At 56.8% G+C, this 115,343-nt stretch carries 105 protein-coding genes, 8 tRNA genes and 1 pseudogene (2 of these 114 only partly in view); 44 read left to right on the plus strand and 70 right to left on the minus strand.

The features are described 5' to 3' along the window. Window positions 1-564, minus strand: the 5' portion of a protein-coding gene (locus GH722_17250; GenBank protein ID MRG73520.1) for a hypothetical protein. It extends 24 nt beyond the left edge of the window; the window shows 564 of its 588 coding nt (coding positions 1-564); the start codon lies at window positions 562-564; its stop codon lies off the left edge, out of view. Between the two features lie 99 nt (window positions 565-663). Between GH722_17250 and GH722_17255 the strand changes: the two genes are divergently transcribed. Both GH722_17255 and GH722_17260 read left to right on the plus strand, forming a co-directional pair. Then, on the plus strand, window positions 664-1,308 hold the full coding sequence (locus GH722_17255; protein MRG73521.1) for an AAA family ATPase: 645 nt from the start codon (window positions 664-666) through the stop codon (window positions 1,306-1,308). A gap of 9 nt (window positions 1,309-1,317) precedes the next feature. Further along, on the plus strand, window positions 1,318-1,791 hold the full coding sequence (locus GH722_17260) for a hypothetical protein (protein ID MRG73522.1): 474 nt from the start codon (window positions 1,318-1,320) through the stop codon (window positions 1,789-1,791). Window positions 1,792-1,843: 52 nt separating this feature from the next. On the opposite strand, the gene GH722_17265 is transcribed toward GH722_17260, so the two are convergent. The 6 genes from GH722_17265 to GH722_17290 form a co-directional block, all read right to left on the minus strand. Beyond that, window positions 1,844-3,493: an ATP-binding cassette domain-containing protein gene (locus GH722_17265; protein MRG73523.1), complete on the minus strand. Its 1,650-nt coding sequence runs from the start codon at window positions 3,491-3,493 to the stop codon at window positions 1,844-1,846. A gap of 5 nt (window positions 3,494-3,498) precedes the next feature. Continuing rightward, window positions 3,499-4,560: an ABC transporter permease subunit gene (locus tag GH722_17270; protein MRG73524.1), complete on the minus strand. Its 1,062-nt coding sequence runs from the start codon at window positions 4,558-4,560 to the stop codon at window positions 3,499-3,501. Between the two features lie 10 nt (window positions 4,561-4,570). Continuing rightward, on the minus strand, window positions 4,571-5,527 hold the full coding sequence (locus GH722_17275; protein ID MRG73525.1) for an ABC transporter permease subunit: 957 nt from the start codon (window positions 5,525-5,527) through the stop codon (window positions 4,571-4,573). Between the two features lie 171 nt (window positions 5,528-5,698). Beyond that, window positions 5,699-7,306 carry a twin-arginine translocation signal domain-containing protein gene (locus GH722_17280; protein ID MRG73526.1) on the minus strand — a complete coding sequence of 536 codons (1,608 nt, stop codon included), beginning with the start codon at window positions 7,304-7,306 and terminating at the stop codon, window positions 5,699-5,701. A gap of 422 nt (window positions 7,307-7,728) precedes the next feature. Next, on the minus strand, window positions 7,729-8,964 hold the full coding sequence (locus GH722_17285) for an alpha/beta fold hydrolase (GenBank protein MRG73527.1): 1,236 nt from the start codon (window positions 8,962-8,964) through the stop codon (window positions 7,729-7,731). Between the two features lie 89 nt (window positions 8,965-9,053). Then, window positions 9,054-9,776, minus strand: a complete 723-nt coding sequence (locus GH722_17290; protein ID MRG73528.1) for a TSUP family transporter — start codon at window positions 9,774-9,776, stop codon at window positions 9,054-9,056. A gap of 56 nt (window positions 9,777-9,832) precedes the next feature. On the opposite strand from GH722_17290, the gene GH722_17295 reads away from it, so the two are divergent. The 5 genes from GH722_17295 to GH722_17315 all read left to right on the plus strand — a co-directional run bounded on the left by GH722_17295 (window position 9,833) and on the right by GH722_17315 (window position 13,270). Further along, a complete protein-coding gene (locus GH722_17295; GenBank protein MRG73529.1) occupies window positions 9,833-10,444 on the plus strand; it encodes an NUDIX domain-containing protein in 612 nt (203 codons plus the stop codon). Window positions 10,445-10,510: 66 nt separating this feature from the next. Next, entirely contained in the window at window positions 10,511-11,512 is a 1,002-nt protein-coding gene (locus GH722_17300; GenBank protein ID MRG73530.1) for a cysteine synthase A, read from the plus strand. Between the two features lie 12 nt (window positions 11,513-11,524). Beyond that, the gene (sseA, locus tag GH722_17305) at window positions 11,525-12,379 is read left to right on the plus strand and encodes a 3-mercaptopyruvate sulfurtransferase (protein MRG73531.1); all 855 of its coding nucleotides are present in this window, start codon (window positions 11,525-11,527) and stop codon (window positions 12,377-12,379) included. Further along, the gene (locus GH722_17310) at window positions 12,343-12,954 is read left to right on the plus strand and encodes a GNAT family N-acetyltransferase (protein ID MRG73532.1); all 612 of its coding nucleotides are present in this window, start codon (window positions 12,343-12,345) and stop codon (window positions 12,952-12,954) included. Before sseA ends, GH722_17310 begins: the two co-directional genes overlap by 37 nt. 43 nt (window positions 12,955-12,997) lie before the next feature. Then, a complete protein-coding gene (locus tag GH722_17315) occupies window positions 12,998-13,270 on the plus strand; it encodes a DUF4169 family protein (protein MRG73533.1) in 273 nt (90 codons plus the stop codon). Here GH722_17315 and GH722_17320 read toward each other — a convergent pair. After that, the gene (locus GH722_17320; protein MRG73534.1) at window positions 13,267-14,322 is read right to left on the minus strand and encodes a hypothetical protein; all 1,056 of its coding nucleotides are present in this window, start codon (window positions 14,320-14,322) and stop codon (window positions 13,267-13,269) included. The two genes, GH722_17315 and GH722_17320, sit on opposite strands and share 4 nt — an antisense overlap. Before the next feature lie 209 nt (window positions 14,323-14,531). Here GH722_17320 and GH722_17325 point away from each other — a divergent pair. The 3 genes from GH722_17325 to arsB all read left to right on the plus strand — a co-directional run bounded on the left by GH722_17325 (window position 14,532) and on the right by arsB (window position 16,246). Beyond that, window positions 14,532-14,607 (plus strand) — tRNA-Lys (locus GH722_17325). A gap of 243 nt (window positions 14,608-14,850) precedes the next feature. Then, entirely contained in the window at window positions 14,851-15,183 is a 333-nt protein-coding gene (locus GH722_17330; GenBank protein ID MRG73535.1) for a metalloregulator ArsR/SmtB family transcription factor, read from the plus strand. A 7-nt stretch (window positions 15,184-15,190) separates the two neighbouring features. Beyond that, window positions 15,191-16,246 carry an ACR3 family arsenite efflux transporter gene (gene arsB, locus GH722_17335; protein MRG73536.1) on the plus strand — a complete coding sequence of 352 codons (1,056 nt, stop codon included), beginning with the start codon at window positions 15,191-15,193 and terminating at the stop codon, window positions 16,244-16,246. Between the two features lie 41 nt (window positions 16,247-16,287). Here the strand turns inward: arsB and GH722_17340 are convergent, their stop codons facing one another. The 5 genes from GH722_17340 to GH722_17360 are packed head-to-tail and all read right to left on the minus strand — an operon-like array spanning window position 16,288 to window position 24,266. Beyond that, window positions 16,288-17,109 carry an alpha/beta fold hydrolase gene (locus GH722_17340; protein MRG73537.1) on the minus strand — a complete coding sequence of 274 codons (822 nt, stop codon included), beginning with the start codon at window positions 17,107-17,109 and terminating at the stop codon, window positions 16,288-16,290. A gap of 21 nt (window positions 17,110-17,130) precedes the next feature. Next, on the minus strand, window positions 17,131-18,126 hold the full coding sequence (locus GH722_17345; protein ID MRG73538.1) for an ABC transporter substrate-binding protein: 996 nt from the start codon (window positions 18,124-18,126) through the stop codon (window positions 17,131-17,133). After that, window positions 18,078-20,417 carry a molybdopterin-dependent oxidoreductase gene (locus GH722_17350; GenBank protein MRG73539.1) on the minus strand — a complete coding sequence of 780 codons (2,340 nt, stop codon included), beginning with the start codon at window positions 20,415-20,417 and terminating at the stop codon, window positions 18,078-18,080. The genes GH722_17345 and GH722_17350 overlap by 49 nt, the downstream gene beginning before the upstream one ends. Before the next feature lie 17 nt (window positions 20,418-20,434). Beyond that, window positions 20,435-22,204 (minus strand): thiamine pyrophosphate-binding protein, encoded by a 1,770-nt coding sequence (locus GH722_17355; GenBank protein ID MRG73540.1) that lies wholly within the window; start codon window positions 22,202-22,204, stop codon window positions 20,435-20,437. Window positions 22,205-22,241: 37 nt separating this feature from the next. Then, the gene (locus GH722_17360; protein MRG73541.1) at window positions 22,242-24,266 is read right to left on the minus strand and encodes a hypothetical protein; all 2,025 of its coding nucleotides are present in this window, start codon (window positions 24,264-24,266) and stop codon (window positions 22,242-22,244) included. A gap of 228 nt (window positions 24,267-24,494) precedes the next feature. Between GH722_17360 and GH722_17365 the strand changes: the two genes are divergently transcribed. The 3 genes from GH722_17365 to GH722_17375 all read left to right on the plus strand — a co-directional run bounded on the left by GH722_17365 (window position 24,495) and on the right by GH722_17375 (window position 28,112). Continuing rightward, entirely contained in the window at window positions 24,495-25,553 is a 1,059-nt protein-coding gene (locus GH722_17365; protein MRG73542.1) for a hypothetical protein, read from the plus strand. A 101-nt stretch (window positions 25,554-25,654) separates the two neighbouring features. Next, window positions 25,655-27,292, plus strand: a complete 1,638-nt coding sequence (locus GH722_17370) for a UbiD family decarboxylase (GenBank protein ID MRG73543.1) — start codon at window positions 25,655-25,657, stop codon at window positions 27,290-27,292. A gap of 139 nt (window positions 27,293-27,431) precedes the next feature. Beyond that, a complete protein-coding gene (locus tag GH722_17375; GenBank protein ID MRG73544.1) occupies window positions 27,432-28,112 on the plus strand; it encodes an FCD domain-containing protein in 681 nt (226 codons plus the stop codon). A 54-nt stretch (window positions 28,113-28,166) separates the two neighbouring features. Here GH722_17375 and GH722_17380 read toward each other — a convergent pair whose 3' ends face one another. From GH722_17380 to ssb, 5 genes and pseudogenes are all read right to left on the minus strand, one after another. Next, the gene (locus tag GH722_17380; protein MRG73545.1) at window positions 28,167-28,730 is read right to left on the minus strand and encodes a peptidylprolyl isomerase; all 564 of its coding nucleotides are present in this window, start codon (window positions 28,728-28,730) and stop codon (window positions 28,167-28,169) included. A 483-nt stretch (window positions 28,731-29,213) separates the two neighbouring features. Continuing rightward, window positions 29,214-29,768: pseudogene (locus tag GH722_17385) on the minus strand (peptidylprolyl isomerase). Window positions 29,769-29,938: 170 nt separating this feature from the next. Further along, the gene (gene coaD / locus GH722_17390) at window positions 29,939-30,433 is read right to left on the minus strand and encodes a pantetheine-phosphate adenylyltransferase (GenBank protein MRG73546.1); all 495 of its coding nucleotides are present in this window, start codon (window positions 30,431-30,433) and stop codon (window positions 29,939-29,941) included. Next, window positions 30,426-33,230: a DNA gyrase subunit A gene (gene gyrA, locus GH722_17395; protein MRG73547.1), complete on the minus strand. Its 2,805-nt coding sequence runs from the start codon at window positions 33,228-33,230 to the stop codon at window positions 30,426-30,428. Before gyrA ends, coaD begins: the two co-directional genes overlap by 8 nt. A 340-nt stretch (window positions 33,231-33,570) precedes the next feature. Further along, window positions 33,571-34,092: a single-stranded DNA-binding protein gene (gene ssb, locus GH722_17400; GenBank protein MRG73548.1), complete on the minus strand. Its 522-nt coding sequence runs from the start codon at window positions 34,090-34,092 to the stop codon at window positions 33,571-33,573. On the opposite strand from ssb, the gene GH722_17405 reads away from it, so the two are divergent. Both GH722_17405 and uvrA read left to right on the plus strand, forming a co-directional pair. Continuing rightward, on the plus strand, window positions 34,061-35,095 hold the full coding sequence (locus tag GH722_17405; GenBank protein MRG73549.1) for an EamA family transporter: 1,035 nt from the start codon (window positions 34,061-34,063) through the stop codon (window positions 35,093-35,095). The genes ssb and GH722_17405 overlap by 32 nt on opposite strands. A 71-nt stretch (window positions 35,096-35,166) precedes the next feature. Further along, complete coding sequence (gene uvrA / locus GH722_17410; protein ID MRG73550.1) at window positions 35,167-38,019, plus strand: excinuclease ABC subunit UvrA; 2,853 nt, start codon at window positions 35,167-35,169, stop codon at window positions 38,017-38,019. 9 nt (window positions 38,020-38,028) lie between these two features. On the opposite strand, the gene GH722_17415 is transcribed toward uvrA, so the two are convergent. Beyond that, window positions 38,029-38,784 (minus strand): DUF502 domain-containing protein, encoded by a 756-nt coding sequence (locus GH722_17415; protein ID MRG73551.1) that lies wholly within the window; start codon window positions 38,782-38,784, stop codon window positions 38,029-38,031. Window positions 38,785-38,947: 163 nt separating this feature from the next. On the opposite strand from GH722_17415, the gene GH722_17420 reads away from it, so the two are divergent. Further along, window positions 38,948-40,345 (plus strand): amidase, encoded by a 1,398-nt coding sequence (locus GH722_17420; GenBank protein MRG73552.1) that lies wholly within the window; start codon window positions 38,948-38,950, stop codon window positions 40,343-40,345. Here GH722_17420 and GH722_17425 read toward each other — a convergent pair. After that, entirely contained in the window at window positions 40,329-40,712 is a 384-nt protein-coding gene (locus tag GH722_17425) for a cyclic nucleotide-binding domain-containing protein (protein MRG73553.1), read from the minus strand. The genes GH722_17420 and GH722_17425 overlap by 17 nt on opposite strands. Before the next feature lie 114 nt (window positions 40,713-40,826). On the opposite strand from GH722_17425, the gene GH722_17430 reads away from it, so the two are divergent. Then, a complete protein-coding gene (locus GH722_17430) occupies window positions 40,827-41,285 on the plus strand; it encodes an NUDIX domain-containing protein (protein MRG73554.1) in 459 nt (152 codons plus the stop codon). On the opposite strand, the gene GH722_17435 is transcribed toward GH722_17430, so the two are convergent. The 5 genes from GH722_17435 to GH722_17455 all read right to left on the minus strand — a co-directional run bounded on the left by GH722_17435 (window position 41,268) and on the right by GH722_17455 (window position 48,378). Continuing rightward, on the minus strand, window positions 41,268-42,668 hold the full coding sequence (locus GH722_17435; protein MRG73555.1) for an HlyD family type I secretion periplasmic adaptor subunit: 1,401 nt from the start codon (window positions 42,666-42,668) through the stop codon (window positions 41,268-41,270). The two genes, GH722_17430 and GH722_17435, sit on opposite strands and share 18 nt — an antisense overlap. Beyond that, window positions 42,665-44,842: an ATP-binding cassette domain-containing protein gene (locus GH722_17440; protein ID MRG73556.1), complete on the minus strand. Its 2,178-nt coding sequence runs from the start codon at window positions 44,840-44,842 to the stop codon at window positions 42,665-42,667. Before GH722_17440 ends, GH722_17435 begins: the two co-directional genes overlap by 4 nt. Window positions 44,843-44,849: 7 nt before the next feature. Next, window positions 44,850-46,604: an ATP-binding cassette domain-containing protein gene (locus GH722_17445; protein MRG73557.1), complete on the minus strand. Its 1,755-nt coding sequence runs from the start codon at window positions 46,602-46,604 to the stop codon at window positions 44,850-44,852. A gap of 276 nt (window positions 46,605-46,880) precedes the next feature. Next, the gene (locus GH722_17450) at window positions 46,881-47,894 is read right to left on the minus strand and encodes a hypothetical protein (protein MRG73558.1); all 1,014 of its coding nucleotides are present in this window, start codon (window positions 47,892-47,894) and stop codon (window positions 46,881-46,883) included. A gap of 55 nt (window positions 47,895-47,949) precedes the next feature. Beyond that, window positions 47,950-48,378 (minus strand): hypothetical protein, encoded by a 429-nt coding sequence (locus GH722_17455; GenBank protein MRG73559.1) that lies wholly within the window; start codon window positions 48,376-48,378, stop codon window positions 47,950-47,952. 232 nt (window positions 48,379-48,610) lie between these two features. Between GH722_17455 and GH722_17460 the strand changes: the two genes are divergently transcribed. Then, window positions 48,611-49,942, plus strand: a complete 1,332-nt coding sequence (locus tag GH722_17460; protein ID MRG73560.1) for an MATE family efflux transporter — start codon at window positions 48,611-48,613, stop codon at window positions 49,940-49,942. On the opposite strand, the gene GH722_17465 is transcribed toward GH722_17460, so the two are convergent. Then, complete coding sequence (locus tag GH722_17465; GenBank protein ID MRG73561.1) at window positions 49,937-51,091, minus strand: M24 family metallopeptidase; 1,155 nt, start codon at window positions 51,089-51,091, stop codon at window positions 49,937-49,939. The genes GH722_17460 and GH722_17465 overlap by 6 nt on opposite strands. An 88-nt stretch (window positions 51,092-51,179) precedes the next feature. Here GH722_17465 and GH722_17470 point away from each other — a divergent pair, with 88 nt between their 5' ends. From GH722_17470 to GH722_17495, 6 genes are all read left to right on the plus strand, one after another. Continuing rightward, a complete protein-coding gene (locus GH722_17470; GenBank protein MRG73562.1) occupies window positions 51,180-52,130 on the plus strand; it encodes a D-2-hydroxyacid dehydrogenase family protein in 951 nt (316 codons plus the stop codon). Between the two features lie 11 nt (window positions 52,131-52,141). After that, window positions 52,142-53,059 carry a sugar kinase gene (locus GH722_17475; protein ID MRG73563.1) on the plus strand — a complete coding sequence of 306 codons (918 nt, stop codon included), beginning with the start codon at window positions 52,142-52,144 and terminating at the stop codon, window positions 53,057-53,059. Window positions 53,060-53,114: 55 nt separating this feature from the next. Further along, entirely contained in the window at window positions 53,115-55,271 is a 2,157-nt protein-coding gene (locus GH722_17480; protein MRG73564.1) for a PAS domain-containing protein, read from the plus strand. Window positions 55,272-55,388: 117 nt separating this feature from the next. Then, window positions 55,389-56,648 carry a phosphonoacetate hydrolase gene (phnA, locus tag GH722_17485; protein MRG73565.1) on the plus strand — a complete coding sequence of 420 codons (1,260 nt, stop codon included), beginning with the start codon at window positions 55,389-55,391 and terminating at the stop codon, window positions 56,646-56,648. Continuing rightward, the gene (locus tag GH722_17490) at window positions 56,645-57,214 is read left to right on the plus strand and encodes an NAD(P)H-dependent oxidoreductase (GenBank protein MRG73566.1); all 570 of its coding nucleotides are present in this window, start codon (window positions 56,645-56,647) and stop codon (window positions 57,212-57,214) included. The genes phnA and GH722_17490 overlap by 4 nt, the downstream gene beginning before the upstream one ends. Before the next feature lie 58 nt (window positions 57,215-57,272). Continuing rightward, window positions 57,273-58,574, plus strand: a complete 1,302-nt coding sequence (locus GH722_17495) for a CoA transferase (GenBank protein ID MRG73567.1) — start codon at window positions 57,273-57,275, stop codon at window positions 58,572-58,574. A 31-nt stretch (window positions 58,575-58,605) separates the two neighbouring features. Here GH722_17495 and GH722_17500 read toward each other — a convergent pair. Beyond that, window positions 58,606-58,682, minus strand: a tRNA-Asp gene (locus tag GH722_17500). A gap of 67 nt (window positions 58,683-58,749) precedes the next feature. Then, window positions 58,750-59,997 (minus strand): FAD-dependent oxidoreductase, encoded by a 1,248-nt coding sequence (locus GH722_17505; GenBank protein ID MRG73568.1) that lies wholly within the window; start codon window positions 59,995-59,997, stop codon window positions 58,750-58,752. 108 nt (window positions 59,998-60,105) lie between these two features. On the opposite strand from GH722_17505, the gene GH722_17510 reads away from it, so the two are divergent. Both GH722_17510 and GH722_17515 read left to right on the plus strand, forming a co-directional pair. Then, the gene (locus GH722_17510; GenBank protein MRG73569.1) at window positions 60,106-60,795 is read left to right on the plus strand and encodes a hypothetical protein; all 690 of its coding nucleotides are present in this window, start codon (window positions 60,106-60,108) and stop codon (window positions 60,793-60,795) included. Between the two features lie 205 nt (window positions 60,796-61,000). Then, a complete protein-coding gene (locus tag GH722_17515) occupies window positions 61,001-61,531 on the plus strand; it encodes a response regulator (protein MRG73570.1) in 531 nt (176 codons plus the stop codon). A gap of 52 nt (window positions 61,532-61,583) precedes the next feature. Here the strand turns inward: GH722_17515 and GH722_17520 are convergent. Both GH722_17520 and GH722_17525 read right to left on the minus strand, forming a co-directional pair. Beyond that, a tRNA-Val gene (locus tag GH722_17520) sits at window positions 61,584-61,659 on the minus strand. A gap of 21 nt (window positions 61,660-61,680) precedes the next feature. After that, window positions 61,681-63,279 carry a peptide chain release factor 3 gene (locus GH722_17525; protein MRG73571.1) on the minus strand — a complete coding sequence of 533 codons (1,599 nt, stop codon included), beginning with the start codon at window positions 63,277-63,279 and terminating at the stop codon, window positions 61,681-61,683. 72 nt (window positions 63,280-63,351) lie between these two features. On the opposite strand from GH722_17525, the gene GH722_17530 reads away from it, so the two are divergent. Then, window positions 63,352-63,699, plus strand: a complete 348-nt coding sequence (locus GH722_17530) for a TraR/DksA family transcriptional regulator (GenBank protein ID MRG73572.1) — start codon at window positions 63,352-63,354, stop codon at window positions 63,697-63,699. Window positions 63,700-63,707: 8 nt separating this feature from the next. On the opposite strand, the gene GH722_17535 is transcribed toward GH722_17530, so the two are convergent. The 13 genes from GH722_17535 to yajC form a co-directional block, all read right to left on the minus strand. Then, window positions 63,708-64,214, minus strand: a complete 507-nt coding sequence (locus GH722_17535; GenBank protein MRG73573.1) for a flavin reductase — start codon at window positions 64,212-64,214, stop codon at window positions 63,708-63,710. Window positions 64,215-64,323: 109 nt separating this feature from the next. Then, complete coding sequence (locus tag GH722_17540) at window positions 64,324-64,596, minus strand: DNA-binding protein HU (protein ID MRG73574.1); 273 nt, start codon at window positions 64,594-64,596, stop codon at window positions 64,324-64,326. Between the two features lie 268 nt (window positions 64,597-64,864). After that, complete coding sequence (locus GH722_17545) at window positions 64,865-67,273, minus strand: endopeptidase La (protein MRG73575.1); 2,409 nt, start codon at window positions 67,271-67,273, stop codon at window positions 64,865-64,867. Window positions 67,274-67,368: 95 nt separating this feature from the next. Next, window positions 67,369-68,634, minus strand: coding sequence for an ATP-dependent Clp protease ATP-binding subunit ClpX (clpX, locus tag GH722_17550; protein MRG73576.1), 1,266 nt, complete (start codon window positions 68,632-68,634; stop codon window positions 67,369-67,371). Between the two features lie 161 nt (window positions 68,635-68,795). After that, entirely contained in the window at window positions 68,796-69,440 is a 645-nt protein-coding gene (gene clpP, locus GH722_17555) for an ATP-dependent Clp endopeptidase proteolytic subunit ClpP (protein ID MRG73577.1), read from the minus strand. Between the two features lie 41 nt (window positions 69,441-69,481). Beyond that, complete coding sequence (locus tag GH722_17560; protein MRG73578.1) at window positions 69,482-70,888, minus strand: trigger factor; 1,407 nt, start codon at window positions 70,886-70,888, stop codon at window positions 69,482-69,484. A gap of 71 nt (window positions 70,889-70,959) precedes the next feature. Further along, a tRNA-Leu gene (locus GH722_17565) sits at window positions 70,960-71,045 on the minus strand. Window positions 71,046-71,165: 120 nt separating this feature from the next. Continuing rightward, window positions 71,166-72,560, minus strand: coding sequence for a malonyl-CoA decarboxylase (locus GH722_17570; GenBank protein MRG73579.1), 1,395 nt, complete (start codon window positions 72,558-72,560; stop codon window positions 71,166-71,168). After that, a complete protein-coding gene (locus tag GH722_17575) occupies window positions 72,561-73,994 on the minus strand; it encodes an NAD(P)H-hydrate dehydratase (protein MRG73580.1) in 1,434 nt (477 codons plus the stop codon). A gap of 86 nt (window positions 73,995-74,080) precedes the next feature. Beyond that, window positions 74,081-74,458: a hypothetical protein gene (locus tag GH722_17580; GenBank protein MRG73581.1), complete on the minus strand. Its 378-nt coding sequence runs from the start codon at window positions 74,456-74,458 to the stop codon at window positions 74,081-74,083. A 13-nt stretch (window positions 74,459-74,471) separates the two neighbouring features. Next, window positions 74,472-75,443 (minus strand): protein translocase subunit SecF, encoded by a 972-nt coding sequence (gene secF / locus GH722_17585; protein ID MRG73582.1) that lies wholly within the window; start codon window positions 75,441-75,443, stop codon window positions 74,472-74,474. 10 nt (window positions 75,444-75,453) lie between these two features. Then, complete coding sequence (gene secD, locus GH722_17590; protein MRG73583.1) at window positions 75,454-77,070, minus strand: protein translocase subunit SecD; 1,617 nt, start codon at window positions 77,068-77,070, stop codon at window positions 75,454-75,456. Window positions 77,071-77,102: 32 nt separating this feature from the next. Then, window positions 77,103-77,510: a preprotein translocase subunit YajC gene (gene yajC, locus GH722_17595; GenBank protein ID MRG73584.1), complete on the minus strand. Its 408-nt coding sequence runs from the start codon at window positions 77,508-77,510 to the stop codon at window positions 77,103-77,105. A gap of 187 nt (window positions 77,511-77,697) precedes the next feature. Between yajC and GH722_17600 the strand changes: the two genes are divergently transcribed. Further along, window positions 77,698-78,555 carry a DUF815 domain-containing protein gene (locus GH722_17600; GenBank protein MRG73585.1) on the plus strand — a complete coding sequence of 286 codons (858 nt, stop codon included), beginning with the start codon at window positions 77,698-77,700 and terminating at the stop codon, window positions 78,553-78,555. Window positions 78,556-78,647: 92 nt separating this feature from the next. Here GH722_17600 and GH722_17605 read toward each other — a convergent pair whose 3' ends face one another. The 14 genes from GH722_17605 to GH722_17670 all read right to left on the minus strand — a co-directional run bounded on the left by GH722_17605 (window position 78,648) and on the right by GH722_17670 (window position 92,136). Then, the gene (locus tag GH722_17605) at window positions 78,648-79,745 is read right to left on the minus strand and encodes a LysM peptidoglycan-binding domain-containing protein (protein MRG73586.1); all 1,098 of its coding nucleotides are present in this window, start codon (window positions 79,743-79,745) and stop codon (window positions 78,648-78,650) included. Next, window positions 79,742-80,344, minus strand: coding sequence for a protein-L-isoaspartate(D-aspartate) O-methyltransferase (locus GH722_17610; GenBank protein ID MRG73587.1), 603 nt, complete (start codon window positions 80,342-80,344; stop codon window positions 79,742-79,744). The genes GH722_17605 and GH722_17610 overlap by 4 nt, the downstream gene beginning before the upstream one ends. Window positions 80,345-80,375: 31 nt before the next feature. After that, window positions 80,376-81,158 (minus strand): 5'/3'-nucleotidase SurE, encoded by a 783-nt coding sequence (gene surE / locus GH722_17615; GenBank protein ID MRG73588.1) that lies wholly within the window; start codon window positions 81,156-81,158, stop codon window positions 80,376-80,378. After that, entirely contained in the window at window positions 81,155-82,429 is a 1,275-nt protein-coding gene (gene serS, locus GH722_17620; protein MRG73589.1) for a serine--tRNA ligase, read from the minus strand. The genes surE and serS overlap by 4 nt, the downstream gene beginning before the upstream one ends. 97 nt (window positions 82,430-82,526) lie before the next feature. Beyond that, a complete protein-coding gene (gene tatC / locus GH722_17625) occupies window positions 82,527-83,408 on the minus strand; it encodes a twin-arginine translocase subunit TatC (protein MRG73590.1) in 882 nt (293 codons plus the stop codon). After that, window positions 83,408-83,848 carry a twin-arginine translocase subunit TatB gene (gene tatB, locus GH722_17630; protein MRG73591.1) on the minus strand — a complete coding sequence of 147 codons (441 nt, stop codon included), beginning with the start codon at window positions 83,846-83,848 and terminating at the stop codon, window positions 83,408-83,410. The genes tatC and tatB overlap by 1 nt, the downstream gene beginning before the upstream one ends. A 61-nt stretch (window positions 83,849-83,909) precedes the next feature. Then, complete coding sequence (locus tag GH722_17635) at window positions 83,910-84,131, minus strand: twin-arginine translocase TatA/TatE family subunit (GenBank protein ID MRG73592.1); 222 nt, start codon at window positions 84,129-84,131, stop codon at window positions 83,910-83,912. Window positions 84,132-84,227: 96 nt separating this feature from the next. Next, on the minus strand, window positions 84,228-85,274 hold the full coding sequence (locus tag GH722_17640) for an ATP-binding cassette domain-containing protein (protein ID MRG73593.1): 1,047 nt from the start codon (window positions 85,272-85,274) through the stop codon (window positions 84,228-84,230). A 101-nt stretch (window positions 85,275-85,375) separates the two neighbouring features. Beyond that, a complete protein-coding gene (gene scpB, locus GH722_17645; protein ID MRG73594.1) occupies window positions 85,376-86,125 on the minus strand; it encodes an SMC-Scp complex subunit ScpB in 750 nt (249 codons plus the stop codon). A 5-nt stretch (window positions 86,126-86,130) separates the two neighbouring features. After that, window positions 86,131-86,955, minus strand: coding sequence for a segregation/condensation protein A (locus GH722_17650; protein ID MRG73595.1), 825 nt, complete (start codon window positions 86,953-86,955; stop codon window positions 86,131-86,133). A 153-nt stretch (window positions 86,956-87,108) separates the two neighbouring features. Next, window positions 87,109-88,122, minus strand: coding sequence for a beta-N-acetylhexosaminidase (gene nagZ, locus GH722_17655; protein MRG73596.1), 1,014 nt, complete (start codon window positions 88,120-88,122; stop codon window positions 87,109-87,111). Continuing rightward, entirely contained in the window at window positions 88,119-89,090 is a 972-nt protein-coding gene (locus GH722_17660) for a hypothetical protein (GenBank protein MRG73597.1), read from the minus strand. Before GH722_17660 ends, nagZ begins: the two co-directional genes overlap by 4 nt. Next, window positions 89,090-90,865 (minus strand): arginine--tRNA ligase, encoded by a 1,776-nt coding sequence (locus GH722_17665; GenBank protein ID MRG73598.1) that lies wholly within the window; start codon window positions 90,863-90,865, stop codon window positions 89,090-89,092. Before GH722_17665 ends, GH722_17660 begins: the two co-directional genes overlap by 1 nt. Before the next feature lie 101 nt (window positions 90,866-90,966). After that, on the minus strand, window positions 90,967-92,136 hold the full coding sequence (locus tag GH722_17670) for a deoxyguanosinetriphosphate triphosphohydrolase (GenBank protein ID MRG73599.1): 1,170 nt from the start codon (window positions 92,134-92,136) through the stop codon (window positions 90,967-90,969). Between the two features lie 114 nt (window positions 92,137-92,250). Between GH722_17670 and erpA the strand changes: the two genes are divergently transcribed. From erpA to GH722_17690, 4 genes are all read left to right on the plus strand, one after another. Next, a complete protein-coding gene (erpA, locus tag GH722_17675) occupies window positions 92,251-92,604 on the plus strand; it encodes an iron-sulfur cluster insertion protein ErpA (GenBank protein ID MRG73600.1) in 354 nt (117 codons plus the stop codon). A gap of 168 nt (window positions 92,605-92,772) precedes the next feature. Continuing rightward, entirely contained in the window at window positions 92,773-93,543 is a 771-nt protein-coding gene (gene xth / locus GH722_17680; protein MRG73601.1) for an exodeoxyribonuclease III, read from the plus strand. Continuing rightward, window positions 93,540-93,959: a GFA family protein gene (locus tag GH722_17685; GenBank protein ID MRG73602.1), complete on the plus strand. Its 420-nt coding sequence runs from the start codon at window positions 93,540-93,542 to the stop codon at window positions 93,957-93,959. Before xth ends, GH722_17685 begins: the two co-directional genes overlap by 4 nt. Before the next feature lie 3 nt (window positions 93,960-93,962). Continuing rightward, entirely contained in the window at window positions 93,963-94,646 is a 684-nt protein-coding gene (locus GH722_17690; protein MRG73603.1) for a hypothetical protein, read from the plus strand. A 99-nt stretch (window positions 94,647-94,745) separates the two neighbouring features. Here the strand turns inward: GH722_17690 and ilvD are convergent, their stop codons facing one another. Further along, window positions 94,746-96,482: a dihydroxy-acid dehydratase gene (ilvD, locus tag GH722_17695; protein MRG73604.1), complete on the minus strand. Its 1,737-nt coding sequence runs from the start codon at window positions 96,480-96,482 to the stop codon at window positions 94,746-94,748. A 265-nt stretch (window positions 96,483-96,747) separates the two neighbouring features. Between ilvD and GH722_17700 the strand changes: the two genes are divergently transcribed. After that, window positions 96,748-96,915: a hypothetical protein gene (locus tag GH722_17700; GenBank protein ID MRG73605.1), complete on the plus strand. Its 168-nt coding sequence runs from the start codon at window positions 96,748-96,750 to the stop codon at window positions 96,913-96,915. 104 nt (window positions 96,916-97,019) lie between these two features. Here the strand turns inward: GH722_17700 and GH722_17705 are convergent, their stop codons facing one another. The 4 genes from GH722_17705 to GH722_17720 all read right to left on the minus strand — a co-directional run bounded on the left by GH722_17705 (window position 97,020) and on the right by GH722_17720 (window position 102,741). Next, on the minus strand, window positions 97,020-99,668 hold the full coding sequence (locus GH722_17705) for a valine--tRNA ligase (protein ID MRG73606.1): 2,649 nt from the start codon (window positions 99,666-99,668) through the stop codon (window positions 97,020-97,022). A 99-nt stretch (window positions 99,669-99,767) separates the two neighbouring features. Continuing rightward, the gene (locus tag GH722_17710; GenBank protein MRG73607.1) at window positions 99,768-100,379 is read right to left on the minus strand and encodes a DUF2497 domain-containing protein; all 612 of its coding nucleotides are present in this window, start codon (window positions 100,377-100,379) and stop codon (window positions 99,768-99,770) included. A 155-nt stretch (window positions 100,380-100,534) separates the two neighbouring features. Continuing rightward, complete coding sequence (locus GH722_17715) at window positions 100,535-101,896, minus strand: TolC family outer membrane protein (GenBank protein MRG73608.1); 1,362 nt, start codon at window positions 101,894-101,896, stop codon at window positions 100,535-100,537. A 194-nt stretch (window positions 101,897-102,090) separates the two neighbouring features. Then, window positions 102,091-102,741 carry a protein-L-isoaspartate O-methyltransferase gene (locus GH722_17720; protein MRG73609.1) on the minus strand — a complete coding sequence of 217 codons (651 nt, stop codon included), beginning with the start codon at window positions 102,739-102,741 and terminating at the stop codon, window positions 102,091-102,093. A gap of 174 nt (window positions 102,742-102,915) precedes the next feature. Here GH722_17720 and GH722_17725 point away from each other — a divergent pair. The 5 genes from GH722_17725 (at window position 102,916) to GH722_17745 (ending at window position 106,633) form a co-directional block, all read left to right on the plus strand. Next, window positions 102,916-102,989: transfer RNA gene (locus tag GH722_17725), tRNA-Cys, on the plus strand. A gap of 85 nt (window positions 102,990-103,074) precedes the next feature. Further along, window positions 103,075-103,150: transfer RNA gene (locus GH722_17730), tRNA-Asn, on the plus strand. 180 nt (window positions 103,151-103,330) lie between these two features. Then, entirely contained in the window at window positions 103,331-104,308 is a 978-nt protein-coding gene (locus GH722_17735) for an FkbM family methyltransferase (protein MRG73610.1), read from the plus strand. Between the two features lie 123 nt (window positions 104,309-104,431). Next, window positions 104,432-106,093 (plus strand): hypothetical protein, encoded by a 1,662-nt coding sequence (locus GH722_17740; GenBank protein MRG73611.1) that lies wholly within the window; start codon window positions 104,432-104,434, stop codon window positions 106,091-106,093. Between the two features lie 147 nt (window positions 106,094-106,240). Continuing rightward, window positions 106,241-106,633 carry a DUF4864 domain-containing protein gene (locus GH722_17745; GenBank protein MRG73612.1) on the plus strand — a complete coding sequence of 131 codons (393 nt, stop codon included), beginning with the start codon at window positions 106,241-106,243 and terminating at the stop codon, window positions 106,631-106,633. Between the two features lie 3 nt (window positions 106,634-106,636). On the opposite strand, the gene GH722_17750 is transcribed toward GH722_17745, so the two are convergent. Then, window positions 106,637-106,810, minus strand: a complete 174-nt coding sequence (locus GH722_17750) for a hypothetical protein (GenBank protein ID MRG73613.1) — start codon at window positions 106,808-106,810, stop codon at window positions 106,637-106,639. Between the two features lie 117 nt (window positions 106,811-106,927). Here GH722_17750 and metC point away from each other — a divergent pair, with 117 nt between their 5' ends. The 6 genes from metC (at window position 106,928) to GH722_17780 (ending at window position 111,212) form a co-directional block, all read left to right on the plus strand. Continuing rightward, complete coding sequence (gene metC, locus GH722_17755) at window positions 106,928-108,097, plus strand: cystathionine beta-lyase (GenBank protein ID MRG73614.1); 1,170 nt, start codon at window positions 106,928-106,930, stop codon at window positions 108,095-108,097. Beyond that, entirely contained in the window at window positions 108,090-108,533 is a 444-nt protein-coding gene (hisI, locus tag GH722_17760) for a phosphoribosyl-AMP cyclohydrolase (protein ID MRG73615.1), read from the plus strand. The genes metC and hisI overlap by 8 nt, the downstream gene beginning before the upstream one ends. Beyond that, complete coding sequence (locus tag GH722_17765; protein ID MRG73616.1) at window positions 108,530-109,612, plus strand: GTP-binding protein; 1,083 nt, start codon at window positions 108,530-108,532, stop codon at window positions 109,610-109,612. The genes hisI and GH722_17765 overlap by 4 nt, the downstream gene beginning before the upstream one ends. Before the next feature lie 129 nt (window positions 109,613-109,741). Next, a complete protein-coding gene (locus tag GH722_17770) occupies window positions 109,742-110,353 on the plus strand; it encodes a TetR family transcriptional regulator (GenBank protein MRG73617.1) in 612 nt (203 codons plus the stop codon). Beyond that, window positions 110,335-110,628, plus strand: a complete 294-nt coding sequence (locus GH722_17775) for a hypothetical protein (protein MRG73618.1) — start codon at window positions 110,335-110,337, stop codon at window positions 110,626-110,628. Before GH722_17770 ends, GH722_17775 begins: the two co-directional genes overlap by 19 nt. 107 nt (window positions 110,629-110,735) lie before the next feature. Continuing rightward, window positions 110,736-111,212: a hypothetical protein gene (locus GH722_17780; protein ID MRG73619.1), complete on the plus strand. Its 477-nt coding sequence runs from the start codon at window positions 110,736-110,738 to the stop codon at window positions 111,210-111,212. A 21-nt stretch (window positions 111,213-111,233) separates the two neighbouring features. Here the strand turns inward: GH722_17780 and GH722_17785 are convergent, their stop codons facing one another. The 7 genes from GH722_17785 to GH722_17815 all read right to left on the minus strand — a co-directional run. After that, the gene (locus tag GH722_17785) at window positions 111,234-111,977 is read right to left on the minus strand and encodes a hypothetical protein (GenBank protein MRG73620.1); all 744 of its coding nucleotides are present in this window, start codon (window positions 111,975-111,977) and stop codon (window positions 111,234-111,236) included. 46 nt (window positions 111,978-112,023) lie between these two features. Next, window positions 112,024-112,100 (minus strand) — tRNA-Arg (locus GH722_17790). Further along, entirely contained in the window at window positions 112,091-112,435 is a 345-nt protein-coding gene (locus GH722_17795) for a hypothetical protein (protein MRG73621.1), read from the minus strand. Before GH722_17795 ends, GH722_17790 begins: the two co-directional genes overlap by 10 nt. 124 nt (window positions 112,436-112,559) lie before the next feature. Further along, window positions 112,560-112,636 (minus strand) — tRNA-Pro (locus GH722_17800). A 62-nt stretch (window positions 112,637-112,698) separates the two neighbouring features. Beyond that, on the minus strand, window positions 112,699-114,324 hold the full coding sequence (locus GH722_17805; GenBank protein ID MRG73622.1) for a hypothetical protein: 1,626 nt from the start codon (window positions 114,322-114,324) through the stop codon (window positions 112,699-112,701). Between the two features lie 114 nt (window positions 114,325-114,438). Beyond that, window positions 114,439-114,912, minus strand: a complete 474-nt coding sequence (locus GH722_17810; GenBank protein ID MRG73623.1) for a DUF192 domain-containing protein — start codon at window positions 114,910-114,912, stop codon at window positions 114,439-114,441. Continuing rightward, window positions 114,896-115,343: the 3' portion of an acetoin utilization protein AcuC gene (locus GH722_17815; GenBank protein ID MRG73624.1), read on the minus strand. Its footprint extends 683 nt past the window's final position; the window shows 448 of its 1,131 coding nt (coding positions 684-1,131); its start codon lies beyond the right edge, outside the window; its stop codon occupies window positions 114,896-114,898. The genes GH722_17810 and GH722_17815 overlap by 17 nt, the downstream gene beginning before the upstream one ends.

Genomic DNA, 115,343 nt, shown 5'->3' on the forward strand with positions numbered 1-115,343 from the left:
TTTATCGGCATCAGGACCAGAAGCCCGGCCTTTACCCCCTCCCCGCAGCCGATAGTGAAACAGAACAGAACGATGGGCATCGTCAATTTTCCGGGTTTCATCCGCTGTTACGCCGGGAAGCTCAAAGTAAATGCTGACCAGCGAGGCTTCACTCTGCAGGTCAGTCAGTTCTGGCCTGAGCATGACCATTACTTCACGGTTGAGGAAACAGAGAAAACCGTCATGCCCTGTCAGGTCGGATCGCAGAAAGTCCCCCCATACCACCTGCAGATTGTCTGGCCCAACCAGCTTCTGGCGCAACCACAGACAAAATACTGGCAATGGCGAACGTTCATAAGCTGTCACCCGCGCCGCGGGCCAGCGCCGGGCAGCAGCAACGGCCAGACCACCCCAGCCGGCCCCGAGTTCTGCAATATCACGGCGACCGGCCAGCAAATCAACGGCTGCCCTTCTGGCCCTGCGGCCACTTGGCATCGGTGGCGCACCGGTGATCAGCGTATAGACCGCGATCACTGCAATTGCTGTCAGTGACAGCCCCAGAGCCAGAAAATCAAGAATTGTCATGTGAATTGCTGCACCCGCGAAAACCCTATTTGCGCCGAACCGCATCAAACCTATGATACTGCTGATACAGAGCGGCGACCTGCCGTCGGGGAGAATAGCATGAGCGCGAAGATCATCACCATCGCACAGCAAAAGGGCGGTGCCGGAAAAACCACCGTGGCCGCACAACTGGCCGTTGCTCTGGCAACGGGGAAGCGAAAGGTTGCCCTGGTTGATATTGATCCGCAGGGCAGCCTGACCGCTTGGCATGGATTACGGCGTAAGACGATGGGACAGGATGCCGGCGGCATTCACCTTTCCGTAGTCGCCGGATGGCAGCTATCAAACGAACTCGGCCGCCTGCGCGATGATTTCGATCTGCTCATTGTTGATAGCGCGGCCAACGCCGATACGGAAAACAAGGCCGCGATCCGGGCCTCCGACCTTGTTCTGGTGCCGATGCAGCCCAGCCTTGTAGACCTCTGGGCTACCGGACCGACACTGACACTGGCGGAGAAACAGAAAACCCGCGCCATGCTGCTGCTGAACCGGGTACCGCCGAGAGGCAGGCTGCTGGATACCATCAGACAGAAAGTCCGGGAGGAAGGCCTGCCCTGCATGAAAGCCAGCCTTGGCAACCGGGTGGCTTTTGCCTCATCAATGCTGGAAGGCCGTGGCGTGCTTGAAACTGAAAAATCCAGCCTCGCCGCAAAAGAAATCCTCACGGTGCTTCGCGAGGTCGAAAAATCCCTGAAAACGGTGTAGGGTCACATCATGGAAAATACAGCAATTACAGCAATCGCCGTCGCCCTGCATGTCCTCACCAGCACCTGGTGGGTGGGCGGCATGTTGTTCGCCTACTGGATCTTACGTCCGGCAGCAGATCCGATGGACCCACCGGAACGCCTCAAACTCTGGGGACGGGTATTCGGGGCCTTCTTCAAGTCAGTATGGGCAGCCATCATTATCATACCGGCCACCGGCTACTGGCTGGTCTGGGAAGTCTATCAGGGCTTCGCAAATGTCGGACAGAACATCCACGCCATGCATATGATTGGCTGGATCATGATCTGCCTGTTCCTGTGGCTTTATTTCGTGCCTTACGCTGCTTTCCGGCGGGCGCTTGCCAACGATGATTATCCCGCTGCCGGAAGCGCTATCGTCCGGATCCGAAAGCTTGTGGCGACCAATTCCATGCTGGGCGCCTGCAATGTCCTGATTGCCGGCTCCGGGGCCTACTGGGGCTGACATCTGCTGGGCTGACACCGGTCACTGAAGACCGGGGCCAGCCCGTCAGAGATCAGGTATCGGCAGCTTCGCCGATATTATCCACACCACGTTGCTCGACCACATTGGTCAGCCAGTCCGGGTCCATTTCCGGCACCGAGGACAGCAGCAGGTCCGTATAGGGATGGTGCGGCGGGGTGAACATTTCCTTCTTGCCCCCCTGCTCCACCACTCTGCCCTGCTTCATCACCACAACCTCGTCAGCGATCGAGCGTACGGTCGCAAGGTCATGGGTGATGAACATATAGGCCAGGTCGAGTTCCTTCTGCAGCCTGTCCAGCAGCTTCAGGATGCCCTCCGCCACCAACTGATCGAGCGCGCTGGTCACCTCATCACAGATGATGAATGTCGGCTCGGCCGCCAGCGCCCGGGCAATCCCGATACGCTGTTTCTGACCACCGGACAGTTCAGGCGGATACCGGTTGTAGTACTGCGATGGTTCCAGTTCGATCAGGTCGAGCAGTTCATCAACCCGGCTTTTCAGCGCATTGCCTTTCAGCCCGCCATAGAACTGGGCCGGACGGCCAATGATTTCCTTGATCTGAACCTTCGGATTCAATGCCGTATCCGCCATCTGATAGATCATCTGCGCCTGACGAAGCTGATCCTTGGTACGCTGGCGGTAATTCGGCGGAAGCTCCTCGCCCTTGAACAGAACCTGTCCCGCTGTCGGCGGCAGAAGTCCTGTAATGCATCGCGCTGTTGTGGACTTGCCGGAACCGGATTCACCCACCACAGCCACCGTCATGCCCGCATGAATATCAAAGGAAACATCATGCAGTACCGGAGTCTGTCCATAGGATGCATCAATATTCTGAACCGACACCACGGGAACCGCATCACCGGAAGGACGTGATTTCTGATCGCGCTTGAAACTGCGAACCGCCCAGAGTGACTTGGTATAGTCCTCCTGCGGCGATTCCAGCATGCTGCGGGTATCAGACTGTTCAACCTCATCACCCTTCAGCAGCACTTTGATCGTATCAGCCATCTGAGCCACGACAGCGAGGTCGTGGGTGATGTAGATTGCCGCCGTATTGAACTGGTCGACAATATCGCGAATCGCCAGCAACACCTCGATCTGGGTGGTTACATCCAGTGCCGTCGTCGGCTCATCAAAGATAATCAGGTCTGGACGGCAGGACATGGCCATAGCCGTCATCGCCCGCTGCAACTGCCCACCGGAAACCTGATGCGGATAGCGGAAGCCGATTTCCTGCGGATTCGGCAGGCGCAGCTTCTCATACAGACGAATGGCGTCTTCCTGGCTTTCGAGACGCTTCATGATCCGGTAATGGGTCGGCGTTTCTGTGTGCTGATCAATCAGCCTGTGAGCCGGGTTGAACGACGCCGCAGCGGACTGCGCCACATAGGCAATCCGCGAACCGCGCAGAGCACGCTTGTCTGATTCCGATGTGGTGGTCAGCTCCATTCCGTCAAACTCAATGGAACCGCCGGAGATACGGCACCCGTCGCGGGCATAGCCCATTGCGGCCAGTCCCATCGTCGATTTGCCGGCCCCGGATTCACCGATCAGGCCCATGACCTCCCCGCGATGCAGGGTCAGGTCAACACCATGAACAATTTCAACCCACTTCTCGTCTGAATAACCTTCAATACGAAGGTCCTTCATCTCCAGCAGAACTTCCTTTTTCTTTGGCATATCGACTACTCCTTCAGACCCGACGACCGGTACAACATCCAGTCGACGACAAAGTTTACGGACACTGTCAGCAGCGCAATGGCAGCCGCGGGAATGAGCGGCGTGATTTCACCAAAGGAAATCAGGGTCGCATTCTCACGTACCATCGAGCCCCAGTCCGCTGTTGGCGGCTGGATGCCAAGACCAAGGAATGACAGACCTGCGATCAGCAGGAAGACGAAACAGAATTCGAGGCCGAATTCCGCAATCAGGGGCGCTGTCGAGTTCGGCAGGATTTCCTTGCGGATCAGATACCACATACCTTCACCCCGCAGACGCGCCGCCTCAATATAATCCATCACCACGATGTTCCCGGCGACCGCTCTGGTCAGGCGGAAAACACGCGGCGAATAGATAATCGCAACGATGACCACCAGAACGAAAGCATTGGTGCCAAAAATCGACAGCATCAGCAGCGCGAAGATAAGCGACGGAATAGACATGATGACATCAGCAGCCCGTCCCATAACCTGATCCAGCCAGCCACCAAGCGTTGCTGCCAGCAATCCGGCAAAGGCCCCCATGACAAAGGCCGCTGTGGTCGCAACCAGCGCCAGACCAACAGTATTTCGTGCGCCGAAGACAAGCCGGCTGAACAGGTCACGACCTAACTGGTCGCCCCCCAGAAGATAGACATTATCTGCTGGTGCAAAGGCTTCCGTAACGATCTCCGCTTCACCGAAAGGTGCAATTACCGGAGCGAATATACCGGTGATGGCGTAAACACCGACGATAAACAGCCCGAAGCTGGCAGTCAGCGGAGCGGTCCGCATCGCCTTGGCCGGATCCCGTGGCAGCACGATAACCAGAAACTCGCGGAATGCGTAAGAAGTCCCTGCCGCCAGTGCGATGATCCCGGCAAACACAGTCATCGACCAGAGCGTCGATTCACCGCCAACGATACCAATCACAAAAGAGGCCAGTGTGAGGGAGAACAGCAGCAGAAAGGCACTGCGAAGATTATAATAGGCCGCCAGACAGGAGGCGCCGATCAGTATTGCATAATAGCCTATGACGAAGAAATTCATGACAGCCCCCTCACTTCTTGTACCGCAAACGCGGGTTGGTGATGATCGCCCCGACATCTGCCGCCAGATTCAGCAGAATGAAGGTTGCAGCGAAGATGAGGCAGCAGGCCTGCACTACCGGGAAATCCCGTTTGGTCACGGCATCGACAAGCAACTGCCCGATGCCCGGATAAACAAAAACCACCTCGACCAGCACCACGCCTGTGATCAGATAGGCAAGGTTCAGCGCAACCACGTTGATGATCGGCGCCCAGGCATTGGGAAGCGCATGCTTCACAATGACTTTCCAGGCCGGCATCCCCTTGACCCGCGCCATTTCGATATAGGGCGAGGCCAGCAGGCTGATGATCGCAGCCCGGGTCATCCGCATCATATGAGCAACGACAACCAGAACCATGGTCAGCGCCGGCAGGAATGTCCGTTCGAGAATTTCAAGGAAGGACATGCCATCGCTGATTTTCGCAATGGACGGGAAATATCCCCCCTTCACGGAGAAGTAGAGGATCAGGATGTAACCCAGGAAAAATTCCGGTGACGAGATTGATGTCAGGGTCAGCACATTGGCGACGCGATCAAACAGGGTGTTGCGCAGCAGGGCCACAACAACCCCGAGCGCGATTGCAATGGGAACCGCAATCACCGCAGCGTAACAGGCCAGAAACAATGTGTTCATGAAACGCGGGCCGATGATTTCGCCGACCGGCGACTGAGAAATCAGCGAAACGCCGAAATCGCCGGTGACAGCACCAAGCAGCCATTCGAAATATCGAACGGGGGCTGGCCGGTCCAGTCCCATTTGCTCACGCATGGCAGCAACGGTTTCATCCGTAGCCCCCATTCCCAGAACTGCCCGGGCTACATCACCCGGCAGAAGCTCAACCGCGCCAAAAATAATGATTGAGATAATGAGCAGTGTCAGCAGCCCAAGTCCCAGTCGTTTGGCAACGATGCCCAATACATCGCCCATAATCTTAAATCCCCCTGAAAAACTTACCGGACTCCGGCGGTTACGGCCTCACAGACCGATACCGGCGGTCCTCCCGCCCGGATGGTGTGGTGTGGCGGGGTAACGAACCAGGTTCGAAACCCCGCCAACCAGACTTACTTCTGATACTATCAGTGAAACATCACCGACAGATCAGGAATCAAACCACCAGCGGCTTGCACCGCGTGCGCCGTCGACCTGCCAGCTTGCGGCAAGGTTCGGGCCGTGTTTGACCTTCTTGTTTCGTGCGTAGACGAAGTTCGTAAACATCGGGATGATCGTCCCGCCGTCATTACGGGCCAGTTCCTGCATCTCGCGATACATCGCCGCCCGCTTGTCCTGATCCAGTTCCGCCTTTGCCTGACGCAGCAGCACATTGAATCGCTCGTTCTGCCAGTGGCTTTCGTTCCAGGCAGCATCGTCCTTGTAAGCCAGGCTGAGCATGACATCCGGTGTCGGACGTGCGCCCCACTGCACCATGCAGAACGGCTTCTTCAGCCAGACATCCGAGTAATAGCCATCGTTCGGCTCACGCACGACATTGATGTTAATGCCGGCCTTCTTGGCCTGCTCGGCATACAGAACACAAAGGTCGACCGCGCCGGAGAACACACTGTCTGCCGTTGACAGGCTGACCGACAGATTCTCGTGACCAGCTTTTTTCAACAGAGACTTCGCCTGATCCGGATCATATTTGCGCTGCGGCAGATCCGCCCAGTACGGCATGTTCGGCGAGACATGGGCATCATTGCCCGGAATAGCCGTGCCATATGCAATCTTCTGGATGATTTCATCCCGGTCGATCGCCAGCTTCAGTGCGTTACGCACATTGACATCATCGAACGGTGCCTGATCACAGAACATCGGCATCGTGATCGCAGCACCACTCGGCACATTGTCGATCTCGATGTTCGGATTACGCTTCAGCAGCGACAGCGTTTTCAGTTCAAGCTGCGTCACTGCATCGACATCACCGGTCACCAGCGCCGTCTGACGGGCATTCGGATCGTTGAGAACAGTAACCTCAACCTCGTCAAACCAGGCGCCCTGACCATGCCAGCCGTCATGACGTACCAGCTTGGTATTCACACCAAAGTCATTATTGACGATCTTGTAGGGGCCGGAGCCATCGCCGGACTGCCAGTCAATCGTGCCATCAGCCTTCGCCGGGCAGATTGCCAGATGATAATCCGTCATCAGCCAGGGCAGATCGGCATTGCCGGCGGCCAGCTTGAAGGTTACGGAATGGCTGTCATTCTTGACGATATCATTGACATCCTTGAGCAGTGCCTTGGCTGCTGAAGTGGTCTTCTCGCCACGATGATGATTCATTGAGGCAATGATATCATCCGCCGTCACCGGCTTGCCGCTGTGGAAAGACGCACCCTTGACGATCTTGAAGGTCCATTCCTTCGCATCCGGGGTGGCTTCCCAGGATTCTGCAAGGTCAGCCCCAAGACCGTTTTCCGGGGTAATCATCGTCAGATAGCTGCGATAGGTATGCGCAAGCTGAATGATGGAGAAGCTGAGATAGGTGCCCGGATCGTGGGTGTCTGACGTATTACCGTCATGTGAACCAAGCCGGAACAGTCCGCCCTTCTTTGGTGCTGCCATCGCCGACGTCGACCAGATGCCCGACGCAACCGACAGGGAAACGCCGGCAGCCAGAGCATGGCTCATGAAGTCACGACGCGAGATACGCCCGCGACGGACCTCCGCCTCCATGCGCTTAATCAGATTAAATTCAGTGTTCCCAGCCATAATACCTCCTTAGGCCTAGTGGTGTCCGGTCAGTTTCTGACCATTTTCAGTAGTCCTCCGGCAGACAAGACTGCCTGACCGGAGTTCATGCGCAGCCACAGGAAAGTCACAGCCTGAAAAACACGTATAAACAGCCTTATCGGATTTTCTAAAACCGATCGCATGTACATAAGACTTCAAGCAGGTTTCTCCCGGCGGCATGTCCGGATCGGGGCAGTCAGACACTGGTCTGCACTCCTGATGGAGCCGGATCGCAGTGAAATGCGACAATAATGACGCAACGACATCCCCCACCGCATTGCAGAAAACATCGGCCAACATCACGTGGCCGATATGCATGCGGTTTCAAATCAACAGGTGCCCATAGTGACGGCAGAGCGCCGAAACGGCAACAGGATATTGTTTTTGGGCGACATACTGTCTTATTTACGACCTGCTGATAATCGGGTGGTCACCGCCACCTCACTATGAAGGGTGCGGTGAACCGGGCACTTATCAGCAATTTCCAGCAACTTCTGTCGCTGTTCATCCGTCAGATCACCATCCAGCTCAACAACCCGGTCAAAGTGGTCGATCTTTGCGTCCTTTGTTTCGCATTCCGCGCAATCACTGGCGTGGTCCTTTTTGTGGGTCAGTGTCACAGACACTTTCTCCAGCGGCCATTTCTTGCGATTCGCATACATCCGGATTGTCATTGACGTACAGGCACCAAGCGACGCACTGAGCAGACCATAAGGTGTCGGCCCGGTATCCCGCCCCCCGATATCCTTTGGTTCATCGGCCCGGATCAGGTGGTTTCGACCAATCGCAATATGCTGGGCGAACAGGCCATCGCCGGCTTCTGCGACCAGCACCTCTCCCTCTCCGGCCGATATCGACGGGTCCTTTGCAGAAGTCGCATCATCAATATAACGGCGGCTCCAGGCGCTGATCACACTGGCCACATAAACGGCATCGGCTTTCCGGCTAAGCAGATGGTCTGCATCATCCAGACTGATGAAACTTTTCGGATGTTTGGCGGCCGCATAAATCGCCGCCGCATTATCAATCCCGACGGTCTGGTCGACCGGTGAATGGAAGATCAGCAATGCCTTGTGCAGTTTGCCGATTGCCGCCGATACGTTCTGGTTAGCGATATCATCAAGGAACTGCCGGCGGATCCGGAATGACCTCCCGACAAGCTGAACCTCTGCCTCACCTTCAGACTCAATCTCATTGATTGCGCTGGAAAAATTATGTTTCACATGGCCTGGGTCAGAAGGTGCCGCAATGGTACAGACCGCTTGCACATCAGGCATCCGGCCAGCCGCGACCAGAACCGCAGCTCCCCCAAGGCTATGCCCGATCAGCACACGGGGCGCGGTATATTCCGACGCCATGAACTGATAGGCTGCAACAAGGTCATCAACATTGGAAGTGAAGTTTGTATTGGCAAACTCCCCTTCGCTTGCCCCCAGCCCTGTAAAATCGAAACGCAGTACAGCAACGCCCTGTTCAGTCAGTTCGGCAGCTATTCTCGATGCCGCAAAGATGTCCTTGCTGCAGGTAAAACAGTGGGCAAACAGCGCGAACGCGCGCGGTGAGTTGTCCGGGCTGTCGAGCCGGGCCGCAAGCTTTTCACCAAGCGCGCCTGTGAATGTAATTTTCTCGCTCTTCATTCCCGGATACCCCGTTTGTTTAACTGAACACTGGGGGGACCATAACCGGACGACATCATCCTGTCAGGTTAACGTTCCATCTTCCTCCGTCAGATCAGGCCAAAGCCGATCGCCAGCATCCGTAAGGCCAGCAAGGTCACGAGAATCTTGAATATCCGGCGAAACATCTCTTCCGGCACCCGGTCCAGCACATGACGCCCCAGCAAACCGCCGAAAAATGTTGCCGCGATCATCATCACAATCAGATGCATGTAGGGCGCAAAGGCAAATCCGAGAATGCCGAACGCGATCAGCTTGAACATATGTACAAAAGCGACACAGGCGGACTGCGTGCCGATAAGTCCCCGCCGGTCATCCATTTTGCTGCCGATGAAGACCATGATCAGGGCACCGATCGACCCGCCCAGCATCGCGACAAAGCTGGACACCGCACCAAGGGCAGCCCCGCGCCAGCTGCTGCTGTTACCGGCTCTCGGCTTTGGGCCCCAGACACTGAAAAGAATCAGGGCTCCGATTACAATCTGCAATATATCACCGGGCAATTGCAGGCTTACTGATGCCCCTGCGAGGCCACCGACAACAGCCCCCGCACCAAAAACCAGGGCTATCCGCCAGTCGATATAATGCCGGTTTGCCGTGACCCGGAAGATCGAGGATGCGGACTCAACCGCACCATGTAGCGGAACAACCGCAGCCGGTGGCACCAGACTTGCGAGAATAACCAGGCTCAGCCCGCCGGTCGGACCAATCGCTGCATTGAAAATCGAAATGATAAAGGAACTTAAAACCAGAATGGCTTCTGTGATTGTCATAACAGGGCTATAAAATGCCGCCGTCGCCTTTACCAGTCACAATTGAAAGTCTCTCGATGACCAACTCGCAAAGCTTTGAGATCATAGAAAAAACAAGTCCCTATGCAGGCTACTACCGGATCGACAAATTCCGCGTGCAGCACAGCCTGCATGATGGCGGCACCAGCGCCCTTCTGGAGCGCGAAGTTTTTGAACGCGGGCATGTCGGCGCGGTACTGCCCATCGATCCGGCTCGCGACAAAGTTGTTCTGATCGAGCAGTTCAGACCCGGCGCACTGGCTGCCGGCTGGCATCCATGGGTTATCGAATGCGTTGCCGGGGTCATTGAAGAAGGCGAATCGCCGGAGGATCTTGCCCGGCGCGAAGCGGTCGAAGAAGCCGGCTGCACGATCAGCGACCTGAAACCGGTATTCCGTTTCCTGACATCTCCCGGTGCGTCATCAGAAACCGTCACACTGTTCGCTGGTCGTGTGGATGTCAGCAATGTCGGCGGTGTTCACGGGCTGGCCGAGGAAGGAGAAGACATCAGGGTTCTGGTAATGAGCGTGAATGAGGCGCTTGCCCTGTTACAAGATGGCAAGATCGTCAACGCCAAGACCATCATCGCCCTGCAGTGGCTGGCAGCGAACTATTCTTCCCTGAAGGCGGAATGGCAGGCCGGCGCTTGATCGGACATCCTGCTGACCCTACCTTGGCAGGCAACAACGAGACATATCAGACCGACAGGAAACACCATGAAATTTCGCAAGAATTTTGTCGATGCGATCGGCAACACGCCGCTCATCAGACTAAATGCAGCTTCTGAAGCAACAGGCTGCACCATCCTCGGCAAGGCGGAGTTTCTGAACCCCGGCGGCTCGGTAAAGGACCGGGCAGCCATGGGAATCATCAAGGCTGCGGAACGCGACGGCAAACTGCGGCCGGGTGGTGTGATTGTTGAAGGGACTGCCGGCAATACCGGTATCGGCCTGGCGCTGGTCGGCAACTCGCGTGGCTATCGTACCGTCATTGTGATCCCCGAGACGCAAAGTCAGGAAAAGAAGGATTTTCTGCGGCTTGTCGGTGCTGACCTGCGGGAAGTGCCGGCCGTGCCCTACAAGGATCCGAACAACTATGTTCATGTCTCGCAGCGGCTGGCGGAAGAACTCGCCGCAACCGAGCCGAACGGCGCGATCTGGGCCCAGCAGTTCGACAATATTGCCAACCGTGCTGCGCATCGAGAAACAACCGGCCCCGAAATTTATGAACAGACCAATGGCAAAGTCGATGGCTTCATCTGCGCTGTCGGTACCGGCGGCACGCTGGCCGGCACCGGCATGTTCCTGAAAGAGCAGAACAGCAACATCCGTATCGGTCTGGCTGACCCGATGGGGGCAGCACTGTACAGCTACTACAAGGATGGCGAACTGAAATCGAGCGGCACCTCGATCTCGGAAGGTATCGGACAGGGTCGCGTCACCGCCAATCTGGAAGGGCTGACCGTTGACCATCCGTTCCAGATTCCGGACGAGGAAGCCATTCCCATTGTCTTTGACCTGCTCCGGAAAGAAGGACTCTGCCTCGGACTGTCCAGCGGCATCAATGTTGCCGGTGCGATCCGGCTGGCGAAGGAACTTGGCCCCGGTCATACCATTGTCACTATTCTCTGCGACTGGGGACATCGCTATCAGTCGAAACTGTTCAACCCCGCCTTCCTGCGCGAAAAAGGCCTGCCCGTTCCCGAATGGCTGGTCTGAGGAGTTCACGACATGCCCTACAGCAATCCCGAAGCACTGGTCAGCGTTGACTGGCTGGCCGCCCATATAGATGCCCCGGATGTACGCGTCATCGACGCCAGCTTTTATCTGCCGACCGAGACACGTAACGCAGATGCGGAATATGCCGAAGGCCATATCCCCGGCGCCATTCGTTTCGATATCGAGGAAATCTGTGATCCGGATTCCGACCTGCCGCACATGCTGCCCAGTCCGGAGATGTTCTCCAGCCGGGTACGCAATCTCGGTCTCGGCGACGGTATCCGGATCATAGCCTACGACCAGAAAGGCCACTGCGCTGCTGCTTCCCGCGCCTGGTGGATGTTCCGTGTCTTCGGCCATCACGATGTTGCCGTACTGAACGGCGGACTGCCCGCCTGGAAAGCCGCAGGACATGCGGTCGAACAGGATCAACCTGTCCTGAAGCCCCGGCATTTCACGGCCCGTTTCGACAGCACCATGGTACGCAATTACGATCAGGTGAAACGCAACATTGATGCCGGAAAGTTCCAGACCGTCGATGCCCGGACACGCGGCCGATTTGACGGCACAGCCCCTGAACCCCGCAAGGAACTGCGCAGCGGTCATATCCCGAAATCCCTCAGCCTCCCCTACGATCAGCTGATCGACCCGGCGACACAGAAAATGCTGCCTGCCGGGGAACTGGAGAAACGGATTGCAGATGCCGGTATTGATCCGAACCGACCGATTGTCGCCACCTGTGGTTCCGGTGTGACAGCCTGTGTACCGGCACTGGCGCTTTATCTGCTCGGACACAGGAATGTCGCCATCTATGACGGTTCCTGGACGGAATGGGCCGGACGACCGGACTCGCCGATCCTGCCATGAGCAGCGGCGACAAAACTGCGGCGAATAACCGGATTGCGTTCACCCGGACCTATCTGGAAATGACAGATATGCCAACCCGCGCCAGCCTTCCGGCTCCCGCAGGTCGTGTTGCCCTGATGCGCTGTCACAAGCCAACACTGGCTTTCTATCGCTTTCTGTATGGCGAGGTCGGACGTAACTGGCTGTGGTATGAACGCCTGCTGCTCGACGATGCTGCCCTGCTCGACCTGATCCGCCGGGAGAATGTCGAGATTTACGTCCTCTATGTGGATGGTGGTCCGGCCGGATTTACTGAACTGACATTCGACCCTTCAGGCGATTGCGAGATCAGTTATTTCGGCATGATGCCTGATTTCGTTGGCGGCGGTTATGGCCGTTACCTGCTGAACTGGGCGATTCATTATGCCTGGAGTGCAAAGATACGCCGCCTGTGGCTCCATACCTGCACCATGGACAGCCCAAGGGCACTGCCCTTCTATCAGCGGGCCGGTTTCCGGGCCTATCACCGTGAAGAGCTGGAAGTAGCGGATCCAAGGCCGATCATGTCGCAATTCGGACTGTCCCCGGACCCATAGCATTCGAAACGGTCATCAGGGCTATTGTTCCGGCTGTCGTGCGGTGAATCGTCTGAATTTCTCTGATGACGTTCTGAAGGCGATTGCGGCAGGACAGAAGCCAGCGGATACTCACCATATGTCGGGGAATGTCATCAATCTGCGAAAGGCGCGCAAACAAAAGCAGCGCCGGGACCGCGAGGCCGAAGCTGAAGCCAACCGGACCAGACACGGCCAGCCAGCGTCCTTGCGCCGTGCGTCAGAAAAGCAGAATGAAACGGAACGCAAACTGCATGAAAATCATCGCCTGAGCACACCGGAGAAGCCCGGCATCTAGTGAACGACCGGCTTGGAGCTTACCGTCGGAGTGCCAACATCGCTGGTTCTGGCCTTCTCTGTCGACAGATCCAGCCCCCAGTCCATCTTCTTTGCTGAGTTCGCCAGCAGGTCACAGAACAGATAGACCATGCGAAGGTCCATCGACGTCACAAAGTCGCGCTCCTTGCCAAAGCGCAGCGTTACCTGCAACAGCCCTTCCGGGTCGGGACCGCAGGTGAAGGAATGAACCACCAGCGGATCTTCCCCGTGCGGATACATCAGGTCATCCTGCTTGAAAGGCTTCTTCGGGTTATTAGTCTGAACCGCGTTGGACTGCTGAAATTCCATTACAGCTTTCTTCGAGACCGGGTTCTGCTGCGCCGCCACTTCCGGGCGTCGCTCGATCACCTTCATCATTGCCAGCCAGAGATGATTCGTTGCCCGTCGGGTCAGCCACATCTTGACCCCTGAGCGGTCCTTGCGACTGACATTGATCAGCACCCGGTCCTCAATCATGGAATAGGCAGCACCAATCTGGTCGATCCGCTGGGTATAGAGGTTGCTGCGCTGCTTCACCGTAACCGATTTCGCAGCAGGCTGCCGGACCTCCACGGTGACTGCCGGGGTCTTTCGCGATGACGTTGACACCTTACCTTTGGTCGAGCGGGTCGCTGGCTTCTTCCGGGTTGCCGGTTTAGCCGCAGGTTTATCAGCTTCGGCCACCGTCTCGGCCGTCTTTTTTGCCGCTGTTTTTCCTGCGGTTTTCTGTCTCGTCGCCGGAGCTTTCGCCGTACTGTCGGGTTTCGCTTTTGTCGCCCGTTTGCGCCGGGGTTTCGGCTTTGATGCAGTGATCTCAGCCTCTGCGGCATCGGCTTCCACCGCAGCCGGAGTCTTCTTCGCCGCCGCAGGTTTGCGTTTGCGGCTTTTGGCCGGCTTTTTTGCTTCAGTTTCAGCAGGCTTTTCTGCCACGGAGAGATCATCCACCGGGGGGCTGTCTTCGCCCTTCGGCTTGCGACGGCGTGACGTGCCGCCCTTCGGTTTGGCTGGTGATTTGCGAGGCTTGGTCGCCATGTCACAAAAGTCCCGGTTGCATGCCTATACGAATGCCAAGATGCAGCCCCTGCCGCAAGTCCCGATACGCATCGACAGCGAACAAGATCAGCACAAACAGCAGAGTACTGACAGGCTTTCCCGGCCATTATCGTCACTAGATTGAAAACTTTCCCGAAAAGGCCTTTTCACACCGGGAAACCTCTGGTACTTCCACAGCCCTTCCGTGGGGGCCCGTAGCTCAGTTGGTAGAGCAACTGACTTTTAATCAGTTGGCCACAGGTTCGAATCCTGTCGGGCTCACCAATATTTCCAAAGGCTTAGGATGATTTCTGAGAAATCTCCTAAGCCTTTCGATTTTCTGGGTAAGCAATAGGTAAGCAAGCTGCCTGACAGTCCCGGCGCAGTCGGCGGGCAGGCAAACTTGCCAGAGCCTTTCCACCTCCGAACATAAGTCCCGAAACGTCACAAAAATGAACGCCCTGCGCGAACAACATCAGCACCGGGTTCAATCTTGACACTTCCTATTATATCTATATTTCATGATATATGGATAACTATGATGCTCTCAAAATCTTTTCCGCTTTATCCCAGCAAACGCGGCTCGACGTCTTTCGTCTTCTTGTGAAAGCCGGGGCGGAAGGTGCTTTGTCCGGCGAGATCGGTGACCAGCTGGATGTTCGCCAGAACACCATGTCGGCCAATCTCGCCGTTCTGCTGAATGCCGGCCTTGTCCGCAATGAACGGCAGGGCCGGACAATTCGCTATTATGCTGATTTCGAGGCGGTGCGCGGCCTGCTTGCCTTCCTGATGGAAGATTGTTGCGGGGGAAATCCGGAAATCTGCCAGCCAATCATTGATCAAATCGCCTGTGCCTGTTGAGGAAACGATGACTGACAAAACGATGGATACCCCTGCTATCGGTATTTTTGAACGATGGCTTTCAATCTGGGTCGCCCTGTCAATTACGCTGGGAATCGTTCTCGGCCAGATGTTTCCGGCTGTTTTTGAACTGCTGGCCAGTCTTGAATTCGCCCACGTCAATCTGGTGGTCGCCGTTCTTATCTGGGCAATGGTCTATCCGATGATGATCTCCGTTGATTTCAGCAGCATTGTCCGTGTTGCCGATCAACCGAAGGGGCTGATGATTACGCTTGTGGTCAACTGGCTGATAAAGCCCTTCACCATGGCGGCGCTGGGCGTGCTGTTCTTCAAATATCTCTTTGCCGGATACATGACCCCGGGCGATGCCGACTCCTACATTGCCGGGCTGATTCTGCTGGGGGCAGCCCCCTGCACAGCCATGGTTTTTGTCTGGTCCCAGCTCACCCGGGGCGATGCGAACTATACCCTTGTACAGGTCAGTGTGAATGATCTGATCATGATCTTTGCCTACGCCCCGATTGTGGCTCTGCTGCTTGGTGTGACCGATATTCCGGTGCCGTGGGACACGCTGGTTCTGTCCGTTGCACTCTATGTTGTCGTGCCCCTGATTGCCGGCATTGTGACCCGCAGGATATTGCTGGGCGACCGCAACAATATCGCGGCGGTGTCAGACTTTACCGCCAGACTGAAACCGTTCTCGGTTATCGGTCTCCTGACGACAGTTGTGCTGCTGTTTGGCTTTCAGGGCGGCGTGATCCTCGCTCAGCCGGTTCTCATCCTCCTGATCGCCATACCCTTGCTACTGCAATCCTACGGTATTTTCGCGGTCGCCTATGTCGCAGCCTGGATCATGCGGGTTCCGTTCAGGATTGCCGCACCCTGCGCGATGATCGGTACATCGAATTTCTTCGAACTGGCCGTCGCCGTCGCAATCAGCCTCTTCGGGCTGAACTCCGGTGCCGCACTGGCAACCGTCGTCGGCGTCCTGGTGGAAGTACCGGTAATGCTGTCTCTGGTCGCCTTCGCCAACAGAACCCGGAATCATTTCCCGCAGAGCTGACCCCGGAATGCCCGATTAAGGGCATCCCGGCTATGAAAGCCTCAGACCCGGTCGAGCAGTGCCGTCAGATGGGCCGCAATCACCCCCGGTACTTCCAGCGGGGTGAAGTGGCGGACGTTGGGCATCACATGCAGGGTTGAGCCGGCAATGCCCTTGTAGAGCTCCTCAGCCATAACCACGGGCGTGGCGTAGTCTTCCTCGCCCACCAGGATGGTGGCCGGCATCTGGAGAATTGCCATGGTCGCTTTCTGGTCACAGCGGCCCAGCATGCGGCAGGATTCGGCATAGGCTGCGGGGTCATTGGCGACAAAGACCTCGATCGCTGCGGCCACCTTGTCCGGATTGCTCTCAATGAACTTCTCGCTGAACCACCGGGATTTCTGAAAACCGATCATGCTGGCCATGCCTTCGGTCAGGCCCTTGGTCGCACGCCCTTCCCAGGCGTCAACCGCCTCCGGGCCATAACCCGCAGTCGTGTCGATCATGCCCAGTGCCCGGGTACGTGACGGGTGACGACCAGCGAAAGTGAGGCTGATGCAGCCCCCCATCGAGGCCCCGGCAATCGCCGTCGACTCCCAGCCAATCTGGTCCATAAGCGCCGCCAGATCGTCTGCCATCTGCTCAACCGTATAGGGACCGGCCGGTTTCGATGAGCGACCATGCCCGCGGCAGTCAACCGCCAGCACTTCGGCGCTGGCCGCCAGTCCCGCCGCTGCGGTTTCCGCCCAGAAATCGGCGGTCATGGCCAGCGAATGCACCAGCAGGATACGTCGTTCCGGATTCGGGTTACCCCAGATCTTGTAGAAAATTTCCGCACCATCGGACATCGGGGCCCGGCCTTCGCGTACAGTCATATCAGTCATCAGCCACGGTCTCCCTGATCTTCAGCTGGTTGCGAGAGCCGCACGGGCGCGCTCGTAGAATGAAAGGTCGAGATATTTGTCGATATCGCTCAGAACGTCTCCGCCACCATAACGGGAACGGAGATCCAGCACGGTGCTGATACCATCGCGCAGAATGGCCCCGTCCGGGGTCAGGCCGGATGCCGGCGACAGCAGGCTTTTCATCACCGCCGGCAGGGCCTGCGGCTTGATCGCCGGCATCTTTGCTGACAGCAGGCTTGCCGCCGCATCATGGTTCGCCGGGTCCAGTACCCACGCAAGCCCCCGGAGATAGCCCTTGAGATAAGCCTCGACAGTTGCCGCATTGGCCTGGGCCCAGGACTGTTTCGCCGCAACAATGCCGCCCTGATAGCTGGAGGTCACATCGGCGCTGCTGGCGATGATCGGAAACCCGGCATTGCGGGCAATGCTGGTGAAAGGCTCAATCCCCAGTGTCGCTGCATGCACGCCGTCGCGCACCGACTCCCATCGTGTTGGGGTCGCACCGACAGGAACCATCGGGCAGTCTTCAATCCGCAACCCGGCCTTCGCCAGCATCTCGTAAAGAATGAAGGCAAAACCGGTCGCCAGCGCATCCAGTGCCAGACTGCGTCCCTTCAGATCAATGATGGTCTTGATATCCTTTGCCGCGATCAGGCCAAGTTCGATCTGGGTCGCGCCCATCAGTGCGACGAAATCCACGTCACCCTCAATGCTGAACGCCCCCTGCCCCTCGCGATAAGCCACGACATTATCGAAAGCTGTCATGGCAATATCGAACTCGCCCGCATTCAGTTTCTCGAACTGAAAGACGGAACTGGGTGTCGTGGTCAGGTCAACCGCGACCCCTTCCTCTGCAAAATATCCCTGCTCGATGGCGGCAAAAACCGGCAGGTTCGGTGCGCCCGGAAAGGCAATGATGCGCAAAGGCGTCAGATCGGCTGATGAGGTCACTCGGTATCTCCTTGTTTCGCTTTGGCGCCGTGAATGGCCTGCCATATCTTGTGGGGGGTGACTGGCATCGACATGTCCTCAACCCCGTAGGGGCGAAGGGCGTCAACGACGGAATTGACAATCACCGCCAGCGCCGGTGTCGTTCCGCCCTCGCCGCCCGCCTTGATACCCAGCGGATTGGTCGGTGACAGAACTTCGGCAATCTCGGTCTCGAAGTCAGGCAAGGCATCCGCACGCGGCATACCGTAATCCATAAAGGAACCACAGAGCGGCTGACCCGACTGCGGATCGATGTAGGAATGCTCCCACATTGCCTGGCCGACCCCCTGCGCAATACCGCCATGGGTCTGGCCATGGACAATCATCGGATTGATACAGCGCCCGACATCATCAATCGTGAAATAGCGGGCAATGGTCGGCACGCCCGTATCCGGATCAATCTCCATCTCGCAAAGTGCTGCACCGTTCGGGAAAACCGGCTGATGCATCTCGTTTGTCCGGGCGGCGAACAGCTGGCCATCCTCGCTGACCTTCGCCAGTTCGACAAGACTGATGGTCTGATTGGTACCGGGGATAGCAAAATGTCCGTCATCGAACTCAACAGCCTCCGGAGGCGCTTCAAACAGGGTGGCAGCCTTGTTTCGGGCATCTTCCAGCAATTCTTCAGCTGTCTGCAACATCACGGTTCCGGCATGTCGCATGGAGCGGCCGGAATGCGATCCACCACCGACGCTGACAATATCCGTATCACCCAGCACAATGGTCACGGTTTCAACCGGCACACATAAAACCTCAGCCACGACCTGCGCAAAGCTGGTCTCATGCCCCTGCCCGCTCGGCTGTGTGCCAATGACAACCGAAATATCACCGGAGCCATTCACGGTAATCTCAGCCCGCTCCTTCGGCGATCCGGTGGAGGACTCAACATAATTCGCAAAGCCCCGTCCCAGCAGCATCCCGCGTGATTCCGCTTCCCGGCGCCGGGCCTCGAAACCATCCCAGTCAGCCATCTCGATAACGCGGTCCATATTCGCTTCGTAGGTACCGCTGTCATACAACGCGCCAACCGCATTTCGGTACGGCATGGCGTCTGCCGGGATCAGGTTGCGACGACGCAGTTCAATGATATCCATATCCAGTTTGCGTGCCGCCATCTCGACAATCCGCTCAATTGCGAAAGTCACTTCCGGGCGACCGGAACTGCGATAGGCCTGGGTTGGCATTGTATTGGTGAAAACAGCCCGCGCCCGCATGGTTGCGACCGGAATATCATAGGTTCCCGTCACCAGTGCCGATCCCTTGCCCAGCGGTGACAGCGAGACGCAGCGCGCGCCGACATTGCTGATGTTATCAGCCCGCAACGCCAGAAACCGGCCATCCTTGTCGAGCGCCAGTTCAACATGGCTCATCAGGTCACGACCCTGATAATCGCTGAGAAAAGCCTGCGAACGGGTAGCCGTGAACTTGACCGGCCGTCCGACCTTTCGCGCAGCCCACAACACCAGTCCGAATTCTACATAGACCCGGTTACGGGTGCCAAAATTACCGCCGACATCATAGGACAGCACCTGCAGGCGATCCGGGGCAACGCCGAGCACCGTCGACAGCTCATGCTTCTGACGCACCGCGCCGCCACTTCCCGCAATCAGGACGTAGCGCCCGCTGTCCGGATCGTAGCTGCCGATCGCCGCACGCGGTTCCATCGGTACACCGGTAACCCGGTCGATATGAAAATCGGCGGAAACCACATGTGCCGCCGTCGCAAAAGCGGCATCCGTCGCCTCAACATCCCCGAACGTGGTATCGATCAGCAGATTGCCGGAACGGTTTTCGTCCCAGACCGACGGCGCATCCCCCTCAAGGGCATCATCAGCACGGGCAACATGTGGCAATTCCTCGTAATCCACGTCGACCAGTTCTGCCGCATCCAGTGCCTGATTGGCTGTCTCTGCGACGACAATGGCCACCGCTTCACCAACATGCCGCGCCTTATCGGCAGGCAGAAGATAATGCGGCCCGATGAACACCTCACCCTTGTCAGGGGCCTTCAGCTTCATGTCATAATTCGTTGAAGGCACAGGGTTATGCGGAATCGGACCAAGCCCGTCCTCCAGCGCATCAGCGCCGGTAAAGACACCGAGAACACCGGGCGACGCCAGTGCCGCCGCCTTATCGACCCCAAGAATTCGGGCATGCGGATAGGGTGAGCGGACAATTGCCGCATAGGTCTGGCCGGGCTGATTGAAGTCATCCGTGAAACGGCCTTTCCCGGTCAGCAGGCGCGGGTCCTCCTTACGGCGAAGTGGCTGGCCGATATGACGGAATGCCTCGATCATGGATAACCTGATATTGCTCACGTGATATCGACCATCGGCTTGTTGATATATTCAGCACGGACATGCACATCGAGGACGTAGGCCGCTCCGGCTTCCAGCCGGTCCAGCGCCGTTTCAAGTGCCGCCGGCAGATCAGCCAGATCCGTGACCGGTCCCGCCGCTTCAAGCCCCTGCGCACGGGCAAGGGCAACCAGATCCGGTGCCGGACCTTCCATGCGCTGCCCGACAGGTGCGTTCTCAACCGGACGTCCCCGCCGTTCCGCGACGTGGATCTGGTGATTTTCGTCGTTGTAATAGGAATGATTGTTCGCAATCAGGAACAGGACCGGCAGTTTCAGCGTCACCGCGTTCCAGATCGCCGTCAGGCCCATGGTGTAGTCACCATCCCCCAGGATCGCCACTGTCCGCCGGTCGGAGCCGCTTTCACGCAGTCCCAGCGCCACACCGACCGCAATCGACGTCCCCGCCCCAAGACCACCACCGCCGGTATGACCGAGGAAATCGAGCGGATGTTCGATGACATTCGCATTTGTCGGCCAGCCCAGCGGACGCCCTGTAATGGTCAGGTTGCGTCCTTCACTGGCAATGGCATAGGCATTGGCAAGGTCCATCAGGCCGATTTCCCCGGATGCGGCTGGCGCCGTCACCGGGAAGCTGCGGGGAGCGGCCTTCTCTGCCGTACGGCCCCGTTTTTCCAGTGCCTCGATCAGACGACGGACACCGGTTTCAGGAACGGTCGCAATATTCAGATCAAGTGCCGGAAGCCCGCCATAATCCATATTCCAGCCACGATGAATCTGCACATCATTGGATATACCGATCACCGGCGGACGCGGCGAACCCGGCGGGAAGGCAAGTTTAATGGCATTACCGGCGTCCAGCCAGTCGAGCATGATAACAGCATCGGCTTCCTGAATAGCCTGCATCACACGCCCTTTCAGTCGCCAGCCGGTTTCGCCGACGAAGGCGGGATGTGAGGACGGGAACCCGGCCGGAAGCTTCATATGGGTCGTTGTCCGGGCACCAAGTAATTCCGCAAAGCGCACGCGATCTGCCCAGGCACCCTCGTCACGGCTTGACCGGCCACAGAAGATGAACGGCCGCTTGGCCTTCATCAGAATGTCTGCCGCCTGTTCGATATCTCTAGCGTCCGGCTCCGGGTCACGCGGGGCCTGAAACAGTTCGATCGGATCCAGATCCGGATAGGACTCCAGTTCTTCTTCCTGAACAGACACATCCAGATTGACGTATACCGGTCCGTTCGGACGGCTGTTCGCGATCAGTGTACCCCGGCGAATCGCCTCGACTGCTGCAACCGGAGAAGCCGGCTGGTCGTCCCATTTCGTATAGCCACGCACCATGCCACCCTGATCGATAGTGGTATGAATCCATTCAATCCAGGGTCGCCGCTGCGCCGCATCCACCGGGCCTGTCGCCCCGACCAGCAACATCGGTGTGCGGTCACACCAAGCATTGAAAATTCCCATGCTGGCATGCATCAGCCCAACATTACTGTGCACAGCCACGGCCAGCGCCTTGTCCGTAACCTTGGCGTAACCCTGAGCAATACCGACCGCATGCTCTTCATGCATGCAGACAATCATCTCCGGCTTTGTGTTACCGAGATAATTGACGATTGAATCATGCAGCCCACGAAAACTCGCGCCCGGATTGAGACAAATATACGGGAAGCCCTGTTCACGCAGCGCATCAGCAATGACATCACTGCCGTAAATCGGCGCATTGCTCAGGTTTGGCGGGGTTTCGGTTTTATTGGACTGACTCATTGAGCGAGGCTCCTGAAGCGAGTGGATATGTTGTGAATTAGATCAATCGGCCACTGAACGACCGCAGGCCGGGCAGAAGGTCGCCCAGATAGGATTGTGGCCAGGGAACGTGCAGCATCAGGTGAAACAGGCCGTAAGTCGCAAAGCTGAACAGAACTGTGATAACCAGCGCCTTCAGAGGCCGGGTTTCCCCCTGCAACACCATGTAGGCAAAGACATAGAGAACCATCGCCGGCAGCATGCCGATCAAAGGCACTGCCAGAATCAGCCCGACAGCCCAGGCGGCCTGTACCAGGGTTCCGGACAATGGCAGCGCATCTGACATTTCCTTCAGCGGAGGAATACGCCCCATCACGGCGAAAATTCCGAAAAACCCGGCGGCAATAAGACCGGCAACAGCGACAGCCTGCGGCAACAGTTTTGCGGACAGCTCCCAAGGGCTGGAAGAGACGATGACATAGATCATCATCGCAATAACCAGCACCCAGAGTGTCAGATCAGCAACCAGCATACCGCCCCGCGCATGCGGACCGAAAGACGCTTTCCCGGCCACGGACATGCCGGAGGTCTTGCTGTCACTGCCTTTCGCCGGGGTTTTCATAAATCGCCCGACCAGCGGCTTGAACAGCATCAGCGCCATCACCGCGAACAACACCATCGGGATTGGCTGCAACATCCAGTCGACGCCATAGCGCAAATGCGAAATGAACAGGTAGTTCTCGACCAGCCCGCCAAGCACAAAACCCAGAATCAGCGGCGGACGCGGCCAGCCGAGACGCTTCATGACCCAGCCAAGCGTGCCGATCGCCAGCAGCAACAGCAGGTCGCCATAGTCCTTAGACCCCTGATAGGCGCTGACCACCATGATACCAAATACCAGCGGAACCAGCATTCCCGGACGAACACCGGCAATTTTGGCGAACTTGTCGGCAAACATGAAACAGGCACCGGCACCGAGAATATTTGCCAGCGCGACCGTCCAGATCAGGGTGAAAGTCATATCCAGATGCTTGTCGAGCATCCCCGGCCCGGGCGTAATCCCGTGGATCAGAAAGGCACCGAGCAGCAATGCCATAGAGGCCGATCCGGGCACGCCGAATGCCAGCGTCGGAACCAGCGCCCCACCTTCCTTTGCATTGTTCGAACTCTCGGAGGCAATAACGCCCCGCACATCGCCCTTACCGAAGCTTTCCGCAGCGCCTTTCTCGGTTCTGGCCGCGTAACCATAGGCAACCCAGTCAATAACCGACGCCCCCATACCGGGAATGGCACCCAGCACGGTCCCGATGCTAGAGCAGCGAAGCACCAGCCACCAATTTTTCAGAACGTCCCGGACACCTTCAAGCTGTTGCCAGGCTTTCGGCTTTCCCGCACCTTCCGCAATTGCCTTTTTCGAGGTTGCAAGATCAATGATCTCGGGAATTGCGAACAGACCAAGCGCCAGCGGGACCAGCGGCAGGCCGTCCCAGAGATAAATCATATCGAAAGTCCAGCGGAGTTCACCCGTCTGCGGCTCATCACCAATTGTTGCCAGCAGCAGGCCGAGAGCAGCCGCAACGATCCCCTTGAACAATGCCCCGTGGCTGAGTGCGACAACCAGAGTCAGGCCAAGCAGGCACACCGCCAGCAGATCAGGCGTTCCAATCGACAGCATGAAGGGGCGCAGCAAGGGTATGGTCAGGGCCAGAACAAACGCCCCGAACAGGCCTCCCGCGACAGAGGCTGTAAAAGCCGCCCCGTAGGCCCGGCCCGCCTGACCATTCTTTGCCATCGGATGGCCATCAAGAACGGTCGCCGCGGAACCAACCGTACCCGGCACACCAAACAACACTGCCGGGATGGTATCCGATGTCGTCGTTACCGACTGAACACCGACCAGAAAGGCCAGTGCCGTATAAGGGTCCATTGAGAATGTCAGCGGCAGCAAAAGAGACAGACCGACCAGTCCGCCAATGCCGGGAATGACACCAATCAGCAGCCCCAGAAAGGTCCCGAATGCAACGAACATTAACCGGTAGGGCTCGGTAATTATTCCGAGCGCCTGCGTCGCTGCATCAAGAATCATCTGGCTTCCCTAACCCCATCCGGTTTCCGCGACATTTGGTCGCCAGCAGCCTTGTTCGCTGCATTTTACCCCATTGATGATTGTAATAATGTATGACAATATGACTAGCAAGAAAATTTGGCTCTCCGGCGAAAGCGGCTGTAATCCGCGTTCACTGGCGAATCCGGTTATTCTTTCAAATGATCAAAAATGACCTGAAGGTCATGAACCATATTCCCGGGAGGAATGACGATGCGAGTATCTGGACTGATTAAGGCCGGCGCCGCGGCGCTGGCCCTGTTTGCGGCGGCCACACCCGGCGCAGCCATGGCGGACGTCGCCGATCTCTACAAAGGCAAAACCCTCACCATTCTCATCGGCCATCCGCCGGGAGGCTCTTACGATCTGTATGCCCAGCTGACCGCCGCACATTTCAGCAAATTTGTTCCCGGCAACCCTGATGTCATCGTCCAGCACATGCCGGGCGGCGGCGGCCGCAAAGGGGCTGCTTTTTTCTATAACAAGACAGCACCTGACGGCCTGACCGTCGCCGTTCTGCCGGACACGCTCGGACATATTCAGCTGCTCACACCGAAACGCGCAGACTGGGATGCCAGGAATTTTCGCTATATCGGGCGTTATGCCAGTGCGAACTCCGCATTTGCGATCCGGAAAGGTGCGCCGGCACAGACAACAGACGAAATGGCCCACAAGGAAACGATTGTCGCCTGCACCGGTAAAGCGGCCCGCAGCGCACAGATGCCGGCACTGGTCGAGAATGTCCTCGGCTACAAGTATCGCCTGATATGCGGCTACAAGGGATCTTCCGCTTCCAAGATCGCCATGCTGCGTGGTGAAGTCGATATGTTCTCGGCAAACTGGGCAACCTTCAAAGCCAACGACACTGACGCCATTGCCGACGGCACGATCAAGATCGTCATGCAGGCTGGTGTCGACCGTGACCCGGATCTGCCGGATGTCCCGCTGCTGCAGGATCTGACCGATGATCCGAAGGCCAAACGCCTGCTGCGTTTTGCATCCTCGGCTGCTCCGCTTGGTCGTTCCATGATGGCCGCTCCGGGCACACCGGAAGAGGTTATCACCGCACTTCGGAAGGCTTTTCAGGAAATGGTCAAAGACCCTGACTTCCTTGCAGACGCTGCCAAGCGCCAGGCCATTATTGATCCGGCAACCGGCGAAGCGATGGAAGCCGTTAATGCTGAAATCATGAGTGCCGATCCGGAACTGGTCGCTGCGACCATTGCCGCGATGGATACTTCAAAAGCATCAGAAAAGGCCAACTAGACCTTCTCTCAATTTGGTTACGCCACGGTCGGGCTTGTCCCGGTCGTGGCGAACCTGTCTAAAATTTGCTTATCAGCTGCCAATCCGGAGACAACAGGTACATGGCCAAGGCAACCAGAACAGCCGCCGGCGCCCCGGCAAACATGCAGGAACATCTCAATCTGCTTCGGGCCAGGGGCCTTCTTGTTGATATCGACCGCGAAATAAACAAGGACACCGAACTGCACCCCCTCGCCCGGTGGCAGTTTCAGGGTGGTCTGCCGGAAACCGCACGCCGCGCCTTCGTCTTCAACAATATTACAGATTCAAAAGGCCGCCGGTATGACATTCCGGTCGCCGTCGGCGCCCTCGGTGCCTCACCGGAGATCTACGCCACCGGGCTTGGCGTTCCCGTTGAGGAAATTGGCGACGTCTGGCTGCGGGCCGTTACCAACCCCATTGAACCGGAACTGGTTGACGAAGCCCCCTGCCAGCAGGTTGTCATGACCGGCGAGGACCTGACCCGCCCGGATGGCGGCATGACGGCCCTGCCTGTTCCCATCTCGACGCCCGGATTTGATGCCGCGCCCTATCTCACAGCGACTCTGGTTGTGACAAAAGATCCGGAAAACGGCATTCGAAACATGGGAACCTACCGTGCCCAGCTGAAAGCTCCGGACCGCATGGGGGTCCGGATGGCCACCCGGCTCAGCGGTGCGGGCGGTTATCAGCACTGGCTGAAATATCAGGCAATGGGCCAGCCAATGCCGGTTGCCATCGTTGTTGGCTGTGCTCCGGCCATCCTGTTTACCGGCCCCCAGAAGCTGCCGATCGACCAGGATGAAATGGCTGTTGCCGGTGGCCTGATCGGCAAACCGGTTCCGGTCGTCCGCTGCAAGACCGTTGATCTGGAGGTTCCTGCCGATTGTGAAATCATCATAGAAGGACTTATCAGCACGGAATATCTGGAACCTGAAGGCCCGTTTGGTGAAAGCCATGGTCATGTGGCACTTGAAGATTTCAATATGTCCATGCAGGTCACTGCGATCACCCATCGCCACAAACCGGTTTTCGTCTCGATTATCAGTCAGGTAACACCGAGCGAATCCAGCGTGCTGAAGAAAGTCGCTTATGAACCACTGTTCCTGAACCACCTCAAAAAGGTTCTGAACGTCAAAGGCATCAAACGGGTGGTGATGCATGAACCCCTCACGAATATCCGCAAGGTGATCTTCCTCCAGTTTGACCGGTCGGCACCACAGACAGAAGTCTGGCGCGGGCTGAATGGCGCGGCAACCTTGCAGGCACAATGTGGCAAGGTCGTCATCGCCGTTTCCGAGGATATTGACCCGAACAATGCCGATGCGATTTTCTGGTCGATTGCCTATCGCTCCAACATCACGACAGATGTGCTCACCATGCCGTACCGCTCTGGCGGTCACGGGCCAAAGTCAGGCGGCGCCGGCTCCGACGGGACATTGATGATTGATGCGACTCTGAAACATGACATGCCGCCACTGGCCCTGCCCGCCGAACCCTATATGACCCGGGCAAAGGAAATATGGGATGAGCTTGAACTCCCTCGCCTGTCCCCGCAACCACCCTGGTATGGCTATGACCTCGGTGACTGGGATGATGTCTGGACCACCTATGCTGACCGGGCGACTGCAGGGGACTGGGCTATTTCCGGTGTTGAAACATTCAGCCAGAAGCAGGGAGGCCTGAAGCCCGAGACGCCGATACGCGCCGTGAAGAAGTAGACCTTCCGCGCTCCGACCCGGTATTTGTTGCTGACAGGACGCACTGAACACCAACCTGTCGAATTGGTCATAGAATAAAGGTATAACATATTGTAGGTCAGCGATTATCGCAGATCGCAAGAACAGAAAGACAAAACAGATGCCAGAGGCTGCGGACAATATCCTCGTTCCGATACGACAACAGGTCGCCCCCCTTCGTCTGCGCATCATTCAGTCCGTACGTCGCGCCATTGAACGTGGCGTTCTCAGCCCCGGACAACGACTGGTCGAGAAAGACCTCTGCCTTCAGCTTGAAGTCAGCCGGACCTCCCTGCGGGAGGCACTGCGTGAACTGGAGGCCGACGGCGTACTGACCCATGTATCAAACCGTGGCCTGACGGTTGCCCGGATCGGCTATCGCGATGCTGAGAATATTTATCGTATCCGGGCAGAAATCGAGGCGATCACAGTCGAGCAGTTTATCGAAAAGGCGACCGACGAGGATGTTCTGGTGATGTCCGAATGGGGAACCGCACTGGTGGAAGCCTATCGCCTTGGCGCGCGTTTCGAGATACTGGAGTCAAAGCGCCGGTTTTATGATCATATCTGTGTCGTCGCCGACAACAATGTTGCCTCTGAAATTCTCAACAAGCTGTCATTACGGACATCGCAATTACGCGCCCCGTCAGTTTCACGCCCTGAACGTCAGGTCCAGAGCATCGTTGAAATAGAAGAGCTGACGGAAGCCATTCGTAACCGCGACACCAAACGTGCGGTCAAGGCTGCACGCAACCATGTCCATAACGCAGCCCGGTCAGCCCTCAGCCTCATCGAAAGCTGAGAACGCCGCCAGGCGGTTGTCATCACAATGAGAAAACGATGACTTGCCGATTAATCAGATGATGTCGGAGGCAACCTGCATTGTCAGAATGCGATCAGGATTGCTGGTGACCATACCGTTGGTTCGCCGCGTACCCTTTTTGAGGTCATCAATCAGTTCCATTCCTTCGACAACCTGACCCCAGACTGTATAGCGGCCATCGAATCTCGGGGCGTCATCATAAACGATGAAGAACTGACTATCCGCACTGTCCGGATCAGTCCCCCGGAGGGCCATCGAGACGGTTCCGCGTTTATGCAACCGGTCAGAAATCTCTGATTTCAGCGTTTGACCGGAACCGCCACGGCCGGAATTCGTCGGATCTCCGGTCTGTGCAATCAGGCCATCAATGACGCGGAAAAATGCCAGCCCGTCATAAAATCCTTTCCGGGTGAGCGACTTGATATGCGCGACATGGTTTGGAGCGGCTTCCGGAAACATCTTGATGACAACCGGCCCGCCGGCAAGCTGCATGATAAGCGTATTCTCGGCATCCCCGATATCCGTCAGCTTCGAGGCAATCTGCTTTGCCTTCTCCTCGGCTTCAATAATATCTGAAGCAATACGCACACTGATCATCGCATCCGGGTGAAGCACCCGGCCGTTTTTCTTCCGGTTCCCGCGTTTGATCTGGTCAACATGTTCCATACCGCTGATGACATCACCAAAATAGGTGTACTCCCCATTGAAGGAAGGAATATCGGTCATCAGAATAAAGAACTGGCTGTCGGCGCTATCGTTACTTTTCTTGCGCGCCATGGACACGGAACCACGAACATGCGGGGTACTGGTAAATTCAGCCGGAATGGTTATCCCTGTTCCCCCTGTTCCGTCACCCTTCGGGTCACCGCCCTGCGCAAAATAACCGTCAATCACGCGATGGAACGTCAGGCCGTCATAGAAGCCTTCACGCACCAGTTCCTTGATACGTTTGACATGTTTCGGCGCCAGGTCAGGGCGCAGCTTGATCGCTACCAGCCCTGTCCGAAGTTCGAGAATCAGCGTGTCGGCGGGGTCTTTCAGGGTTTCCAGAAGTTTGCTCAGCTTTTGCTGGATTGAATCCACATCCGCCAAGACCCGGATAGAAACCACCCGGTCCGGCTCCGTGACAATCCCGTTTGCGTCCTGTTCCGCCGTCTTGATCCGGGTCACAAATTCCATTCCGGAGACAACTTTACCGAACACCGTATACTGGCCATCAAGGCCTTCGATACGCCGCATGGATATGAAAAACTGGCTGTCAGCGGAATCCGGATCCGACTTCCGTGCCATGGACACAGTGCCCAGATCGTGAGGTTCCTTGGAGAATTCAGCCTTGATGGTCTCTCCGGTCCCTCCGGTCCCATTGCCTCGCGGATCACCGGTTTGCGCTATGTAATCCTTGATAACCCGGAACCACAGCAGACCATCATAGAAACCTTCGCGAACCAGCCTCTTGATACGGGCAACATGATTTGGTGCGAGATCCGGTCGCAGCTCAATAACCACATTTCCGGTCTCAAGCTGCATGATGAGTGTATTCTCAGGGTCAAGCCCACCCTTCTTGTCCTGCGCATGAGCAGCAGAACCCAGAATCATAAGGATTGAAGCGACGAGGCAAAACGCCCTGACTAACATCGATTCATACCCTCCATTACCGACAGAAATGCTTATACCACGTGATATCACACTCAACCACCGATCCGGTGCCGAGGCGCAGACTATCACATCTATCCAACACCGACAGTATAACCAAGAAAAGGCTGAATTAAGACCTAACGGGCAAAAAACACCCGTATCGCGCCATTTTATTGTTTCTCAGCAAGAGCCTTGACGACACGCGCAGAGGAGAAATGACTGACATCCCCGCCCAGGCGGGCAATTTCTTTTACAAATCTTGATGAAATAAACTGATTCCGGTCCGAGGCCATCAGGAATACTGTCTCGATTCTCGGGTTCAGACGCGCATTCATACCTGCCATCTGAAACTCGTATTCAAAGTCCGAGACCGCCCGCAACCCGCGAATGATGACCGAGGCTCCGCAGGATTCAGCGAAGTTCATCAACAGAGTATCGAACGGCTGAACTTCAACAATCGTATCTGACGGGGGCAGTGTCGCCACTTCCGCTTCGATCAGCGCAACCCGCTCTTCCAGGGAAAACATCGGCCCCTTGCCGTCATTAACGGCGGCTCCGATAATCAGCCGGTCAACCACCCGGCGGGCCCGGGCAATGATATCAAGATGCCCATTGGTAATCGGGTCAAAAGTGCCGGGGTAAAGCCCAACGCGCTGATCAGCCATCACCCGGCTCCTCCTGCTGCTGCACGGCATTCTCCGCATCTGCCGGAGTTACCGCTTCGCCATCAGCCAGAGTCGATTCTGCAGCATCTTCCGCCGCTTCATCATCATCAATCATGCCGGTTACCGAGACGACATGTTCGTCTTCGGCGGTGGTCAGCAGGCGGACGCCCTGCGTTTTACGGCCGGCAATGCGAATACCTTCAACCGGAATACGGATCAGCGTGCCACCGTCCGTCACCATGACCAGTTGACTGTCGCTCTCGACACGGAAGGAAGCCACAACGTCACCGTTGCGGTCAGACGGGTCAATGTTCCAGATACCCTGCCCGCCACGATTCGTGACCCGGTATTCATAAGCTGAACTGCGTTTTCCGAAACCATTTTCGGTGACTGTCAGAATAAACTGCTCAGCGGCTTCCAGCTCCGCGACATCCGAATCGCTCAGCCGTTCCAGCGCCGGCATCTCGGCCGTAGTCGAATCCGGCACCTCGCCATTCTCACCCTGCTCGCCCGCTTCGGCATTCTCGGCCCGGCGTTTGGCATTTGCGTAACGCAGATACTCGTCCCGCGCTTCAATATCGATCGCCGTATGATCGATAATCGACATCCCCATGACCCGGTCACCCTTCTGGAGCCGGATGCCACGAACACCTGTTGAATTCCGGCTGGAGAACACACGCACATCCACGACCGGGAAGCGGATACATTTTCCGGACTTCGCAACCAGCAACACGTCCTGATCTTCACGGCAGGCAGCCACGCTGACCAGACTGTCGCCATCATCAAGCTTCATGGCGATCTTGCCGTTTGCCCGGACACTGACGAAATCAGACAGGCTGTTTCGCCGCACGCCACCACTGGCGGTCGCGAACATGACATGCAGATCGTTCCAGGACTCCTCGTCCTCGGGCATCGGCATGATCGTCGTAATCGTCTCGTTCTCGGCCAGCGGCAGCAGGTTCACCAGCGCCTTGCCACGTGACTGCGGAGAGCCGACCGGGAGCTTGTAGACCTTCATCTTGTAAGCCATGCCGGCAGACGAGAAGAACAGGACCGGTGTGTGCGTATTCACCACGAAGACGCTGGAGACAAAATCCTCATCCCGCGTCGACATGCCGGACCGCCCCTTTCCGCCCCGGCGCTGTGCGCGATAGGTGGAAATCGGCACGCGCTTGACGTAGCCGCTGTGGCTGAGTGTCACCACCATGTCTTCACGCTGGATCAGCGCCTCGATATCCTGCTCGAAATCGATATCTTCGAGTGTCGTCCGGCGTTCGTTGCCGAACAGATCCCGCATTTCCTCAAACTCACCGCGCATCACCTCAACCAGCTTCGCGCGGGACTGAAGAATTTCGAGAAATTCCTCGATCTGGGCAGCAATCGACTGAGTTTCCTCAACCAGCTTGTCCCGTTCCAGACCTGTCAGGCGGTGCAGACGCAGATCAAGGATGGCCCGCGCCTGAGTTTCGGACAGCTTGTAATGACCATCGATCACCTGATGGCCCGGATCGTCGATCAGGGCAATGAAATCAGCCACTTCATCTGCCGGCCAGTTCTCAGCCATCAGCCGTTCACGGGCTGTTGCCGGGTCCGGCGCAGAGCGAATCATCGCGATGACCGCATCAAGATTGGTAATCGCCACCAGCAAACCGGCCAAGACATGCGCCCTGTCACGGGCCTTGGCGAGTTCGAACCGGGTCCGGCGGGTGATGACTTCCTCGCGGAAATCGACAAACGCGCCGATCATGTCCTTGAGATTCATCAGTTCCGGCTTGCCGCGGTTCAGCGCCAGCATGTTCATGCCGAAACTGGTTTGCAGGGATGAATGCCGGTACAGCTGATTCAGCACCACGTCGCCGATATGGCCTCGCTTGACCTCGACGACAACACGAACGCCGTCGCGATCGGACTCATCCCGAAGATCGCTGATGCCTTCAATCTTCTTCTCGCGCACGGCATCGGCGATCTGCTCGACCATGCGTGACTTGTTCACCTGATAAGGAATCTGCGAAATCACGATTTTCTCGCGATCATTCGCCATCCGCTCAATCTCGGCACGACCGCGCATGATGATCGATCCGCGCCCCGTGTGATAGGCAGAACGGATACCGGACTTTCCGAAGACGATACTGCCCGTCGGGAAATCCGGTCCGGGAATGATATCGATCAGTTCATCAATGGTGATCGCCGTGTTTTCGATATAGGCAATACAGCCATCCAGAACCTCGCCAAGGTTATGGGTCGGGATATTTGTCGCCATCCCGACAGCAATACCACCGGCACCGTTGACCAGCAGGTTGGGGATCTTCGACGGCAGTACCGTCGGCTCCTTCACCGTATCGTCATAGTTGTTCTGATAATCGACCGTATCCTTGTCGATGTCAGACAGCATTTCATGGGCCGCGCGCGTCATCCGCGCTTCGGTATACCGCATGGCTGCCGGCGGATCGCCGTCCATCGAGCCGAAATTACCCTGCCCGTCGATCAGTTCGAGGCGCATGGAGAAATCCTGCGCCATACGCACCATCGCGTCATAAATCGCCGAATCACCGTGGGGATGATATTTACCCATCACGTCACCGACGATACGTGCCGATTTCCGGAACGGCCGGTTGTAGTCGTACCCGCCTTCCTTCATGGCAAACAGAATACGCCGGTGAACCGGTTTCAGACCGTCCCGAACATCGGGCAACGCCCGGCTCACGATCACGCTCATCGCGTAATCGAGATAGGAACGGCGCATTTCGTCTTCGATGGATACCGGCGCTATATCAGTGGCGGCCGGCCCGCCCAGGATTTCGTCGCTCAAGAGACGGACACTTCCGTTTATTTTCAACTAGGTAGAATGCATTTCTGCATATCGTCACTGACGACTTACCGCGCCACGATTCGACCCGTTTTTATAGCATTTCAGCCCGGCGAGAACAAACCGCAGGAATTGAAGCCTGTATTTCAGAAATCCGGGTTGCAGCGAGGTCGCAGATACTAGGCAGATCAGGCCATATCGGAGCAAAACGCCAGTTGAAGATGATTGCCACAATTCTCATCCAGCATGCTCACAGCCCACTGAACCGCCTGTCCTTCTGGTGGCTCCGGGCGGATCTATCACCCGCCCGGAATATCTCGGCACCGCCGGATCAGAAGGGAATTTCGTCGTCCAGATCGTCACCCCGGTCGAACCCGCCGCCGGCAGACCCGCCGCCACGACCATAGTCGCCACCACCACCGCTGCCGCCACTGCTGCCGCCGCCATAGCCACCATCGTCGCCACCATAACCGCCGCCACCGCCGCCGGATCCACCACCATCGCGGCCATCCAGCATGGTCAGTGTCGAACCGAAACCATCCAGAACAACTTCCGTTGAATAGCGATCATTTCCGCTCTGATCCTGCCATTTCCGGGTCTGGAGCTTGCCTTCGATATAGAGCTTCGAGCCCTTTTTGACATAACGCTCGATCACGTCACTCAGGCCCGGAGAAAAGCAGACAATCCGATGCCATTCCGTTTTTTCCCGGCGCTCGCCGGATTGCTTGTCTTTCCAGCTTTCCGATGTTGCGAGCCGAATATTGGCGATCTTGCTGCCACTTTGCGCAAACCGGATCTCCGGATCCGCGCCGACATTCCCAATGAGAATAACCTTGTTAACCGAGCCTGCCATTTTTCTTCCCTGGCGTTGTCATGAGGTGCCTTTTATATGCGGGCACTGTACAGTTTTTTACGCTGCCTTCCAGACGCACTTATCCACAGATAGCACCAGAGAACCTCAGATGAACCTCCGCGAATGGACGATGCTTTCCGCCCTCGCCCTGATGTGGGGAAGTGCTTTCATGTTTACGAAGCTGGCACTGGCTGGCGCATCGCCGATGGAAGTCGCGCTGGTCCGCTCCGCCATGGGGCTGGTGATACTGCTGGTTGCTGTCCTGTATCTGCGCAGTAGCGGGCATCAGCTGAGCATGCCGCCAAAAGTCATCACTTTCTGGCTGGGCCTGACCGGTGCTGCCCTGCCCTTCATCCTTATGGCCTGGGGGCAGCAGTTCATCGACAGCGCACTGGCTGGCATTCTGGTTTCTGCCGTCCCGGTTTTCACCGTCCTCATCGGTCATTTCGTTGAGGGTGAGACCAGAATGACCCGCCGGTCCATCACCGGCGTTCTGCTTGGCCTGACCGGTGTTGCCTTTGTTATTGGGCCCAATGCCCTCGGCGGACTGACAGACGGTCTGATCGGGCAACTGGCCATCATCCTGGCCGCACTGGGATATGGCTGCGCCTCACTGATTGGCCGGAGGGTATCCGGTCATTCCCCGGTATTGCTGGGGGCCGGACAGATGATTGTCAGCCTGATGGTCATTGCCCCCGCTTATGTCGCCGTCGAAGGTCCGGGCCTGCCGGAAATGTCGGGCATGTCCTGGCTTTTTGTCTGTATCCTTGCTCTGGTCGCCTCTGCCCTGCCGCCGATCCTGATGTTCCGGCTGCTCCGTACCGTCACCGCAGCCCAGCTGTCACTTGTCAGCTATCTTGTTCCCGTCGTCGCCATGCTCTGGGGTGTGCTGCTGTTCGGAGAAAGCCTTCATATTGAACAGATCGCCGGGTTTGCCCTGATTCTGGCAAGTCTCTGGGCTATCAACCGTCGGCGACCTGAAGATATCCACACCAGAAAATAAAAACAGACTCGCCAGTCCGGGCCACAGCCTCCATATAAGGCGGGAACCAACACGGAACATCTGGCTTATTCATGACATCACCGACGATTTCCATTCGTGGCGCCCGCGAACATAACCTGAAAAATGTTGATATCGACCTGCCCCGGGACTCTCTGGTCGTCCTGACCGGGTTGAGCGGATCGGGCAAATCCTCTCTCGCTTTTGATACGGTTTATGCAGAGGGACAGCGGCGATATGTCGAGAGTCTCTCCGCCTATGCCCGGCAGTTTCTGGAACTGATGCAGAAACCTGATGTTGACCTGATCGAGGGTTTGTCACCGGCAATTTCGATTGATCAGAAAACCACATCGAAGAACCCGCGCTCGACCGTCGGTACGGTCACCGAAATCTATGACTATATGCGCCTGATGTTCGCCCGTGTCGGTATCCCTTATTCGCCGGCCACCGGCCTGCCGATTGAAAGTCAGACAATCAGCCAGATGGTCGACCGGATCATGGAAATGCCGGAAGATACCCGCATCTTCATCAATGCGCCGGTTGTTCGGGGCCGCAAGGGTGAATATCGCAAGGAACTGGCTGATTTCCGTCGCCGTGGCTTTCAGCGCGTCAAGATCGACGGCACGGTTTATCGTATTGAAGACGCACCTGCCCTCGACAAGAAGTTCAAACATAATATCGACGTGGTCGTTGACCGCGTGGTTATCCGGGAAGACATCGCGGCCCGGCTGGCGGAAAGTCTGGAGGCAGCGCTCGAACTGACGGAAGGCATTGTCTATATCGAGAATGCGGACACTGAGGAACAGACTGTATTCTCCTCAAAATTCGCCTGCCCCGAATCCGGTTTCACCATCGATGAAATCGAACCCCGGCTGTTCTCGTTCAACAACCCGTTCGGCGCCTGCCCGTCCTGCGACGGACTGGGTGTCGAGCTGATGTTTGACGACAATCTGGTGATCCCCGACACCGAGAAACCTCTGTCCCTTGGCGCTATCGACCCCTGGTCAAATTCCAGTTCCCGCTATTACGACCAGACCCTGCGCAGTCTGGCGAGGCACTATGATTTCAGTCTGGCAACCCCCTGGTCGGAACTGCCGGAGAAGGTCCGGAATGTCATCATGTATGGTTCCGGCACAGAAGACATTACGCTGGAATATGATGATGGTCTGCGCACCTATAAAACCAAGAAGCCTTTCGAGGGCGTTGTTCCGAACATGCAGCGCCGGTTCCGCGAAACCGATTCAAGCTGGGTACGCGAGGAACTGAGCAAATATCAGTCGAACAATGACTGTTCCGTCTGTGGTGGCCACCGTCTCAAACAGGAAGCCCTGGCCGTCAAGATTGGCGGTCTGCATATCGGCGAAGTGACGGCGATGGGCATCTCGGAAGCACGGGACTGGTTCTCGACCATCAACGAAAGCCTGAACGAACAGCGTCAGGCCATCGCCTACCGTATTCTGAGAGAGATCAACGAGCGGCTCGGCTTCCTGTGCAATGTCGGTCTTGAATATCTGACCCTGTCTCGTTCGTCCGCCACACTGTCAGGTGGTGAAAGCCAGCGCATCCGTCTCGCCAGCCAGATCGGTTCGGGGCTGACCGGCGTGCTCTATGTGCTGGACGAACCATCAATCGGCCTGCATTCCCGCGACAATGAACGTCTGCTGATGACGCTGAAACGGCTGCGCGACCTCGGCAATACCGTACTGGTTGTCGAGCATGATGAAGAAGCCATGCGGACTGCCGACTTTCTGGTCGATATGGGACCGGGTGCCGGTATTCACGGCGGCCATGTTGTTGCCGCAGACGTTCCTGACAAGGTGATCGCGAATCCGGACAGCCTGACCGGCCAGTATCTGGCCGGTTACCGCCAGATCGATATTCCCAAGAAACGTCGCAGCGCCAACCGCAACCGGTTTCTCACTATCAAGGGAGCGCGGGCCAACAATCTGCAGAACGTTACTGCAAAGATACCGATGGGCACGCTGACCTGCATCACCGGCGTTTCAGGTGGCGGCAAGTCGTCACTGGTGATTGAAACCCTCTACAAGGCGCTGGCCCGGCGGATGAATGGTGCCCGCGCCCTGCCCGGCGAACATGACAGCATCACCGGTGTCGAGTTTCTCGACAAGATCATCGATATCGACCAGTCACCGATTGGCCGCACACCGCGCTCCAACCCGGCGACCTATACCGGGGCCTTCACCCCGATCCGCGAATGGTTTGCCGGACTGCCGGTGGCCAAGGAACGTGGCTATTCCCCCGGTCGTTTCAGCTTCAACGTCAAGGGCGGGCGCTGCGAGGCCTGTCAGGGCGATGGCGTGGTCAAGATCGAGATGCATTTCCTGCCGGACGTTTATGTCCAGTGCGATGTCTGCAAGGGCAAACGCTACAACCGGGAAACCCTGGAAATCCGCTTCCGCGGCAAATCCATCGCCGACGTGCTCGACATGACGGTTGAGGAAGGGGCTGAATTCTTCAAGGCAGTACCGCTGATCCGTGAAAAAATGGACACCCTTGCCCGGGTCGGCCTTGGCTACATTCATATCGGGCAGCGCGCGACGACATTGTCCGGCGGTGAAGCCCAGCGCATCAAGCTGTCAAAAGAACTGTCCAAACGCGCGACAGGGAAAACGCTCTATATCCTCGACGAGCCGACAACCGGCCTGCATTTCGAAGATATCCGCAGATTGCTGGAAGTCCTTCAGGAACTGGTGGAATCCGGCAATACGGTGGTGGTGATCGAACATAACATGGACGTCATCAAGACCGCCGATCATGTCATTGATATCGGTCCGGAAGGTGGCACCGGCGGCGGGCGTATCGTCGCGACAGGCACGCCGGAAGACATCATCGAAGTGGCTGAAAGCTACACCGGCAAGTTTCTCAAGCCCCTGCTCGAGCGCAAACCGGTGAAGAAAAGCGCCTGAGGAGCTGCGTCAGGTATCCAGCCGGCCTGACGTCTGTTTCTCCCGCGCGATGTCCAGCCGTTCAAAGGTCTTGGCCGATGTTTTCGGCTGAGCTTTTTCCGCATCTGTACGGCGGTCCGGCGGGGTAACAATACCGCCGGAGACGACCATCTTGATGGCATCTTCGACCTTCATGGTCAGCGGTATGACATCTTCCTTCGGCAGGAACAGCAGAAACCCGGACGTCGGGTTTGGCGTGGTCGGCAGGAACACATTGACCACCCGCTCCTGCGTCAGGTTCTGTACCTCGCCTTCGGTGGTGCCGGTCAGAAAACCGATAGCCCAGATACCACGCCGGGGATATTCGATCAGGACGGCCTGCCGGAAAGCATCCGACTTCTGCGCCATGACAGTTTCGAATATCTGCTTCAGGGCACTGTACAGCTTACTGACCACCGGCATCTGGGCCAGGATCCGCTCTGACAGGCGAACGATGAAACGACCGGCAAAACCAGCGGTCAGCATACCGATCAGCGTCAGCACGATGATGACCACCAGCAGACCGAGGCCGGGAATACCGAAGCCCTGCAACGCCGTAGGTAAATAGGTTTCCGGATTATAGGTATGCGGGATCAGATGCACGACACGGTCATCAACCCAGCCGATGAACCACCAGGCCAGCATCACGGTAATACCTATCGGGGCCGTAACCAGAATACCGGCCAGAAAATAGCCGCGCAGCCTGCTGCCAAAACCGGCCTTACGTTCCGTATTACGGGTTAACATTACCGCCTCACCTTCAAAATAATCCCGGCAAAAATCACCGTGTCTCAGCCTATCCTACCCGCAGGGACAAACAAATCCCCAGCGTGAGACATTCAAATAAATCCTTGGGGCTTGTGCCAGCCAAGTTCTCCGCCGTATCGTCCCTCCGGACCGGAGGAATTTCATGACCAAAGAATTAGCAGCCCAGCCCCTCGCCGATATCGCAGAACGCCTGAAAGCCAGCCCTGCCCTGGTTGACGAACTGGAAGAATCGGTAACCGCTGCCCGCGACGCACAACCTGACCATGACCCCACCCCTTACCGGGAATGGCGCCCGGATGTGCTGGCAGATATGCAGACTGAAGCCGAAAAGCTGCTACAGGCAGGCAAGGCTGGCCCTCTCGCCGGAATTCCGGTCTCGGTTAAGGATCTTTATGGTGTCAGTGATATGGAAACTTACGCCGGCACGCCAAAGGCCCTCCCCGAAAAATTCTCTCGGGAGGGATGGCTGATCTCCCTGCTCCGCAAACAGGGTACCGCCTTTACCGGCAAAACCCATACCGTCGAGTTTGCCTTTGGCGGACTGGGCGTCAACGGGCACTGGGGCAGCGTACGCAATCCGTGGGATCCGTCAGTCCACCGGGTTTCCGGCGGCTCCAGCGCTGGCGCCGGTGTCAGCCTGTCAGAAGGTTCGGCCCTGCTGGCGCTGGGAACAGACACCGGTGGTTCGGTGCGTATTCCGGCAGCCATGACAGGTAATGTCGGTCTGAAGACTTCGATTGGGCGCTGGTCAACGGATGGTGTTGTCCCGCTGAGTCCGACGCTCGACACGGTTGGTATTCTGACCCGCAGTGTCGCTGATGCCGCCTTTGCCTTTGCCGCCATTGAGGGCAAAAGACAGGTTCAGAAGGCTGAAACCGCAGCGCTTCGCATCGGCTGCATCCGTCAGATGGCCTTCGACGGCTGCTCTCCCGGTGTAACAGAAAATGTCATGGCGGCCCTGAAGAAACTGGAAGCCGCCGGGGCTACATTGATCGATGCTGATTTTCCGGAAGCCGAAACAGCTTTTGACCTGCTCTGTCACAGTGGCATTCCGGCGATGGAACTGCGCCGCTTTATCGATGCGGAACTGCCGGACTGGCTCGAAAGCATGGACTGGCCCGTGAAACGCCGGATGGTCGGGACAGACACATCAAAGACCGGTTTTTACGAAGACCGGCTCAGGGCACTGGCACAAGCCGTCGCGTCCGCCGATGCCCGGTTTGCCGATGTTGATATCATGGTCTGCCCGACAGTTGCGATCACCCCACCGGCTGTTGCCGAATGCGCCGAGCCGGAAACCTACGCCCCATCAAACCTGCTGTCCCTGCGCAATACAGCGATCGGCAACTATCTTGGACTTTGCGGACTGACCCTGCCTGTCGGAAAGGACAGCGCCGGCATGCCTGTTGGCCTGCAGCTTCTTGCCCGGGGCGGTCACGACGAACAGTTGCTGTCGGCTGGTCTGGCAGTGGAAGGAGTTCTTGGCCAGGCTGCGGATATCATTGGCCGGGCGCCGGGGGTGGTTACTCCGCCCCGTTAAGCTGCCGTTCCAGGGCGCTCATCCGTTTCGTCATTGTCCGGAGGTTGCGCACGAAAATATTCAGCAAGCCCCGAACAAACGGGTCGGCAGAAGCCAGTTTTCCCTGCAGAACATCCCGGGAAATGATGATGACCGTGGTATCACGCACCGCAACGGCAGACGCACTTCTGGGCTGATCGTCGATCAGGGCCATTTCCCCGAAAATCGATCCTTTCTGAATTGTGCCCAGCAGAATTTCCCGGTTGCCGAGTTGCTTGCGGATCTCGACCTCCCCTTCCTTTATCAGAAAGGCACGGGTTCCAGTCTCACCTTCATTAAAGATCGTGTTCCCGGCGAAATAGATCTTCTGGTTGACGTTCTTTGACATCAGATAATTTGGCCCAAGAATAACACTCGACGATTCGATAAGTTGCAGTATCGCAAACTCGGGCCGGGAAACAAATGATCAGTAGAGCAACGGGCATGAGACAGGATATCAGACGTGAAACGTGACTTTCCTGACCGACCTCTTGTTGGTGTCGGCGTCGTCGTGCTGAAAGGCGATTCTGTTCTGATGATCCGCCGCGGAACACCGCCGAGAGTTGGCCAGTGGAGCATTCCCGGCGGCGGCCAGGAACTCGGTGAAACGGTCGCTGAGGCCGCTGTTCGGGAAGTTCTGGAAGAAACAGGCGTCAGCATCACAGTCAAAGGCCTTATCGACGTGGTTGATCTGATCCGGCCTTCAGAAGACCCCGACCGGACCGGGATCGAGTTTCACTATACGCTGATTGACCTCGCCGCTGTCTGGCAGGATGGCGAGCCATTTGCCGGAGACGATGTCACCGATGCCCGCTGGGTCGCCATAGACGATCTTGCCAACTATACCCTGTGGAGCGAGACAGAACGGATTATCCGTCTCGCCGGAGATGTCATCAGCCGGACATCAACGCTCTCCGAATGATGTCTGGATTGAGGAATAAATCGGTTTCAGAAGATAGCTGAACAGTGATTTTGAACCGGTGCTGATATCCGCCTGTACGGTCATCCCCGGACGAACCACATGCCCGTCTTCTTCATCTCCGACATAATTCTGATCCATCTCGATGATGCCCTTGTAGTAGGGCTCGTTCTGCTCATCCAGGAAGGTTGATTCGGAGATCCGGACCAGCCGTCCCTTGACCCCGCCATAACGGGCGAAGTCATAGGTGGTTACCTTGACCGTTACTTCCTGACCTTCTGTGACATGGCCGATATCACGAACAGTAATCTTCGATTCAATCACCAGATTGGAATCACCCGGGACAATCTCGCAAACCACCCCGCCCGGAGCAATAACACCACTGAGCGTGACAGTCTGAAGACCCTGAACATATCCGGCAACCGGGGCACGCACATCCAGCCGGCCAAAGCGTTCTTCCAGTCGTTTGACAGCTTCTTCAACCTGAGACAGTTCACTGGCTACCGTCCCCATTTCCTGCAGGGCAGTGTCACGGGACGCTTCTTCCGTTTCCAGCAAACGCGACTGGGATTCAATCAGCTGCTCACGGCTTTGTGCTGTCTGACCGCGCAGCCGGGACAATTCACCCTGCAGGCGATCCATCTCGCGCTGGGTGTCCAGCACGATGATCTTCGACATCAGGCCCTTCTTCAGCAGCCCTTCACGCAACTGCAGTTCTTCCCGGACACTGGCAATCTGCCGCAGCAATGAACTTTCCTGCCGCTCAAAGGTCCGGATTTCCGCTTCACGGGTCGCAATCTGGGTTTGCACAACATCCATCCGTGCATCCAGCGAACCACGCTGCTGTCTCAGAATCTGGACCTGATCGTTAATGAGTGAGTTATACCGGCTGTCGACAACCGTCTGGTCGAATTCCCGGTTAAAAGCAAAGGATCTCAGCCGTTCCGCCTGCAAGGCCAGACCGGCCCGGCGTTTGCGCATCTGTTCCAGTTCCGCAGCGGTCTGGGCCGGGTCAATCTTGATCAGAACCTGTCCTTCTTCGACATATTCGTCTTCCTTAACCAGGATGGCACCGACAATGCCGCCTTCCAGATGCTGTACCAGCTTCACCTTACCGTCAGGGATAACTTCACCAAAGGTTACGGCGACTTCATCAATTTCAGTGAAATAGGACCAGGCAATAAAGCTCGCGACGGCGGCAAAGATCAGGAACATCGCAGCGCGCAACAGTCCGGATACACCTGCTTCTTCCAGCACGACCGACTGCGCCAGATGTCGCGCATTCCGGCTGCCCTGCTTGATCGGTGACGGGACCAGTGGCTTGCCACCGGTTGCTGCAGCAACAGCGCCGCCTGATGCCTGTGGAACGACCTCAGTATTGCTCATAACAGATCCTTCGGAATTTGCGGCCGGACTTCATCAGCCGGGCCAGCGAGACGCAGATAACCGGTGTCCAGCACCAGGATTTTATCCGCCAGCTTCAAATGACTGGGACGGTGCGTAACGATGAAGATCGTTGATTTTCCGCGCAGATTTTCAATTGCCTGTACGAAAGCCCGGTCACCGTCGCCATCCAGTGTATTCACGGGCTCATCAAACAGCATGATCGGCGCTGTCTTCAGGTAAGCGCGGGTCAGTGACAGGCGCTGTGTGAAGCTGGAAGGCAGTTGCGAGGCACCGGCATCACCGATACGGGTCTGAAAACCACGCGGCAGGGCCATGATATCATCATAGCAGAGGGCCATTTTCGCAGCTCTTTCAAGCTCCTCGTCACTGGCCGTTGCATGGACCAGTCGCAGATTCTGCTCAACCGTTCCGAAGAACAGATCACAGCTTTGCGGTACATAGCCAATGGCATGACGCAGTTCAATCGGGTCCATCTGCCGGATATCAATACCGTCAATCCGGATCGAACCGGCCTGCGGCGTATAAAGCCCGGCAACCAGTTTCACCAGTGTCGATTTGCCCGAACCGTTGCGACCAATAACAGCCACCACTTCACCCGGTTCTGCTTCAAAACTGACACCAACCAGTGCCGGATCGGCATCATTGGTATAACGCAGGCTGACACGGGCAAAGGTCACGTGACCACGCAATGCCTTCAGCGGGGCTACCTGTTCACGCGGGTTCCGCTCCGGCCGGATATTCATCAGGTTATCGATCTGCTTGATACTTGAGACCACCTGTTCGAGCCTCGTCAGGGCAACAAACCCGGTCTGTAGCGGCGATAGCACCCGCCAGACCAGAATCATCGTCGCGACCAGCGCGCCGATGGTCATGTCTCCCGCCAGCACCCGGAAGACACCGAAAGCAATGGTGATGGCACCGGCACTGATGACCAGCACATGCGAAACCGTCTGCACGATGGCAGAAATCTGCGCTGTCTTGAAATTGGCCATCGCCGATTTCGCGGAAAGGTCGCGATAACGGTCCAGCCATGTCCGGTCAGCACCGGTATATTTCAGGGCGCGCATCTTGCTGAGCGCCTCAACCACGAATTCCTGACGCTGGGACCCTGCCCGCGCACTGCGGGAAACACTGTTGCGCACAAACGGGCTGACCACCATGGCCAGCAGCAGGAACATCCCCACCATCACCATCGGTACAAACGCCAGCGGGCCGGCCAGAATCGCAATAACGATGATAAAAAATATCGAGAACGGCAATTCAAAGAACACAATCGCCAGCGGGCCGGTGAAGAATTCGCGAATGGATTCAAAGTCCTTGATGCGGGCAACCTGCGCCCCAATCGTCGCACGTTCGGTAAAGGCCGGCGGCAGGAACAGAATACGCTGGAACACAGCATTACCGACGATCATGTCGAGCCGCGCACCCACATGGGCAAGGAACTTCGACCGAATCCAGCGCAGGGCGATGTCGAAACCAATAGCGATCAACATGCCGGACAGCAGCCAGGCAAGGGTCGACTGCGACTTCGAGGCAATCACCTTGTCATAGACCTGCATGACAAACAGCGGCGATGCCAGGGCGATGATGTTCAGCACCAGCGTTACGCCAAGTGTCTGATAGAACAGGCTGCGGAAGCGTTCGGTCGCCGCCCGGAACCAGCCGACACGGGCCTGTGCCGCCTGCGCGTCCGCGTCGTCCAGCGGCTTGAAGAAGTAGGCTGTCCCCTTCAGGCTTTTTGCTGGCATGGTCTCAATCTTGCCAGTCTCGCCATCAAAGGCAGTGACCGTCTTGGTATCCATTTTCAGGATCACCATGGCCGCCCGGTTTCTCGGCACATACAGGCAGGGCAACAGCCGGACATCGATCTCCATCAGATTCATTTCGCCAGGGCGACTGGAGAAATTCAGGTTCGCCATGACATTGCGGAACCCGGTGAGATCAAGCGTATCGACAAAATGCGGGAGTGCTTCAGCAACATGTCGTGGATCACCACGCCATTTCAATGCGGTCAGCAACGGAATCAGACAGGCACCAAAATCCGTCGACTTCGCCGCTTCCGCCAGTTTACCTGTATAAAAGCTGAGCCGGTGCCCCGCCGCCGTGTCGGCAAGCAATCCCTGATTGCTGCTCAGTGTCGGGAGGTTTTCCATCGCAGCATCAGACATTCTTCTGCTCCTGCGGCGGCAATTGCGGCTGCTGCGGCTGAGCCGGCTGGAACATCGGATCCTGTGAGATATCGCGTTCGGTCAGATGTCCGTCTTTCAGGTCAAAAACCTGATCGCAGAGCTTCAGCATGGACGGACGATGTGTGACCAGAACCATCGTCGCATGGCCTTTCAGCTTCTCCAGCATCTCGCGAAGGATATTGTCACCGGATCCGTCAATTGCTGTATTTGCCTCATCGAACAGAACGATGCGCGGCTGATCAACCAGCGCCCGTGCAATGGCAATCCGTTGCTTGATACCGCGCGGCAGAGCATCAGACGCCCCATCACCAACACGGGTTTCGTACCCCATCGGCAATTGCGAAACGACATCGTCAAGGCCCAGCAATTCTGCGGTTGCAGTAGCTGCCTCCTCATACTCCTCGCCCCGGAACATCGTGATATTGTCCATGATCGTGCCCTGGAACAACTCACCCAGCTGCGGCAGATAGGCAATCTGTGACCGGTAAGAATGCGGGTCAAAGCCGCGCAGATCCTGACCATCCACATAAACTTCACCTTCTGTCGGGCGCAATGCGCCCATCATCAGCCAGAGCAGTGTCGTCTTGCCGCTACCGTTGTCTCCTGCAATGCCCATAGCCTCCCCGGCTTTCAGACGGACATTCACGCCTTCCAGCACAGGTTTTTCGTCGTCCTTCCCAAAACGAAACTCAACGTCACGCAGTTCAAGCGCACCATCGATATGACCGATCTTCGGCATTCCGGCTTTAACTTCCGGTTGCAGTTTCCAGAGGTCTTTCAGACGCTCCCGGGCAATCAGAATCGTCTGGAACCGTGTGTAGATACCCACGGCACGCTGCAAGGGCTGCATCGCGCGCCCGGCGAGCATCGTACAGGCGGCCAGGCCACCGATTGTCAGCTGATTATCAATAACCAGCAGCGCACCGCCGCAAACGACAGCAACCGTCGTCAACTGCGAGAAAACCGTCCCCAGCGACTGCGAGTTGGTGCTGTCCATCGCGACAGCACCATCGGCCACCGCGCAGCTTTCCTGCAAACGCTCATACCGGCGCAGCATCTGGCTTTCCATTGCCATCGATTTGACCGTGTGAATACCGGCCAGCACCTCAATGATGAAATTGTACCGGCGGTCATCCGCAGTCATGCGTTCCTGAACCGCTTTTTTCAGACGCTTTCCAAAAAACACGGCAAAGAGAACGAAAACAACAAGCACGACAACCGGAACAGCAACCAGCCAGCCCGCCAGATAGGCAATCAGCCCCAGAAAAAGGATCGCGAACGGAACATCCCAGATCGTCAGAAATGCCTGACCCGAATAAAAATCTTTCAGCGTGTTCAGCGAACCAAGCCGTTCGAGGTGAACCCCCGAACCTTCCTGCTCAAAATCCGCCAGATTGGTCATCAGCAGACGCTCAACAGCACTCACCCCGGCAAGATGCTCGAATTTCGCACCCGCCCAGCCACTGATATAAGTACGGCCAAGCTTCAGAAAGCCTTCAAGAACCACCGCCGCACCAATACCCAGCATAAGCAGCAGCAATGTGCTCTCGGCTTCATTCGGCAGAATACGATCATAGACCTGCAGCAATGCCAGCGGCAGCGCGAGAGCCAGAATATTGATGGTTATCGAGGCGAAAAACAGGTCGAGCAAACTGCCTCGAACAGCTGATGTAATGCCGAGACGCTGCGGCCAGTCGTCCCGCGCAAAGAAGCTGTTAACGCTCATGAAATCCCTTCATCAGGCATAACAGAAAACCGACCAACCCATGTTTTCGGCAACAGATATTCATCCGCGCACAACCACATCAAAGTATTGATCAGAGTATCCGTCATGTCCCCCTACAATCAGCTTGCACTACTTTCGAATTCTCCAGCCAATCCGCCTCCCCCGAGACGTTCCGGCTGCAAAACAGACAATATTGAATCGGACGGAACCGGTCGAGCAAAACCGGCAGCTTTGTTTTTGCTTGACAAGCGGTCATTTTAAACTCTGTGCGTTTTGTCAGAAGTTGTATTTTGCGCCACCGCCGACGAACAACTGAAGATCATCACCACGGTCTTCCACCAGGGGGCTGTCGGCAGCATCCTGCAGAATTTTTGAGAGCCGGGCCTCAAAATTCAGAGACCAGTCTGCGTCGAGACTATACTCGCCTTCGACCCCCAATGTAACATCACGAAAACCTGATTTGGGGTCATAGGCACGCAGCCCGGTTGCGGCAGCTTCGGTTGCGGTGACACCGTAAAAGGACCGCATGTAATTCTGGTTCGCCCAGGTGGCTGACGGACCGAACTTCACTTTCAGTTCCGGAGACACCTGCATTTCATACATCATCTTGCCTTCACCAACCCAGCCGTCATGAGCATCGCTCACATCACGCCCGAGCGTTGCGGTGATCTCCCACTGACGCCAGACGTAGGACATGAAACCGCCAAGCTCGATTGCGTCATCGACATCCTGAAGCCCGGTCAGTGCGGCACTGTCATTTGCCTCGCGACCGAACCGGTAGAACATCCGGGGGCCAGCTTTCAGGACACCCTGATCGACCAGGACCAGCCCGGCACCATCGCGCAGTCCGGCAAAGAGTTTGCCGTCATAATCGACGCGTACATCGCCATACAGGCCAACTTCACTTTTGTTACCACCGAAATATTCCGGCCGGTAAGCCGGTCCGATCAGGGCGTAACCGGACCATTTCGGTCCGACATAATCACGGATGCGCTCTTTTACCGTCGGTCCCGCAAGCTTTGGCTGCAGGGTCGTAGCCTGCGCCGGCGCGCCGGATGGTGGTTGGGGCACAGCGCGAGCTGGTACCGGGGGGGGCGGAGGTGATGCCGGCAGGGGAATCTGAGGCCCGGACGAAGCCGGTTGCGGCACCGCAATCGGTCCGGACGGTGGTGGCAACTGTGCCGTTTGTGATGAAGGCGGCAAGGGGATCAGCGGCGCCTGTGCATAAGCCGAACCGGCAGCCAGCAGGGCCGTGCCAAAAACAAATGATGTCGACAGTACGGAACGCATGGTCCGCCTCCATAATAACCTGGATACGGTCTACCATCTGCTCGTTAAGGTCCGGTTAAGCTCCCCGCTTGCGCTTGTCTTTCGTCCTGGCAATCTCGGTCGCAAGTTCCACATCATCTTCAAAGATCAGCTCGGTACCGTCCCACATCTGAATACGAGACCCTTTAGATGTGTCATCCGTGCCTTCGATACCTGCAAACTCGATCTCTGCACCATCCAGTTGCAGGACCCAGTCAGCGGCTCCGGACAGCGACCGACCCGGACTGTTCTCCGCGTCCGTCAATTCTGCGCCTGTCGGCCAGCGCCCTCCCTGATGAACGGAAGCCGGCGTTTCATTCAACCCGAACAGCTCGGTATGGACAGCATCATCTGACAGCGCATCAGAAGGCTCTGCCGCTTCGGACTCATCCGAAGCAGCCTGAGATTTCTCCTGTAAATTCTGGGTCGCCGCATCTGTCGTTTCGCGACGGCGTCGTTTGGTCATATATAATCCTGCCCGAAAGTAACCGGCCAACAATGACCAGCAACCCCTCAGGTTCCCCGCGTTCAGAACGCCCCAACGTTCCCGGTTATTCTATCCCGCCAGCAGGCCTGTTTCCATCAGATAGCCATTGAACGGGCATGATCCAATATAGCAGGGGCTTATTTTCTTTGCATTGCAAAGCACTAGAACCGATAAGTCTCCTTCTGTTCACAGTTCATATTTGTCAGATCTGATGCAAATCGGGTTCTCCCTGATCGTCGCCCGTCGAATCGCTGCCCTTGCCGCACCCATGATGCTGTCCAGGGCAGGACTGCTGATCATGGTTGCAGTTGATACGGCAATGATCGGTCATGCAGGGATTGAGCCCCTCGCCCATTTCGGCCTGGCAAACGCGATTCATATACCGACGCTGGTGGTGATGATCGGCCTGCTGACATCCGTTGTGATCCTCTCCTCACAGGCCATAGGCGCCGGACGTCCAGGTGAGACAGCCCGTATCTGGCTGGTTGGCAGTGGCGTAGCAGTGACGACGGGATGTCTCGCCGGACTGGTTCTCTGGTTTGGCGAACCGATCCTGATTCTGCTCGGTCAGTCAGAAGACCTTGCATTCGGTGCCACAGCAGTCATGCGGGCTTTTGCACCTGGCATGCCCGCCATCGGGCTTTATATCGCCTGCGTCTTTCTGCTCGAAAGTCTGGGGAAACCGAGAATAGGCATGATCATTGTCATCCTCGGCAATCTGGTAAACTTTGCCGCCAATCTTGTCCTCATGGAACTGGCTCCGCCCGCCATCGGCGCATCGCTCGGCATGACTGCCGCCCGCTGGGTAATGGCACTGCTGGCTTTCCTTTATGTTTTCCGGCTGACCCGCACGGACGCACTGGCGATCCGTGGAACAGCGGCTGAATATCGTTCAGTTTTTGTCCGGATACTGCGTAAGGGAACCCCTGTTGCCGTCGCTCAGTATCTTGAAACTGCCAGCTTTAACGGCACCGTCATATTTGCCGGCTGGATCAGCGCCAATGCGGTTGCGACAATGCAGATATCCTTCAATGTTCTGGCGCTCGTATTCATGCTGTCGCTTGGTATCGGAACGGCCGCTGCGGTCGAGGTCGGACAGGCAACCGGTGCCGGTGACATGCCTGCTGTACGGCGCAGCGGCTGGACGGCGCTGGGACTGAATGTGAGCATCATGACGCTTCTGATGCCCCTGCTTTATTTCAATGCCGAAGCCATCGCCGGTTTGTACACCGATGATCCCGGTCTGCTTCCGCTGGCAACAACAGCCGTCGCAATTACCGCACTGGTACTCATTGTTGATGGCGGACAGGCGGTCACAACCGGCGCATTACGGGGATTTGGGGATGTCATGTTCGGAACCGGCGCCTATCTCATTGCATTCGGCGTTTGTGCCCTTCCTCTCGCCTGGTGGCTTGGCGTTCATCAGAAACTTGGTACGCCGGGGCTGCTTTATGGAATTATTGCCGGGCTGGTCCTGCTCCTGATCATGCTGATCATTCGCTTCCACCTGATTACCCGCGAACGGCCTGTCATTTCCTCATGACCGGATAACCAGATCCAGCGGACTGCGGGACAGCCGCTCACAGCCGGTTTCTGTAACCAGTACGGTGTGGCCCGGGGCCATCGCAATGTTCTGCGCATCATCATAGACGATCATATGCAGAAACAGCACCATACCGGGCTGCAGAACGACCGGATTGTTCGCATAGAACATCGGCCAGTCCATCCAGTTCGGTGCAAAAGTCGTCCCCAGTGAATAACCACAGGCATTCAGCCGGCCATCCCGCAATCCGGCAGCATCGAGAGTTCTCGCATAAGCGTTGAAAACATCCCCCATCGTATTTCCGGGTCTGACCGTATCCTCACAGGTCTGTATCGCCTCCACCGCCGCACCATGCATGTAATGATGCCGGTCTGTCGCTTCCCCGACACAGATCGTCCGCATCATCGCCGCATGGTAGTGCCGGTAGACTCCGGCCCATTCCAGTGTGATCTGGTCGACGGGCTGCAACGTCTTACGGCCCGAGTAATAGCGGCAAAGCAAGGCATCACTGCCAGACCCGATGATAAATTCATTTCCCGGATCGTCTCCGCCCCCGCGATAGATCGCCCCATGCATGCCAGCCAGAATATCCCCCTCGAAAGCGCCGGGAGCGATGATATCCTGCGCGGCGTCCAGTGCATCATCCGCCAGTTCAGCAGCCCGCCTGACATAGGCGATTTCCGCCGCGCTTTTCACAACACGCAGGCGCGTGACCAGCTCCGATGCATCTGTCAGTTCAGCAAAACCATCAAGCGATGCGTCGAGCCTTTTACCGTTACGGGCTGTCAGGCCATAGGATTCATACTCAACCCCCAGACATGTCCCGCGGCAGCCATGCTCTTCCAGAATATCCCTGAGGTCATCGGATGGCATTGCCCCATCCCGGTCAGTCCAGATCCTGATATCGCTGATAATCGACGTATGCTGAGCCTGTCGCAGGTCCGGCGCGCGGGTCAGCAGGGTCATCGTTCCGTCCGCGCCCAGATAGAGACACTGGAAAAACACATAACCGAAGGTGTCATACCCGGTGAGATAGAACATGCTTTCCTGACGGAAAATCAGCAGCCCATCGAGCCCTTCTGCCGTCATCGACGCACAGGCCGCCTTGATTCTCCGGTCAAATTCGGCCCGTTCAAAATGCAACGCCATTTTCACCTCCCTTGCTTTCCCGGCTCATCATACCAATGAATAGGACAACCCTGCCAGATGGCACAGACAAACATTCAAGGAAACGATCATGAAAATTGCAGTTCTCGACGATTACTCCAACGTCGCTCGTACGATTACCGACTGGTCTGCCGTTGATGCAATCGGCGCTGTCACTGTTTTCAACGAGCCCTTTGGCGGAGAAGATGCCGCAGCAAAGGCGCTGGAAGGCTTCGACGTGATCGTCGGGATGCGGGAACGCACACCTTTCCCGGCCAGCCTGATCAAACGGCTGCCAAACCTGAAACTGCTCATCACCACCGGCATGCGGAATCTGGCATTCGACCTGGACGCTGCCAAGGCACAGGGCATTACGGTCTCTGGTACCGTTTCCGTTGGCTATGCGGCTGCTGAGCAAACCTGGGCGCTGATTCTCGGTCTTGCGAAACGTATCGCCATCGAAGATGCCGATATGCGCAAAGGTGGCTGGCAGTCTGGCCTGCCAGTTGATCTGAATGGCCGTCGCCTTGGTGTCATCGGTCTTGGCAAACTGGGCGCGCAGGTTGCCGGTGTTGGTAAACTGTTCGGCATGGATGTGGTCGCCTGGAGTCAGAACCTCACAGAAGAACGTTGCGCAGAGGTCGGCGTACAGAAAGTCAGTTTCGACGAATTGCTCGAAACATCAGATTTTGCCACCATCCACCTGATCCTGAGCGATCGCTCCCGTGGCCTGATCGGAGAACGTGAAATCTCCCGGATGAAGAAGAGCGCCTATCTGATCAACACATCCCGCGGGCCGATTGTTGATGAAGCAGCACTTATCTCGGCCCTGCAGAACAACATCATCGCAGGCGCGGCGGTTGATGTTTACGATGTGGAACCGCTGCCGGTCGATCATACTTTCCGCAAACTGCCAAACGCCTTGCTGGCGCCGCATCTGGGTTATGTGACCCGCGAGAATTATGCGACCATGTACACACAGGCTGTCGAGAATATTCTCGCCTACGCAAAAGGCGAGCCGCGACGGGTTCTGAACGACTGAGAAAACCGGCTATGAAGATTGCTGTCATCGGGGAACCGCTGGTTGAGTTATCGCTGTCTGACGAACAGGGCGATAACCTTCAGCGACGCCCCGGTGGCGACAGTCTGAACATGGCGATATATCTGTCGCGCCTGCTGGGTAAAGACCGCCATCAACTGTCATATTTCACCCGTCTGGGCGACGATGCTTCCAGCCGGTGGCTGATGACAGCCCTGAGAACAGAAGCTATCAGCACGCACCAGATCGGGATTGAAGCAGGCGGACAGCCCGGATTATGTCAGATCGAAAATCTTGCCGGCGGTGAACGCCGGTTTGCCTACTGGCGATCGGACTCCCCTGCCCGGCGTATGTTTATCAATCAGAACCATCCCCATACAACTGCCTTCAGGGGCTTTGACATGCTGGTCTTCAGCGCTGTCACCCTTGCCATTCTCCAGCCTGCAGCGCGAGAGAACATGCTGCGACAGGTCGCCGAACTTGCCGAATCCGGCACCGCTGTGGTCTTCGACACCAACTACCGGCCAGCACTCTGGCATTCTCCGGAAATCGCCCGGCACTGGGTCGAGCGCGCTTCACATCTCGCCACCCTCCTGATGCCAACCACCGATGATCTCCGGCCGCTTTATGACATCAGTTCGCCGACAGATCTGTTCCGGATGCTCTCGGATCAGTATCGGTGTGATATTGTTCTTAAAGACGGCGGCCAACCCGTTCAGACACGCATTGACGGTATTTCCGGCATCTTCCCTCTGGATTGCAGCGGACCGCGCATCGACACAACCGGGGCTGGCGACAGCTTCAATGCAGGTTTTGTTGCAGCGCGCATCTCCGGTCAGTCCCCGGAAGACAGCGTTACCGCGGCCCATCATCTCGCCAGCATTGTCGTTGCCCATCGCAATGCTGTCATCCCGATCAGCGCAATGCCATAGAGATGAAGCCATTCTCATACGAAAAAGTATCTTATAACCGGGAGAGCACGGCGATATGACCGAGCCTTCTCAAGCCCGGCCCCGGATGACAGAATCTGATCTGCCCGGCCTGCATGCTTTTATACAGCGCCGCCAGGGTGAGTATGTGTTCCGGAACATGCCCCTGTTTCTTGCTGCCAATCTGGCCGCAGTATGTCTTGCCGGCATGTTTAACGGCTGGACCACATCAATGGCGAGGGCCGGCATCTGGGCCATGCCCGGCATTATCGTCACAATACTGATATGGATTATCTGGTCCGGTATGCGACCACGGCACAACAAGGCTGCCCTGCCCGGACATCTGGCACCGGGAACCACAATTGCAGCTGCACTGGCGGGCCTGCACTGGGGTGCTTCGGGCCTGTTTCTGATTGATATCGCTGTCCCGGCAAACGTTCTTTTTGCGGTACTTGTGACCGCCGCAGTAGGCATTGCCGGAGCCATTACACTGGCCCCCTGCAAAAGCACCATGACCGCCCTCCTCGTACCAAGTGGCATTGGTCTGGCTACGCCATTCCTCCGGCAGCCGGAAATGATCCCGACGGCTGTCATTATTGGCATCATATTCGGACTGATCGCCCTGTTTGCAGGTTTTCAGCGCCGGTCCATGCGACGGACACTCAAGCACGACTATCAGAACCGCCGGCTGATTGACGATCTGCATCAGGCCAGAACCCAGTTTCAGGATGCGATCGAGAGCCTGCCTCTGGGGATCATTTTCTTCGACGAGGAAGACCGGTTGATTCTGACCAACCGGCGACTGAAAGAGTTTTTCCCGGCAATTGCCGACCAGTTGAAGCCGGGGGCACGGTTTTCTGATCTTCTCACTCATCATGTCGAAGCCGGTTCATATATACTCGATACCGACCTGACGGCAGAAGAGACCATTCAGCGTCGACTGGAACGCCATGCAAGTTGTACGGGCACCTTCGAAATCCAGACGGAAGGAAGCCGTATCCTCAGAGGAAGTGATACCCGCGCGTCAAATGGCAGAACCATGACTGTCTTCACAGACATTACGGAACTGCGCATCAGGGAAACAGAGTTGCGGCACAGTCGCGACCGTCTTTTTCTTGTTCTCGACGCAACCGAAGACGGTTATTGGGAAATTGACCTTCGCCGCGAGAAGACGTTCTGGTCCCGCCGTTTCCGCGCCATACTCGGCATCGAAAACCTCACACTGCCACCCTCAACAGCCAATCTCCTGACCCTCGTTCATCCCGGCGACAGGCATTCTGTCGAGACCGCAATGAGTCAGAGAGATTTCACCGAAGGCTGCAATTTTGATCTGGAATACAGAGTCATCAGACCCGATGGAAACACCATCTGGATCCATGACCGCGGCAAGGCAGAGGTTGATAATGAAGGAAACGTCATCCGCATTGTCGGGGCGGCTGCCGACATAACTGACCGGGTCACAAAAATCCGCGAACGGAATGCAGCCCTTGATGCACTGGAACGCCAGAACATCGAACTGGAGCAATTCGTGACAATTGCATCCCATGATCTGCAGGAACCCCTGCGCATGATGACCGGTTATCTCGACCTGCTGCGGCGCCGAAGCAAGGGAGTGCTGGATGACGAGGCCGTCGAATATCTCGACTATTCGCTGCAGAGCGGCAAACGGATGCAGCAGCTGATCAGGGATCTGCTTGATTACAGCCGGATCGGCACCCGTGGAAGACCAATGGAAAACATCAGCCTGTCAGAGGCACTGGAAGAAGCCAGGCTCAACCTCTCGCTGATCATTCAGGAGACCCAGGCCGAATTCGACCTGCCCCCCTATCTGCCGGAAGTGACCGCAGATCACTCCCAGATCGTGCAGTTGTTCCAGAACCTGATCAGCAATGCCATGAAATATCAGCATGAGGGGCAGACCCCGAAAATCCGGATTGCGGTAATTGACCGGGTAAATGAATGGGTCATCCGGATTGTCGACAACGGAATTGGTATTGCCCCTGCCGACCAGAGCAGGATCTTCGGCATCTTCCAGCGGCTGCATGGCAGATCTGCCTATCCCGGCACAGGCATGGGGCTGGCTATTTGCCGAAAAATCGTCGAGCGCCATGATGGCCGTATCTGGGTTGAATCCGAAATCAACGAAGGCACAGCCTTCTGTTTCACTTTACCGGTCATGCTTGATGACCTGCCGGAAGACGATAACGCCCTCTGAATCACAGACTATCCTTCTCCGGATTGACCATATCAATAGGTCCCATTACGGCTTTGACGATTTCGCCAGCAGGCAAGGCGGTCTATTCTGCGCCTGAAATTTGAAAAGGACGCCATCATGACAAAGCTGAAAACAGGAACGACAGTCAACGTAAACGGTCGCAGTTACCAGTGGCAGGGCGATCCGGTTGCTGTTGTCTGCGTCGATGGCTGTGAGGCCGCTTATCTTGATGAGGCCATTGCCGGTGGCCACATGCCGTGGCTGTCGGACGTTCGGAAAACCGGTGCCGACCTGATGGCGCATTGTGTCGTTCCCAGCTTTACCAATCCGAACAACCTGTCAATTGTCACCGGCCGGCCACCCGCCGTCCATGGCATCAGCGGCAATTTCTATCTGAACCGCGAAACCGGCGAAGAAATCATGATGAATGATGCCGGTCTGCTGCGCGCACCAACCATCTTCGCCGCCTTTGCCGAAAAAGGGGCAACCGTGGCCATCATTACCGCCAAGGATAAATTGCGGGCACTGCTCGGTAACGGCCTGACCGGTGGTATCTGCCTGTCGGCCGAGAAAGCTGATCAGCTGACAACCGAGGTGAATGGCATTACCGGCATGGAAGAGCGTGTCGGCATGAAGGCCCCGTCCGTCTATTCCGCTGAACTGAGTGAGTTTGTCTTTGCAGCTGGTGTCAGTCTGGCCGGCAGGGAACGTCCGGACATCATGTACCTTTCCACCACCGATTACATTCAGCACAAGCACGCACCGGGAACGCCGGTCGCCAATGCTTTCTACGCAATGATGGACGGCTATCTGTCAAAGCTGGATGAGGCCGGATATGTCATTGCCCTGACCGCTGATCATGGCATGAATGCCAAGCATAATGCTGATGGCACGCCCAATGTTGTGTTCCTGCAGGATGTGCTGGATGCGCAGTTCGGGGAAAATGCCGGGCGGGTCATCCTGCCGATTACCGACCCCTATGTCGTGCATCACGGCGCGCTCGGGTCTTTCGCAACAATCTATGCCGACGCCGCAGAGGTTCGTGAGAAAATAACCGCAACCCTGAAAGCCATGCCCGAGATTGAGGTCGTTCTCACCAATGCAGAAGCTGCCGAACGGTTTGAACTTCCCACCGACCGGATCGGCGACCTTGTGGTTGTGTCGACCCGCCATGTCGTTCTCGGGACATCCCATGACCGGCACGATCTCAGCGGTCTGGACGCTCCGCTCCGCTCTCATGGCGGCATTTCGGAACAGGATGTACCGCTGATCGTCAACCGCCAGGTCTCACTTGCCGCTGATCATCCGCAACTCCGCAACTTCGATGCCTTTGACCTGGCTTTCAATGCAGCTTCCGGGCAACAGGCAGCGGAATGACACAGCCTGCCGTTCTGATTATCTGCGGGTCGGGACGCATACCGTCCTACACAGCCAGCCTCTGTGCCGCCGTCGGACAATCATTGTCGGCGGCCGGTGCAGCGGTAACGATACACACACCGACTGACCTGCCCTTCGCAGACCCGGACCGGCGGTTGCAGCGCGAAACTATCGACATCCCGGAGGTCGCCGACTTTTTTCGCGCGGCACAGATGGCAGACGCCATCATTCTTGCCTCTCCCGTCTATCATAATTCCTGCTCCGGCCTGCTGAAAAATGCCGTGGACTGGCTTGGCATGAACGAATGCCGGGGCAAGGCCTTTGGGCTGGTCAGCCACGGTGGCGGCAGCCCGCAGCCCGTCGACCATCTCCGGATCATTGTTCGTGCCTTGCAGGCAATCGCAATTCCGACCCAGATCAGTACCGCCGAAGCGCATTACGGGCCGCTGTCGCAAACGACAGGTCTGTTTCCGCTGACTGACCCTGCGATCGGGAAGCGTCTACAGAAATTCACCGGAGAATTACTCGAATTCACAGCCATGCTGTCGGACAGAAAGACAGCCTGAGCCATAGTCTTTCGCCTTTCTCTTATCGACTTTCCATCCCGTTTGTTACGCTCCAGACTTGTTTCTCAATCAGGTCGCCAATGCGAATGAGCGGCAAAACCGGGAAGAAATCGATATGCAGGCGCAACAGACAAAAACCTTCGCTCCTCTGAATGGCATCAGGGTTCTGGACATCAGCCACGTCCTTGCCGGCCCTTTTGCCACCTATCAGCTTGGCCTTCTCGGGGCAGACGTTATCCGGGTAGAGCGAATCGCTGGCGATGACTTCGTTCGCTATCATGGTGGTACGGAAGCGATGAAGTCTGCCGGACTGGGAGCCTCGTTCCTCAGCCAGAATGCGTCCAAGAAATCTATCTGTCTCGATCTGAAAAGCGATCAGGGCAAAGAGCTGTTTCTTCGTCTGGCAACCGGCGCCGATGTCATCATGGAGAATTTCAGACCGGGCGTTGTTGATCGCCTCGGGGTTGGATTCGACGCCATAAAAGCCGTCAAACCGGATATCATCTATTGCAGCCTCTCCGGATACGGCCAGCGGGGACCACTGGCCGGCGCTCCAGCCTATGACCATATATTGCAGGGCATATCCGGCATGATGGCAATGACCGGGGAACCCGCTGGCGGCCCGATGCGGGTCGGTTTCCCAGTCGTCGACTATATCGCTGGTCAGGCAGCCGTAAACGCCATCCTGGCGGCCCTGATGCAGCGGAACCAGGACAGTAGCCCACGGCATCTTGAAATCTCGATGCTGGGCAGCCTGATCAGCCTGATGGGGGCCTATTCTGTCGACTGGGAAACCACGGGTCATTTACGCGGCCTAGAAGGCAACAAGGCGTTCTCCGGCAGCCCTTTCTCCGACTGCTTCCAGACATCTGACGGTCTGGTGGTTGTCACCGCCAACACCATCGCACAGGCCTACGCCATATGCGCCTGTCTTGATGCACAGAATCTGGTGCCTCTGGTTGATCATATGGCTGCCGGCAAGAAGCTGACAGAAGCTGAGTCGGCGACGATCTCAGAGGACCTGAGAAAACGATTCGCAGCATCCGGGTCGATAGAAATGGAACAACGGCTGACGGAAGCCCAGGTACCGGCTGCGAAGGTTCGTGACCTTGGCGAAATCCTTCAGCATCCGCAGACCGCCGCCCTGCCGGTTATGCGCAACCTGAACGTCCCCGAACTCGACAGACAGATCACGGTGCCCGCCCTTGCCTTCGAATCACGGGGCGAAAGCTTTGAACAGCTACAGCCGGCGCCAACAATGGGGCGCGACACGGTCGGGATACTGATGGAAGCCGGCTACACGCGTTCAGAGGTCGACGGCTTCCTGAAAAGCGGCGTCGCCTTTTCCGATCAGGGATGATCGGAACTGCCATTTTCTGTCGCGGGAAAAATGGCGGGAGTGACGGGACTCGAACCCGCGGCCTCCGGCGTGACAGGCCGGCGCTCTAACCAACTGAGCTACACCCCCGCGTGAGGAGACGTGTAGTAAGTGATGGCCCCGACACTGTCAAGCAAGCCATCACCAAGAAAATGACTTAAGTGAAACGTTTTATCGAGAAGGGTTCCGTATCGAAGAAAGGCTGCCGTCCGGCGACCAGATCAGCGATCGCCCGGCCGGTCGGCGCAGCGCCCGTCAGACCAAGATGTCCGTGGCCAAATGCATAGAAAAGCCCCCGCGCCCGTGGCGACGGACCGATAATCGGCAAACTGTCCGGACTGGCCGGGCGGTGCCCCATCCACTCGGTTGCGCCAGCCATGTCGACACCCGGTGTCATCTGCTCCATAAACCGGGACAGCAACTGAGAACGCTTTGGTGATGGCGGTGCATCCAGACCGCCAAATTCTGCCGTTCCCGCGAGCCGAAGACCCATCTTCATCGGCGTCATGACGACCTTTTTCTCTGCCCAGGTCGCCGGTGCCTTCATCTCGATGCCGTGATTCGGTGCCGTAACATGATAGCCACGCTCTGCTTCCAGCAGAACATGATCTTCCACCATTGCCGCAATTTTCGCCGACCAGGCCCCCGCCGCAACAACGACCGAATCGAATGACGCCGGGCCTTCGTCGGTTTCAACGCCGACAATTGCCGGGCCGTCATGGATCAGTCCCGTAACACTGGCTGCCAGAATGGCGCCACCATCACGGACAAAACCTTCCGCCAGGTTTTTGACCACAGCCTCAGGATCAAACGTCATGCCGTGATCGGGACAGAAGATTGCCGCCTTGAAACGCGGTGACAGCGCCGGCTCCATCTCGTGCAGTTCATCACCGGACAGATATTCCATGGTGAAGCCATGTGCCGCGCGCTTGTCAAAACCACCCCGGTCGCCATCCCGTCCGGCGACAGATTCATAGGCGTAGATCATGCCGCGCTTGTCGAGAAGACCGGTCCCGCCGGAATGCTGCAACAGGGACAGCATGTCCTCGTAGCCGGAGGTATAGGCAGACGCCAGTGCCGTGGCGCATTTTGCAGCCCAGGCCGGGTCTGCCGATTTTATGAACGCCGCAAGCCAGGGCACCATTCTCGGCAGATAACTGTAACGCAGCGACAATGGCCCTTCCGGATCCATCAGCCAGGACGGTACTTTCTTGAGAATACCGACAGAAGCGTTGGGAAGAATCGAGCTGACGCTGAAACTCCCGGCATTTCCGAAGGAGCAGCTTTCACCCGGCGGCACACGGTCGATGATCGTAACCTGATGGCCTTCACGTTGCAGGTAACGGGCACAGCACAGGCCAACAACCCCGGCACCAATGACGCCTATATTCTTTTTCTCGCTCATAGGGAATTCTCCTTCCAGCCGGATTGTCCCGATGCTTAGGGGCGGGTCAAGACACCGATCACGGGAGGTTCAGTTGCAGAGGCCGTCATCCGCTCCTATATTTGTCTCATGGCAATTGCACCGATCAGTCTTTCAAGAAGCGATCTGGCTCAGGGAGCCGATCTTGCCGCATTACGCGCGCAGGAAGTTGCCCGTTACGATATCGAAATCGAGAACCAGCAGGCGATTGACCGGCGCGAAGACCAGCGTGCCGAAGCGGCCCAGTCAGCACTGTCATTCAATTCGGTTCAGTTAAGTGCCCAGTCAATTCTGGCCCTGCAGGAATCGGAGCCGCAGGCTGATGAATTCGCCTATTCAGAGCGTCGTCAGGAAGAACTGGACCGGATCAGCCAGGCTGAAGATCAGGAGCGGGCAGAATCAGCCGCCCTGCTTCAGCAGCAGGCGACAGAAACCAGCCGGGATGCTGATGCATCAGGAAATCTGAGTGCTGATCCGGATACAGTCATTACCAGTGCAGAAACCCAGCAGGCCTCGGTAAGCGCCGGCTCGGCTGCCGCTGCGGATCAACGTGCTTCCACAGCCCCTGGTCCGGAAAACCTAAGGTCTGTTGATTATCTTCAGACCACCAGCCTTGCCGCAGCGACCACGGTAGATAACCCCGTTGCTTCGCAGGCAAGACTTGCCACCAGCGATGTACCGGGCAGCGGTGTCAGCGCCACGGTCGATAATGAACGCCGGCCGAGAAGCGACGCCCGCTCTGAAACCGGAGCTTCTGATAATAACAGAAGGCCGTCATAAATATTTAACACTAAAAAGCGATTATGTTTTCAAAGAGCATGATGAGAATAAGGTAGTGCTCTGCTGAACCCCACTGGAAACGGTGGGGTTTTCTTTTTTTCCTTTGCAAAAAGGCGTATTTAGGCAGGATGAAGGTTCATGGATTAACTCTGATATTCGTCTTGGGTAAAGCCGATGGGGATCGGAATCTGCGGATGACCAATTGATGCAATCCCATTCTCTGGAACGTGTGAACTTCCTGATTGTCGATGACAACAAGGCAATGCGCCACCTCGTAGAGACCGTGCTGAAGGCACTGGGTGCTGTAAATATCCTTGAGGCGACAAACGGCGCCGAAGCCTTTGCCGAAATGGCCAACTTTCCTGCTGATATTGTTATCTGCGACTGGAACATGCAGCCGATGGACGGTATCGCGTTTACCCGCGAAATGCGTACCGGCGCTGATAGCCCGAATCGCTATGTCCCGATCATTCTGCTGACCGGTCATACCGAACTCTCCCGCGTGCGGGAAGCCAGAGATGTCGGCGTCAATGAGTTCCTGGCGAAACCTATCTCTGCCACATCCATCTACTCAAGAATCAAAAGTATTATCGAACGGCCGCGCCAGTTCGTACGCTCACCGGAATATTTCGGCCCCGATCGCCGGCGACGGGATCTGAAGGAATATCCGGGACCATTCAGGCGGGCAACGGATGCCGAGTCATCAGCCGATGGCAACTCGGTCATCATCGGCTGAACATCGCCGGTCATCAGCCGGCAGGCCATCTGACATCAAAATAAAAAGGGAATGGTGGGTGATGACGGGATCGAACCGCCGACCCTCTCGGTGTAAACGAGATGCTCTCCCAGCTGAGCTAATCACCCACTACGGCTTTATAACCACCGTCAGGCGGCAACTGCAACCTGCTCTTTCGTCTTCAGGAACTTAATCGTCGGGAAATCTGACTCCGCTTTGTCCAGATGCCAGGCATTACGGGCCATGAAGACCGGGTCCCCGTCATGGTCATCTGCCAGAGCCCCCCGGTTGGCATCCTCGAACTTCCGCATGGTCTGAGGGTCCGGGGCAACGACCCATCTGGCGGTCAGCAATGTTGTCGATTCAAACCGGACAGGAATTTCGTATTCCGTACGTACCCGGTCCGCCAGAATCTCAAACTGAAGAGCACCCACAACACCGACCACCCAGTCAGAACCGATACGCGGCCGGAAGACCCGGGCGGCCCCCTCCTCTGCCAGTTGCTGCATGGCCTTGCCGAGATGTTTCGCCTTCATCGGATCATCAGGGCGAACAACCTGCAACAGTTCCGGGGCAAAGCTCGGGATACCGGTGAAGTGCAGTTTCTCGCCTTCTGTCAGGGCATCACCGATTCGCAGATTTCCATGATTTGGGACGCCGATGATATCACCGGCAAAAGCCTCTTCCGCCAGTTCCCGGTCACGGGCCAGAAACATCTGCGGATTATGCATGTTGATCTGTTTACCCGAGCGGATATGCGTCAGCTTCATCCCGCGCTTGAAATGGCCGGAACAAAGCCTGACGAAGGCAATGCGGTCACGATGCTTCGGGTCCATATTCGCCTGAATTTTAAAGACGAAGGCCGTCACCTTTTCCTCTTCCGGCTTGATCTCCCGCTCTGCGGTTGGCTGTGTCCGCGGCGGCGGGGCAAAGGCAGACACACCATCCAGCACTTCTCGAACCCCGAAATTGTTCAGGGCACTGCCGAAGAATACGGGTGTCATCGTCCCTTCACGGAAGGCATTAATATCAAATTCCGGACAAAGCCCCCTGGCCATCTCGACTTCTTCACGCAGGGTCGCGACAGAATGTTCCGGCAGAATTTTATCCAGCTTCGGATCATCAATTCCGGTACAGTTTTCACCCTTGTCCGGCATACCCTGCCGTGAGCGCTCAATCAGTTGCAGCTTGTCGTTCAGCAGATCGTAACAGCCCCGAAAGTCGCGTCCCATACCGATCGGCCAGCTGGCCGGCGATACATCCAGCGCCAGTGTCTGTTCGATTTCATCAAGCAGTTCAAAATTATCCCGCGTTTCACGGTCCATCTTGTTGATGAAAGTGATGATCGGCACATCGCGAAGGCGGCAGACTTCGAACAGCTTGCGGGTCTGGGCCTCAATGCCCTTGGCCGCATCGATCACCATCACCGCGCTATCGACCGCCGTCAGTGTTCTGTAGGTATCTTCGCTGAAGTCCTGATGACCCGGCGTATCAAGCAGGTTGAACGTACAATTGCCATACCTGTAGGTCATCACCGAGGAAGCGACAGAAATCCCCCGCTCCCGCTCGACCTTCATCCAGTCCGATGTGGCACGGCGCTGTTCACCCCGCGCCTTGACCGCGCCGGCAAGCTGAATAGCACCACCAAACAGCAGCAGCTTTTCCGTCAGCGTGGTCTTGCCCGCATCGGGGTGAGAGATAATGGCGAAGGTGCGACGTTCCGCCACTTCTGCGGCAATAGACATAATCGGGATACCCGGTTCTAATTTAGAGTAACCAGAGGATTGCGCCCCACCGGGGTCATCGTGATACGGTTATATATGGAACCGTACAGTGACACCGATATCGAAGCCTTCAGATCCAGACTGGTTGCGCGTCTTGAGGAATTACGCGAACTGAGCGATATCAGCAAGGATGATCGCGCCGCAGTCGAACTGGATCAGACCCGGGTCGGGCGGCTGTCCCGCATGGATGCCTTGCAGGTTCAGGCAATGGCACAGGCCCAGGTCGGTCGCCGGGCATCGGAAACCAGCCGGATACAGTCCGCGCTGAAACGTATTGAAGATGGTGATTTTGGCTATTGCCTGTCCTGTGACGAGCCGATTGCCGAGAAACGGCTGCGGGCAGATCCGGCGACACCCGTCTGCGTCGACTGCGCCGGAAAATAAGATCCCGGTTATTCAGGGAAAAGCCCGCTGAATCCATCGAGATCAGACAACACCCCCCGGTAATAAAGCAGCGGGCGGCTGGCATCTTTACCGATGATAGAAAGCCCCTCAACCTCGCCAACCAGAATTGTGTGGTCTCCCGCCTCAATATCGCTGTGCAGGCGGCATTCGATCCGGATCAGACAATCAGGCAGCAGGGGCAGATCATCAGCACCATAGGTCCAGGCAATGCCGTCATTCTTTGTATCGGTCCGTGCAGCAAACTTCAGCGCAATATCAGCCTGAGTTTCCGACAGGATATTCACCCCGAAACGATTGACCCGGCGTATCACGGCAAGCGTATCGGAGAGATGGCCAAAACAGACGGAAACCAGAGGCGGATCAAGTGAGACCGAGGAGAACGAGCTGGCTGTTGTGCCACTCGGCCCTGTCGTCTGATCGCCACTCGTGACCACGGTGACACCTGTCAGAAAATGACCAAGTGCCAGCCGGAAATCATCACCCGAAACTGTCATTTGAAAACTGCTCTCCTCATACGCCAGAATGACAGGCAATCACGCTGGCGGAGAAAAAGCAAAAGCCGGCCGCACCTGGCGACCGGCTTTTACCAGAATCAAAAGCGCCTTAATTGACGGCGTCTTTAAGACCTTTACCAGCCTTGAATTTCGGCTGCTTTGAAGCCGGAATCTGGATGGTTTCACCTGTACGCGGATTACGGCCTTCAGACGCGGCGCGCTGGGCGACACTGAAAGTACCGAAACCGACGAGACGGACTTCACCGCCACTCTTGAGCGCATCGGTGATGCAATCGAAAACCGCATCGACAGCACTGCCGGCATCGGTCTTGGACATGTCTGTTGCCGAAGCGACGGCAGCGACGAGATCGTTCTTATTCACATTGGCCCCCTTTTTTGAGGAATTGTTCAAAAATCAAACCGCCTCAGCGGTGCAACAATCTAGGCGGGAGCACTCTCGCCCGTCAATCAAGGATAAGCAGTTTTCCACAGAATTCTGCGGTTTTTCAGACATATACAGAGGTTTTTTGACGACTTTCCCGAGTCGCGGGGAAGTCAACGGATAAAAAAGAACGGGCCCGTGAAATATCAGCGGGCCCGTTCAGTCATTTATCATCCTCCGGGACATAAAACCCGGCGAGTCGTATTGGCTAGTGGGTCACAAGTCCTTCACCATCAACGTCTTCTTCCGTCTTGGCGACAGCGATTGCGTCTTCATCCGGTTCGATCCATTCGATGGGAACCAGCGGCTGTGTCAGGGCATGTTCAAGCACCTCATCAACAACCGTGACCGGAATGATCTCCAGACCCTTTTTAACGTTGTCCGGAATTTCCGGAAGATCGCGTTCGTTATCTTTCGGGATCAGCACGACCTTGATGCCGCCGCGCAAGGCTGCCAGCAACTTTTCTTTCAAGCCACCAATCGGCTGAACACGACCACGAAGTGTCACTTCGCCGGTCATCGCGACATCCTTGCGAACCGGAATACCCGTCAGTACGGATACCATCGCTGTCACCATCCCCACACCGGCAGACGGACCGTCTTTCGGCGTGGCGCCTTCCGGCACATGAACATGGATGTCCTTGGTATTGAAGACAGGCGGTTTGATTCCGAAATCAGTTGCACGCGACCGGACATAAGACCGGGCTGCCTGGATCGATTCCTGCATCACGTCGCCAAGCTGACCGGTCATCGACATACGGCCTTTACCCGGCAGCATGACAGCTTCGATATTCAGCAGTTCGCCGCCAACTTCCGTCCAGGCCAGACCGGTAACAACACCGACAAGATCTTCCTGTTCAGCAAGCCCGTAGCGGAACCGCTTCACGCCCGCCCATTTTTCGTCATCCAGATTGCGCTTGGTAATCGCGACCTTTTCCAGGCCGTTCATGGTGATTTCCTTCACCGCCTTGCGCGCCAGTTTGGCAATCTCACGCTCGAGATTACGTACACCGGCTTCCCGGGTGTAATAGCGGATGATGTCGCGAAGCGCTTCATCACTGATCGACCATTCACCCTTCTTCAGGCCATTTGCGCTGATCTGTTTTTCGATCAGGTGACGTTTGGCAATCTCCACCTTTTCGTCTTCCGTGTAACCGGACAGGCGAATGATCTCCATACGGTCGAGCAGAGGCTGTGGCATCCGCAGCGAATTTGCGGTCGTCACAAACATCACTTCCGACAGGTCATAATCGACTTCCAGATAGTGATCCGCAAAGGTGCTGTTCTGTTCCGGATCGAGCACTTCCAGCAGCGCAGATGACGGGTCCCCCCGGTAATCCGCACCAAGCTTGTCGATCTCATCCAGCAGGAAGAACGGGTTTGAAGTCTTTGCCTTCTTCATGCTCTGGATCACCTTGCCCGGCATTGAGCCGATATAGGTGCGCCGGTGACCCCGGATTTCAGCTTCATCACGCACACCGCCAAGCGACATGCGAACGAAGTTACGACCGGTAGCCTTCGCCATCGACTTGCCGAGCGAGGTCTTGCCAACACCCGGAGGGCCAACGAGGCAGAGAATCGGGCCTTTGATTTTCTTGATGCGATTCTGAACCGCAAGATATTCAAGAATCCGTTCTTTCACCTTATCCAGACCGTAATGGTCCGTATCCAGAATGCGCGCGGCTTCCTTCAGGTCTTTCTTCACCCGTGAACGCTTCTTCCAGGGAATGCTCAGCATCCAGTCGAGATAATTCCTCACGACGGTTGCTTCAGCCGACATCGGGCTCATGCTCTTGAGCTTTTTCAGCTCAGCCATGGCCTTCTCGTTGGCTTCCTTGGAAAGCCGGGTTGATTCGATCCGCTCTTCCAGCTCTTCGGTCTCGTCGCGGCCATCCTCGCCTTCGCCGAGTTCCTTCTGGATCGCCTTGAGCTGCTCGTTCAGGTAATATTCGCGCTGGGTCTTTTCCATCTGCCGCTTTACGCGGTTACGGATTTTCTTCTCCACCTGCAGAACACCAATTTCGTTCTCCATGTGTGAATAGACCCGCTCCAGACGGTCGGGAATACCGGAAATCTCCAGCAATTCCTGCTTTTCTGAAATTTTCAGTGCGAGATGCGAGGCAACCGTATCTGCCAGCTTGCCCGGCTCTTCGATCTGGTTGACCGAAACCAGCACTTCCGGCGGGATCTTCTTGTTCATCTTGATGTAGTGCTCGAACTGCCCGACGACAGAACGGCCCAGAGCTTCCACTTCATCCCCGTCATCGCCACTTTCGTCGATTGTGACGGCGCGGGCCTGGAAGAATTCTTCATGGTCGGTGAACTCGTCAATACGGGCGCGGGACGCCCCTTCAACAAGCACTTTCACCGTACCATCAGGCAGTTTCAGCAACTGCAACACGGTTGAAACCGTGCCGATGTTATAGATGTCATCAACACCCGGATCGTCCTGCGCTGCGTCGCGCTGGGCAACAAGCAGGATCTGCTTGTCGTTCTTCATCACGTCTTCAAGTGCCCGCACTGATTTATCGCGGCCGACAAAGAGCGGCACAATCATATGCGGAAAGACGACAATGTCGCGCAACGGGAGGACGGGGTACAATTCACCTTGCGCCATCAGTTTATCCTTTTTGGCAGACTTGCGTCAGAGAAGCGACGCGTTTGGTTAAACTGTTAATTAGAACGTCAGGGCCGCCCTTCAAGGTCCGGTAATCAGGCGCTGCTGCCAATGTCCTCTCGGATATCGGAATAGATGAACAGTGGCTTCGTTCCATCATCCACAGCTTCCTTATTGATCACGACCTCTTCGACACCCTCGGACTCCGGCAGATCGTACATGGTTTCCAGCAGAATGGATTCCATGATGGACCGCAGGCCACGGGCACCGGTTTTCCGGGCAATTGCCCTCTTGGCGATTGCGCTGAGCGCATCGTCAGAGAAGCTGAGCTTGACGTCCTCCATCTCGAACAGGCGCTGATACTGCTTCACCAGCGCGTTCTTCGGTTTGGTCAGGATTTCAATCAGCGCGTCCTCGTCGAGATCTTCCAATGTCGCGAGAACGGGCAGTCGTCCGACAAATTCCGGGATCAGACCGAATTTCAGCAGATCTTCCGGTTCTACACCGCGCAGGATTTCACCGGTCTGACGGTCATCCGGCCCCCGGACATCGGCACCAAAGCCGATCGAGGTTCCCTGCCCGCGCTGGGCGATAATCCGTTCCAGGCCGGCAAAGGCACCGCCACAGACAAACAGGATGTTCGTTGTATCAACCTGCAGAAATTCCTGCTGAGGATGCTTGCGACCGCCCTGCGGCGGTACACTGGCAACCGTGCCTTCCATGATCTTCAGCAAGGCCTGCTGCACGCCCTCACCCGACACATCACGGGTAATGGACGGATTGTCGGACTTGCGGGAAATCTTGTCGACCTCGTCGATATAGACGATTCCACGCTGCGCCCGCTCGACATTATAGTCCGCCGACTGCAGCAGCTTGAGGATGATATTTTCAACATCTTCCCCCACATACCCCGCTTCAGTCAGGGTCGTGGCGTCAGCCATCGTGAAGGGCACATCCAGAATACGGGCCAGCGTCTGCGCGAGCAGCGTCTTGCCACAACCGGTCGGACCGACCAGCAGGATGTTCGACTTCGCCAGCTCGACGTCGTTGCTTTTCGCGCCATGTCCAAGCCGCTTGTAGTGATTATGCACCGCAACCGAGAGTACGCGCTTGGCGTGACTCTGCCCGATCACATAATCATCCAGCACCTGACAGATATCTTTTGGTGTCGGCACGCCATCGCGTGACTTCACGAGGCTGGTCTTGTGTTCCTCACGGATAATATCCATGCACAGTTCGACGCATTCATCACAGATGAACACAGTCGGGCCGGCAATCAGTTTCCGCACCTCGTGCTGGCTCTTCCCACAGAAAGAGCAATAGAGGGTGTTTTTCGAATCGCCGTTGGTAGATTTACTCATACTGACCAGTCTCCGCAGCCTAAGGGCCGCCAGTTCCACAGAATCGCTATGTTAGCCGCTGGTCCGGCAGTGGCTCAAACCAAAAAAGCAAACAGCCGGAAACTCAGCACCGGAAGCGACAGTTCAAAGACCATCACTTCCGGGCCGGATCCGGCCGGCAATCAGGCGTCACTGCCGCTGCTGTCGCTTTCTGCCGGGATACGCTCGGCAACCACTTCATCAATGATTCCGAACTCTTTTGCTTCTTCCGCTGTCATGAAGCGGTCACGTTCCAGCGCATCAACCACACGGTCGAGTTCCTGACCGGTATGTTTGACGTAGATCTCGTTAAGCCGTGATTTCACTGCCAGAATCTCGCGGGCGTGGATTTCGATATCCGTCGCCTGCCCCTGGAAGCCACCGGAAGGCTGATGCACCATGACCCGGGAATTCGGCAGGCTGTAGCGTTTGCCTGCCGCACCAGCCGTCAGCAGCAGCGACCCCATCGAGGCTGCCTGACCGATACAGACGGTGGAAACCTCCGGACGGATATACTGCATCGTGTCATAAATCGAGAGACCGGACGTTACCACGCCTCCCGGAGAGTTGATGTAGATCGAAATATCCTTGTTGGGGTTCTCCGACTCGAGAAACAGCAACTGGGCACAGATCAGACTGGCTACCTGGTCATGGACCTGGCCTGTCAGAAAGATAATCCGTTCCTTCAGCAGCCGTGAATAGATGTCGTAGGAACGCTCGCCACGGTTTGTCTGTTCGACAACCATCGGCACAAGGGTGTTCATGTAGGTATCAATGGGGTCGCGCATCTATTCCTGCCATTCCTTGTTGGAAGGCACCTGATCGATGATCAGGCGTCCTCGTCTTTTTTCTTTTTCGCTGCCGCTTTCTTCTTCGGCTTCGGCTTTGACTTGGCCGCTGTTTCAGCTTCGTCCGGGTCTTTCGTGACCTCGTCCAGAGTGCTTTCCACATCGGTCAGCTTGGCCATTTCGAGAACGAAATCGACAACCTTGTCTTCCATGAGCGGGGCGCGGAGACCTTCCATCGCCTGCGGGTTTTCCTGGAAGTACTTGATCACCTGCGTTTCCTGACCCGGATAACGACGTGCTTCCGCCATCATTGCCCGGTTCAGATCAGCCTGCTCGATCTGTATATTGTTACTCTGAGCAACTTCCGAAAGGATCAGACCGAGTTTTACGCGACGCTCGGCAATTTTCCGGTACTCAGCCTTGAGTTCGTCGTCGGATTTTTCCAGATCGTCCGGATCAATCTGCGACGGATCTTCCGTTTTTGCCTGCTCGAACTGCTGCCAGATCGAGTCAAACTCCTGCTCCACAAGACCTGACGGTGTTTCGAGTTCCTGGTTCTTTTCCAGATAATCGAGCAGATCGCGCTTCATGCGCATCCGCGTCACATTGCCATATTCACGGTCGATATCGCCGCGGATATTTTCCTTGAGCTGGTCAAGCGATTCGAGGCCCAGTTTCTTGGCCAGTTCATCGTCAATCTCAGCCGGTTTGGCTTCGCGCAGTTCCTTGACGGTAACGTCAAAGACGGCAGCTTTGCCAGCCAGAGCAGCATGACCGTAATCTTCCGGGAAGGACACATTGACCTTGATCTCGTCACCCGCCTTCGCGCCAATGACCTGATCTTCAAAGCCCGGAATAAACATGCCGGAACCGAGTTCGAGGTTAAAGTCTTCGCCAGCACCGCCATCAAAGGCCACATCGTCAACCTTGCCGAGGAAGTCGATGACCGCGATATCGCCCTTTTTGGACTTCCGCTTGGTCTTGACCGGCTCAGAAGATTTCTGACCTTCGGCGATCCGCGTCAGGGCATCGGTGACAGCTTCTTCTGCAACCGGCACCTTGTAGCGGGTCAGTTCAACCGTCGAGAAATCAATCAGTTTGACTTCCGGCAGCAGCTCGACCTCGATCGAGAATTCCAGATCGTTGCCCGGCTCAAAGCCCTCGGCGATTTCGATCTTCGGCTGCATTGCCGGGCGCAGACCGCGTTCGGCCATTGTCTGCTGCGACGAATCATTGATCGCCTGCTCCAGCACTTCGCCCATCACGGACGGTCCGTACTGCTTGCGAAGCAATGTTGTCGGCACCTTGCCCGGGCGGAAACCCGGCATGCGAATATTTTTGCGCACTTCTTCGAGCCGCGCCGTAACTTTTTCTTCGATTTCTGCTGCCGGCAGCACGACCTTGAATTCGCGCTTCAATCCTTCGGCATTGATTTCAGTGACCTGCATCCGTGATCCAATCCGGTGATATGTGAACTCTGCCGCAGCCCGGAGCGGACTGCGTAACAGTGTGAATTTCCTGGTGCGGGTGAAGGGACTTGAACCCCCACGGCCAAAAGCCACCAGAACCTAAATCTGGCGCGTCTACCAGTTCCGCCACACCCGCCGCCTCAGCCGTCTGGTCAAACTACTGACCCGACGGGCCGGTCTCTATATCATACCGTATCCGAGGCGCAACACGGGTTTCCGGGGACGGGCGCGATCCTGCGGCCGACAGACCTCCAGCCTAGACCTTGCCAAGGCGTGAAGCCGCGGCCACTTTCCCTTCACCACTATAGGCTTCGTGATTGGCGTCGATATCACCGAGCTTATAGAGATAGTTGATCATCATCCCTGCAGACTGTTCGATACCTTTGGGAGAGATATCACCCAGCCAGTTAAGCCGTTCCATCCGTGCGCCATTGGTCAGGTGAAAATGGGCCACCGGGTCCAGAGCCCGCGCAACCGGACGCTTTTCTTCCGTCAGATAGCGGGCGCAAAGGCGCATCAGCGGGGCCTTGATGGTATCAGCCGTGGCCGGATCACGAATCCATTGCGGGTTGTTCAGGGCACGCTTGAGCGACCCCTTCGCACCGACACCGCTTTCAAGTTTCTTCAGTTCCTTGCGCTCGGACGGCGTCAGCAAACGGGGATCACCTTCCGCCAGACGCCCGTCGAGCCATTTCCGGAACCCCGGCACCGGGGACAGGGTGGCGAAATTCTTCAGGTTCGGAAATTCCTGGGACAGGCTGCCGACAACCCGCTTGATCAGGAAGTTACCAAAGCTGATACCAGCGAGGCCTTTCTGGGCATTCGAAATCGAATAGAAAATCGCGGTATCCGCCTTCTGCGGATCGGCAACCGGCGCATCCTCATCCAGCAGTTCCTGAACATTTCCGGCCATGCCATTCACCAGCGCCACCTCGACAAAGATCAGTGGTTCATCGGGCATGCGGGGATGAATATAGGCAAAACAGCGACGGTCTGAATCCAGCCGGTTCTTGAGATCATTCCAACTGGCGATTTCGTGGACGGCTTCATAGGCAATCAGCTTTTCCAGCATCGCGGCAGATGATTCCCAGGTGATCTGCCGCAATTCGAGAAACCCGACATCAAACCAGGACGCCAGCAACTTGCGCAGATCCCGCTCAATCGGCTGGAACTGAACATCCCGTCTGCTCAGACTCAGAAGCTCCGACCTCATATCAACCAGAAATTTAATTCCGTCCGGCAAGTCATTGAACTGCATTAACAACCGGATCCACGGAGCTTCCAGATTTCGCTGCAATGATGCCCGTGCATCAAGCCAACTTTCCGGGGTTGCTGCCTTGAATTCCTCAACCGCTTTCATCGCGGCCTTACGGTCCGGACCGAATTCCGTCGCCATCAGCCGCAGGAACCGTTCCCGTCCGACAGGTGTCAGACCAATATAGGATTGTCCCAGTGCAGCCGCTCTGGCCCGGGCGGAAACTTCCCCGCCCTTGCCCGACAGACAATCCAGCATCTGCCGGCGAAGATGGTCGATATCATCCTTCGGCAGATCCGGATCTACCTGTCCGGAACTGCGGGCGATATCGCGCCAGGCTACCTTGAAATTGCGGAGTGTTCGATCTAGCAGGCCTTCTTGTACGCCGTCTGGCATTTAAACCTCGGTGGTCAGATGTTCAATTTCAGCGAGGACATCCGGTAGCATATCCGGGATATCCTCGGCAATCAGTCCCGGTCCGAACCGGTTAGCGGCTTCTCCGTGCAACCATACTGCCGCGGCTGCAGCAGGGAAAACCGCCATCCCCCTGCATATAAGTCCAGAAATCAATCCTGCCAGTATATCCCCGCTGCCCGCGGTGGCGAGAGATGGAGGCGCATTTACATTGATAACAGCATCACCGTCCGGACTCGCAATGATACTGTCAGCACCTTTCAGAACAATGACAGCTCCACTGGCCGCAGCCGCCCGTCTGGCCCGCGACAGACGATCCCCTGTGATAGCCGGAAATATCCGCGCAAACTCCCCTTCATGAGGGGTCAGAACTGCCCCTGCCGGCAAGACATCAAGCAGCGATCCGGACATCCCCTCAAAGGCGGACAGGGCATCGGCATCAAGCACAAGCTGTTTTCCCGACCGGCAGGCTTCAAGCACCAGCTTCCTTGTCTCGTCTCCGGTTCCCAGCCCCGGCCCGATCAGCAATGTGCCGCACCGGAAATCATCAAGCAGTCGCTGGCGGTCCTGTAACGGCAGCACCATCGCGCCGGGCGCCCCCAACTGATACACCAGATCCGTTCCTTCCGGTGCCAGAATGGTTGCCAGCCCGGCCCCTGCCCGGCGTGCCGCCGTGGTCGCCAGTCTGGCAGCTCCGGTCATCCGGGCGCCGCCATAGATAAGCAGATGCCCCCGATGATACTTATGCCCCTGTTTGTCCATAACCGGCCAGTGAGCCCGCCATATCGCCGGACCGTTACGCATCAGCCCCGGGGCAATTTCACTCAGGCAGGTTTCCGGAATACCGATATCCGCAACGGTCAGCTGGCCACACAGGCTTCTGCCGGGATACAGATAATGCCCCGGTTTCGGGCGAAAGAAGGTGATCGTCTCGACCGCCTGCATGGCAGCCCCCAGTACCGCTCCCGTATTGCCATCAACACCGCTCGGCACATCGACAGCAACAACATCCAGCCCGAGGTCGGAAACCCGCCGGACTGTCACCAGCGCCGGGCCGGAAAGCGGACGCGTCAGTCCCGCACCGAACAGCGCATCTACGATCAGATCACCCGCTGTCACATGATCTGGCGCCAGAGCCTCCACATGGCCCGGCCACAGATCCGCATGATAAGCTGCATCACCGCGCAAAGCCTGCCGGTCACCAAGTAACAGAACGCGGACCGGCCATCCCGCCTCAGCCAGCAGACGGGCCACAACAAAGCCGTCTCCGCCGTTATTGCCCGGCCCACAGAGGATGACCACCGGACGCAGCTTCCACCGCCGCCGGATCACATCAGCCACAGCCTGTCCCGCACGCAGCATCAGAGCGACGCCCGATATGCCGGCTTCTACAGCCAGCTGATCAGCCCGGTACATCTCGTCGGTGGTCAGAAGTTCCATTGCGACAGTCTGCCGTATACCAGCCGCTGCGTCATCCATGCCTGGAGAAAATCAGCGTTAACTCAGTCTACAGCAATCAGCAGGGCGGCAACCCGTCTGCCTTCGGTCACGAGAACATTGAATGTCCGGCAGGCCGCGCCGGTATCCATCGGCTCCGCTGAAATACCCGCAGCCTTCATTGCTGACTTAAAATCGCTGTCCAGTCGTGGTATTGCGCCACCACAGCCCACCAGCAGGATATCGATTACAGTATCACCGACGGCAGATTGCACAGATCCTGCGTCAACATCCGCCAGCGTTTCCACCGGGATCGGTATAACGCTTTCAGGCGTCACCAAAACGGACCCTGTATAGCTTTCTCCCGATATCCGGAAGCGGCCTTCACCATATCTCTGAACAAGGCTCAGCCGCGTCTCGCGGATCGGGGTGAGTTCAGGCATCGGTTTTCAGCCGTCAGGCGCCCTTGTTCACATTAGCCCGTGCGATGGCCGCATCATCCTGCGGCTCATCATTGCTATCAAACCCGTCCCGGCGAACATTGAAGTACAGCAGGGCCGGCACAGCGACGCAGATTGATGAATAGGTACCGATAACGATGCCCCAGATCATGGCGAAGGCAAAGTCCCGGATAATTTCGCCACCGAAGATATACAGTGCGACCAGCGCCAGCAGCGTCGTGAACGAGGTCAGCGTGGTCCGTGACAGCGTATCGTTGATCGACAGATTCAGCAGATCTGAAAAATCCATCGTCTTGTATTTGCGCATGTTCTCACGCACACGGTCGAAAACAACGACCGTATCGTTGATCGAATAACCGGCGATGGTCAGCACCGCGGCGACTGTTGCCAGATTGAATTCATGCTGAATCAGGGCAAACAGACCGATGGTCGAGATCACGTCATGGCTGAGGGCGATGATGGCACCAATACCGAACTGCCATTCAAACCGGAACCAGATGTAGACCAGGATACCCCCCAGTGCGAGGGCAATGGCCATCAGGCCATCCCAGAACAGCTCGTCTGAAACCTTCGGGCCGACAAATTCGGTGCGGCGATAATCATATCCCTCGCCCAGCGTTGACTTGACCAGACCAACAGCAACGTTCTGTGCCGTTTCATCGCCTTCCTGCTTCTGGATGCGGATCAGCACATCTGACGGCTCACCGAATTCCTGAAGAGAGACTTCACCAAGACCGAGCGCGCCCAGATCGTTGCGCAGTTTCGAGATATCAGCCGGGCCACGGGTGTCCCGCACCTCGATCATGATGCCGCCTTTGAAATCGATGCCGTAACTCAGGCCATTGATCGCATAAAGGCTGAGCGAACTGAGCACCAGCAGCGCACTGAAGATGAAGAACACGGTCCGGCGACGCAGGAAATCGATTTTCGTGGTCGCGGGTATCAGTCTCACGGGAAAAAATTTCATTTTCAGACCCTCAGATCGGAATCGTGGTCGGGCGACGGCGGCGCAGCCAGATCACCACAAACAGCCGGGTCACCATGATCGCCGTGAACATGGAGGTCACGATGCCGATGGCCAGCGTCACCGCAAAGCCCTTCACGGGCCCTGAACCGAACTCGAACAGCATGAGAGCTGCAATCAGCGTGGTGATGTTGGCATCGACGATGGTGATCATGGCCCGTGCATAGCCGGATTCAACGGATGACAAAGGCGAACGCCCGTTGCGGACTTCTTCGCGAATACGCTCAAAAATCAGCACGTTGGCATCGACCGCCATACCAATCGTCAGAACGATCCCGGCAATCCCCGGCAGTGTCAGCGTTGCCTGAAGCAATGACAGGGCACCGAGTATCAGGAACATGTTCAGGATCAGCGCCATGTTGGCAAAGACACCGAACAGACCATAGGCCATCCCCATGAAGATGATGACGCCAACCAGCCCGATGATGCTGGCAATCTTGCCGGACTCAATTGAATCCTGCCCCAGTCCCGGACCGACTGTCCGTTCTTCAAGGAAGGTGATCGGCGCGGGCAGCGCACCGGCCCGGAGAACCAGTGAAAGGTCATTGGCCGACTGGACGGTGAAGTTACCGCTGATCCGGGCCGAGCCCCCCAGGATCGGCTCCCGGATCACCGGGGCGCTGATGACCTTGTCATCAAGCACGATGGCGAAAGGGCGACCGACATTCTCTGTCGTCGCTTCCGAGAAATCCCGTGATCCCTTCGCATCAAAGCGGATATTAACTTCCGGCCCCTGATCGCCAACGGATGAATTCGCATCGACGAGGTTATTACCATCCACCATGACCCGTTTACGGATCAGATAAGACTGATTGTCTTCCGCCGATGTCAGCAGACGCATCCCCGCCGGTGCACGACCGGTACGGATCGAGTTACCCAGTTGCTCCTGATCGGTTACCACCAGATGGAAGGTCATCTTCGCGGTTGTCCCGATGATTTCCTTCACACGCTCCGGATCGTCGACCCCCGGCAGCTGCAACAGAATACGATCTTCGCCCTGCTGCTGAATTGTCGGCTCACGCGTGCCGGTCTCATCAATACGGCGACGGATCACTTCGATTGACTGACTGACCGCATTCTTGCGTACCTGAGCACGCATTTCCTCGGTCATTCCCAGCCGGAAATGGCCCGGTTCTGCTTCCGTCAGTTCCAGTGCGCCACCGCTGCCACCGATGCCGGTCAGCTGAAACAGTGTACTGCTCTGTGCCGAACGAACGCTTTCCAGTGCCGTGCGGGCCTTTGCGATATCCGCTTCATCCCGGACAGTGACCACAACAGTCTGTCCGCTGACACCAACGGTCCGGCGGACAACGCCCGCCTCGCGCAGCGCGGAGCGGACGTCATCTTCCGTGTCATCAAGCCGTTGCCGCATCACGCCCTCGACATCGACTTCCGCCAGCAGATGAACACCGCCACGGAGGTCCAGCCCAAGATTGACCGTGCTGCTGGGCAGCCAGTCCGGCAGGCTTTTCGCCACCTTTTCACTGAGGAAATTTGGCATCGCCAGTGACAGCCCGATCAGGCTGATAATTGCGATGAGGGTGACTTTCCATTTCGCCATCTGGACCATGGATGCGGGCTCCCGGCGTTACTGTTGTTCGATTACTTCTTTCCGCCCAGCAGACCACGAAGGCCGCCTGGCTTCTTGACGGGGCCATCGTTGGCCGGTGCATCCGTATCAGCCGGTTTGCCACCGCCCTTGACCGGTTCGGTCTTGGAAAGCACATCGGCAACCATGTCCTGAAGCACCTTGATCTTGACGCCCTGAGCGATTTCGACATCGACTTCGCGATTGTCGTTCACTTTCGAGACCGTCCCCAGAATGCCGCCAACGACAACCCGGTCACCACGACGAATGGCGTCGAGACGGGCTTTGTGTTCCTTGGCTTTCTTCTGCTGCGGGCGGATCAGCAGGAAATAAAACACGACAAAAATCAGAATGAGCGGAATAAAGGCTTCGAAGCCGCCGCCGCCGCCACCGGCCTGTGCATATGCGGGGGTAATGAACATGGCTGAATCCCTCCGGGAAATTGCTGGTTTCTTGGCTGATTGCCGAAAGGCCGGGACTATAGCTACCGGGTGCCGAGTTTCAAACGCTATCCGGTACTATTTCCCAGTTGTTTGTCCGCGACATTGACCAGACGACAACAGCCCACTAATTTCCCGCTCCTCACTTGCCAGTAAAAAGCCGGACATAATGGACACCGAAAACATCGCCCGCTCGCTCGACCGCATCGCCACCGCCCTTGAGCGACTGGCTCCCCCCGCCCGGCCCGAAGTTGACTGGGACGCCGCTCAGGCATTCGTCTGGCGTGCCGATCTGGACTGGCTGGAGCCGGTACCGCAGATCAGCCGCATCGAAGCCGGTCTGCTACTTGGCATCGACCGCCAGAAACAGATCTTGCTCGATAACACCCTGCGTTTTGCGAAGGGACTGCCTGCCAACAACACCCTGCTCTGGGGATCACGCGGCACCGGGAAAAGCTCCATCGTCAAGGCGATCCATGCAGAAGTCTGCGACCAGCATAACCAGCCGCTGGTTCTGGTTGAAATCCACCGTGAGGATATCCAGTCCCTGCCCCGCCTGCTGACCCTGCTGCGTGCTGCTGACAAGCGCTTTATCCTGTTCTGCGACGATCTGTCCTTCGAATCGGAAGACGCCTCCTACAAGTCGCTGAAGGCCGTTTTGGATGGTGGCGTTGAAGGCCGTCCGGAAAATGTGATCTTCTATGCGACCTCGAACCGACGGCACCTGCTGTCCCGCGACATGATCGAGAATGAGAAATCAACCGCCATCCATGCCGGTGAAGCTGTCGAAGAGAAAGTCTCGCTTTCTGATCGTTTTGGCCTCTGGCTTGGCTTCCACAATCTTGATCAGCCTACATTCTTTGCCATCATCGAAGGCTATGCCGAACATTACGGCATGAAGGTTCCTCAGGAAGAGTTGCAGGCCCGTGCCCGTGAATGGGCCGTTACCCGCGGTTCACGCTCCGGCCGGGTTGCCTGGCAGTTCATTCAGGATCTCGCCGGGGAACTTGAAGTACATCTGAAATAAAACCCCCAACCAATTGAATTTTATCTGGTTTCCGGCCCGGACAGCCTGACATCAGCCGGGTCCCGTCCGGGACGGCCTACCCCTAACCAATGCTATGGCAGGGCAGCGATGACCTTTGGCAGGTAGCTGCGGGGGTCAACCGGCTGTGACTTACGCCGGACCTCGAAATGCAGTTGTGGCGTTGAGACACCGCCGCTGGAGCCAACGGTTGCCACAAGCTGACCTTTGCGGACCGTATCGCCACGCTTCACCAGATAGCGCTCCAGATGCGCATAAGCCGTCATCAAGCCGTCTGCGTGCTTGATCAGCAGAAGATTACCGAAAGCTCTGATGTCATCCCCGGCATAGGCGACAACGCCGTTTTCCGCTGCCTTTACCCGGCTGCCACGTGGGGCGGCAATGTTCAGGCCATCATTGTGCAGTCCGCCTTCCTTCGGCCCGAACCCGGACAAAATGCGACCGGAGATCGGCCATTCCAGCAGTTTCCCCGAACGGGCCGCCGGAGCCGGTACCGCCCGTGAGGCCTGCTCAATCGGTTTGGTCCGTGGCTCTGGCCTGCTGCTGGCCGGTGGCGGAACGGGACGGGTTACGACCTTCGGTTCAGCGACCGGCGGCGGCGCAGGCTGTGGACGGGCCATCTCCGGCAGGGGAGCTGCCGTCACAGGGCGCCGTGGCTGTGCCTGCACCGGTGCAGGAGCCGGAGCAGATACCGCCTGCCGGGGCGCTGCCGGCGCACTGCTGGCCGTAATCACCGCGCCTGGCAGGCGGATCTGCTGACCAACATAAATTTCATAAGGCTGCCTGATCCCGTTGGCGGCAGCCAGATCCGACAAGCCGACATCATAACGGTCGGCGATTTCCGACAGGGTATCGCCCCGACGGACAACATGGATAGCTGTCACCGGCACAATGACCCGCTGCCCGACATACAGAAGGTAGGGTGGCTGCAGGTTGTTCAGGTCAATGATATTGCGGACAGAAACACTGAAACGGCGGGAAATGGCATAGACCGTATCACCGGACTGAACGAGATACGCCACCTCACCTTTCGCAGCAGCCTGCGCGCCCCTCGCCGGAGGCTGTGTAACGCCAGATGTACCCGCGACAACCGGTGCCGGCCCGGAACTGCGGGGAGCGCAGGCCACCAGCAATACCGGAAGCAGAATCACATTCAGCCATCGCAACGTCACGGAGCCGTTCCTTCGGTCAATGGCACGAACCGTGTCGGCCAGAGTTCTTCACTGTCAAATCCGGTCTCGGTTCGCGTGACCCGGATCATCCGCTGATCGACAGGCGTATCACCCACCGGAACCAGCATGACCCCCCCGGTCGCCAGCTGGTCTGCCAGCAGTGGCGGAATGTCTTCAGCCGCTGCGGAGACCACGATACGGTCAAACGGCGCCTGTTCAGGCCAGCCGCGTGCACCATCCCCTACCTGAGAAATAACATTGAAGAGTTTCTGTTCGGTAAACCGTTTCTCCGCCTCAGCCAGAAGGCTGCGGAATCGTTCGATCGTATAGATCCGCTTGCAGACACGGGCCAGTATCGATGCCTGATAGCCGGAGCCGGTGCCGATCTCCAGCATCTTGCTGTTGGACTGCGGTGCCAGTGCCTGAACTGTCCGGGCAATTTCCAGCGGGTCCGTCACCGTCTGGCTGCATCCGATCGGCAAGGCGGTCATTTCATAGGCCCGGTCGCGGAAGGCGTCGGGAACAAATATTTCACGCGGGGTCTGCTCAATTGCCGCGATAATCCGCCGATCATGCACGCCGGACCGGCGCATCTCCATGATCAGGCGAATTTTCCGCGAATCCACGACCCTATCCCATCTTCCGCTTGAATATTTCCATGGTCGGCCCGTGGGTCAGGTCCAGATCCAGCGGCGTAATGGTAATCATGCCCTGATGCACGGCGTAGATATCCGTACCCGGGGTGGAGATGTCTTCCTCCCGCATCGCGCCAATCCAGAAATAAGAACGGCCACGGGGATCCTGACGATGATCCAGTTCATCACCCAGCTTGCGCTTTCCCTGACGGCAGACCTCGACACCCTTGACCCCCGCAGTCCGGGCCTCCGGGAAATTGACATTGACCGTGACATTGTCTGGCCAGCCAACGGCGACCAGCTTCCGCACGATATCAGCACCGTTTTCCTCTGCCGCTGTCCAGTCGACCCGACGGTCCGGTCCGTAGAACTGGCTTAGCGCAATCGAAGGTACGCCCAGCATTGTTCCTTCCATTGCCGCCGCAATGGTGCCGGAATAGGTGACATCTTCTCCCAGATTGCCGCCCCGGTTAACGCCGGAAAGCACCAGATCCGGCTTGCGATCCGCCAGAATGTGATTGATCGCCAGCAGGACACAATCCGTTGGCGTTCCGGAAACCGCGAAGCGGCGGTCATCAATCGGGCGAAACCGCAGCGGTTGATGCAGTGTCAGTGAATGGCCAGCCCCGGATTGTTCGATTTCCGGTGCGACAACCCAGACATCATCCGAAAGTTCACGGGCGATTTTCTCCAGAACAGCCAGACCGTCCGCGTTAATTCCGTCATCATTGGAAACCAGAATGCGGGCTGTCTTCAGATCAATTGGATACGCGCTCATGAAGCCGTGATCTTCTCGGCACCGCGCATATAGGGCTGCAGAACTTCGGGCACGGCCACGCTGCCATCCGGCTGCTGATAATTCTCAAGCACCGCAATCAATGCCCGTCCGACAGCGACGCCGGAACCATTCAGTGTATGGACAAACTGCGTCCCCTTTGCCCCTTCTTCCTTGAAGCGCGCTTTCATGCGACGCGCCTGAAAGTCACCACAGTTCGAACAACTGGAAATCTCACGATAGGTTCCCTGCCCCGGCAGCCAGACTTCGATGTCATAGGTCTTGCGGGCGCCAAAACCGGTATCACCGCTGGCCAGAACCACAGTTCTGAACGGCAGCTCCAGACGTTTCAGAACTTCCTCGGCGGCAGAGGTCATGCGCTCATGCTCTTCGCGGCTTTTATCAGGATGCGCAATGCTGACCAGTTCCACCTTGGTGAACTGATGCTGGCGCAGGATACCCCGTGTATCCCGCCCTGCAGCCCCCGCCTCCGAGCGGAAACAGCCGGTCCGGGCGGTGAAACGCAGCGGCAGGTCCGTTACATCCAGAATACGGTCGGCCGCAATATTTGTCAGCGTCACCTCCGCCGTCGGGATCAGCCAGTGATCACCGGTGGTGCGGAACAGATCGTCAGCGAATTTCGGCAGTTGTCCGGTTCCGAACAGGGCTTCTTCACGCACCAGCATCGGTGAGGAAACTTCCGTATAACCGAATTCCTCCGTATGCAGGTCCAGCATGAACTCGCCCAGCGCACGTTCCATCCGCGCAATTCCGCCGGTCAGCATGGAAAAGCGGGACCCGGACATTTTTGCCGCAATCTCGAAATCCATCTGGCCGAGTTCTTCGCCAATCTCGAAATGTTCTTTCGCAGACGGATCAACCGGCCCCGGATCACCATGGCGGCGCACTTCAACATTGGCGCTTTCATCCGGTCCGTCCGGCACATCGTCATCAAGCCTATTGGGGATGATGCAAAGGCGGTGCTGCAAATCGTCGGTCAGTTCACGCTCGCGCGCTTCACCTGCCTGCATGGCATCCTTGATCGCTGCAACTTCAGCCATCAGTTCTGATGCATCACCGCCGCTGCGCTTCAGGGCACCGACTTCTTTCGAAGCTTCATTCCGGCGCTGCTGCATGGCCTGCGTTTCGGTGCGGACACGCCGCGTCTCGGCGTCCAGTGCCAGCAGTTCATCAGCCAGCGGTGGCAGATTTCGTCGTGCGAGTCCCCGGTCAAAGTCCTCAGGGTTTTCGCGAATCAATTTGATGTCGTGCATGCGACTTCCATTCCCGTGAATCAGCCGCGTTTATACGAAGCGTGCCTGCGGGCGTCCAGTGATGGCTTTGCAAGATGTCAGCATCACGCCTGCAGCGTTACGACTTCCGGCCTTCATTGAAGTCGGTTTCGTCCTGCATACCGTCATCTTCATCATAGGGATCAGCCGATGCGGACGGTTTATCGCCGCCATCGTCATCGTCATTCTCCTCACGCTCTGCACGTCCCTTTTCGACAAAACGCGCACAGATGATGGAAATTTCGTATAGCAGAATGGTCGGGATCGCGAGCCCGATCTGGCTCAGCGGGTCAGGCGGTGTCAGCACGGCAGCGACAACGAAGGCCGCCACCACAGCATACTTCCGCTTTTCCTTCATGCCCTGGCTGGTCGCCAGCCCAACACGGGCCAGCAGCGTCATCACCACCGGCAATTCAAAGCAAAGACCAAAGGCAAAGATCAGCCGCATCGCCAGCGACAGATACTCATTCACCTTTGCTTCAAGTTCGATGGCAAGACCGCCTTCCGGTGCCACCCCCTGGAAGCCGAGGAAAAACCGCCAGGCCACAGGCATCACGAAATAATAGACGAAGGCCCCGCCCATCAGGAACAGGATCGGGGTCGCAATCAGAAACGGGGCAAAGGCGCCTTTTTCATTTTTATAGAGCCCCGGTGCCACAAAAATCCAGAGCTGCGAGGCAAACACAGGAAACGACACGAAGGCCGCCGTAAAAAACGCAACCTTGATATAGGTAAAAAAGGCTTCATGCAGTGCGGTGAAGATCATCCGCGGGCTGCTGGCGCCCAGTTCGTGGTAAGCCTGCGCCAGCGGATGCACGAGAAACTGATAAATGCTCTCAGCGAAGGCATAGAACACAAAGGTCAGGATAACCAGTGTCAGAAACGACCACATCAGCCGTTTCCGCAACTCGATCAGATGCTCCATCAACGGCATTTTGACGTCGGTCTCGGGTGCGTCCATCAGCCGGGCGTTCCTGTCTTCGGTTTTGTGTCGTCAGCTTTGGCAGGAGTCGCAGCGGCAGGCGGATCCGCCTTTGCCGTCACCGCCTCTGTCCCCGCAGTCTTTGCCGTCTCCGCAGCTTTTGTCTCGTCCCGCTCCAGATCACGGCGGATATCCTCACCATGATCACGCATGGCCTTGGTCATCTCACCGGTCGGATCGACTGTCTCTTCGATCTTCTTGTCGATTGAGGTCGTATTGCGGATTGCTTCCCGTGCTTCTTCAAGATCGGCTTCCCGCACCATATCATCCACCCCGGACTGGAACTCGCGGGCAAGCTCACGGGCCCGGCGGACCCATTTGCCAACGGTTTTCAGTGCTTTTGGCAGATCTTTCGGGCCGATGACGATAACGGCCATAACGCCAATCATCATCATTTCCGACCAGCCGATATCGAACATCAGTTCGCCTGTCGAAGAAGTGTCGGGAATACAGTTACGGTCACAGCCTCAGCCCCCAGGCTCAGCTTTTGACCTTGTCTTTTTCGGTCGCTGACGCGTCTTCGACCTTCTGTGCCGGTTTGTCATCAACTTCAGCCGTATCCTCTTCCTTCATGCCTTTTTTGAAGGATTTCAGACCCTTGCCGAAATCACCCATGATGGAAGAGATCTTGCCCTTGCCACCAAACAGCACAAGCACGACCACAAGGACGATAAGCCAATGCCAGATACTAAATGCTCCCATCGGAATTCCCTTTGGTTATAGTCCCCTGAAACGAGGCGGATAATGGCAGATGGTCCGGGACCGAACAAGCGGCAGGACCAGCCCGTTTAGTGCATTTTACTGTTTCGGAAAAACGAACGCCTGACTGTGGTCCAGTCCGATCGATATCTTGTCATTCTCTGACGGCAGGAATCTGCCGGGGATACGCGCATGCAGATGCAGCGGGTCTTCACCCGGAGCAGCCGGTATCTCAAGGTGAACCAGGCTGGATCGTCCAAGCAGCCGTGATGCCAGCACCCGTCCCTGCAAGGCCTTCTCCGCCGCACCGTCCGCTTCCATCAGCCTGATGGCCTCAGGCCGGATCAGGACATCAGCTTTCGTCTGGTCCGGCAACAGATCAGCATCAAGATCACCGAATGGCGTCGACACCCGACCGGCAACGACCACACCGGCCATCCGGTTTACATCACCAAAGAAACTCGCCGCGAAGGCGTCCGCAGGCCGGAAATATAATTCTGACGGGGTACCCATCTGAACGATCACCCCGTCACGCATCAGCGCAATCCGGTCAGCCATCCACATCGCCTCTTCCGGGTCATGGGTAACCATCAGCGTCGCAACACCGCTTTCCTTTAACAGGTGGAGCGTCTGATCCCGCACTTCGTCGCGCAGCCGGGCATCCAGATCGGAAAAGGGTTCATCCAGCAACATGACCCGCGGTTCCGGGGCAAGTGCCCGCGCCAGCGCAACCCGTTGCTGCTGCCCTCCCGACAGAATATGCGGATAATCTCCGGCGTAATCGCTCAGCCCCACTGTTTCCAGAAGCCGGTCGACCCGTGAACGCTTCTCGGAGGCGGACAACCCGCGCAGTCCGAAGGCCACATTGTCCCAGACAGTGAGATGAGGGAACAGGGCAAAATCCTGAAACAGAAAGCCGACGCTTCGCCGCTCCGGGGCCAGGAAAGTATCCCGGTCACTGGCAACCTCGCCATTGATCACCGCCCTGCCCCGGCTCAGCCGTTCCAGACCAGCCGCAATCCGCAATGCAGTTGTTTTACCGCAACCCGAGGGGCCGAGCAGGCAGACGACTTCGCCCGCAGACACGGTCAGACTGAGACCGGCCAGAACCAGTCGTTCGTCATAAGCGTGATAAACACCATCCAGAATAAGACCGGAAGTCAGGCCGCTTTTTGGCAAGAAGGTCTCCAAACCCGAAATCAATTAAGCAAAGTCTGACACTTAGGTACGGTCAGCCGCCCGGCTTATCAAGCCGCACTGTCGTCCGGGTTCAGCGGTTCGCTCAGTTCCTCTTCGACTTCACGGGCCACACGTTCTTCTGCGGTCTCCGGCTCTTTCGTATCCGCCAGGACCCCGTGGTCCAGTCCGCCATCGCCATAAGCCGTCAGCGCCGGCCGGGCATCCAGCAGACCGGCAGCCTTGAGTTCCTGAATACCGGGCAGGTCTTTCAGACTGGTCAGCCCGAAATGGTCGAGGAATTTCGGTGTCGTTCCCCAGGTCATCGGCTTACCCGGTGTCTGACGTCTGCCGCGTGGCCGGATCCAGCCCTGATCGAACAGGACATCCAGCGTTCCCTTGCTCACCGCAACACCTCGGATTTCCTCAATCTCGGCACGGGTGACAGGCTGGTGATATGCCAGAATCGACATCATTTCGATAGCCGCCCGTGACATCTTCCGGGCAACCTTGCGCTGCACCCGCATTTCAGCGGCTAGGTCTTCTGCCGTCCGGAATGCCCAGCGGTTTTCAATCTTGCGCAGATGAACCCCGCGTTCCGCATAATCCGCCTGCAACACCTTCAGCAAAGCCCGCAGATCAATGCCTTCGGGCAGACGTTCGGCAAGGGCCTCCACCGACATCGGCTCAGTTGCGGAAAACAGGACAGCCTCAAGCAACCGGAGTGCCCGGCCATCCGGCTGCGCCGGCTGTTCCGAGTTCCTGCCTTCTGACGTTTCCGCATCCGTATCTTCAAAGGAAAATTCTTCGGATACATCCATCTGCATCATGGTCTGTGCTCCGCTTCTCTCAACATTATGGGGCCATATAGCTGATCCTGCCGCACTGCCAGCGCACCTTCCCGGACAAGTTCCAGACTGGCCGCAAAGGTCGATGCCACCGCCGAACGATACTGTAGTCCCTTCAGGGGCCCCGCCTCATCCTGCGGTAACAGGGTCATCAGGTCTCGCCAGTCCGGAATATCGCCGAGCATCCTGCGCAGGCGCTGAACCGCCTGATCCATTGTATAGAGCTTGCTGACTTCAATCGGCATGGTCTGCCGGGCATCCGACCGGCGACGCTGATCCGCATAGGCCCGCAGCAGATCAATCAGAGAGATGTCAGTGATTGTCTCGGTCTGGACAATCTGTTCATCCGGATCACCCCGGGGAAAGAAATCCTGATTAAGCTGGAGCCGGTCCATCAGCGCCGCCCCCGCCGTCTGCATCGCTTCCAGCCGCTGCAACTGGAACGCCAGCGCCGCAGCCATCTGTTCACCGGTCGGCTCTTCCGTATCAACCGCCTTCGGCAGCAGCAGCCGGGATTTCAGATAGGCCAGCCAGGAGGCCATCACGAGATAATCTGCCGCCAGTTCAAGCCGCAGTTCCCGTGCTGTCGCAATAAAATTCAGATACTGATCCGCAAGTTGCAGGATAGAGATATGCGTCAGGTCGACCTTCTGGTCGCGTGCCAGCGCCAGCAGAATATCGATCGGCCCTTCAAAACCCTCGATATCCAGCACAAGCTCCAGCGCCCGCTGGCGACCGGACGGGCCGTCGCCATCATCTTCAAAGAGTTCCTGCTGTTCTTTGCTCTGCGGTTCGTCGAGCACGGTCTAAATACCTGCGGGTCAATTCATCCACCCCTGTATTCAACCAGAAACCAGCCGCCGACTCCAACCGCTTAATCGCATATTTAGGGGCAGAAAATACCCAAAACCGCAATATGCTGTGGAAAACTCCATATTTTGTGGATATCTGCCTATCTAGGCCAGTACCGCACCAAGTTCCACCTCGGCATCAGCAATGTCGAAATCCTTGCGCCGGGTATCCACCCAGCTGCGGGCCATCTCTGCCCGGCGAACCGCTGACGGAGACATCTCCTCCGTACCCCGTGCCACATCCTGCATTTCCGTCATATCGCCATTGCAATGCAAAACGATGTCACATCCGGCCTGCAGGGCAGCGATCGCACGATCATCAAAGCCGCCGGTCAGTGCTTTCATCGACAGATCATCCGTCAGCAGCAACCCGTCAAAGCCGATCTGTTCACGGATCACCTTCTTCACCATATGCGCCGACAGGGTTGCCGGAAGCCGGTGATCGATCTCGCTGTAAATGATATGGGCTGTCATGCCCCAGGGGGCCGAAGACAAACGCCTGAACGGCAGAAAATCGGTCGTTGCCAGTGTCTCCGGCTCGGCACCAACGGTTGGCAGGTCAAGATGCGAATCAGACATCGCCCGGCCATGTCCCGGAATATGCTTGATGACCGGCATCACGCCCGCCATTGCCAGCCCCTCGCAGACCTCATCAGCCAGCGTCGCGATAATCTCCGGGTCCATATGATACGCACGGTCCCCGATAATATCATGCGCACCGGCAACCGGTACATCGCAGACAGGGGCGCAATCAACATCAATGCCAAGTGCCGCCAGTTCCACACCGATCAGAGCCGCATTCAGCCTTGCAGCCCGTTTTCCGGCCGCCGGGTCACGATCATAGAGTTCCCCGAACCGGCGCCCTGCCGGCCGTTCCTGCCAGTAGGGCGGACGCAGACGGGCAACCCTGCCCCCTTCCTGATCAATCAGCACCGGCGCATCATCGCGACCGACGGTCGCACGAAGATCGGTAACCAGCCTTCTGACCTGCGCCGGATCAGCGATATTGCGGGCAAACAGAATGAACCCGAACGGATTAGTTTCCCGGAAGAACGCTGCCTCAGTCTCGTTCAGCGTTGTTCCGGCACAGCCAAAAATGGCAGCTAGCGGCGTACTCAAGACCCGGGCCGTACTGTCAGGCAGGGAACTTTCGCAGCCTTGAGCTGGCCACAAAGTGCGCTTGCTGCGGCACTATCCGCCAGCGGACCGGCACGCATCCGGTAGAAGGATCCCTTACCGGTAATATCGACCTTCATGATCGACAGGCCGAGATTTCCCAGAAGATCGGGATGCCGGCGCTGCAAACGGGCAAATTCCTTTTCCGCAGCAGCTTCATCACGCAGGGCACCGACCTGAATTCGCCAGCTTCCTGACGACGGGGCGGTCTTGGCCGGTTCCGGCTTTTTCGGTTCAGCACTGGTTGCTGGCGCTTTCGTCAGCTGTATCGGCTTCTTCGCTTCCGGCTTTGGTGCCGGCGCAGGTTTTTCTGTCGGTGCGACTGCCTCTGCAGGGGCCGGTGCAGGTTCAACTTTCGCAAGCGGTGCCGGTTCTGGCGCCGGCGCTTCGGAACTGTCCGGTGCCGGTGCCGCCGGAGCGGCAACAGCTGAAGGTGGCGGTGCCGCTACCGGTTCGGCAGGCGGTGCCGGTTTGGTGATATCCAGAGGCTGACCTGTCGTCGCATCGGCATGAGACGCCTGTGGCACCTGTGGCCGTTCCGGCGCATCGAGCAGCTTTTCTGTACGTGGCTCTCCTGCATTGCCGGAGACGACATCATAAACACCCTTGTCTGTATCGGGAACTTCCATCCCCCCCGGGTTTTCCGGGCGTACTTTCGCAGGCTCAGCGGGGGCCCGAACCAAAGGAGCACCACCGGTGCCCGTTCCTGACTGATTGCTGTAAATCAGCCAGCCGGCCCCCATACCCGCCCCGACAAGAACAAAAGCTGCCAGAAGCAACAGGACAGCCTTGCCCGCGCCAGAACGCCGCGGCCCCGGTGCGTCGTCGGCCCAGTCTTCTTCGGCGGGGCTCAGATCAACCACGCGACGTCCGTCATATTGGATTCCTTCGTCATCTGACGCCTGGGCCATCAGCGCAATTCCTCCACGGGCTGGACGCCAAAAACAGTCAGTCCGGAAGCGATAACCACGGCAACAGCCCGCGCCAGCGCCAGCTTTGCCATAGTCAGTTCCGGTTCGCCTTCATGGACGAAACGCAGGCTGGCGTCTTCGCGCCCGCGTGTCCACAACGCATGAAACATAGAGGCAAGGTCGTTGAGATAAAAGGCTATTCGGTGCGGCTCATGGGTCGCTGCCGCGGCTTCGACAGCCCGCGGCCATTCCGCAATTTTCCGGACGACTTCCATTTCCTCAGAACTTTTCAGCTGGTTCATGTCGGCCATCGCAAGTGCCGTGTCTGACAGGTCAACACCCGGAAAACTCTCTCCGGCCAGTCGCATGACCGAACAGATACGGGCATGGGCGTACTGAACATAAAACACCGGATTATCGCGTGATTGCTCTGTCGCCTTGTCGAGATCGAATTCCATCTGCGCATCATTACGGCGGGTCAGCATGATAAAGCGGACGACATCCTTGCCGACTTCATCAATCAGGTCCTGCACGGTTACAAAGTTCCCGGCCCGCTTCGACATCCGGTAAGGCTCGCCAGCTTTCATCAGCTGTACCAGCTGACAAAGCTTCACATCAAGCGAGGCCTTGCCGCCGGTAACAGCTTTAAGAGCCGCCTGCATGCGCTTTACATAACCACCATGATCCGCCCCCCAGACATCAATCTGACTGGCAAAGCCACGACGGTATTTATCCAGATGGTAGGCAATATCCGTCGCAAAATAGGTCCAGCTGCCGTCGGATTTTTTCAGCGGGCGGTCAACGTCATCGCCAAATTCGGTCGCCCGGAACAGGGTCTGCGGACGCGGCTCCCAGTCTTCCGGGGTCTTGCCTTTCGGTGGCTCCAGAACACCCTGATAGATATGCCCGGCTTCGGTCAGTTCATTGAACGCGCTTTCGACCGCGCCGTTATCAACCAGTGCTTTCTCCGACGAGAAGATTTCCTGCTTAATACCAAGAGACGCCAGATCGCTGCGCACCTGGTCCATCATCAGGTCAACCGCACGGGCGCGGAATACCGGCAGCCAGTCAGCCTCGTCCTGATCAACCCATTTCGGACCATCCTCTGCTGCGATTGCCTGCCCCGGCGCGACCAGATAATCGCCGCCATATTCGATATCCTTATCGGCAACCATCCGGTCAAATTCAGCTTGATCAATGGCCCCGGCGGCCACCAGATAACGTTTGTGAACCGCACGGGCGAGAGAATCGATCTGCGCCCCGGCATCGTTGATGTAATATTCCCGGGCAACGGCAAAGCCCGCCTTTTCCAGCAGGGCCGCAAGGGCATCCCCCACAACCGCGCCACGGGCATGACCTACATGCAGCGGCCCTGTGGGATTAGCGGAAACATATTCGACATTCACCGGCTCACCGCCGCCCATCACCGAATCGCCATAGGCAATCCCGGCGTTCAGGGCATCTGTTACACGGGCCCGCCAGAAGCTGTCATTCAGTCGAAGATTGATGAAGCCCGGTCCGGCAATATCGACGGAAACAATATCCGGATCGCTTTTCAGGCGTTCTGCAATGTCAGCAGCAAGATCACGCGGCTTCAGACCAGCCGGTTTCGCCAGAACCATGGCCGCGTTGGTGGAAAGGTCTCCATGGCTCAGATCACGCGGCGGTTCCATCGTCACACGATCCAGCGCAGCATCCGACGGCAGCTTCCCGTCCTGCTGCAAAGCTTCAAGCTGGGCAACCAGCCGGTTATGGAATTCCGAAAATACGTTCATGCTCTATATATCCCGGCGCTGATGCGCGGTTGGTGTCTGAATGTGTGAATTGCCGCTGTTCCTATTGCCTGCGCTCCGGTTCATCAAGCCCCGCCCCTGTTTCAGGTCCTCGCATCCATGTCGAACAGGCGTCGGTGTTCATCGATTGCGAACCGGTCGGTCATCCCGGCGATATAGTCCGCGACGGCAATTGCCGTCTGCTCGGTGCCCGGTCCGGCAGTTTTCCGCCGCCAGTCCGGTGGCAGGGTGTTCGGTTCATCAAGAAACAGCCTGAACAGTTCCTGCACCAGTCGCCGTGCCTTCGATGCCATCCGGTTCACCCGGTAGTGGCGATACATGTAATCGAACAGAAATTTCTTCAGCGCCCGGTCCTGTTCGGCAAAATCATCGGAGAAAGCGACAACCGGATGATCCAACGCCCGGATATCCTCGACAGATTTCGGATTCGCGTCAGCCAGCCTCCGCCCGGTCTCCTCCAGCAGATTATGAACCATCAGGCCAATCAGATCGCGCACGGCCTCCGAAATCATCCGGCTTTCATCAAGATCCGGAAACCGCCGGCGAAGGTCATGGAACACCGGACCAACCAGCGGCACATCATCAAGATCGGAAATTTCAAACAGCTCTGCCCGCAGACCATCCTCGATATCGTGATTATTGTAGGCGATATCATCGGACAGAGCTGCAATCTGGGCTTCTGCCCCCGCATAGGTTTCCAGTTCCAGATCGTGACGGGCGTTATATTCAGCAAAAGCCCGCGGCAGAACGACATTCTCGCCCGGCGCCAGCAGAGGGCCATTATGCTTGGCCAGTCCTTCAAGCGTTTCCCAGGTCAGGTTGAGACCATCAAACCCGGCATATTTCTCTTCAAGCTTGGTGACAATCCGAAGGCTCTGGCCGTTATGGTCAAACCCGCCGAAGGGCTTCATCACATCGTTCATGCCCGCTTCACCGGCATGGCCGAAAGGGGTGTGACCAAGGTCATGGGCCAGCGCCAGTGCTTCCGCGAGGTCTTCATTCAGGCCAAGTGCACGGGCCGACGAACAGGCAATCTGCGCGACTTCCAGGCTATGTGTCAGGCGGGTCCGGTAATTATCACCTTCGTGATAGACGAAAACCTGCGTCTTGTATTGCAGCCTGCGAAAGGCGGCGGCATGGATAATCCGGTCGCGGTCTCGCTGATGCGGGCCCCGCGTGGTGCTTTCCGGTTCATCAATAAGACGCCCCCGGGTTTTCAGGGGGTCGGTGGCGTAGGGTTTCAGATCAATCAAGCCGCTCTCCGGCGTTCAAGGGGATTTGACAACGTCATGTCACCCCTTACATAAGGCGTATCTGTTACGATATGGTATAGTCACCAGTCACAATACCCGGCATCGGAGACAAAAATGCCCGACGGAACGACCCTCACCGACCGCGCGCTCACCATCAGCCAGAGCGCTGCAAAGCATGTTCAGAAGCTGATCGCCAGTGAAGGCGACGATAATCTGATGCTGCGCATCGCCGTATCCGGCGGCGGATGCTCAGGCTTTCAGTACGGTTTCAGCCTTGATACCGACACCGGTCAGGATGACCTGATCTTTGAAGGTCATGGCGCAAAGGTCGTGATTGATGACATGTCCCTCGACCTGCTCGCCGGGTCCGAGGTTGATTATGTCGAAGATCTGATCGGCTCCTACTTCTCGATCAAGAACCCGAACGCCTCATCGACCTGCGGCTGCGGTTCAAGCTTCGCCGTCTGATAAAACCTGAATCAATCTCCGCCGCCCTGATACGGGTTCAGAACAAGGGCGGCGATTTCTCATGTTTCAGAAGTCTGCCGCAAATCCCGCGGACAGGTTATGGCGAAGCGCTGTCGCCCATGCTAACACCGTCTGATATCCTGACGGTTCAGCAGCGGAGACACCCTTTTGACCAAGATTGCCACCTTCAACGTCAACTCGCTCCGTGCGCGACTGCCGAACATTCTGGAATGGCTGAAGGAATCGGCACCCGATATCGCCCTGCTTCAGGAAATCAAAGCCACCGAGGAAACATTCCCCCGGATGGAGATTGAGGAACTCGGCTACAATATCGAGATTGTTGGCCAGAAAAGCTATAACGGCGTTGCCATCTTCTCAAAGCAGCCAATCGACGTGCTGCACCGCGCCCTGCCCGGCGATGACGGGGATGATCAGGCACGTTATCTTGAAGCAAATATCGGCGACCTTATCGTCGCAACCATCTACCTGCCGAACGGTAACCCGTCCGACGGCCCGAAGTTTGATTACAAACTGGGCTGGATGGACCGGCTGACAGCCCATGCGCGTGAACTGCTGGCGACAGAAAGCGCATTTGTGCTCGCCGGGGATTACAACATCTGTCCGCAGGATGAAGACTGCTACAGTCCGGAACGTTTCGCCAATGATGCGCTGTGCCGTCCGGAAAGCCGGGCACGGTTCCGGGAACTCTGCAATCTGGGCCTGACCAATGCCGTCCGCAGCTTCCACAAAGGCCCGCATGTCTACAGCTACTGGGATTATCAGGCCGGTGCCTGGCAGAAAGACAACGGCTTGCTGATTGATCATCTGTTGCTGTCACCTCAGGCCGCCGATCGGCTGGTTGCCGCTGATATCGACCGCAAGCCCCGGGGGCGTGAGAAGGCATCCGATCATACGCCGGTCTGGTGCGAGATCGAATGACCGAAGTCCGCCATACCGGCGGCTGCCTTTGCGGCACCATCCGCTACTCTGCCGTCGCCGAGCCACATAATGTCACCCATTGTCACTGCCGGATGTGTCAGCGGTCTGTCGGGGCGGCAATCGTCACCTGGATGACCTTCCGCTCTGGCGAAGTCACCTTTGCCGGGCGGCTTTCCTATCACCGGTCCAGCGACAAGGGACGAAGGGGATTTTGCCCGGAATGCGGCACCTCCCTGACCTTTACCCATAAAGACCAGCCGGACGAAGTTGATGTTACTGTCACCAGTCTCGACAATCCCGAGACTGTTCAGCCCCTCGATCACATTCACACAGCATCGCAATTCGGCTGGATGAAACCCGGTGATGACCTGCCCCGTTATCCGGGTGCACGCCCTGCCCGGCACGGACATTTCTGATCCATGAGCAATATCTTCACCCGTATCATCGCCGGTGGCCCTGAACGTCACTCAAGACTGCATGATGAGAAAGGCAACCTGACGGCACCGGTTGATCTGCTGCGCGATGTGCCCGGCGCCCTGTTGCGAACGGTCGCAGAGAAGTTTGGCTATAAAGGCAGCGCGTTGCCCTGGTGGCCCGCACCGGTGATCCGGGTGGTTGCCGGCCTGATAAAACCGGACTGGCAGGTTCTGGAATTCGGCTCCGGCCGGTCAACGCTCTGGCTGGCAGAGCATGCCGGCCACGTCACTGCGATGGAAGATCATCCGGAATGGTACAAACGTGTAACCACCGAGATTCTCAGCCGCAACATTACCAATGTCGATTACCGGTTCGCCAGGGATATGGACCGCTATTCAGTGCCGGAGGGGTTGCCCGCAGCCAGCATCGACTTTGCGATTATTGACGGCAGCGTTCGCTCCCGCTGTCTGCAGACAGCCTTTGACCTGATCAGACCGGGTGGCCTTATCTATCTCGACGATTCAGACAAGGACATGACAATTCCCGACGGCGACACCCGAAAATGTGACGCCATGCTGGAAGTTGCAGGATCTGAAGGTAAGGGAGAGATACGCTGCTTTACCGGGTTCGCGCCGCAGCAGGCCTTTGCGAAACAGGGCACCTTGTTTTTCGTGTCCGGCGACTGAACGTCAGATCAATCCGAACACCGCGTCGTATAAGTCTTTCATTGTCCCCGGACGACCGATAGCTCGGCCGCCCGGAACAACGGAAACAGATAATCTGCGTCAGATATCTGCGTAGACGTGCTTTTCAGCCTTCGCACCGGGATGGGTCAAAGCCCCCTTCTCGGCGGAGCCAACGGTCTGGGCATATTTCCACAGGGCACCTGACTGATAGTCAGTTTCCCGCGGCTTCCATTCCTTGCGGCGTTCGGCTAGTTCTTCATCGGTCAGATCAACCTCGATCGTGCCCTCGGCTGCATCGATGGTGATCATGTCGCCATTCTTCAGCAGGCCAATCGGGCCGCCGACAGCGGCTTCCGGTCCGACATGGCCGATACAGAATCCACGTGTCGCACCCGAGAAACGACCATCAGTGATGAGAGCCACCTTGTCGCCAACGCCCTGACCATAGAGAGCCGCCGTCGTTGCCAGCATTTCGCGCATGCCGGGACCACCCTTCGGTCCTTCATAACGAATGACAAAGACACAGCCTTCCTTGTAGGTCCGCTTGTCGACGGCTTCGAAGGCTTCTTCCTCGGAATCGAACACCAGCGCCGGGCCGGTGAATTTGAGATTGGTCATGCCCGCAACCTTAACAATCGCCCCTTCCGGAGCCAAATTGCCGCGCAGGCCAACAACACCACCGGTCTTGGTGATCGGGTTCGAGGTCGGGCGAACGATATCCTGATCCTGCGGGAAACTGATATTTTCCAGATTTTCAGCGATTGTCTTGCCATTCACGGTCAGGCAATCCCCATGCAGGAAGCCGCCTTCCAGCAGCGCCTTGAGGATCACCTGCACACCACCGATCTCGTACAGATCCTTGGCGACATATTTTCCGCCCGGCTTCAGGTCGGCGATGTAAGGCGTCTTCTTGAAGATTTCGGCTACATCATGAAGATCGAATTCAATGCCGGCTTCCGCGGCCATCGCCGGCAGATGAAGCCCGGCATTGGTTGAGCCACCGGAAGCAGCAACCAGTGTCGCAGCATTCTCCAGTGACTTGCGGGTAACGATATCACGCGGGCGAATTCCCTTTGCCAGCGCATGCATGACTTCCTGTCCGGAAAGTTCGCAGAGCGCATCGCGGCTTTCATAGGGTGCCGGTGCACCGGACGATCCCGGCAGCGCGAGGCCAATGGCCTCGGATACGCAGGCCATGGTGTTGGCTGTGAACTGGCCACCACAGGAACCGGCAGACGGGCAGGCAACGCATTCCAGTGCATGCAGATCATCGTCCGACATGTTACCGGCGGAATGCTGGCCAACCGCTTCAAACACATCCTGTACCGTCACATCCTTGCCATTGAAACGGCCCGGAAGGATTGAGCCGCCATAGATGAAGATGCTCGGCACGTTCAGGCGGATCATCGACATCATCATGCCCGGCAGTGATTTATCACAGCCGGCAATACCAACCATCGCATCATAGCAGTGGCCGCGCATGGTCAGTTCCACGGAATCAGCAATCACATCGCGGCTGACCAGCGATGATTTCATCCCCTGATGCCCCATCGCGATACCATCGGTAACGGTAATGGTGCAGAATTCCCGGGGTGTACCACCCATCGCCTTCACGCCAAGCTTCACAGCCTGCGCCTGTCTGCTCAGTGCGATATTGCAGGGGGCTGCTTCGTTCCAGCAGGTGGCAACGCCGATAAACGGCTGCGCAATTTCTTCCGCCGTCATCCCCATCGCATAATAATAGGACCGATGCGGCGCGCGCTCCGGTCCGACCGACACGTGCCGGCTCGGCAGTTTCGATTTGTCGAACACCGGTTTCACCTTATCGTAGGGCATGACGTTTCCTCTGTTGTAGCTTTGCGTTATCGCGAAAATTCGCAGGAACAATAATCAAGCAACAGGCGCTTGGCGAGGCCGTAAGAGCCTAAATTATCGAGATTGTTCAGGTGAGTCGAAATTGCCGGGCAGTATCTGCCCACCGCAAATCATTCCCTGTAACACATGAAAGCAAACTCAAGTAATACAGGGACTTAACTTTGGCCCGGTTCTTGAAAGCCTTCGTCTCAGATGATGTGGGGTATAACAAGCGGGAGAAATGGCAATGCAGGCCGTTTCAAGAGCCATGAATGAAAACGAACCGGCCCGGCCGGACCTGATGCCGAAATCAATGGATGAAAAGGTGCTCGAAATCCTGCGCATCCTGCGGGATCACGGGATTCAGGTAAATCCGATCGCCGTGATTGATAACGAAGGCAATGACCGGAGCTGAATCCGGGCGTCGCCAGAACTGCTGCACTTCCGTCATGCTGCAAACCCATGTCATCCCGGGCAGCCCCGGGATGACATGAGCAGACAGATAACAATCAGGTTTTGTTAAAGCCCGGCAATCCGCTCCAGAGCTTCCTGAACTTTCTCACGCTGAACAATTGCCGCATCCCGTTTGGTCTGCTGTTCCGCGACGACTTCCGCCGGTGCGCGTGATGTGAAGTTTTCATTATTCAGCTTCTTGTCGAAACGATCGATTTCGCCATCAAGGCGGGAAATCTCCTTCTCCAGACGGGACTGCTCGCCCGAGATATCGATCACTTCTGCAACAGGCAGCATATAAGTCGCCTCATCGACAACCTGCTGTACGGCACCCTGCGGGGCTTCTGTCACCGAAGAATCCACGCTTTCAAGGCGTGCCAGCCGCTGCAACGGCTCAGCCAGCTGTTCCAGACGGCGCAGGCTGGTTTCTGATGCATCCTTGACCAGAAGCGGAATCTTCGCACCCGGCTTGATGTTCATTTCAGACCGAACACCGCGAATCGCGCTGATCACCCTGATGACCCATTCAACATCATCAATAGCCGCCGCATCCACCATACTGTCCGGATATTCAGGCCACTGCTGACTCATCAGGGCTTCACGCCCCTCTCCCATCGAAGACCACAGTTCCGAGGTGATGAACGGCATGACCGGATGCAACAGAAGAAGAATCTGATCCAGGGCCCAGGCAGCCGTTGCCTGACATTCGGCTTTTTCAGGGCTGTCATCACCCTGCAGAACCGGCTTGATCAGTTCCAGATACCAGTCACAGAAATTGTGCCAGGCAAAATGATACACCGTGTCGGCAATATCGTTGAAGCGATAGGCGGCGACAGCACGATTCACCTGTGCCGTTGTCCGAACGACCTCGCTGATGATCCAGCGATTAACTGTTTGCGTCACCTCTGCCGGTCTGAATCCTTCGACATTCCGGCACTCGTTCATCTGGCAGAATCTGGCCGCGTTCCAGAGCTTCGTGGAAAAATTACGATATCCTTCGACGCGTTTCTCGGACAGTTTCACATCCCGCCCCTGCACTTCCATGGTGCAGAGCGTGAAACGAAGGGCATCCGCGCCATATTTATCGATCAGGCTCAGCGGATCGATGACATTGCCTTTCGACTTCGACATCTTCTGGCCGTTCTCGTCACGGACCAGTCCATGCAGATAGACCGTATGGAACGGCTCTGTCCCCATAAACTCGATACCCATCATCATCATCCGGGCAACCCAGAAGAACAGGATGTCGAATCCGGTCACCAGCACGTCCGTCGGATAGAAACGGTCCAGTTCCGGCGTCTGTTCCGGCCAGCCCAGTGTGCTGAATGGCCAGAGCGCCGACGAGAACCAGGTATCGAGAACATCGGTGTCCTGCGACAGTTCGACATCCCGTCCGAAATGCGCCGCAGCCGCTTCCAGGGCCGCTTCTTCGGTTTCCTCGACGAAAATCGTGCCGTCTTCTGCATACCAGGCGGGAATCCGATGTCCCCACCAGATCTGACGCGAGATACACCAGGGCTGAATGTTGCGCATCCAGTCGTAATAGGTTGCTTCCCACTGCTTCGGGACAATCTTCGTGCGGCCCTGCTCAACAGCTTCAATCGCCGGCCTGGCCAGCACTTCGGCATTCACGAACCACTGATCTGTCAGCCAGGGCTCTACCGGCACACCGGAGCGATCACCATGGGGCACTGTATGCGGATGCTCGTCGATCTTTTCCAGCAGCCCAAGAGCGTCCATCTCAGCGATGATCTTGTCGCGGGCCACAAACCGATCCAGACCACGATAACCTTCCGGTGCGTCTTCATTCACATGCGCATCCGCATCGAAGATATTGATCATCTCCAGCTTGTGCCGCTTGCCGACCTCAAAATCGTTAAAGTCATGAGCCGGTGTCATTTTCACCGCGCCGGAGCCTTGTTCCGGGTCTGCATAATCATCTCCGACAATCAGCAGACGCTGGCCGGTAATCGGCTGAATGCAGTATTTGCCGATAAGCGACTGATAGCGTTCATCTTCCGGATGAACGGCAACGCCAGTATCCCCCAGCATGGTTTCCGGCCGCGTCGTGGCAACCGTGATGAATTCACCTTCGCGACCTTCAATCGGATAGCGGAAATGCCAGAGCTTTCCGGCGACTTCACGCTGCTCGACTTCCAGATCGGAAATTGCCGTATGCAGTTTCGGATCCCAGTTCACCAGTCGCTTATCGCGATAGATCAGCCCCTTTTTATGGAGGGTAACGAAGACCTTCTTCACGGCATCGGACAGGCCGTCATCCATAGTGAAACGCTCACGCGACCAGTCACAGGACGCACCGAGCCGTCGTAACTGCTGGGTAATGGTTCCGCCGGATTCGGCCTTCCAGTCCCAGACCTTGCTGATGAAAGCATCGCGGCCAAGGTCATGGCGGGTCACTCCCTGCTCACCCAGCTGACGCTCAACCACCATCTGCGTTGCAATTCCCGCATGGTCAGTTCCGGGCTGCCACAGCGTGTTGCGCCCCTGCATGCGATGCACACGGATCAGAACATCCTGCAAGGTGTTGTTCAGGGCATGGCCCATATGCAGGCTGCCGGTGACGTTCGGCGGCGGAATGACGATGGTATAGGGATCCGCATTCGCATTTGTCGTGGCCTTGAACAGGCCGTTGCTTTCCCAATCGGAATAATGCGCGCGCTCGACCTCGTCGGGTCGAAAGGTCTTGTCCAGCATTGCCGGGCGTCCTTGCAATAAAAAACGGAATTGAAGCGCTAGTTCATAACGCCTCAATTCCGTGTTCGCAAAGCCCTTTGGGCTGAAAAGTAATGTGGCCTAGCGACGCTCTGCCCGGTTCACCATCTTCTCGATCTCGGCTTTGACCAGTCGCTCAATCAGATAAGGCAGATTGTGGTCGAGCCATTCCTTGAGATAAGGCCGCAGAGAATCACGAACGATCTCTTCGAGCGTGATACCCGCCCGGCCGACACCGACACCCCGGTCACGGGCCAGTGCATTGCTGAGTTCCGACAAGGCCGCAGTCGATGCAGCAGCGGTCGAGACCCCGATCAGGTCGCTGGTATCCATCTGCGGTTCCGGCTCGACCTGCATGTCTGGCCCAAGCTCCAGAACGTCTTCTTCGGGCTCGGGTTCCGGCTCAAGCAGAAGTTCTTCGAGATCATCCTCAGGCTCAATATCCTGATCCGCCAGTTCAAGAAGATCTTCTTCTTCAACTTCGGGAATCGGCAGCACTTCCTCTTCCGGTTCCTCAACCGGCGGCGGAGGCGGCGGAGGCGGCGGCGGCGGAGGCGGCGGTGGAGGCGGAGGTGGTGGAGGGGGCGGCGGAGGTGGCGGTGGTGGCGGCGGTGGCGCTGCCTCCGCTGCATTCTGCTCTTCCTGCTCGTCTTCGGACAAAATTCTCCGAATAGACGCGAGGATATCCTCCATCGAGGGTTCTTGTTGTGCGTTATCGTCGCTCATCGCGCCGTCTTCCCTAGTCCTTGAAGCACTATACAGAAGGATAGTGCTGATTTATCGGTAAGACAAAATAGAATACAATCAGATTAAGGAAGAATTACCGCAACAGACAGATATCAGGGATATCAATCTTCCTTGATGTCACCGCCAAACCATTTACCACGTACCCGGCGATAATTAGCCATCGGGTCATAAATTTCGACCGGAAGGGCGAGTTCCACCGCCGTCAGAGTACCCATGGCAGCCCGCACCTGAAGGGCAGCAGCCTTCTCATCCCGGACAGCCCGCACCAGATTCACCTGTGAATCGAGCAGTTCCTGCTCCTGATCCAGCACATCCAGAATGGTTCGTGCACCGACAGCATTTTCACGGCGGACACCATCAAGGGCGATGGTGTTGGATTCAATCTGGCTGTTGAATGCCTGAATACGGGCACGGGCAGTAACCAGATCTTCCCAGGCACGTTTGACATCTTCAGCCACATTACGCTTGGCTTCATCAAGTTCCTGACGTCGCTGCCCGGCAACCTGTTTGGCCTCACGAAGGCGGGAATAGACATCCCCTGCCTGATACAACGGCACAGACACATCGGCCCGGACTTCGAGCTCTGTTACTTTGCTGTTGTTATTCGCGGTATCAATGTCCCGCCCCCACTGGCCAACCAGCGACACTTCCGGAAGCAACTCGCCCCGGACCAGTCCGATATTCTCCCGGGCGGCACGTTCAGAGAAATCTGCTGACGCAACCGAAGGATTGGTGCCAAGCGCAATCGCAAGGGCTTCGTCTTCCGTCGCAGGAATACCGCCGATCTCCGGCACCTGTTCCAGCGTCCCCGGCAAATCGCCAACGGCATTCCGGTAAGCGGCGCGGGATTGTTCAAGATTGCCTTCCGCCTGAATACGGTCCGCCGCGGACTGCGCCAGACGCGCTTCTGACTGCGACACATCGGTCCGGGTGATTTCACCAACCGAGAACCGGTCCTGCGCGGCCTGCAACTGACGACGCAGCACCAGTTCGTTGTTCCGGTTCAGGTCAAGCGTCGCAATATCCCGCAGGACATCAAGATAAGCCGTCGCCGCAGCGAGCAGCACATCCTGCTCAGCGTCCGTCAGGTCAGCGCGGGAAGCCAGAACGTTATTTTCGGCCTGCTCCGTTTCACGGACGGTGCGCCAGCCACGAAAAATCGGCTGCTCAATGGTAAAATCCACAGAACGCTCGGTCCGGTTCTGATCATTCGGATTGAAAGAGTTGCTTGTCGCAAACACCCGGCCAACTGAACCATTCAGTTCAACGGTCGGACGCCAGTTCGACAAGGCCTGCGGTACATCTTCATCAGTCCCGCGAACGGCGGCGCGCTGCGCCTGCAATGTCGGATTGGTCATGTAGGCTTTTGCAAGCGCCTCATCAAAGCTCTCGGCAAGTACGGATCCGGATGCGGTCAATGAGAACACAACGGCACTGGCGGCGGCTAAAAGCTTCTGCTTCATGAGAATTAAGACCCTGATTTCCCGATACAGCCCGGCAGGCAGGCAAACAATATGGTTAACGTTTTAAATTTGTACCCCAGCTTACTCAGCGAGGCAACGAATTTTATTCGCTAGTCTTGCCATTACTGTAAGAACAGAAAATTAAGAATTTGCTAACCTTTAAAGACAACTTCAAAAACACAGTTGTCGGGGCGTCAGAATACAAACTCCGGCGTCTTTGCAAATTCCTTCAGCAACGGCACACCGGCATCAAACAGAGTCCGCGCGGTTATGCTGCCTGCATGCTTCTCCCAGATCCGCGCAGCGCCACCGTTCACGCCCTTCATAACGGCAACCATCCGACCACCCTCGCCCAGCTGGGAGAGCAGGCCGGCGGGCTCAACCTCGACCGACCCGTTGATGAAAATCACATCATAGGGTGCCTGTTTGGCATATCCGTCCGCCAGCGCCCCTTCAACAATGACAGCGTTGTCTGCATTCATATCGATCATCGTCTTGGACGCAGCAGCTGCAAAATCCGAATTGCTTTCCAGTCCGACAACGGCGGCAGCGAACCGTCCGATGACAACTGACGAATAACCACTGGCACAGGCGACATCCAGGACCGCGTCAGTCGGCCTTATCTCGGCGGCCTGCAGCAGCCGGGCAAAAACCATCGGCTCCAGCATGTAACGCCCCTCGCCCAGATCAATATCTTCATCAATGTAGGCAATACCCTGACGGGCTTTGGGCAGGAACAACTCACGCGGCACAGAGGCCATTGCATCAATGACGGCGATATCAGTGACCCGGTTCGGGCGAACCTGACTGTCAATCATATTGCGGCGTGCGCGTTCGAAATCCATGGGAAAACTCCGTATTCTTCACACGGTCGCACCGCTGCGACCGCTTGCCCGCTTTGTATAAGGCCAGGCGCGCCCCTGTACAACGCCGTCATGCGGATAATCACAGGCAAATCACGTGGCATTGCTTGACCCCCCTCCCCCTGACGGTCTATATGCTGCGCCTCTAAACCGGATGGCCCGGTAGCAGAGTGGTTATGCAGAGGACTGCAAATCCTTGTACGTCGGTTCGATTCCGGCCCGGGCCTCCAATTTAGACGGGGATAAAATTCCCTCTGGAAACTGCCAGAGTGTTTTGTTATATACCCGCTCCCGCAAGTAAGCGGGGCAGCGTGATCCTCGGTAGCTCAGTTGGTAGAGCAGGCGGCTGTTAACCGCCCGGTCGCTGGTTCGAGTCCGGCCCGGGGAGCCAGATCAAGAAGGGCCGTTGGAGATTTTCTCTGGCGGCCCTTTGTTTTTCAGCCCTGAAAGCTCCCGTACCAGCCCTTTCCGTCACGATTCAACTATGTTCCGGCTGTTAATATAATATTACACGGTGAAGCTGAATGCTGGCCCATCTACTTTCTTCTCTACCTCTCTGAGCAGGCAAACATTGAAAAGTCTCTCTAAAAGCCCGGACATCATTTCGATAGCAGTTCAGCGGAGGGAATTCATTGAAGGCATTACCCTGCCTTTATTATCCCGGCTGCGGCTATACGACCCGTCCAGAAAACCCCGCGGGCTGAAGAAGCTCGGGCGGAAGCTCGGACAGGCCGCAGATGTTGTTATCCATGAATGGATGGCACTTCCTTCTACCGGGATATTCACTGTCCGGCGGGCCGACGGCTCAACCGGAGAATACAGATTTGACGCTCATCAGTCCGCTTATCTGGCATATGCCAGCCGCGCCTTGTTTGGCGGATACGAGCTTGCTGAGACAATGTTTCTTGAGGCAATGCTCGCCAGAGCCAGCTGCTTTTATGATGTTGGTGCCAACTGGGGCTATTATACGTTACTGGCGGCAACTCACCCTCGCTATCACGGCAAAATCTATGCCTTCGATGTGTCTGACGAGATGAACCAGGCGTTATCCGGCATGGCAAAATCACTGGAAAGTCAGGCTATTGAAGTTATGGGGCACGGACTTTCAAACCGCTCCGGATATTCGGCGATATCGACTGACAGGGCAGCTCACCTCATAAGGGTTGTTGCGGAAACTGACGGTCAGAAACTGACTGACCTGTCCGTACCCGTCGTCCGGCTCGACGAACTGAATATTACACCTCCCGACATGATGAAGCTTGATGTGGAAGACCATGAATTTGAAGTCCTTCAGGGCGGCCTGAAAGTCCTGGAGCAGCACCAGCCTATCGTTCTTTTTGAAAGCCGTAACGGGGATGACGGTGGAAAGGCAGGCGAACTTCTGGAATCATACGGCTATCAGCTCTACGGATTACAGTCATGGACTGGTCCCGAAACCGGAATTGACCTGATCCCCATTCATTCGGACGATGCAGGATCAGACTGTCATCTCAACCTGGTTGCAGTTCCTGAAGGTCAGGAAAGCCGCTGGTTTGGTAAAGTTTCGTAGACCAGCCTCTCTGATAAAGAGGCAGCAAGGGAACACATCAACCTGTTTGGCGTTAACTCTTTTACCATAAGTAACCGGCATAGTCCGCGTTAGAACTATAGTAGCGGACCGTCTCAACGCGTCATGCAATACGACCAAATCAATACTCTGGTAGGCCAGCTTCTCTCACGCGTCGACAATGTTGCGATTCGGGATTTGCTGACGATGCTTGATGCCGGACAGCTTGGTCCGCCCAGCGGCAAGCGTGATGCAATCCGTGAAAACCTGATCATACATCTGAACAAGCACCGCCCTCAGAGGGCGCGGCGTTTGTTTACGATGGCGTTTGAACCCTTCATGACACGTAACCCGCGTCTGCTGCATGATGTTGAACGGGTTCCCGGGCTGGTTCATTTCTTTGACACGGCTGGTCTGTGGGATGCACTCAGCACGCAGGCAATCTCGAAACTTGTGCATGAGGTTTCGGACAGCCTCGACGATATGCTGACGGGCCAGCTTATTGATGAAGCCCTGTATACACCGGAAGCAGAGGCATTGCTCAAACGCATGACCGCTGCAGGTGCAAAATATATCACCGGCATTCTGAAAAACCGGGATCAGGTTCAACGCTTTATCGACTATATCAACAAGACACGGGCGGAAGCGATCAAGGCCACGGGTGATACCAACACCACCATGCGTCTGGTCGACCGGAACACCCTGATCATGCTCCGGGATATCCTTGCTGCCGATACCATTCTTGCGCCCGCGACACGTAAATTCACCGAACAGCTTAAAACCCTGATGGCAAACGGTGCTTCAGATCGCGAGCTTGCTTTTGAACTGGGTGTGGCCAGGGACGATATTGTAAATCTGCTTGGGGATGCCGGGTTCGACCCAGCTCTCGCAAATCACCTCCCGCTTTCGCTTATTCATGTGCGCCAGGATTTTGGGCTGGTGACAAAGTATCTGCAGAACCTGAAAGCCATTGAAGACCCCAGCGCGCTTCAGCGTGAAGAAACCGACATGCTGATTGACGCGATGATCGGACATTTCCGGGTAGCCAGCCGGTGCCTGCCTGTTGAACTTGCCGACGCACTGTCGCTGGAAGAAAACCAGAAGAAACCGCTGAAGATTTCGGCAGGAGACAAGAAGTCGATTGAAAACCTGCTGGATCAACTCGACCGCTCGATGACCGGGCTGGATGCGGTCGGGGCCTTCAACGACAAGCGCCGCGAAACGATGCTGCGGAGTTATCTGGCCGATGCGGAAAAAGGCCTGAAAACCCGCGTCGTCAACGCTGTCTTCCGACGGGCTGCTGCTGCCTGCAATGCCCGGCTGGAACCCGTTGAAGATCACGACACGATTGTCTGGGCCGTCTCCCTGATGTGGCGCTGGAAAGCCATCCTCGACAAGAACGGTTACGGAAGCGCCGAGATCACCGGCTGGCGGGCTGATGTGATCCACGAAATCCAGCCGATGTTCCGCGATGCCTGTGTCCAGCGCGAACGGGAGTCTGCGGCAGGACGAATCGCTCATGTCGTCCGGATTTTTGATATCGCCCGGCCACTCGACCTGCAACTCAAGGAATGGGTATCGGTAATGCACCGGAACCTGATCAACATTCTGATGGACGCTTTCGAGATTCAGTCCAGTTTCACAAGTGGTGAACGGCGAATTATTGATGCTGTTGCCGATCTTGCGACGGCAGAACTTGAAAAAACCAAGAACTGGCAGGATGCGGAGCTGGCAGAATTTGTCGCGGCCCGTGACCGGCGCTTCGGGAAACGGGAAAAAGAAGAATAGTCTCTGCCCTTCGTCGGCACCGTCCCCCGTTTTTTTTCACTTGAAAGGCCGTTCCGGCATTCCGACTTCCTGATTATGAAGACGGGAAATTCAGTTACGACAGCCATATTTCTCAGTCTCTGGACATTGCTCCTCGCATCCGGGGCAATGTCAGCAGAGCCTGACCGTGGTGCCATCAGGTCAGTCGTCGAGCAACAGCTGGCGGCTTTCCAGCAGGATAATGCCGCCCTCGCCTTTTCTTTTGCTTCGCCCAAGATCCGGAAAACCTTCGGGTCTCCCGATCGCTTTCTCTTAATGGTCAAATCCGGCTATCCTGCAGTATATCGGCCGCAATCCGTTACCTTCCTGGATGTCATCATGCTGCGTGGCCAGCCAACCCAGCGGGTTCTGCTGACGGCCCCCGACGGTACACAGACAACAGCTCATTACTTTATGGAACAGCAGCCGGACGGACGCTGGCTGATCGATGGTTGCGTACTCAGCACGCCGGAAGCCCTGTCCGCCAAATGGCAAGGTTATCGTCACCCGGCTGCGGGCTGAACTTCAGCTCCCCTGATTTCGGACAGCGTCTGTGTACAGACGCTCGATATCTTCGATGGTCAGTTGTTCATCCTCAAATTCAACTTCCCAGGCTTCGTCGGCGCAGGCCATGACCTGACCAGTCGGCAGAACAGCAGACGACATGACTAACATGATGGAAACTATGGATATCTTCATCACTGTACTCCGTTGTTGCAGAACTGCCGGTAACCAGAATTCCGGCACTCGCAGATTGCAGTGACGCTGTTTGAATGAGAAAGTGACTGATATTCAGGACAGCCTAACGGAAATCCCATGAAAGAAGATACAGTTATTGTCACTTCCGGTCGTTCACCGGAAGATCATAACGGCGCAGTCAATGTTCCGGTTTATCGTGTTTCGACGATCACCCACCCGACAGTCGCTGAACTGGAAGCTGCCACAAAGGCCGGTAATTTCAGCAATCGCTATGGTCGCGTCGGCACACCGACAACTGAAGCATTCGAAGCAGCGGTTTCTGCCCTTGAAGGCGGTTTCAACACGGTGTCCATGTCTTCCGGGTTGTCCGCGCTGACATCGTCCTTGCTGGCCTTTCTGTCGACCGGTGATCATGTCCTGATCACGGATTCAGTTTACGGACCGGTGCGGCGTTTCGCGACCTCGCATCTGCAACGCCTCGGCATTGAGGTGACCTTCTATGATCCCCTGATCGGTGGCGATATCGCCAGCCTGATTCAGGACAACACCAAAATCGTATTTGTCGAAGCCCCCGGCTCCCTGACCTTCGACATGCAGGATATCCCGGCCATTTCGGCAGCCGCACATGCTGCCGGCGCACTGGTTTTCATGGATAATACCTGGGGCACACCGGTTTATTGCAAGCCATTCGATCTTGGCGTCGATATCTCGATCCATGCCTGCACCAAATATATCTGCGGTCATTCCGATGCCATGCTGGGCTGCGCCACTGCGGCCAATGAAGAACTCTATATTCAGCTCAAGACGTTCTGCGTGCATCAGGGCGTCTGTGCCGGCACCGAAGAACTGTTCCTTGGTCTGCGCGGATTGCGGACAATCTCAGTGCGCCTTGAGCGGCATATGAAAACCGGCATCGAACTCGCCAGCTGGCTGGCTGCCCGTGATGAAGTTGATCGCGTACTTCACCCTGCCCTGCCTGACGACCCCGGTCATGCCCTGTGGAAACGTGATTTCAAAGGCTCCTGTGGCCTGTTCGGACTGATCCTGAAGGATGTCCGTAAAGAAGCCGTCGACGCCATGCTGGATTCACTCAGCCTTTATGGCATGGGCGCCAGCTGGGGCGGCTTTGAAAGCCTGATTCTGCCAACCAATCCCGGTGCCTACCGGACCGCCTCAAAATGGGAAGCAGCGGGCCCCAGTCTTCGTATTCATGCCGGCCTTGAAGATATCGACGATCTGAAAGCCGACCTTGAGCAAGGCTTCGCCGCGCTTAAAGCCAATGCCTGAACGTAATCCTGCCGAAAATGACGGGGTCTGGCCGGTCCCGTCAGATGCAGCCATATCGGCCTTCATACAGAAAATCTCCTTTAACGGTGATGGCCTCGTTGCCGCCATCGCCCAGCAGGATGTAAGCGGTGAAGTGCTGATGATGGCGTGGATGTCCGCTGAAGCCGTGAAGGAAACATTGTCCACCGGGCGTGTCTGCTACTGGTCACGGTCACGGCAGGCATTATGGCGCAAGGGTGAGACCTCCGGACAGGTTCAGCGCCTCATTGACGCCCGTGTCGATTGCGACGGCGACACCCTGTTGCTGATTGTCGACCAGAAAGGCGTTGCCTGTCATACCGGTCGCCGGAGCTGCTTCTTTCAGGCTATACGGAATGATGCTGTCACAGCCATCATGGATGTCGAGATTTCGCCCGAGGATCTGTATCACAAATGACGCGTGATGTTGCGACAGAAGCCGCAGAGGCGGTACCGGTTACGGTCATCACCGGATTCCTCGGCAGTGGCAAAACCACCCTGCTCAATCATCTTCTGCAACAGCCTTCACTCTCGGACACAGCGGTTCTGGTGAACGAGTTTGGTGAGATCGGTCTCGATCACATGCTGGTCCGCGAGCTTGATGAGTCCACCGTTCTGCTGAATTCCGGGTGCCTCTGCTGTACCGTACGCACCGACCTCGTCGACAGCCTCCGCGATCTGTATGCGAAACGGGCCTCCGGCGAGGTACCGCTGTTTCGCCGGGTGATCATTGAAACCACCGGCCTTGCCGATCCGGCTCCTGTACTTCACACACTGATGACAGACCCGATGATTGGTGCCCGTTTCAGATTCGACGGTGTTGTTACCACCGTTGATGCCGCCAACGGTATGCTGACGCTTGATGAGCATGCGGAAGCCATCAAGCAGGCGGCGGTTGCCGACCGTATCCTGATCACAAAAAGCGATCTGGCTGATCCCGGGCAGTTAACAGACCTTGAGAAACGGCTCAGCGCGCTCAACCCGGCAGCACCGGCATACCGGGTGACGAATGGCATCATCGATCCTGAGCACCTGCTGAACGCAGGGTTGTTCCAGCCCGGCCAGAAGATCCCGGACGTCGCAAACTGGCTGCGTGACGAGGCCTATAGTGACAATGGTCATGACCATGACCATGGAGATCATCACCACCACCATCATCATGACATCAACCGGCATGATGCCCGTGTCAGCAGCTTCAGCCTGACCTTCGATGAGCCGCTGAACTGGGATGGTGTCGTTACCTGGATCGAGATGCTGATCGCCACACGGGGCGACAGTCTGTTGCGGATCAAGGGCATCCTGAGCCTTGCTGGTGAAGACCTCCCGGTTGTTCTCCACGGGGTTCAGCATGTGTTCCACCCGCCCGTCAGACTTGATGCCTGGCCAACTGACGATCACCGGTCCCGACTAGTCTTCATCACCCGAGATCTTGGCCGCGACGCCATCGAACAAACCTTCCGGGCCTTCAATGAGGCCGCGACAAAACCGCAGGGCTGATCTGGTTTCACACGAAAACAGATGTCCCTGATGCAGCGGAAAGCAGCAGGATGAGATGCGACGATTGACAATTAGGACAAATGTCCTAATTGTTGATTTCGTCAAACCTGCAAAGCAGAAGGTCCATCTGTGTCGAAACCAGCAACCCGCGACATGATTATAGAAAAGGCTGATACGCTTTTTTATGAAATGGGTTTCGAAGCCACATCCTTTTCAGACATTTCCGCTTCTGTAGGAATTTCGCGCGGGAATTTCTACCATCATTTCAAAACCAAAGATGATATCCTCAATGCGGTCATCACCTCCCGTATTGAGCGGACACGCGCCATGCTCAGGCACTGGGAAACCAGCACCGACGAACCGCGCGACCGCATTATTTCCTTCATCCGTATCCTGATCACCAATCGTACCAGCATCATGGCCTACGGTTGTCCGGTTGGGACGCTGTGCTCGGAACTCGCCAAACTCGGTCACGATTCACAACAGCGGGCAGCTGAAATCTTTGACCTGTTTCAGGACTGGCTGACCAGACAGTTTCGTTCTCTCGGCACAATTGAAGCAACCGACGCACAGGCACTTCACCTGCTCACCTGGTCGCAGGGCGTAGCCGTGATGGCGACAGTTTTTCGCGACGAGGCTTACATCCGCCACGAAGTTGCTGAAATCGAACGCTGGCTCGACGCGCAATGCGCGCCTTCTTTCAACGACAGACAGGAGCATCCATGTTCGTCACCTTCCTGAGATTCTCAGAAAACCGCGCCGCAGCACCAGAATTCATGGCTGCTCATAATGAATGGATCGCCAAAGGATTTGCTGACGGGGTATTTTTGGGCGTCGGGTCGATCCAGCCCGCTGCGGGCGGGGCGATCTTTTCTCATGGAGAGACACGCGAACTCCACGAAACCCGCATCCAGTCCGATCCTTTCGTGGCTGAAGGGGTGGTAACCGCTGAAATCCATGAGATTGATCTTAAACGTACGCATCCTGCACTGGAGTTTCTGAAGGCTCCGGAGTAACTTCGACGAAGACTCTCACGCAGTTTCATCAGATATCCCGACAACAGCAGAACCGGCCGCTATTAAATTTCCTTCACGAAACGACGGAGTTTGGATAGGATTTTTCCATGAAAATCCTGTCGTCGCTTGCTGTCATTGTTTCAGTTGGCCTGATGATCTCCGGCGCAACCGTGCTGGCCGGGTTTGATGAAGGTGAAATTGCCTACAACAAACGGGACTATAAAACCGCGCTGACAGAATGGCAGCCTCTTGCCGAATCCGGCAATCCGGAAGCTCAGTACAAGATCGGCATGATGTATCGGCGTGGTCTCGGCGTAAAACCGGACTTTCATCAGTCTGCTGAATGGTTACTGAAGGCTGCCCGGAAGGGCCATGGTCTGGCTCAGGCCCGGCTGTCACGCCTGTTGCAGGACGGCAAGGGCATCCCGCAAGATGTCATTGAAGCCTACAAATGGCTGACACTGGCAGTAAGAAACGAAAACCCGGCGCTGGAGCCTGTCTTGCTGGAAATGCGCAGCCGACTGACCGAAGCGGAGATTCAGGAGGCAGAGTTCCGTGCCGACCGGTGGAAGCCGGAACAGTAACGATCTGTATCTGCCGGCAGATCAGAACAGATAGCCGTAGCGGATCCCGAAATTATCCAGACCTTCATTGGCATCACAAAGTTTCGCATTGGAAATGTGATCGAGGTGAAGCTGGACGTTGTGGTGTTCGTTGAACCGGTAACCGAGGAAAAAGCTTTCCCGGAACAGAAGCCGGCAACCAAGTTCCTTGCGATCCGTTTCCAACGTCCGGGTTTTACCGTCATGCACGGCACCGCCCCAGCTGAAGCCACCGAAGGTGCCTTCCCAGATATCCCATTCGTAAGTGATACCAAAATAGGCCTGACTGGTATCACCCTCGCTGTTGACGGTAACGCCGAGATGCGGACGCGGTGACCAGATATATTCAAAGAAAGACGGTGACTGGAACAGCACTTCAAAGTTGCCGTCGATACCGCCTTCCTTACTGCTGCCAAACGGCCCCGTATCATGCCAGAACGCACCAAGGCGGATTTCAGAAACGATATCGTTGAATTTAAGCTCGTCGCCATCCGACATTGATGCCGTACTGGCGGTCTGTGGTATGGAGGGTGGCGTTGATGCCGCTGCGGAAGTGACAGCGGGCTGAACGACCTGCGGCTGCTGCACAACCGGCACTGCGGGGGCGCGTCTCGCAGACCGGTCAAACGGATGGGCCTGATTGAGGAACACGCGCATGTCATACATCTGGGCTGACTGTGCTCCGGAAGACCAGAGTACCAGCCCTGAAACCAAACCTGCTGCTAGCGCCTTAAATCTGCTCACCATATTCCCCCATCCCTGTAGCCATCGGCCGCAATGCTAACCAAAGGTCTGGTGACCCCTGCAGGACTCGAACCTGCAACATCCTGCTTAGAAGGCAGGTGCTCTATCCAGTTGAGCTAAGGGGCCCGCTTTGCCGCAACCGGATTATTCGCCGCTTCCTTGTCCCAGGCGAGCCTGCGACCATAGCTGAAATTGTCAGCATAAGCCTTGATTCGGTTCTTGCGTTCCTTCGGCGCGAGAACGACGAAATCAATGTCGTTCCGCTTCGCATATTCGACAGCTTCTTCCTGACTGTCGAATTTCACCCTGATCTGTTCACTCGTCTTGCCGCCACCGGCCCACCCCATAAGAGGATCGTTCTGCTTACGCGCATCCGACATGAATTCCAGCACCCATTTGCGGGTATTGTTCATACCGGACTGCATGGCGTTTTTCACCGGGCGATAAATCCGAGCCTTCATCAAAAGCATCCATAGTTCCATGACCAGCCCCCTCGGCTGATCCTTCCCGGCCATAGCGATACACCAGAATGTCCGGCCTTGTCGAGGCTGACATCCTTCTGATTATCCGGGACAAGTGAAGAAATGGTCGGGGAGACAGGATTTGAACCTGCGACCCTCTGGTCCCAAACCAGATGCGCTACCAGGCTGCGCTACTCCCCGACTGGCTGATCTTCTATGGTTTCCGAAGAACGATGGCAAGCGTACAAACCGGATGCCTGTCATCATTTCTTGTGCGGAAACAGATTTCCGGCTGCAAAGCGCCCTGTACCGGGCCAGATCCGCCCCCAGAAAGATGGCCGGTTAACGGCCTGCGCAGCCAGAACCATGACCAGCGGCAGAAAGACCAGAGCGTGACGGTAGTTCTCGCAGCAGGCCAGCAGAACGCTGGCGAACAGAGCTGGTAATACGGCAACCGCCAGCAGCAGATTGCCGGCCGAAATATGACCGGCGATTCTATCCACAGAAAGGCTGCGGATATTTCTTGCTGTGCGCCAGAGAGCCCCGAACCCATAAACGAAGATCAGCCAGTGACCGAGGTAAAAGAACGGGATGACCAGCAGGCTTCCCGCAAACAGGATTGCCGGCGTCTCGAACGACAGTCGGTTCAGCAGCGTATAGGATATTGCCCCGTTTTCGAGCCAGTGGTTCTTCAGTGTTCTGACCGCGCGGCGGATGAAATAGAGCGGCCGTTCAATCAGGGTATCGAACATGACAAACTGACTGACTTTGCCGTATTCGATACTGATTTCCGTTGCGCGCCAGGAAACCGGTCCGGCCCAGAGCCAGGGACGGTTCGCTGCATTCGCCAGGTCACGTTCCAGTATCTGCTGGAGATGCCGGTCAGGATGGTCTCTGAAATAGTCTGACAGGCCCGCATAATCCGGCTGCAGTTCGCCATTTATCCGGCGATACATGCAGGTACCGTACCATGACGGAATATTCAGATTGGTATGCACCCCGCGATTACGAGCTTCGTTGTAGCACCAGAGCCACCAGTCCGGGTAGCCGCGCCGCTGTGCCATCAGATAGGCGCCGCGTTCCTGACCACTGGGGTCTTTCAGGCCGGAGGCATAGGCCTGCATGATATTCTGGCCGACGCCGGAGGACATTGACCAAAGACCATGCTGCTGCACGTTCTTCCCGACAATCAGACCGATCACAAACAGTGGCAGGACAAGCGCCGGCAAGGAGCACCGCCATACACCGGTCTGCAGCCAGATAAGCAGTCCGGCAACCAGCGTCGCCGGGACAACGACCAGCGGTCCAAAATTGAAACTGGTGATCACCACGGCGGCAGTCAGCCCGACAAACAGACTGCGGATAATGGTGGGCCGGGAGGTAAAAGCCAGCAAGGCAAACGCAAACAAAGCCACCAGCATCGGATTCATCGCATCCCAGCCAGCACCCAGAGTTGCCGTTTCCATGAGGATATACCGGCACGATATGAGGACGGCAGCAGAGATCGCAATCAGGCGCCCTGCCCCCAGTTGACGCGCCAGCAGGCAGGCCAGCCCAGCCGCAACAGAATCGAAGACTGCTGCACTCGTCAGCTTCGCTACAATCACCTGTGATGGTCCGAACCAGCGTTCGATGAGAGCATCCCGGATAACCGCAAGTGGTGGTTCCGTATGATTATAAAGCAGATAGGACCAGAAATGGTCCCGCAACGCGATGCGGTAAAGTTCCGGATGATCGGTGCCGGCGGAGAGGGAAACTGCGAAGGGTGAATCTTCCAGACCTAACCAGACAGCCGTCAGCCATCGGGCCATCAGCCCGAGAATAACAATACCGAGAAACAACAGGTAATCCCGAGGCGGGATAGCCCTGATCAGGCGGTCTGTCGCCATGCAGCACCGGTAAAAACCCGGCCCGGGCCGGTGAATGATGGGGCTGGCTGACCCCACGTCACCCAGATCAGGCTGTCATACCCGTTTCAGAAGAACTGGCAAGACCGGATCGCATCATTTGTCGGTAAACATGGGATGTTCAACAAGATCACCCACCCTGATTCCCAGCCGCTCAACAGTTCCGCCATTCAGCTCCAGCACAGCCCTGACCCGGCCATTCGAGGGAATGATATTCTCTGACTGTGGCTGGGTTCGTTGCTGGATATGGTGAATTGTTCCGTCATTGCGGATGAACAGCATGTCCAGCGGGAGATATGTGTTCTTCATCCACATCGCCTGACGGGCCACCCGCCCGAAATCGAACAGCATACCGGCATCAGGAGCCATCGATTCGCGGAACATCAGCCCCCGGCTGCGTTCCGCCGCTGTCCGGGCCAGTTCCACGGTAAAACTGTGGGTCTTGTCACCGCTGCGAATCGAGAGTGATGATGTCTCGAAGGCTGCGGCCGTCTGCACCAGGGTCAGAACCAGTATGACCGCAAGCGACATCGCGATTCCGGCAAACCGGCGTTCAGCGTAACAGTTCATTGATAATCTCCGTGATTTCAGACCGGACCGGACCATGGTTATCCGCATCCCGTAACCTGTCCAGCCAATGATCTGGCGGATCGCCGAGCCCCAGCTTTTGCCAGGTCAGTGAACGAAGCACGGCCTGCGCCGGCTCTGCCAGCCGATCCGGAATATCGTGGCCGTTCAGAGTTGCCCAGACGCCCGCCCAGGCCCGGGCGACCGACCATGGGTTATAGCCGCCGCCACCCAGAACCAGCAGACGCGGTGCCCGCCCCATCATCTGAGACACGACATTCCAGTGTGCGTTATTTGACAGTTTCATACGCGACTGCGGATCGTCTGCCAGACCATCGACGCCACATTGCAAAACGATCGCTTCCGGTGAGAAGTCATCACAGAGCGGCAGAACAGCGCCTTCGATCAGGGTCTGGAATTCAGTGTCATTCAGT

Source organism: Alphaproteobacteria bacterium HT1-32 (assembly GCA_009649675.1).
GTDB lineage: Bacteria > Pseudomonadota > Alphaproteobacteria > Rhodospirillales > HT1-32 > HT1-32.

Coding starts and splice junctions, on each gene's coding strand:
- GH722_17255 (MRG73521.1), top strand. CDS start 664: ATGAGCGCGAAGATCATCACCATCGCACAGCAAAAGGGCGGTGCCGGA.
- GH722_17260 (MRG73522.1), top strand. CDS start 1,318: ATGGAAAATACAGCAATTACAGCAATCGCCGTCGCCCTGCATGTCCTC.
- GH722_17265 (MRG73523.1), bottom strand. CDS start 3,493: ATGCCAAAGAAAAAGGAAGTTCTGCTGGAGATGAAGGACCTTCGTATT.
- GH722_17270 (MRG73524.1), bottom strand. CDS start 4,560: ATGAATTTCTTCGTCATAGGCTATTATGCAATACTGATCGGCGCCTCC.
- GH722_17275 (MRG73525.1), bottom strand. CDS start 5,527: ATGGGCGATGTATTGGGCATCGTTGCCAAACGACTGGGACTTGGGCTG.
- GH722_17280 (MRG73526.1), bottom strand. CDS start 7,306: ATGGCTGGGAACACTGAATTTAATCTGATTAAGCGCATGGAGGCGGAG.
- GH722_17285 (MRG73527.1), bottom strand. CDS start 8,964: ATGAAGAGCGAGAAAATTACATTCACAGGCGCGCTTGGTGAAAAGCTT.
- GH722_17290 (MRG73528.1), bottom strand. CDS start 9,776: ATGACAATCACAGAAGCCATTCTGGTTTTAAGTTCCTTTATCATTTCG.
- GH722_17295 (MRG73529.1), top strand. CDS start 9,833: ATGACCAACTCGCAAAGCTTTGAGATCATAGAAAAAACAAGTCCCTAT.
- GH722_17300 (MRG73530.1), top strand. CDS start 10,511: ATGAAATTTCGCAAGAATTTTGTCGATGCGATCGGCAACACGCCGCTC.
- sseA (MRG73531.1), top strand. CDS start 11,525: ATGCCCTACAGCAATCCCGAAGCACTGGTCAGCGTTGACTGGCTGGCC.
- GH722_17310 (MRG73532.1), top strand. CDS start 12,343: ATGGGCCGGACGACCGGACTCGCCGATCCTGCCATGAGCAGCGGCGAC.
- GH722_17320 (MRG73534.1), bottom strand. CDS start 14,322: ATGGCGACCAAGCCTCGCAAATCACCAGCCAAACCGAAGGGCGGCACG.
- GH722_17330 (MRG73535.1), top strand. CDS start 14,851: ATGGATAACTATGATGCTCTCAAAATCTTTTCCGCTTTATCCCAGCAA.
- arsB (MRG73536.1), top strand. CDS start 15,191: ATGACTGACAAAACGATGGATACCCCTGCTATCGGTATTTTTGAACGA.
- GH722_17340 (MRG73537.1), bottom strand. CDS start 17,109: ATGACTGATATGACTGTACGCGAAGGCCGGGCCCCGATGTCCGATGGT.
- GH722_17345 (MRG73538.1), bottom strand. CDS start 18,126: ATGGCAGGCCATTCACGGCGCCAAAGCGAAACAAGGAGATACCGAGTG.
- GH722_17350 (MRG73539.1), bottom strand. CDS start 20,417: ATGATCGAGGCATTCCGTCATATCGGCCAGCCACTTCGCCGTAAGGAG.
- GH722_17355 (MRG73540.1), bottom strand. CDS start 22,204: ATGAGTCAGTCCAATAAAACCGAAACCCCGCCAAACCTGAGCAATGCG.
- GH722_17365 (MRG73542.1), top strand. CDS start 24,495: ATGACGATGCGAGTATCTGGACTGATTAAGGCCGGCGCCGCGGCGCTG.
- GH722_17370 (MRG73543.1), top strand. CDS start 25,655: ATGGCCAAGGCAACCAGAACAGCCGCCGGCGCCCCGGCAAACATGCAG.
- GH722_17375 (MRG73544.1), top strand. CDS start 27,432: ATGCCAGAGGCTGCGGACAATATCCTCGTTCCGATACGACAACAGGTC.
- GH722_17380 (MRG73545.1), bottom strand. CDS start 28,730: ATGATCAGTGTGCGTATTGCTTCAGATATTATTGAAGCCGAGGAGAAG.
- coaD (MRG73546.1), bottom strand. CDS start 30,433: ATGGCTGATCAGCGCGTTGGGCTTTACCCCGGCACTTTTGACCCGATT.
- GH722_17405 (MRG73549.1), top strand. CDS start 34,061: ATGAGAATAACCTTGTTAACCGAGCCTGCCATTTTTCTTCCCTGGCGT.
- ssb (MRG73548.1), bottom strand. CDS start 34,092: ATGGCAGGCTCGGTTAACAAGGTTATTCTCATTGGGAATGTCGGCGCG.
- uvrA (MRG73550.1), top strand. CDS start 35,167: ATGACATCACCGACGATTTCCATTCGTGGCGCCCGCGAACATAACCTG.
- GH722_17415 (MRG73551.1), bottom strand. CDS start 38,784: ATGTTAACCCGTAATACGGAACGTAAGGCCGGTTTTGGCAGCAGGCTG.
- GH722_17420 (MRG73552.1), top strand. CDS start 38,948: ATGACCAAAGAATTAGCAGCCCAGCCCCTCGCCGATATCGCAGAACGC.
- GH722_17425 (MRG73553.1), bottom strand. CDS start 40,712: ATGTCAAAGAACGTCAACCAGAAGATCTATTTCGCCGGGAACACGATC.
- GH722_17435 (MRG73555.1), bottom strand. CDS start 42,668: ATGAGCAATACTGAGGTCGTTCCACAGGCATCAGGCGGCGCTGTTGCT.
- GH722_17440 (MRG73556.1), bottom strand. CDS start 44,842: ATGGAAAACCTCCCGACACTGAGCAGCAATCAGGGATTGCTTGCCGAC.
- GH722_17445 (MRG73557.1), bottom strand. CDS start 46,604: ATGAGCGTTAACAGCTTCTTTGCGCGGGACGACTGGCCGCAGCGTCTC.
- GH722_17450 (MRG73558.1), bottom strand. CDS start 47,894: ATGCGTTCCGTACTGTCGACATCATTTGTTTTTGGCACGGCCCTGCTG.
- GH722_17455 (MRG73559.1), bottom strand. CDS start 48,378: ATGACCAAACGACGCCGTCGCGAAACGACAGATGCGGCGACCCAGAAT.
- GH722_17460 (MRG73560.1), top strand. CDS start 48,611: ATGCAAATCGGGTTCTCCCTGATCGTCGCCCGTCGAATCGCTGCCCTT.
- GH722_17465 (MRG73561.1), bottom strand. CDS start 51,091: ATGGCGTTGCATTTTGAACGGGCCGAATTTGACCGGAGAATCAAGGCG.
- GH722_17470 (MRG73562.1), top strand. CDS start 51,180: ATGAAAATTGCAGTTCTCGACGATTACTCCAACGTCGCTCGTACGATT.
- GH722_17475 (MRG73563.1), top strand. CDS start 52,142: ATGAAGATTGCTGTCATCGGGGAACCGCTGGTTGAGTTATCGCTGTCT.
- GH722_17480 (MRG73564.1), top strand. CDS start 53,115: ATGACCGAGCCTTCTCAAGCCCGGCCCCGGATGACAGAATCTGATCTG.
- phnA (MRG73565.1), top strand. CDS start 55,389: ATGACAAAGCTGAAAACAGGAACGACAGTCAACGTAAACGGTCGCAGT.
- GH722_17490 (MRG73566.1), top strand. CDS start 56,645: ATGACACAGCCTGCCGTTCTGATTATCTGCGGGTCGGGACGCATACCG.
- GH722_17505 (MRG73568.1), bottom strand. CDS start 59,997: ATGAGCGAGAAAAAGAATATAGGCGTCATTGGTGCCGGGGTTGTTGGC.
- GH722_17510 (MRG73569.1), top strand. CDS start 60,106: ATGGCAATTGCACCGATCAGTCTTTCAAGAAGCGATCTGGCTCAGGGA.
- GH722_17515 (MRG73570.1), top strand. CDS start 61,001: ATGCAATCCCATTCTCTGGAACGTGTGAACTTCCTGATTGTCGATGAC.
- GH722_17530 (MRG73572.1), top strand. CDS start 63,352: ATGGAACCGTACAGTGACACCGATATCGAAGCCTTCAGATCCAGACTG.
- GH722_17535 (MRG73573.1), bottom strand. CDS start 64,214: ATGACAGTTTCGGGTGATGATTTCCGGCTGGCACTTGGTCATTTTCTG.
- GH722_17545 (MRG73575.1), bottom strand. CDS start 67,273: ATGGCGCAAGGTGAATTGTACCCCGTCCTCCCGTTGCGCGACATTGTC.
- clpX (MRG73576.1), bottom strand. CDS start 68,634: ATGAGTAAATCTACCAACGGCGATTCGAAAAACACCCTCTATTGCTCT.
- clpP (MRG73577.1), bottom strand. CDS start 69,440: ATGCGCGACCCCATTGATACCTACATGAACACCCTTGTGCCGATGGTT.
- GH722_17560 (MRG73578.1), bottom strand. CDS start 70,888: ATGCAGGTCACTGAAATCAATGCCGAAGGATTGAAGCGCGAATTCAAG.
- GH722_17570 (MRG73579.1), bottom strand. CDS start 72,560: ATGCCAGACGGCGTACAAGAAGGCCTGCTAGATCGAACACTCCGCAAT.
- GH722_17575 (MRG73580.1), bottom strand. CDS start 73,994: ATGTACCGGGCTGATCAGCTGGCTGTAGAAGCCGGCATATCGGGCGTC.
- GH722_17580 (MRG73581.1), bottom strand. CDS start 74,458: ATGCCTGAACTCACCCCGATCCGCGAGACGCGGCTGAGCCTTGTTCAG.
- secF (MRG73582.1), bottom strand. CDS start 75,443: ATGAAATTTTTTCCCGTGAGACTGATACCCGCGACCACGAAAATCGAT.
- secD (MRG73583.1), bottom strand. CDS start 77,070: ATGGTCCAGATGGCGAAATGGAAAGTCACCCTCATCGCAATTATCAGC.
- yajC (MRG73584.1), bottom strand. CDS start 77,510: ATGTTCATTACCCCCGCATATGCACAGGCCGGTGGCGGCGGCGGCGGC.
- GH722_17600 (MRG73585.1), top strand. CDS start 77,698: ATGGACACCGAAAACATCGCCCGCTCGCTCGACCGCATCGCCACCGCC.
- GH722_17610 (MRG73587.1), bottom strand. CDS start 80,344: ATGGAGATGCGCCGGTCCGGCGTGCATGATCGGCGGATTATCGCGGCA.
- surE (MRG73588.1), bottom strand. CDS start 81,158: ATGAGCGCGTATCCAATTGATCTGAAGACAGCCCGCATTCTGGTTTCC.
- serS (MRG73589.1), bottom strand. CDS start 82,429: ATGCACGACATCAAATTGATTCGCGAAAACCCTGAGGACTTTGACCGG.
- tatC (MRG73590.1), bottom strand. CDS start 83,408: ATGGACGCACCCGAGACCGACGTCAAAATGCCGTTGATGGAGCATCTG.
- tatB (MRG73591.1), bottom strand. CDS start 83,848: ATGTTCGATATCGGCTGGTCGGAAATGATGATGATTGGCGTTATGGCC.
- GH722_17635 (MRG73592.1), bottom strand. CDS start 84,131: ATGGGAGCATTTAGTATCTGGCATTGGCTTATCGTCCTTGTGGTCGTG.
- scpB (MRG73594.1), bottom strand. CDS start 86,125: ATGGATGTATCCGAAGAATTTTCCTTTGAAGATACGGATGCGGAAACG.
- GH722_17660 (MRG73597.1), bottom strand. CDS start 89,090: ATGGCCCAGGCGTCAGATGACGAAGGAATCCAATATGACGGACGTCGC.
- GH722_17665 (MRG73598.1), bottom strand. CDS start 90,865: ATGAACGTATTTTCGGAATTCCATAACCGGCTGGTTGCCCAGCTTGAA.
- erpA (MRG73600.1), top strand. CDS start 92,251: ATGCCCGACGGAACGACCCTCACCGACCGCGCGCTCACCATCAGCCAG.
- GH722_17685 (MRG73602.1), top strand. CDS start 93,540: ATGACCGAAGTCCGCCATACCGGCGGCTGCCTTTGCGGCACCATCCGC.
- GH722_17690 (MRG73603.1), top strand. CDS start 93,963: ATGAGCAATATCTTCACCCGTATCATCGCCGGTGGCCCTGAACGTCAC.
- ilvD (MRG73604.1), bottom strand. CDS start 96,482: ATGCCCTACGATAAGGTGAAACCGGTGTTCGACAAATCGAAACTGCCG.
- GH722_17700 (MRG73605.1), top strand. CDS start 96,748: ATGCAGGCCGTTTCAAGAGCCATGAATGAAAACGAACCGGCCCGGCCG.
- GH722_17705 (MRG73606.1), bottom strand. CDS start 99,668: ATGCTGGACAAGACCTTTCGACCCGACGAGGTCGAGCGCGCGCATTAT.
- GH722_17710 (MRG73607.1), bottom strand. CDS start 100,379: ATGGAGGATATCCTCGCGTCTATTCGGAGAATTTTGTCCGAAGACGAG.
- GH722_17715 (MRG73608.1), bottom strand. CDS start 101,896: ATGAAGCAGAAGCTTTTAGCCGCCGCCAGTGCCGTTGTGTTCTCATTG.
- GH722_17720 (MRG73609.1), bottom strand. CDS start 102,741: ATGGATTTCGAACGCGCACGCCGCAATATGATTGACAGTCAGGTTCGC.
- GH722_17740 (MRG73611.1), top strand. CDS start 104,432: ATGCAATACGACCAAATCAATACTCTGGTAGGCCAGCTTCTCTCACGC.
- GH722_17745 (MRG73612.1), top strand. CDS start 106,241: ATGTCAGCAGAGCCTGACCGTGGTGCCATCAGGTCAGTCGTCGAGCAA.
- GH722_17750 (MRG73613.1), bottom strand. CDS start 106,810: ATGAAGATATCCATAGTTTCCATCATGTTAGTCATGTCGTCTGCTGTT.
- metC (MRG73614.1), top strand. CDS start 106,928: ATGAAAGAAGATACAGTTATTGTCACTTCCGGTCGTTCACCGGAAGAT.
- hisI (MRG73615.1), top strand. CDS start 108,090: ATGCCTGAACGTAATCCTGCCGAAAATGACGGGGTCTGGCCGGTCCCG.
- GH722_17765 (MRG73616.1), top strand. CDS start 108,530: ATGACGCGTGATGTTGCGACAGAAGCCGCAGAGGCGGTACCGGTTACG.
- GH722_17775 (MRG73618.1), top strand. CDS start 110,335: ATGTTCGTCACCTTCCTGAGATTCTCAGAAAACCGCGCCGCAGCACCA.
- GH722_17780 (MRG73619.1), top strand. CDS start 110,736: ATGAAAATCCTGTCGTCGCTTGCTGTCATTGTTTCAGTTGGCCTGATG.
- GH722_17785 (MRG73620.1), bottom strand. CDS start 111,977: ATGGTGAGCAGATTTAAGGCGCTAGCAGCAGGTTTGGTTTCAGGGCTG.
- GH722_17795 (MRG73621.1), bottom strand. CDS start 112,435: ATGAAGGCTCGGATTTATCGCCCGGTGAAAAACGCCATGCAGTCCGGT.
- GH722_17805 (MRG73622.1), bottom strand. CDS start 114,324: ATGGCGACAGACCGCCTGATCAGGGCTATCCCGCCTCGGGATTACCTG.
- GH722_17810 (MRG73623.1), bottom strand. CDS start 114,912: ATGAACTGTTACGCTGAACGCCGGTTTGCCGGAATCGCGATGTCGCTT.